50 protein-coding genes and 1 tRNA gene are annotated in these 95,814 nt (G+C 66.3%); 25 read left to right on the forward strand and 26 right to left on the reverse strand.

Going from position 1 to position 95,814, the window contains the following annotated elements:
* The first annotated feature begins 194 nt into the window (after positions 1 to 194).
* The 4 genes from C662_RS11740 to C662_RS11755 are packed head-to-tail and all read left to right on the forward strand — an operon-like array spanning position 195 to position 3,793.
* Positions 195 to 1,379, forward strand: coding sequence for an MlaE family ABC transporter permease (locus C662_RS11740; protein ID WP_002929188.1), 1,185 nt, complete (start codon positions 195 to 197; stop codon positions 1,377 to 1,379).
* Complete coding sequence (locus C662_RS11745) at positions 1,379 to 2,191, forward strand: ABC transporter ATP-binding protein (RefSeq protein WP_002929189.1); 813 nt, start codon at positions 1,379 to 1,381, stop codon at positions 2,189 to 2,191. The genes C662_RS11740 and C662_RS11745 overlap by 1 nt, the downstream gene beginning before the upstream one ends.
* Position 2,192: 1 nt before the next feature.
* Entirely contained in the window at positions 2,193 to 3,134 is a 942-nt protein-coding gene (locus tag C662_RS11750; RefSeq protein ID WP_002929190.1) for an MlaD family protein, read from the forward strand.
* Positions 3,131 to 3,793 carry an ABC-type transport auxiliary lipoprotein family protein gene (locus C662_RS11755; RefSeq protein ID WP_002929191.1) on the forward strand — a complete coding sequence of 221 codons (663 nt, stop codon included), beginning with the start codon at positions 3,131 to 3,133 and terminating at the stop codon, positions 3,791 to 3,793. Before C662_RS11750 ends, C662_RS11755 begins: the two co-directional genes overlap by 4 nt.
* A gap of 19 nt (positions 3,794 to 3,812) precedes the next feature.
* Here C662_RS11755 and C662_RS11760 read toward each other — a convergent pair whose 3' ends face one another.
* Positions 3,813 to 4,499: an alpha/beta hydrolase gene (locus tag C662_RS11760; RefSeq protein WP_002929192.1), complete on the reverse strand. Its 687-nt coding sequence runs from the start codon at positions 4,497 to 4,499 to the stop codon at positions 3,813 to 3,815.
* A gap of 565 nt (positions 4,500 to 5,064) precedes the next feature.
* On the opposite strand from C662_RS11760, the gene C662_RS11765 reads away from it, so the two are divergent.
* Entirely contained in the window at positions 5,065 to 6,630 is a 1,566-nt protein-coding gene (locus C662_RS11765; RefSeq protein WP_002929193.1) for a hypothetical protein, read from the forward strand.
* 135 nt (positions 6,631 to 6,765) lie between these two features.
* Here the strand turns inward: C662_RS11765 and C662_RS11770 are convergent, their stop codons facing one another.
* The gene (locus tag C662_RS11770; protein WP_051018568.1) at positions 6,766 to 7,665 is read right to left on the reverse strand and encodes a DNA adenine methylase; all 900 of its coding nucleotides are present in this window, start codon (positions 7,663 to 7,665) and stop codon (positions 6,766 to 6,768) included.
* Between the two features lie 315 nt (positions 7,666 to 7,980).
* Between C662_RS11770 and C662_RS11775 the strand changes: the two genes are divergently transcribed.
* Positions 7,981 to 8,211, forward strand: coding sequence for a DUF3820 family protein (locus tag C662_RS11775; protein ID WP_198291898.1), 231 nt, complete (start codon positions 7,981 to 7,983; stop codon positions 8,209 to 8,211).
* 270 nt (positions 8,212 to 8,481) lie between these two features.
* Here the strand turns inward: C662_RS11775 and C662_RS11780 are convergent.
* From C662_RS11780 to C662_RS11800, 5 genes are all read right to left on the reverse strand, one after another.
* Positions 8,482 to 8,572 (reverse strand) — tRNA-Ser (locus C662_RS11780).
* A gap of 91 nt (positions 8,573 to 8,663) precedes the next feature.
* Positions 8,664 to 9,032, reverse strand: a complete 369-nt coding sequence (locus tag C662_RS11785) for an Hpt domain-containing protein (protein WP_002929204.1) — start codon at positions 9,030 to 9,032, stop codon at positions 8,664 to 8,666.
* Positions 9,033 to 9,035: 3 nt separating this feature from the next.
* Positions 9,036 to 9,416 (reverse strand): response regulator, encoded by a 381-nt coding sequence (locus C662_RS11790; RefSeq protein ID WP_002929210.1) that lies wholly within the window; start codon positions 9,414 to 9,416, stop codon positions 9,036 to 9,038.
* Positions 9,413 to 11,980 (reverse strand): sensor histidine kinase, encoded by a 2,568-nt coding sequence (locus C662_RS11795; RefSeq protein WP_002929212.1) that lies wholly within the window; start codon positions 11,978 to 11,980, stop codon positions 9,413 to 9,415. The genes C662_RS11790 and C662_RS11795 overlap by 4 nt, the downstream gene beginning before the upstream one ends.
* 31 nt (positions 11,981 to 12,011) lie before the next feature.
* Positions 12,012 to 12,626 carry a response regulator gene (locus tag C662_RS11800; protein WP_002929213.1) on the reverse strand — a complete coding sequence of 205 codons (615 nt, stop codon included), beginning with the start codon at positions 12,624 to 12,626 and terminating at the stop codon, positions 12,012 to 12,014.
* 264 nt (positions 12,627 to 12,890) lie between these two features.
* Here C662_RS11800 and C662_RS11805 point away from each other — a divergent pair, with 264 nt between their 5' ends.
* From C662_RS11805 to C662_RS19800, 8 genes are all read left to right on the forward strand, one after another.
* Positions 12,891 to 13,277, forward strand: a complete 387-nt coding sequence (locus tag C662_RS11805; RefSeq protein WP_002929217.1) for a DUF2237 family protein — start codon at positions 12,891 to 12,893, stop codon at positions 13,275 to 13,277.
* Between the two features lie 6 nt (positions 13,278 to 13,283).
* Positions 13,284 to 14,780, forward strand: coding sequence for an AAA family ATPase (locus C662_RS11810; RefSeq protein WP_002929220.1), 1,497 nt, complete (start codon positions 13,284 to 13,286; stop codon positions 14,778 to 14,780).
* Positions 14,781 to 14,789: 9 nt separating this feature from the next.
* Positions 14,790 to 16,442, forward strand: a complete 1,653-nt coding sequence (locus tag C662_RS11815) for a VWA domain-containing protein (RefSeq protein ID WP_002929221.1) — start codon at positions 14,790 to 14,792, stop codon at positions 16,440 to 16,442.
* Positions 16,439 to 17,290: a Rossmann-like domain-containing protein gene (locus C662_RS11820; RefSeq protein ID WP_002929223.1), complete on the forward strand. Its 852-nt coding sequence runs from the start codon at positions 16,439 to 16,441 to the stop codon at positions 17,288 to 17,290. The genes C662_RS11815 and C662_RS11820 overlap by 4 nt, the downstream gene beginning before the upstream one ends.
* Before the next feature lie 65 nt (positions 17,291 to 17,355).
* Complete coding sequence (locus tag C662_RS11825) at positions 17,356 to 18,282, forward strand: DMT family transporter (RefSeq protein WP_002929225.1); 927 nt, start codon at positions 17,356 to 17,358, stop codon at positions 18,280 to 18,282.
* A gap of 29 nt (positions 18,283 to 18,311) precedes the next feature.
* Positions 18,312 to 18,623: a DnaJ family domain-containing protein gene (locus C662_RS11830; RefSeq protein WP_002929227.1), complete on the forward strand. Its 312-nt coding sequence runs from the start codon at positions 18,312 to 18,314 to the stop codon at positions 18,621 to 18,623.
* A gap of 347 nt (positions 18,624 to 18,970) precedes the next feature.
* The gene (locus C662_RS19795) at positions 18,971 to 20,392 is read left to right on the forward strand and encodes a hypothetical protein (protein ID WP_002929228.1); all 1,422 of its coding nucleotides are present in this window, start codon (positions 18,971 to 18,973) and stop codon (positions 20,390 to 20,392) included.
* Complete coding sequence (locus tag C662_RS19800) at positions 20,373 to 21,191, forward strand: autotransporter outer membrane beta-barrel domain-containing protein (protein WP_002929230.1); 819 nt, start codon at positions 20,373 to 20,375, stop codon at positions 21,189 to 21,191. Before C662_RS19795 ends, C662_RS19800 begins: the two co-directional genes overlap by 20 nt.
* A gap of 139 nt (positions 21,192 to 21,330) precedes the next feature.
* Here the strand turns inward: C662_RS19800 and C662_RS11840 are convergent, their stop codons facing one another.
* From C662_RS11840 to C662_RS11905, 14 genes are all read right to left on the reverse strand, one after another.
* The gene (locus C662_RS11840; RefSeq protein ID WP_002929233.1) at positions 21,331 to 22,029 is read right to left on the reverse strand and encodes a hypothetical protein; all 699 of its coding nucleotides are present in this window, start codon (positions 22,027 to 22,029) and stop codon (positions 21,331 to 21,333) included.
* Between the two features lie 14 nt (positions 22,030 to 22,043).
* Positions 22,044 to 27,476 carry an RHS repeat-associated core domain-containing protein gene (locus tag C662_RS11845; RefSeq protein WP_002929234.1) on the reverse strand — a complete coding sequence of 1,811 codons (5,433 nt, stop codon included), beginning with the start codon at positions 27,474 to 27,476 and terminating at the stop codon, positions 22,044 to 22,046.
* A gap of 16 nt (positions 27,477 to 27,492) precedes the next feature.
* Complete coding sequence (locus C662_RS11850; protein WP_002929236.1) at positions 27,493 to 28,785, reverse strand: DUF192 domain-containing protein; 1,293 nt, start codon at positions 28,783 to 28,785, stop codon at positions 27,493 to 27,495.
* On the reverse strand, positions 28,782 to 29,696 hold the full coding sequence (locus tag C662_RS11855; protein ID WP_002929238.1) for a type II secretion system F family protein: 915 nt from the start codon (positions 29,694 to 29,696) through the stop codon (positions 28,782 to 28,784). The genes C662_RS11850 and C662_RS11855 overlap by 4 nt, the downstream gene beginning before the upstream one ends.
* Positions 29,693 to 30,541, reverse strand: coding sequence for a type II secretion system F family protein (locus tag C662_RS11860; RefSeq protein WP_002929243.1), 849 nt, complete (start codon positions 30,539 to 30,541; stop codon positions 29,693 to 29,695). Before C662_RS11860 ends, C662_RS11855 begins: the two co-directional genes overlap by 4 nt.
* The gene (locus C662_RS11865) at positions 30,538 to 32,211 is read right to left on the reverse strand and encodes an ATPase, T2SS/T4P/T4SS family (RefSeq protein ID WP_002929244.1); all 1,674 of its coding nucleotides are present in this window, start codon (positions 32,209 to 32,211) and stop codon (positions 30,538 to 30,540) included. The genes C662_RS11860 and C662_RS11865 overlap by 4 nt, the downstream gene beginning before the upstream one ends.
* A gap of 14 nt (positions 32,212 to 32,225) precedes the next feature.
* On the reverse strand, positions 32,226 to 33,623 hold the full coding sequence (locus C662_RS11870; RefSeq protein ID WP_002929246.1) for a type II and III secretion system protein family protein: 1,398 nt from the start codon (positions 33,621 to 33,623) through the stop codon (positions 32,226 to 32,228).
* 62 nt (positions 33,624 to 33,685) lie between these two features.
* A complete protein-coding gene (cpaB, locus tag C662_RS11875) occupies positions 33,686 to 34,537 on the reverse strand; it encodes a Flp pilus assembly protein CpaB (RefSeq protein WP_002929249.1) in 852 nt (283 codons plus the stop codon).
* On the reverse strand, positions 34,534 to 34,719 hold the full coding sequence (locus tag C662_RS11880) for a hypothetical protein (RefSeq protein WP_002929251.1): 186 nt from the start codon (positions 34,717 to 34,719) through the stop codon (positions 34,534 to 34,536). The genes cpaB and C662_RS11880 overlap by 4 nt, the downstream gene beginning before the upstream one ends.
* Positions 34,716 to 35,510 carry a hypothetical protein gene (locus C662_RS11885; RefSeq protein WP_002929253.1) on the reverse strand — a complete coding sequence of 265 codons (795 nt, stop codon included), beginning with the start codon at positions 35,508 to 35,510 and terminating at the stop codon, positions 34,716 to 34,718. Before C662_RS11885 ends, C662_RS11880 begins: the two co-directional genes overlap by 4 nt.
* Positions 35,507 to 36,262, reverse strand: a complete 756-nt coding sequence (locus C662_RS11890) for a hypothetical protein (protein ID WP_002929269.1) — start codon at positions 36,260 to 36,262, stop codon at positions 35,507 to 35,509. The genes C662_RS11885 and C662_RS11890 overlap by 4 nt, the downstream gene beginning before the upstream one ends.
* On the reverse strand, positions 36,243 to 37,124 hold the full coding sequence (locus tag C662_RS11895; RefSeq protein WP_232433258.1) for a hypothetical protein: 882 nt from the start codon (positions 37,122 to 37,124) through the stop codon (positions 36,243 to 36,245). The genes C662_RS11890 and C662_RS11895 overlap by 20 nt, the downstream gene beginning before the upstream one ends.
* A gap of 11 nt (positions 37,125 to 37,135) precedes the next feature.
* The gene (locus C662_RS11900) at positions 37,136 to 38,467 is read right to left on the reverse strand and encodes a pilus assembly protein TadG-related protein (RefSeq protein WP_002929271.1); all 1,332 of its coding nucleotides are present in this window, start codon (positions 38,465 to 38,467) and stop codon (positions 37,136 to 37,138) included.
* Positions 38,468 to 38,533: 66 nt separating this feature from the next.
* Positions 38,534 to 38,761, reverse strand: coding sequence for a hypothetical protein (locus C662_RS11905; protein WP_002929272.1), 228 nt, complete (start codon positions 38,759 to 38,761; stop codon positions 38,534 to 38,536).
* Between the two features lie 361 nt (positions 38,762 to 39,122).
* On the opposite strand from C662_RS11905, the gene C662_RS11910 reads away from it, so the two are divergent.
* The 9 genes from C662_RS11910 to C662_RS11950 all read left to right on the forward strand — a co-directional run bounded on the left by C662_RS11910 (position 39,123) and on the right by C662_RS11950 (position 86,464).
* Positions 39,123 to 39,878, forward strand: coding sequence for a PEP-CTERM sorting domain-containing protein (locus tag C662_RS11910; protein WP_002929273.1), 756 nt, complete (start codon positions 39,123 to 39,125; stop codon positions 39,876 to 39,878).
* A 103-nt stretch (positions 39,879 to 39,981) separates the two neighbouring features.
* Positions 39,982 to 40,815, forward strand: coding sequence for an efflux RND transporter periplasmic adaptor subunit (locus C662_RS11915; RefSeq protein ID WP_002929274.1), 834 nt, complete (start codon positions 39,982 to 39,984; stop codon positions 40,813 to 40,815).
* Positions 40,816 to 40,930: 115 nt separating this feature from the next.
* Complete coding sequence (locus tag C662_RS11920; protein ID WP_002929275.1) at positions 40,931 to 76,792, forward strand: CARDB domain-containing protein; 35,862 nt, start codon at positions 40,931 to 40,933, stop codon at positions 76,790 to 76,792.
* A gap of 106 nt (positions 76,793 to 76,898) precedes the next feature.
* Positions 76,899 to 78,329 carry a TolC family outer membrane protein gene (locus C662_RS11925; protein WP_002929276.1) on the forward strand — a complete coding sequence of 477 codons (1,431 nt, stop codon included), beginning with the start codon at positions 76,899 to 76,901 and terminating at the stop codon, positions 78,327 to 78,329.
* Positions 78,326 to 80,158, forward strand: coding sequence for an HlyD family efflux transporter periplasmic adaptor subunit (locus C662_RS11930; RefSeq protein ID WP_002929278.1), 1,833 nt, complete (start codon positions 78,326 to 78,328; stop codon positions 80,156 to 80,158). Before C662_RS11925 ends, C662_RS11930 begins: the two co-directional genes overlap by 4 nt.
* A 6-nt stretch (positions 80,159 to 80,164) precedes the next feature.
* Positions 80,165 to 82,312, forward strand: a complete 2,148-nt coding sequence (locus C662_RS11935; RefSeq protein ID WP_002929279.1) for a site-2 protease family protein — start codon at positions 80,165 to 80,167, stop codon at positions 82,310 to 82,312.
* Complete coding sequence (locus tag C662_RS11940; protein WP_037984544.1) at positions 82,305 to 84,293, forward strand: preprotein translocase subunit SecA; 1,989 nt, start codon at positions 82,305 to 82,307, stop codon at positions 84,291 to 84,293. The genes C662_RS11935 and C662_RS11940 overlap by 8 nt, the downstream gene beginning before the upstream one ends.
* A gap of 117 nt (positions 84,294 to 84,410) precedes the next feature.
* On the forward strand, positions 84,411 to 85,457 hold the full coding sequence (locus tag C662_RS11945; protein ID WP_002929283.1) for a YjgN family protein: 1,047 nt from the start codon (positions 84,411 to 84,413) through the stop codon (positions 85,455 to 85,457).
* On the forward strand, positions 85,457 to 86,464 hold the full coding sequence (locus C662_RS11950; protein ID WP_198291899.1) for a M48 family metallopeptidase: 1,008 nt from the start codon (positions 85,457 to 85,459) through the stop codon (positions 86,462 to 86,464). Before C662_RS11945 ends, C662_RS11950 begins: the two co-directional genes overlap by 1 nt.
* Before the next feature lie 7 nt (positions 86,465 to 86,471).
* On the opposite strand, the gene ettA is transcribed toward C662_RS11950, so the two are convergent.
* The 4 genes from ettA to C662_RS11970 all read right to left on the reverse strand — a co-directional run bounded on the left by ettA (position 86,472) and on the right by C662_RS11970 (position 92,084).
* Positions 86,472 to 88,136, reverse strand: coding sequence for an energy-dependent translational throttle protein EttA (gene ettA, locus C662_RS11955; RefSeq protein ID WP_002929301.1), 1,665 nt, complete (start codon positions 88,134 to 88,136; stop codon positions 86,472 to 86,474).
* Between the two features lie 36 nt (positions 88,137 to 88,172).
* On the reverse strand, positions 88,173 to 88,655 hold the full coding sequence (locus tag C662_RS11960) for a glutathione peroxidase (protein WP_002929302.1): 483 nt from the start codon (positions 88,653 to 88,655) through the stop codon (positions 88,173 to 88,175).
* Between the two features lie 114 nt (positions 88,656 to 88,769).
* Positions 88,770 to 91,136: an EAL domain-containing protein gene (locus tag C662_RS11965; protein ID WP_002929303.1), complete on the reverse strand. Its 2,367-nt coding sequence runs from the start codon at positions 91,134 to 91,136 to the stop codon at positions 88,770 to 88,772.
* Between the two features lie 171 nt (positions 91,137 to 91,307).
* Positions 91,308 to 92,084, reverse strand: a complete 777-nt coding sequence (locus C662_RS11970; protein ID WP_002929304.1) for a ferredoxin--NADP reductase — start codon at positions 92,082 to 92,084, stop codon at positions 91,308 to 91,310.
* Positions 92,085 to 92,189: 105 nt separating this feature from the next.
* Here C662_RS11970 and C662_RS11975 point away from each other — a divergent pair, with 105 nt between their 5' ends.
* A complete protein-coding gene (locus C662_RS11975) occupies positions 92,190 to 93,116 on the forward strand; it encodes a LysR family transcriptional regulator (protein ID WP_002929306.1) in 927 nt (308 codons plus the stop codon).
* A gap of 327 nt (positions 93,117 to 93,443) precedes the next feature.
* On the opposite strand, the gene murJ is transcribed toward C662_RS11975, so the two are convergent.
* Entirely contained in the window at positions 93,444 to 94,982 is a 1,539-nt protein-coding gene (gene murJ, locus C662_RS11980; protein WP_002929308.1) for a murein biosynthesis integral membrane protein MurJ, read from the reverse strand.
* A 286-nt stretch (positions 94,983 to 95,268) separates the two neighbouring features.
* Here murJ and rpsT point away from each other — a divergent pair, with 286 nt between their 5' ends.
* On the forward strand, positions 95,269 to 95,535 hold the full coding sequence (gene rpsT, locus C662_RS11985) for a 30S ribosomal protein S20 (protein WP_002929309.1): 267 nt from the start codon (positions 95,269 to 95,271) through the stop codon (positions 95,533 to 95,535).
* The last annotated feature ends 279 nt before the right edge of the window (positions 95,536 to 95,814 follow it).

The raw sequence follows: 95,814 nt of genomic DNA on the forward strand, positions 1-95,814 counted from the left end.
CGGCTGGCGCCGCTCCCACGGCAAGACCGCGCACGCCGCAGCCCCGGTAGGAGCGGCGCCAGCCGCGAGCCTTCGAAGGCGATCGCCCCCCGCGCATCCGCCAACACTGCTGTGCCTCACCCCGTTGCCTTGCGGCTGGCACGGTTTTGCTTGAATGTGCTCTGAACTGAAGAAGCTCACCCGACTGGAGTGCGATGCCGATGTCCCTGTCTGCCGATTCGACCCCGCCCGCGCCGAGCTCCGTGGCGCGCCCGGGCAATGCCGAACTGGTGGCGGATGAGGGCGGTGGCGTACTGCGCTTGGGCGGGGACTGGACGCTGGCCCACTACAGGCGCCTGAACCAGGTGGTGGACCGCCTGCGCGGGCGCGCGGGCGAGGCTGCGCGTGTGGATCTGTCCGCGCTGCTTGCGCTCGACACGGCTGGCGCGCAGCTCATCTGCGGGCTGCTCGGCAGCCAGCGCGTGGAGGTCTTGATGGCCGAGGCCGCGGATGTGCCCGCAGAGCGCCGTGCGCTGCTCAGGGCCGTCGCGGCGGCGCTTTCCGGCCAGGACGGCGGCGGCGCACGCAGGCGCGGCAGCGCGCTGGGCGACGTGCTCGAGCATGTCGGGCGCACGATGGGCGTGTTCTGGCACCATGTTGTCGGGCTGGTCGGCTTCATCGGCCTCATCCTCGAGACCGCTGCACGTGTGATGCTGCAGCCGCGGCGCTGGCGGGTCACCGCGCTGGTGGCGAACCTGGAGAAGACGGCGCTGGACGCCGTGCCGATCATCGCGCTGCTCACCTTCCTGGTGGGCGCGGTGGTGGCCTTTCTCGGCGCGACCGTGCTCGCCGACTTCGGCGCCAGCATCTTCACCGTCGACCTGATTGCCTACTCCTTTCTGCGTGAGTTTGGCGTGCTGCTCACCGCCATCATCGTCGCCGGCCGCACGGCGAGCGCCTTCACCGCGCAGATCGGCTCGATGCGGGCCAACGAAGAAGTGGACGCGATTCGTGTGCTCGGTCTCGATCCGGTCGAGCTGCTGGTGCTGCCGCGCGTGTTCGCGCTGATGCTGGCGCTGCCGATGCTGACCTTCGTCGCCATGGTGTCGGGCATCGTCGGCGGCATGCTGGTGTCGGCGCTCACGCTCGACATCTCGCCGGTGATGTTCCTGTCCCGGCTCGAAAGCAATGTCGGCCTCATCCACTTCCTGGTCGGCATGTCGAAGGCGCCGATCTTCGCCTTCCTGATCGCCGTCATCGGCTGCCTGGAGGGGCTGCGCGTGCAGGGCAGCGCGCAGTCGGTGGGCGAGCACACCACCTCGGCGGTGGTGCAGTCGATCTTCGTCGTCATCGTGGTCGATGCGATCGCCGCGCTGTTCTGCATGGAGATGGGCTGGTGATGAAGGCGCAGGCGAACGTGGCCGACAACATCATCGAGGTGCGCGATGTGCGCAACCAGTTCGGCAGCCAGGTGGTGCACGATGCACTCGACCTCGACGTGCGCCGCGGCGAGATCCTGAGCATCGTGGGCGGCTCGGGCACCGGCAAGTCGGTGCTGTTGCGCACGATCGTGGGCTTGAACCGACCGCGTGCGGGGAAGGTGCGGGTGTTCGGCGAGGATCTGCTGGCGCTGCCGCCGGCACGGCGCATGGCGGTGGAGCGCCGTTTCGGCGTGCTGTTCCAGAAGGGGGCGCTGTTTTCCTCGCTGACGGTGGCCGAGAACGTGGCACTGCCGCTGATCGAGCATGCCGGCCTGGGGGCGCGCGAGGCGGCGCAGCTGGCGGCGCTCAAGATCGCCCTTGCCGGCCTGCCGGCGCTGGCGGGCGACAAGTACCCGTCGGACCTGTCGGGCGGCATGGTCAAGCGCGCCGCCCTGGCGCGGGCGCTTGCGCTCGACCCGGACATTCTGTTTCTGGATGAGCCCACCGCCGGGCTGGACCCGATCGGTGCGGCGGCCTTCGACCAGCTCATCCTCACCCTGCGCGATGCGCTCGGGCTCACGGTGTTCATCGTCACCCACGACCTGGACACCATCTACACCATCACCGACCGCGTGGCCGTGCTGGCGCAGAAGAAGGTGCTGGTCAATGCCGGCCTCGACGACGTTGCCGCCTTCGACGACGCCTGGATCCGCGAATACTTCCACGGCCCGCGCGGCCGTGCCGCAGCGCAGGCGGTGAGTGCCGCCGCTGTCCGAACGGAGAATGCCTGACATGGAAACACGCGCCCATCACGTCCTGATCGGCCTGTTCACGGTGACCATCATCGGCGCCGCGCTCATCTTTGCGCTATGGCTGGCCAAGGCCGACAGCGACCGCCAGTTCGAGGTCTACGACATCGTCTTCCAGGAGGCCGTCACCGGCCTGTCGCGCGGCAGCACGGTCGAGTTCAATGGCATCCGCATCGGTGATGTCACCGGGTTGCGCCTGGACCCGCAGGATGCCCACCGCGTCATCGCCCGCGTGCGTGTCGACAGCGAAGCGCCGGTGCGCAGCGACACCCGTGCGCGCCTGGTGCCGGCGGGCATCACCGGCATCTCGATCATCCGCCTCACCAGCGGCGATGAGCCGACGAGCACCAAGCTGCAGGGCAGCGACGACGACGTGCCGCAGATCATCGCGACGCCCTCGCCGATGAGCCGCCTGCTCGCCGATGGCGAGGACGCCGTCTTCAACATCAACGAGCTGCTCATGCAGGCGCGCGCACTGTTGTCCGCTGACAACGTCGCGCTCATCGGCCGCATGCTGCAGCACATGGAGACCACGACCGCCAGCCTGGCCGAGCAGCGCGGCGATGTGGGCGAGGCGCTGCGCCAGCTCACCCTCGCCAGCCAGCAGGCCAATGCCGCGCTGGCCGAGGCGACGCGGGCGATGGGCGCCGCCAACCGCCTGATCGACGTGCAGGGCGCGCGCACCCTGGAGAGCGCCGAGCGCTCGATGATCGCCTTCGAACGCGCCATGGGTACGCTCGACAGCCTCGTCGCCGATAACCGTGATGCACTCGACGGCGGCGTGCGTGCGCTGGCCGAGCTTGGCCCGGCGATCGGCGAACTGCGCACCACGCTCGCTTCGCTGCGCGCGATTACCCGCCAGCTCGAGGACCGCCCTGCCGACTATCTGCTCGGGCTCGAACCGACCAAGGAATTCACGCCATGAAGCTCACCATGAAGCACACCGACCGCGCCCGGCGGGCGTTCGTGCGCCTGCGTGGGGCAACGGCTTCGGCCGCCGCCCTGGCGCTGCTCTCGGCCTGCACCATCCTGCCCAAGGCCGAGCCGCTCGACGTCTACTTGCTGCCTGCGGAGCAGGCGTCTGTACAAGGCACGGGTGCGCGCGCCGATGCCGCCTCCATGCCGGTATCGCTGCGCATTGCGCGTCCTGCAGCGGGTGTGCATCTGGCCGGCCAGCGCATCGTCGTCCTGCCCGAGGACAACCGCGTCAGCATTTACAAGGGCGCGGGCTGGAGCGACCCCGCGCCCATCCTGGTGCGCAACCGCCTGCTCGACGCCTTCCGCGCCGACGGGCGCATCGCCGCACTGAGCACCGACGAGCGCCGTCTGCACGCCGACTTCGAGATCGACAGCGATCTGCGCGCCTTCCAGAGCGAATACCGCGACGGCAGGCCCGAGGTAGTCGTGCGCCTCGATGTGCGCCTGTATCGCCCGGACACCCAGCGCATCGTCGCCAGCCAGCGCTTCGAGTTCCGCCAGGCGGCGACCGACACCGCGGTGCCGGCTGTGGTGCAGGCCTTCGGCCAGGCGTCCGACGCCCTGGCGCTGGCCGTGGTCGAGTGGGCGGTCGCAGCGATGCGCTGACGGCAGCGGCGGCTGTCGTCTAGCGCGCGCCGCCTACCAGGGCCTTGATCCAGGCGCCGATATCGGCCACTTCTTGCAGGCACACCGAGTGGGGCATGTTGTAGGTGTGCCACTCGGGCTCGAGGCCAAGCGTCTGCAGCAGACCAAGGGCCTGGGTACCCAGTTCGAGCGCGACGACGTCATCCTGCGTCCCGTGCGCGGCGAAGACCGGGATCTGCCGGTTTGCCTCGGTCAGCTCATCGACGAGCAGGCGGGCGCTCGGGATGTAGGTCGATAGCGCGACGATGCCCGCCAGTGGCACCGGATGGGTGAGCGCGCTCAGATAGGCGACCGCGCCGCCCTGCGAGAAGCCTGCGAGGATGATGCGGTCGCTCGTGATGCCGCGCCCGTTCTCGTGTTCGATGAGCTGGCGGACGTAGGCGCGCGATTCGAGCAGGCCGCCTTCGTCGATCTGCCGGCTGGCCGGCGCGAGCGAGATGATGTCGTACCAGGCGCGCATCACGTAGCCGCCATTGCAGGTCACCGGGCGCAAGGGCGCGTGCGGAAAGATGAAGCGCAGGGCTGGTGCGTCGGCAAGGCCGAGCTCGGGCACGACGGGTTCGAAGTCGCTGCCATCGGCGCCCAGGCCGTGCAGCCAGATCACCGACCACTGCGGGTTGGGGCCGGTCTCGACTTCGAGGGGTGTGGTGTCCGGGGTGAAGCGCATGGTTCGATACTCCGGGTGGTGGGGGGCGGCAACACGGGCGCGCGCCTGTTGCCGGGGTGTGTTCTCAACCATCGGCCGCCTGAGGTTCCGGTGGCGACGATTGGCTGCCAGCAAGCGGTGGAAGACGAGATAGCCCGCGAACTGGGGTAACTGCGCGGCTACGATAAGGCCTTCGCGCAGTTGGATCCAGAGTTCGATCGGCCAAGCAAGGCGCTGTCGGCTTTGATCCGCATGGCGCAGTCGAGCCAGGGGCGGCGCTCTGCGAGGCGGCGAGAGCCGTTTCGATCTGACTGGCGAGATGCTGGACCTTGCTGAGGAAGGGGCGCGCGAGTCGTTTGCGCCTCATCGCGGGGGAGGGGGCGGAGGCAAGGTAGGTTTGCGTGCCTGTCGACTCGAATGCTGCGAAAGCTCGATGCTGTGAGGACAGTTCGAGCGTTGGAGTGATTTTTTGAGTTCGGCGGGGGCGGCGGGTGGGATATGAGGATCGGGTTGTCGGCCATTGCAGCCGCATGCCCCCTTCTTATACGGAGGCTGGTCCAAGGAGCAAAGCCGACATCGCAGCGACATGAAAATCCGGGCGACTCGAGGTATCTGCATCCTGGTCTTTGATTGGTCGTCGTACAATCCACCGATCGACGCCAACTACGCAAACGCCATGAGCCGGAATCGCTACTACAACGTCACAGACCTCAGCATCGAAGATCTTCTTCTCGACACGCACAATCCGCGCATCCGGCACGGCGCCGACCAGGCCGACTGCATCGCGCGGCTGATGCGAGACAAATACCCCCTACTCAACCTGATCCGGGATATCGCTAGCAAGGGGCTGACTCCGGAACATATCCTCGTGTCGAAAACGGAAGATGGAAAATGGCGGGTTCGCGATGGTAACCGGCGCATCGCCTCGCTCAAGTTACTCAACCGCCCGACTCTGGCCCAGGCCGATGCCCAATTCGCCAGCCAGATCAGCCAGATCGCCGACGAGCACAAGGCGAATATCCCGACCGCTATCAGTTGCCTAGCCTGTGACGACGAGGCCACGATTCTCGACTACGTCGAGCGCAAGCACACCGGAGAGAACGCTGGTGTCGGGCAAAAGGCTTGGGAGGCCATGCTCATTTCCCTGTTCAAGCTCGAAAAGAGCGAGACCGACCAGCATCGGCGTGCGGCCCAGCTGCTGCTTTGGGCGGAAACCCAAGGGCTGCCCATCGACGACGATTTTCCGATCACTACCCTCACACGCGGCCTAAACACCGACACGTTGGAGCTGATCGGCTTCCGCGTCGACAATGATGAGTTGGTGCCCACGCTGACAATCCCTCAGGCGTACGCACTGAGCACCCGCGTGATCAACGATATCGCCACGGGCCGGGTTAATGTGGCCCGCGACGGCGGCACTGGATCGATTTACAGCAGCGAACGGCGCGATGCGTACTTCAGGCAAGTTCGCCAAGACATAGGCCCCGCGCACCCAAGCGACCAACCCGGACTGCCACCGCACAACGACAACTCGGACGATAGCGGCCACCACGCCGCTGATGGCCTCCTACCTTCCCATGCGAATGGAAACAGCACGCCTGGCAGCCCCGCCGGCGACAATGCCGCCGACCAAGGCAATGCACCGCCGCCCGGCGGCACTCCCCTCAGTGCGGGCGGCAACGCGCCACGCCAGCCCAGCCCGGCGACGCTGCCGCAAAACCGGAAATGTCTCTTCGGCCCACGGAAGAATGCATCACCCGGTATCGCGATTCCGTCTAGTGAAACCAAGGCGCAGTCGATCATCGTCGAGCTACGGCAACTGAACCCCCACGACACACCGTTAGCCACGACCATGCTGCTGCGCGCGCTCATCGAACTGAGCAACAACCGCTACCGGCAAAAGCACCAGTTACGTGAAGAGCAACACTTGCACACCGGCATTGCTAACACCGCCGATCACATGAAAACCGCCGGACTGCTCAACCAGCACCAGCACGATGCGGTCACGAGCCACACCCGTGGCACCGTCGGCTTACTGCACATCAAGACCCTGCAGCACCACATCCACCGCTCGACCTTTCACCCGAACGGTCAGACGCTCAATACTCTCTGGGACGAAATCGGCTGCTTCGTCACCGCCTGCTGGCGTTGATCGAGCACGGTTCAGGTGCGAGCGAGACGAAGCAGGCCGCAATAGTGGTCCGTCATAGCGCTCAAGTCAGGTGGATAACCGCTCAAATCAGACAATCAAGAACGAGCAGGTCCACACCGAATCGTTTGATGCGCCCTAGACGTTCCGCCGCGTCATCGTGGGCCCCTCCGGCAGCATTTCTAGATTGCCGTAATACATCAGCTCCGTGGCCAGCGGCCGGGCTCCGGCGGTCGAGTAGTACAACGAAAAATCCACGCCATCGCAATCGTGGTACAGCAGACGAATCTCCGGGCAATCGTCGTAGGTCACTAGCCAGGGCGAACGGATCTCGCTGACCGCTGCCGCAATGCGCACATGGTCTTCCGGCTTGTAGTGGTTACGGTAGAGCTGACTGCCCTTCTGGTAATACGGAGGATCCAGATAAGTCAGGCTCTTAGCTGGAAGGTCGCCGCGCATTCCCTCCAGCAGGTCGAGAGCATCTTCTTGGTACAGCGAAATATGCCGCTTCAGGCTGGCAATCAGGCGGATGCGCGCCGACAGGTTCTCTTTGTTAAAGCGCGCATCAATGGGATAGGGCCCATTCTGCTGCCGGCCGCCAATCACACCGCCTTTGAGGATACCTGAGCGATTGGTACGATTGAGAAAAAAGGTGGCAAACCCCACCTCGGTGGGCGAAAAGCTCTCCGGCGTTGCTAGCACAGCCTTCTGGCGTTCCCATGAGGCGATGGTCACCGGCGTCTCGTCGATCAGGCGCAACAGACCGGCGGCATCGTTAAGGACCGCCCACCAAAACGCATGTACGACCGGATCAAGATCATTGATGGCGATATGGTCGACATAGCCGGATGACAGCAGATAGATAGCCGCGCCAGCTCCCCCGGCATACGGCTCGACATACCAGCCACCGCTAATGCGGTTATGGCGCATTAGCCGCGCCAGCCAAGGCCCGAGCCGCCCCTTGCCCCCAGGATAACGCAGAGGTGTGGCGAAATTCCCGCCAGCCGGCGCAGGTCTATTAGTGCGTGCTGTCTTCATATCTCTCCCAGTGCGAATTGTAACGTTCGGCGCTAGCACGTCATAGCGTCATCCTCGGACTCTTGTTAATTGTTCTTGCCGCGTGTTGCTAGCCCCAGGAGCGCATCATGACGAATGCGCCTCATCGCCAGCAAGTTAAGGGCAGCCCTCCCAACGGCGGCTTCCCACGCCAGACCGGCCGGCGTAATAGGCTGTGTCGAACGCCGGCTTCGGCCGACAACCCGTCGCCCACCCCTTGGAATCTACTGCAGGCTCCAGTTACAGTCTGGCGGCAGATGCGTCGAGGACGTGTCGCTATCGAACGGTAAAGGCTCGATGAAACCTGAGTTGCTTGAACTGCTACTTACCCGTGAGATGCCCTTTGGCAAGTACAAGGGCCGGATCATCGCTGACCTGCCCGGGGCCTATCTGGCGTGGTTCGCAAGGCAGGGCTTTCCGTCAGGGGAGCTTGGGCAGTTGCTGGCCTTGATGCATGAGCTCGACCATAACAATCTGGTCGGCCTGCTGGAGCCGCTGCGCAGGCGCGGTAAGGGCGCGAGTGACTAGGTGGGCTGCGCCGCCTGTGTGTTGTGTTGTCCCCAGCAGTCGGGGATAGAGGTGTGGGCAGGCTTGTGGATAAGTGTCGCGATCCGGTGCCAGCCAAGGGAATGCGAACGCTGCCTATTGATGAGGCGGTGGGGCTGTGAGGGGGCAGTCTGGGGGCAATGAGATTGTCTCGACCCCGTCGCGTGGGCCTGTGGCCGTGCTTGGGAGAGGCCGCTTTGGAATGCAAAAAAGCCCTGCAAGTCTATGATTTGCAGGGCTTTTTCTGTGTTCTGGCGGACAGGGCGGGATTCGAACCCGCGTTGGGATATTATCCCAAACACGCTTTCCAGGCGTGCGACTTAAACCACTCATCCACCTGTCCAGGAAGTCGGCCATTATAGCTGCAAGCTTGGCTCAGGGAAAGGGGTTTTGGCGGGGGCTCGTGCTGGCGCGTGTTGTCGCGCCGCGACAGCTCAGGTCTTGTGGTGCTCGACATAGGCCTCGATTTCGCTCTTGAGGGCTTCCAGTTCGATGATGAGCGTGTCGATCAACTCGGCGGTGCGTGCGGCGCCGGCCGGGTTGTCGCGGCAGTGCGATTCCAGCGCTCGACCGAGGGCGACGGCCTGGCGGGCGTGGAATTGGGACAGTGCGCCACAGATGGTGTGGGCCAGGCGCCGGGTGGCATCGCTGTCCGTGCCGGCCGCGCTTGCCCGCAGGCGGCTGGCGGTGTCCGCGTGCCATGGGCCATAGACCGCGAGGATGCTGGCGAGCACGCCGGCGTTGCCGCGCAGGTCGTCCAGCAGTGGTTCGGGGTCGAAGTGCGCGGGTTTGTCGTATGCCATTGCTCAGCTGTCGGTGCGGGTCGTGGGCGGGCCGATGCGGGCCTCGATGGCGGCGAGGCTGACTGGCTTGATCAGGATGTCGTTGAAGCCGCCCTCCAGGTAGCGCTGGTGATCCCCCTCGAGGGCGTGCGCGGTGTAGGCGACGATGCGCGTGTCCTTGAACTCTGCACGCTGGCGGATGATCCTGCAGGCGTCTTCGCCGCCCATGTCGGGCATCGAGATGTCGAGCAGGATGATGCCCGGCTGCGCCGATTCGAGTCGGGCAAGCATGTCGATCGCGCTGGAGAATTCTTCCGTTTTCCATCCCAGCCGCTTGAGGAGCACACTGGCGATGGTGACGTTGACCGGGCTGTCATCGACGATGAAGGCGAGTGTTGTGCTCATGGCTGTTCGCCCTTTTCCATTTGTGGCTGGGCGCGCGGAATGTGGATCGAGAAGGTGGAGCCTGCGCCGGGGCTGGAGTCGAAGCTGATCCGCCCGCCCATGAGGTCGAGCAGCCGTTTTACCAGCGTGAGCCCGAGGCCTGTGCCGCCGTGGTTGCGGTTGAGGAAGGTCTGCCCCTGGTAGAAGGGTTCGAAGATGCGTTCGAGTTCTTCGTTGGTCATGCCGCAGCCGGTATCGGCAACGGTGACGGTAACCTCGCTGGGCTGCTGGGTGAGGCAGAGCTCGATCTGGCCGGACTGGGTGAACTTTACCGCGTTGGACAGCAGGTTTTCGATGAGCTGGCGGACACGCACGGGATCGGCATCGATGTAGCAGGGATGCACGGGCACCTCGGTGAGCAGGGCGACGCCCTTTGCTTCTGCGTTTACGCGGTGCAGCGCGCCGACCGAGGTGACGAGGGCGCCGAGTTCGAAGGTGCGGGGCGACAGGGTGAGACGGTTCGCCTCCACCTTGGCCAGATCGAGGACGTCGTTGAGCACGGCGAGCAGGTGTTCGCTGCTGTGGTGAATGGTCTTGGCGTAGCTGCGGTGCGCCTCGTCCTCGACCTCGAGGCTGAGCAGTTCCGAGAAGCCGATGATGCCGTTGAGCGGTGTGCGCAGTTCGTGCGACATGTTGGCGAGGAACTCGCTCTTCATCCGGTTCGCTTGCTCGGCGGTGATCCGGGCCTCCTCGATACGCCGGATCGAGGCCTGCATGGCGTCGGCCAGGCTGTTGAAGGAGCGGCCGAGTTCAGCCATCTCGTCCTTGCCCTCGGCCTTGAGGCGATGGTCGAGGTCGCCTTGCTGGAAGCGGTGGATGCCACCGATGATGTCGGTGATGCGGCGCGAGAGCAGGTTCGCCATCCACACCGCGATCATCACCACGGCCAGCACCATGAGCAGGGTGGATACGGTAAGGCCGGTGGCGGTCTGGCGCAGGCTCTGGCGGATGCTGTTCACCAGCCCTTCGCGTTCGCGCACGTTCTGCAGGTCGGCCGTTGCGATGATCTCGCCGATCCGGCGCTCGGATTCGGTGGCGGCGCGGTGGAAGTCGTCGACGTTCGCGCCGATCGTCACGTAGCCGAAGCCGCGCGGGCTCAGGGCATACTGCCCGGTGTAGTAGGGGATGGCGGCGACCGTGGTGAGCTTCTTGATGCCGCTGAAGTGGATGGCGAAGGAGCCCGAGCCGCCGTGCTCGGTCATGTCGTGCCAGCCTTGGCACTGAGGCGAGAAGTTCAGATAGCGGCAGTCGAGGCCGACGAGGCCCGAGGCGGTCGATTGCGGGTGGGGCTTGCGGGTCAGGCGCTGATCCCGGTGGCTGGGCACGGTGGCCGAGAACGCAGGCCAGGGCATGCCGCTGGACTGCCATTCGTCGTATAGCTCGGTGTCGATCCAGGGCGTGGCGGGGTTGCCGGTCGCGGGATCGTAGCCATGAATGAAATAGTCGCGTGCGTGCGAGATGTTGCGCCCTTCGAGGTCCCACATGAAGGCGTAGTTGCCCGAGCCGGGGTCCGCGATCGGCGCGTGGCGCTCGGGCGTGGGGCGCGGTGTGTCGGTGAAGGCCATGATGTGGGCATGGTCCAGCGCCAGCGTGACGTAGCCGATGACGCGGCCGTCACGCACGACGGGCGTGGCCCAGCGCACCAGGCCCTGGAAGCGCTTGCCGACCGGGTTCTCGAGACCTGCATAGCCCGATTCGGCCGGTGAGAAGGGCAGGCCGCGCTTGAGTGCCTCCGCGGGCGTGTATTCGCCGATCCAGTGTGTTGCGACCTGGGCACCGACCACGCGCGAGACGTAGATCTCGCCGGGCTTGAGCGCTTGCAGGGCAGGCCAGTAGTCCTCTGCGCGCACGAAGGTGTTCTCGCGCCGGCTGATGTCGCGCAGGGCTGGATCGAGCAGCGTGGCGCCGGTGTCGCTGAGGACCTTGATGCGCTCCTGGCCGTTGGTGTCGACGAAGCTCGCTTCGAGGAAGAGCGGCCGTAGCGGGTAGCGGCTGTCCGAGTCCGGTGCGCGGTAGTGGAAGTTGGCGGCGTTGTCGGGCAGCGGTTCGCGCACGCGTGCCGTGTTGCGCGGCTGCGGTGCGCTCTCGACCCAGCGCATGCCGTCGGCGCTGGGTTCGTAAGGGCCATGCTCTTCGAGCCTGCGCAGGTGCGATTCGAGGAAATCGCGGTAGCCGTCGACCGTGGGCTCGAGTCGTGCCGCACGCAGCAGGTCCTGGTCGCGCTCGTAGAGGAAGTCGGCCACGGCGCGCGCCGTGCCGGTGGTGAGGGCTTCGATGGCTTCGCGCGAGCGGTCGTCGAGCGCGTCGATGGCGTCGTCGATTGCAGTGCGGCCGGTGCGCTGCTGGGTTTCGCGCATGACGTCGGACATGCTGACGGCGCGCGTGGTGACGATGTGGCCGAGTTCGTTGGCGGCGTTCCAGGCGAACAGCGCGAGCAGCACCAGGGGAATGACCTTGATCGCGACGAAGATGGCGATCAGCTTCGCGCGCAGGTTCATGTCGCGAAACCAGGTCGGCGTGGCCATGGGAGGCTCCCTCACGGTCGCATCGTGCGCTTCAGGGGCTGTTGCGGCTACGCCGGCGCTGGGCGATCAGGGCCTGCATGTAGCCATGCAGTTCGTGGAAGGGGATGGGTTTCCGATACACCGTGACGTCCTGCGGGAGGCCACCTTCGGCGGCGATCTCCTTGGCGTTGAGTGCGGACACCACGACGATGGCGACGTCGCTCGACAGCGGGTTCTCGCGCAGGCGGCGGATCATCTCGAAACCGTCGATGCCGGGAATGCGCAGGTCGGCAATCAGCAGATCGGGCGGCTCGCGGCCGACTTCGACAAGGGCGTCGAGGCCGTGGTCGATCACGTGCAGCTCGAGCGGCATCTCCCAGTTCGCGAAGGTCTCGCGGTAGATGCCCTGGAGCAGGCGGTCGTCCTCGACGACGAGGACGCGCAGCTTGTCGCTTGCTGCTCGCGCCACGGCCATGGGCGCTTTCGCGCGTGCGAGCAATGCGTCCACAGAGTCCTGGCGGATGCGGCGGTGGCCTCCGGCCGTCTTCCAGCCGGCAAGCGTGCCGCTTTCGACCATCTGCTGCACGGCGCCGAGAGAGAGACCCAGCTGGCGCGCCGCTTGGGCAGTGCTGATGAACTCTCGCCTGGACTCGGAATCATTCGGCATGGTTGTGCGCCAACGAATCGTTTAAAAGGCCAGAAAGTATCAGAAATGATCGCTTGTCGGTGAACTCCGTGATGGGAATGATTGCTCTTCTGTTCTTGGGCTGGAGGTGGCGGTGCGTCTGCCGAAGCCGGCCGCGAGGGCTACAATGTGGGTCCGGGGTTGTGACCAGGTCGGTATCGGCGCGAGCGTCCATTCGCCGCGCCGGATCCGGCCGCGCTGCTCCGTGGGTGATATATGGCAAGCACTCCACCTTGAAGGACCTGCATGAACGCTTCACGTAATGTTCTGGGCGGGCCGCTGCTCGCCTGCAGCTATGCGCCGCTGACGGGCTTTTATCGGACCGGTTGCTGCGAGACGGGGGCGGACGATCTCGGCCGCCACATCATCTGTGTACGCGTCACGGAAGCCTTCCTGGCGTTTTCGCGCAGGGTGGGCAACGACTTGTCGACGCCGCGCCCGGAGTATCGATTCGCCGGACTCAAGCCCGGCGACCGCTGGTGCCTGTGCGCCTTGCGCTGGAAGGAGGCGCTCGACGCCGGCATGGCGCCTCCGGTGGTACTGGAGGCGACCCACGAGGCGGCGCTGCGCATTGTCGACCTGGATACGCTCAAGGCGCATGCCTTTGGCACTGCCACCGGGCCGCAGGCCTGAGCACGCATGCACGCGACCACCCTCGACCGCGACGGGCTTGTCCGCTTGCTCGAAGTCCTCGAGGTCGGCCTCGTGGAGCGCACACGCGTACTGCGCCTGAGCCTGCTCGCCGCGCTGGCGGGCGAGCACACTTTGCTCATCGGCCCGCCGGGTACGGCCAAGAGCGCACTCGCACGTCGCATCCACCTGGCCTTTAGCGATGCGCGCTACTTCGAGCGCCTGCTCACGCGCTTCACCGTGCCCGAAGAGCTGTTCGGCCCGCTTTCCATCCGCGCGCTCGAAGAAGACCGCTACGAGCGCCACACCGCAGGCTTTCTGCCCGAGGCCGGGGTCGCATTCATCGACGAGGTGTTCAAGGCGAACAGCGCCATCCTCAACGCGCTGCTGACCCTGCTCAACGAGCGCGAGTTCGACAACGGTGCCGGGCGTGTGCGCTGCCCGCTGATCAGCGTGGTCGGCGCCACCAACCATGTGCCCGAAGACGAAGTGGGCGAAGCGTTTTTCGACCGCTTCCTGCTCCGCTTGGCGGTCGAGCCGGTGAGCGCGGAGGGCTTCGCGCGTCTGCTCGCCGGCAATGGCCGGAATGCGCTTGCGGCATGCGATGCCGGGGCACCGCCAGCGGTGCCCGAGGACTTGAGCCTGCCGGCCGCCGTGTGCGATGCCCTGCGTGAGGCTGCCGCTGCGGTCCGCTTGCCCGCCGATGTGCTCGCCCGGCTTGCCGAACTGCGGGTCTGGCTGGCCGGCCAGCAGTACTACGTGTCGGACCGGCGCTGGGTCAAGATCGCCCACCTGCTGCGCGTAGCGGCGGCGAGCGAGGGCAGGGCCGAAGTCGCGCCCTGGGACCTGGGCCTGCTGCCCAGCTGTATCGCCGCCGACGAGGCGGGACGGCAGGCGGTGGCCGACTGGCTTGCTTGCCGCCTTGGTGTGCGCGAGGAGCTGTCACCGCCACGCCTGACAAGGGTGGTCGAGGCGTTCGAGGCTCAGCTCAAGGCCGAGCGCGAGGCCAACGACCTCGACTACGACGAGTCTGGGCGGTTGCGTTTTTCGGCCATTGCCCATGCCGAGACCCTGGCTGGAGCGTTCAGCAGTGGAATCGGTGGCGGCATGGGCAGCGAGCAGGCCAGCGCCCTTGCCGGGGAGATCGGCGATGCGAAGGGTGGGGCGGGTGCGTTGCGCATGACCTACGCGCGCAAGCGCCGCTACGGTGCATTGCACGTGACGGCGCGCACCACGCAGATCGATGCGCTGTTGCTGCGCATCGCGGCCTACCAGGGCGAGATCGACGCCCAGCGGGGCGCGCTGCGGGCGTGGGCTGCGCAGTCGTTGTGGGCCGACCCCGCTTTTGTCGACGCGGCACAGGTGCAGCTTGCGCACACGGCGGCGCAGATCGAGTCCCTGGCGTTGCGTGCGGGTATGGCGCGCGCAGGCTTCGAGGCCCTGCCGCGGCTCGATGAGGCCGGCGCGATGCCGGCGCCGGTCGAGCACGAGCCGCTGTCCGACTGAAGAGGCTTCGTGTCCGCGCCGGAAGCCGTTCCGCAGTTGTTCGAAGCGCTCGAGGCGCCGCTGGCAACGCTCGATCGCCTGCCGCGTGCGTTGTGGCTGGGCGGCATGACGCATGCGCAGGGCGAACTGGTCGGCCGCCTCGAGGCGCTCGAAGCCTGGCGGCAGGCGCTGTTGGCCGGCGATGTGCCGGCAGATGCGGGCGCGGCGAACGGCTGGCCGGCATCGGGCATGCGCGCCGCGTTGCTGGCGTGCGTGGACGGCCTCGGGCTGGCCGCATACTGCCGGGCGCGCGAGGACGTCACCGATACGGTGTTGCAGAGCCTGTTGTTCCATCTCGACCTGGTTGTGGACTACCGCGACCGTGGCGCCAGCGCCGCGGACGCGCAGGCGATGGCGCTCGCGGCATTCAGTGCAGACTGGGCCGAGCGCTGCGGCGACATGGACGAGCTCATCGCGGCATTCGGCGACCTGGGGGATCTGCTCAAGAACACGCGTTGGGACGCCTTGCGCGGCCTGCTGCGCAGCAGCGAGTGGCGCGAGGTGGTGCGCATCCGCCGGCTCATCGAGCGTTTGCCGGCGCTTGCCCGCATCATCCGCAGCCTGGGCCGGGCGCGCCAGGTGGACGATGCGTCCGCCTCGAGCCGGGCTTTGCAGGAGGTAGTCGAGCCCGCCAGCGTGCTGTGCACCAGCGCGCGCCGGCTGCGCGTGCCCGAGCTGCCGGGCGAAACGCGCGGCGTGCATCGCGCGGGGCGCATCGCCCGCATGCTGCCGTCCGAGGCAATGCTGCTGGGCCACCCGCAGCTGCGCTTGATCTGGCATGCCCGCCATGCCGAGCGCAGCCTGCTGTGCTACGAGGATGACGACCACCTGCAGGAGGAATGCCAGCGCCCGGCGCCGGTGCTGCGCCCCAGCCTGCAGCCGGCGACAGCGCGCCGGCTGGAGATGGGGGCGATGCTGATCTGTGTCGATACCTCGGGTTCGATGCAGGGCGGTGCCGAGGCCGTCGCCAAGGCGGTGGTGCTGGAGGCGGTGCGCTGTGCCCATGCCCAGCGCCGCGCTTGCCATGTGTTTGCCTTCGGCGGCCCGGATGAGGTGGTGGAGATGGTGCTTGGCGTCGACGCCGCCGGTATTGCCAAGCTCGCGCGCTTCCTGGGCCAGAGCTTTGGCGGCGGGACAGACATCTGCGCGCCGCTCGAACGCGCGATTGCCCGCCTGGAGGAGGCCGAGTGGCAGCTTGCCGACCTGCTGATTGCATCCGATGGCGAATTCGGCGCCACGCCGGCGCTCGCCGACCGTCTGCATGCAGTGCGGCGCGACCAGGGCCTGCGCGTGCAAGGCATCCTCATCGGCGACCGCGAAACGATCGGCCTGCTCGAACTCGCCGACGACATCCACTGGGTGCGCGACTGGCGCCGCTACGGCCAGGCCGGTGAGGGCCAGCCGACGCGTGGCGAGGGTGCCGAGGCGGGTGGTTCGCCGGTGCACTCCAAGAGCCTGACCGCGAGCTACTTCCCAGGCGCCTTGCGCAACCCCGAGAGCCGGAGCCGTACCGTCAGCCCGGAAGCCGCTGCGGCGGCCGTGCGCGCGGGGCGGTCGAGCGCTGCGGACGCGGCCGAGACCAACTCTGCACATCCAATGCCACCGACAAGGACCGACCCATGAGTTTCGCTGCCGACCTCATTGCCGATCTCGAACGCGCGACTGCCGGCAAGCCCGTGCCGCGGGTAAAGGCCCTGCATCTGCCGCCGGCGGCGGCCGCAGCGTCCAAGAATGGAGAGTTCTGCGCACTCGAACTCGACGACGGCGCGCTCGGCATTACCTATGTGCTGCTCGATGGCGCCTTGACGCGGCTGGCCGCCGCTGACGATCCACACACCATCGTCGGCATGGATGCACTTGCGCTTGCGCGCGAGTACGCTGCTTCGGACGGTGCTGCCGGTCGCGCCGAGGCCGCACGCCGCCAGTTGCGCCGTACGCTGGGCTTTGCCGCGGCGAACGCGCTGTCGCGCACGGTGATGGCGCGGATGGGCTTTGCGCCGCCGCACGCAGCCGATTCGATCGGTGGCATTGCGCCGCAGCCAGGTGACCACGTCGGCATGGTCGGGCTGTTTTCGCCGCTGCTCAAGCAGGTCACCGCCGCCGGGGCACGGCTCACCGTCGTCGAACTCAACCCGGACTACGCCGGAAGCTACGACGCTTACCGCGTCACCCTGGATCCGGCCGCGCTCGCAAGCTGCAACAAGGTGCTGTCGACCAGTACCATCCTGCTCAACCACACGGTCGATGCCATGCTGGCCCACTGCCGCAAGGCCAGCCGCGTCGCCCTCATCGGGCCGAGCGCGGGCTGCCTGCCCGGCCCCTTGTTTGCGCGCGGGGTCGACGTGGTGGGTGGCAGCTGGGTGACCGACCGCGAGGGTTTCATCGACGCCTTGCGCAGGGGTGATTCCTGGAGCGCGTTCGCGTATAAGTTCGCCCTTGCATCGGCCGACTGGCCGGCCACGCCCGCATAGGGCAGGCAGGACGGCGGCAAGACCGTCCGCCCGCGCAGCGCACAACAATAATCGGACCTCTCCCCATGCAGCTCACCCCCAGACTCGTCGCCTTCCTGCTCCTGCCGCCCATCCTGTGGGCGACCAACGCCGTGGTCGGTCGCATTGCCATCGACAGCATCGCACCGCTGTGGCTCAACGCGCTGCGCTGGGTGGTGGCCTTCCTGATCCTGCTGCCACTGGGCTGGCGAGCGGTCGCCACCGCCGAGGCGCGCGCGCAGATCCGCGTCCGCTGGGCCCACCTCGCGGTGCTCGGGCTGATCGGGGTAGGGGCGTACAACGCGCTGCAGTACATGGCGCTACGGACCAGCACGCCGCTCAACGTCACGCTCATCGCCTCCAGTGCGCCGGTGTGGATGATGCTCATCGGCCTGGTGTTCTACCGTGTCGTCCCGCGCCCGGTGCAGGTGTTCGGCGCCATGATGTCGCTCGTCGGCGTCGCCCTGGTGCTGTCGCGCGGCGACCTTGGGGCGCTTGCGCGCATCGAGTTTGTCGAGGGCGACCTGCTGATGCTGCTCGCCATGATCGGGTGGACGGCCTACAGCTGGATGCTGGCCCGCCCGCCGGCGCACATGCGCGGCGACCAGCGCCCGGCCTGGAACTGGGCCGAATTTCTCGTCGCCCAATGCGTGTTCGGGGTGCTGTGGGCCGTTGCAGCGGCCGCCGCGGGCGATGTGCTGATCCCGGCCGGACCCACCCAGTGGTCCTGGGGCCTGGTGGCAGCCATCCTCTATGTCGCCATTGGCCCGTCCATCCTGGCCTATCGCTTCTGGGGGGCGGCGGTGGCAGAGGCCGGGCCGGCCACGGCTGCAATCTTCTACAACTTCACCCCACTCTTCGCCGCAATCCTGTCTGCTGCGGTCATTGGCGAATGGCCCAAGCTTTACCACGGCCTTGCTTTTGCGCTCATCCTGGGCGGCGTGCTGGTGTCGACCCGCGGCGGCAGGGGCTGACCGGTACGACGCATCCGACGCGACCCGCCATGGCTTCGCTCTTCGACATCCTCGCCGAGCAGCGCATCCTTGAAGCCGGGCGCAACGGCGCCTTCGACAACCTGCCCGGCGCGGGCAGGCCGCTGGTGTTCGACGACGAGCTCTTCGTCTCGCCCGAGCAGCGCATGGCCAACAAGGTGCTGCGCAATGCCGGCTTCGCCCCGCCTGAGCTTGCACTGCGCAAGGAACTGGCCGACCTGCGTCGGCGTATCGCCGAACTGGACGAAGGCGCGGAGCGCAGCCGCCTGCGGCGCCGGCTGGCGGAGCTGATGGTGCAGTTGCAGGAGATGGGGCGCCGGTAAGCGCCCCGCGCCTGTGTGCCTCAGAAGCTCGACTCTAAGGTGCATCTCGATTCCAGCGGTTGGACCGCAACAGTCAAGCCACCGGCTCCGCGCTTCGCTTGCCGGCATTTGGGCTTGAGTGAACGGCGGTAGGCGCGGCGCGAGCTGTGGGGTGTGACTGCACGTGTGAGTCGCCTGGCCGCTCGCGTTGTTTGTGCGAAAGACGTGTGTCCGGGCGGCGCCGTCGGTGAACAGCATCAGCCGCGCGATAGGTGCTCGTCCGTGGGAGCGATTGTTCCGCGCGGAGGGGGCGGGAAAAGAACGTCGCTCAGTGAACGGTTACTGCAGGATGGTTTTGCTGTGTCATAATGCATATTCAAAAAACATATGCCGAAGACATTTTGCGCGTCTCTGTTGCCGTTGGCGCCAACTTTTTTGGAAAGAAGATCATGCACCACGAAACCACCAACGCATCCTTCCATCCTCGCTCTGCCTTCCGCCTCAGGCCCCTCGCATTTGCCCTGGCCGCCCTGCCGCTGTTCTTTCCCGCTGTGGCGCAGGCACAGGCCGGTATCACCAACCTCGGCGCCCTGGGTGGGACGAATTCGGGCGCCACCAGCGTCAGCCTCGACGGCGCCGTGGTGGTGGGCGCAAGCACCATCATGGCCGGTGACCAGGCCGATCGGGCCTTCCTCTGGACGCAGGATAGCGGCATGATCAACCTCGGTACCTTGGGCGGGACGCATTCGGAAGCACACGGTGTCTCTGCCGACGGGGCGGTGGTTGTAGGCGGGTCGGATACGACCAACGATGAGGCTTGGCGCGCCTTCCGTTGGACACGGGGCTCGGGCATGGTGGATCTGGGCACCTTGGGTGGGCCGAATTCGTATGCCCATGCCATTAGTTCAGACGGAACGGTGGTGGTGGGTTGGGCCGATAAGAGCGACATGCAGTATCGCGCGTTTCGCTGGACGCAAGACGGTGGCATGGAAGATCTGGGCACACTGGGCGGGCTTTGGTCGGTTCCCGAAGGCGTCTCGGCCGACGGCGCGGTGGTGGTGGGAGCCTCCCTTACGGCCGGCAATGAGGCTTGGCACGCATTCCGCTGGACGCAGAACACGGGCATGGTAAATCTGGGGGGCATCACGGGCAGGACGAATTCGCAGGCCAACGGCGTCTCCGCCGATGGCGCTGTGGTCGTGGGTGGGGCCTTCGATGTAGGCAGAGTGATAGAGGAGGGGGAGCTTGACTACGAGCTCGGCGTGAGAGAAAACGTGCATGCCTTCCGCTGGACGCAGGACATCGGGATGGTGGATCTCGGGACCCTGGGGGGAGCGGAGGCGAATGCCCATGGCGTCTCCGGCGACGGTGCCGTGGTGGTGGGCTGGGCCTTGACGCCCGGCGGGAGCCAGCGAGCCTTCCGCTGGACTCAGGACGCCAGCATGCAGTCGGTGGAAGACTGGCTGCGCGACGCCGGGGTGGCTGTGCCTGTGGATATCACTCGAGTGGCGAATGCGACGAACGTCGACGGCAGCGTGGTGGTAGGCACGCTTGCGAGCGGCCAAGCCTTCATCGCCCGCGTGGCCGACAGTGGCAGTGGTGGTAATGGTGGTAATGGCGGCAACGGTGGCGGCCTGATTACGCTGCAAGATCTGCAGCAAAGTCTCGCCGACACGTCGGTGGGCGGCGGGATGGCGCTTTCCGCCGCCGTCACGGTACTCAACGGTGCCCACAGCCGTCCGTTTACTCAACGGTGCCCACAGCCGTCCGTTGTCGCGCCGCGTGGATGAGGGGCAGCGCGCCTTTTGGCTGGCTGGCGACTGGGGGCGGGACGGCCACGGCGCCCGTTCCGGAGATCTCGGCCTTGCTGAAGTCGGTTTCGGCAAGAATTTCGGCGCAGCGCAGGTCAATGTTTCGCTCGGTCAGACCTGGGCAAAGCAGGATCAGGCGCACAACGGCCGGACGAAGACCGCCGGTACCTACGTGCTGGCCCAGGCGCTGATCCCGGTCTCGGGCAATTTGTGGGGAGCCGTCGGCGCGTATGTGCATCGGGGTGAGGCGGACATGAGGCGCGGCTATCTCAACGCTGGGGCGCAGGATTACTCACGAGGCACGCCAAATGTGAACACCTGGGGCCTGCGCGCGCGCCTCGAATGGGACCAGGCCTGGCATGTCGCCAATGCCGATGTATTGCCCTACGTCGACCTGAGCCATGCCAAGGCAAGGCTCGCCGCCTACACCGAAACCAGCGGCGGCTTTCCAGCGCGCTTCGACAGCCGCAAGGAAAAGGCCACTGAACTGCGCCTCGGCGTGAATGCGGCCAAACTACTGGGGAACGGCTTGAATCTCATCGGGATGCTCGAAGCTGCGCACCGCTTCGAGAAAAGCGGCCCGCGCAGCTCGGGTCAGGTGATCGGTCTGTCGGACTTTGGCCTCGATGGACGGAAGAACGACCGAAACTGGCTGCGCCTTGGCGTGGGGGTGGAAGGTAAGCTGGCCGGTGGCCGCGCATCACTCATGCTCAACGCCACCACCAAGGGCGAAACGTCGAACGCATGGCTGGCGGCGAATTGGCAACACGCGTTCTGAGGGGCGTCGACGCTGATCGCGAAGCAGTTCATGCTTGGAATTGATTCTTTCGAACTCGATTGCTCCAGAGGGCATGTAGCGGCTTGTTAGCGAATGGTGTCTTGAGTGTCTGCACCAGCAGAGACGGTACTGGCATTGTTCAGTAGTCTGTCTCGATCTTCCTGCCGGTGCGCTTGTCGAGGTACCAGCCTTTGCGTACAGGTTTTCCGTCGAGTATTTTGGCTTCGCGGAAATCACCTCCTGCGAACGAGTGCGCGGGCGCGACATACACGGCCTCGCCATACTCATCGCGCTTCTTCGGGTCAAACCCCGGCCTGCGCTCGATGTCCCAGCCGACCAGCGTGCCCTGTTCGCTCATGCGGAACTTCAGGCGCAGGTTGCCGCGTGGATCGCGCTTGAGGTCGTCGATCAGCGCCTGCGGGATGCGCGAGCCGACCTCGATGATCTCGTCGCCGATGATGTTGCCGGCGTAGAGCGCTCGACCGTCGGGTACGAACTTGCTGGAGTCGCGCCACACGACGCGCACCCGTTCGGGCACTGGCTGCGAGAGCACCATCTTGGATCGGTTCCTCAGCAGCTGAGCGCTGGATCTGTATATCGAGTACTTCGCATCCTCCGGAAAGAACTCGACGCCGAGAAACTCCTGCCCGTCCATTGCATCGACCACCAGTTCGAAGCCCGGGCGACCAAACCTCTTGAGCATGCGTTCGCGGCTCTCCAGGTAGCGCGCCTGCTCGGGGGTTGTCGGCTTGGGGGCCGGCGGTGGCGTGCTGCGGCAGCCGTTCAGCAGCACGTACGCTGCGGAAGTCAGCACAAGGCGTCGTCTCGTCAGGCTCATTTCGCTGTGTCTCCTTACAATCCATATCCGTTACTGGGATCACGCAGCCACTCCAGGTAGCCCTGCATGTCCACCGTGCCGGTGACGTTGCCGAGCTTGCGCGGGTCGAGCGCCGTGCCCTTGCCCAACTGTTCGACCTCGCGCGGCAGCCAGGTGATGTAACTCAGCGTGTCGGCATGGACCATGCCGCCGTTGTCGAAGCCCATGCTGCGCTGGCTGCCACCCGAGGTGGCACCACGGACCTCGCGGTCCTCAGCGAAGACGTAGTCGATCCAGGGGATGTCGCCGTGGGTTACCTCCTTGGGAACCAGGACCCGCGGGTCGCCCACACGGATGACGTTGCTTTGGTCGTGCAGCACGACGGCGTTCATCGGAATCGGTGGTACATCCTTCATGGTCACGCCTGCATTCTTTGCCTGCTGCACCATCCAGTTCAGCGCAACTCGCGACAGTCCCTGTTCGTCGTCCGGGTAGCCGCCGCCAATATCCGCGTGCGCGCCGATGAAGCCGCGCTCGATACGGATCTGACCCGGGGCGGTGCTGCTCGCCCCGATCGATTGCAGCGGGAATCCGCCCCAGTGCATGCTGTGCGGCTTGGGATTGCGAAGCGAGTACTCCCCGATCGCCCCCGAGCGGTGCTCGTTGAGCGCCACCGCTTGCGCGACGTAGGCGAACTCGCCTGGTATGCCGAGGTTGTAATCCGTGCCGCTGAAGTTGGTGGAGAGCACGGTGTCGAAGAGGCCCATGAAACGGAAGTTGACCCACTGGCAGCCCGGCTTGCCATCCTCGGTGGTGTACTTATAGTAAGTCTTGCCATTGAGCACCACCGAGCCGGCCACGATGCGGTTTGCGAAATCGCGTGCCTGCGCCGCGCCGCGGCTAAAGCCCACGATGTCGATGTCCATGACCTTGTTCTTGTCAAACGCTGCAGCCTCGTCCCGTATGTACAGCATCATCCGATCGATGCGAGCCGGTCCCGAGTAGTTGCCGCCCATGTCGTTGACGTAGACGGGGTCCCCGGGCGTGAGCCACCAGAGCAGGGTGTGTGTCGCGTAATCTTCCGGTCGGATGTGGCCGTGCTTGTCGTCTCGATGCACCGTGCCGACGCCGCTGACGTAGTTTCTGTTTCCGTCAAGATACGCGTCCCGGAAATGCACCACGTTCGTGAAACCGTCGCCCCCCATTGCCGGATCGTTGCGGTCGTCGCTGTTGCCCGTACCATCGAACGCAAACAGGATCAGCCCGTCCGGATCGATGAACCGGAGCGGGTTGTACGCGACGTAGGCGTAGGGATTGGGGCCGTCGGGGGTGCCGAGCGGGTCGGGGCTGAGGTACTGGCCTTGTTCCGGGTCGTAGTAGCGTGCGCGGTTGTAGTGCAGCCCGGTCTCGGCATCAAGGTACTGGCCGGGCAGGCGCAGATTGAGGGTGAAGCCGCCCGAGTGGACGTTGGCCGCCCCGAAGGGCGCGTAGTGCGCACGCCACAGCACTTGGCCTTGAGTGTCGGTGGCGAGTTCCGGCGCACCGAGGTGGTTGCCGTGCAGCCAGACGATGCCTTTGGAGCCGGCGAGCCAGCTTTGAACGAGGCGTATCAGGTCGCCGATGATGCGGCCTGCGGTGCCTTGCGCAGCCGGCGTCGGCGCGGCGCCTTGGGGCCGGTCGATGACGGCCACGGGCAGATCGGCCAGCCACACGTACTGGCGCAGGATGCGCCCGTGGGCGTCGAACTCGGCCAGCGGCTGGCGCGCTTCGTCGTAGAGGGTGTAGCGGGTCTGGCCGCTTGCATGCTTGACGTTGCGCAGGCCACGGTGGTCGTAACCGTAGCGTGCCAGCGTCTTGCCGTGCTCGCGTACCTGGACCAGGAGGCCGCGGGCGTCCCAGTCGTATTCGCGGCTGCCCAGTTGCTCGGGTTGGCCGCTGGCGCTGTAGCGGGCGGGGGGGCTGTCCGCATCGATGCGTCGGTGGCTGCCGAGCTCGAAGGCGCTACGGCGCGTGCCTGTGCGCAGCTCGGCTTGCGAGCCGACGCCCTGCTGGCTGAGCACGCGGCGCTGGGCCGGGTCGTACGCATAGCGCCACACGGCCTGTTCGGCCAGCGCCTTGTCTTGCGCCTGCCATTCGACCGAGACCAACAGCTGGTTGTGCCGGTCGTAGGCGTGGCTATGCCAGGTGGGCTGCGCGCCGGCGTGGGCTGCCTGCTGGCGGCTATGCAGCAGGTTGCCGCGCGCGTCCCAGACGTAGCGGTGGTCCAGCAGTGCCGAGGGATCTTCGGGAAGGCCCAGGGCGCCCGGCAAGAGGGCCGCATCGGGGGTCGCCTCGGCGGGGGAGCTTTCCGCCACGGATGCGTGACTTCGCGTGCCGTTCGGGGATTGAGCGCGGGCGGGTGCAATGCCGAGCAGCCTTTCGATTACCTCCTGTCGGCTGAGCCCAAGCTGGACGGGATCCGACGGGTAACGGGCCAGGCGCACCCGCTCGGGTGTGCGGTGGCGATGCACCACCCGTGCCAGCACGCCTTCGCGGCTGCGCTGGTAGAGGGTCTGGATACCGTTGCCGGCGGTGTGAGCGCGCAGGCCCGCGAGGTCGCGCTCGAAGTCGCTCGCGATGAGTTGCTCGCGTTCGAGCTGGCGCAGCCACGGCGTCTGGACGCTGCCAAGCATGAGTGCGACGACCTGGCCCTGGCCGTTGCGCTCGTAGCGCAGGCGGCTGCCGTCGGGCAGGGTGGTGGCGACGAGCCGGCCGACCTCGTCGTGCTCGTAGCGGGTGACTGAGGTCAGCTCGCCCTGTTCGGTGGCGAGTCGCACGATCCGCGCGCTGCGCAGGCCGCGCGCGTCGTATTCGTAGCGTTCGCTCTGAGTGGGATGAACAAGCTCGATCAGACGCCTGCCGGCGTAGCGCCAGTGGGTCGTTTCCGCCTTGCTCGACGCCGCGTCGGTGATGACCTGGCGCAGGATGCGGCCTTGCGCGTCGTATTCGTAGCGGGCGAGGTTGCCGCGCGCATCACGCATCGCGGCGATGCGATCGGCGGCGTCGAGCTCGCGCAGCACGGTCCCGGTGTCGGGGCTGCGCCGCCATACCAGGCGGCCGAAGTCGTCGCGCAGCGCTTGCACCTGGGTGGCCTGGGCGAGCTCATGCGGAAGTGGGGATATGCGCGCCGGCACCGCGTGTTCGAACCCGAGGGCGTCGATCACGCGTTCGAGTTGTCCGTGTTCGTCGTAGCGCCATTTCAAGCTGCGCCCGGCGTTGTCCCAGGCGTGTGCGAGCCGGCCCCGGTCGTCGTAGCGACGGTGCCGTGACTGCGTGAGGCTCGCGCTCTGGAGCGTGTGCTCGGTCAGGCGGCTTTCGGTGTCGTAGGTGTAGCTGCTCAGCACTCCGAGGGCGCTGGCATGCCACAGCAGGCGGCCCTGGGTGTCCCACTGCCGGCGCCAGCTCGCGGCAGCTTGGCCGAGGTGCGCTTCCTCGGTCGGGTTGCCGAGTTCGTCGTAGTGGATTTGCTGCTCGAGGGGTATTGACCAGCCCGGCCCCCGGCTGCGTACGCTCGTGATTTGCTGGCGTGCGTTGTAGGTGAATGTGGTCTCGAAGCCCTCGTCATTGACCACACGTCGCAGCAATCCGGTCTGGGGGTGATGCTGCAGCGCGCTTTGCAGCCCGCCGGGCTGCGTGAGCCTGATCACGAAGCTACCGTGAGTATCCCAGTCGAAGCGTGTGACATCCGAATCACCTGGATCTCCATTGGGCCCATTGGGCAGCGGCCCGTCGATCTGGGCGAGCAGGCTGCGGCCGTTGATCGCGGTGTAGGCGTAGGTGGTGGTGCGGCTGATCGGCGTGGCCGCCTCGGCGGAGGCAGCGGGCTCGCCGGCGGCGTCCAGTGGGCTGAAGCCGGACTCGGTCACTTCGATCCGCTGGCCGCGATCGTTGTAGGAGAAGCGGATCTGGTGTTCCTTGCCAGGGATTACGCTGGGCCGGGCGACGAGGGCAGGGCGGGGGCTTGCGTCGGCGTACTCGTAGCGGGCGATGAGCCGTTCCGGCAGGGGGCGGCCATTGGCGTAGTCGACGCGGCTCTCGCGCACCACGCGCCCTAGTGCATCGCGCTCGATCCTCGTGGAGGCAAGCGGGCGGGCGCCCGGATCGAGGCGGGTGATCTCGGTCAGGGCGCCGTAGCGGTCGTATGCGTAGCGTACGTTCGTTTCGCCACAGCGCGCGCAGCCTGGGCCGATGGCTTCGAGCAGGCGCGGTTCGCCGTTGATGCGCGTGTGGCGGTAGCGGGTGGTCTCGCCCAGGCTGTTGGTGAGCTCGGTGCGGTCCGGGGCGCTGAAGCGCAGGTCCACCTGTTCGATTCCGCTGCCACGCAGCAGTTGGCCTGATGCGTCGAACTGTCGCGGGGTACCGCGCACGCTCATTACCGCGCGGCCGGCGGCGTCGTAGGCATAGGTCGACAGGCGTTGGGCGTCGGCGGCGGTGCCATCGGGGCGCTTGCCGACGATGGTGATCCCCGTGAGATGGTGGGGCCACCCGGGTGCGGACTCGCCGATGTCGGCGCCGTAGTGATAGCGCCGGGTTGTGCCGTCGGGCAGCGTCGCGGCGACCAGGTTGCTCAGGCCGGGCAGGGTGCGCTCGTTCTGGTGCGAATAGGTAAAGCGCCCGAGCGGGCTGGTGATGGCCACGACGCCACGGAAGCCGCGGCTCCTGCGTGGGGCGTACTCGAAGTTCAGGCTGCGTCCCTGCGGGTCGGTGACTTTCATCAGTTCGCCGTCGAGACCGCGTGTGAGACTGAGGAATTCGCCGCTTGGCAGACGGATCTGCACGAGCTTGCCGCGCGCATCGAAGTCGAGCTCGCGACCGTCTGGCCAGGTCCAGCGATGACCTTGCCTGCCCGGGGATTGGGGGGTGCGCAGGGCAATGACCGTCCCGCGCGCCGGGTCGGCGTGGGAGTACAGGCTCCCGCCCGCGTCCGCTGCAGCAAAGCTCAGGTGCTTGCCGTCGGCCTGGATGATGAGCAACTGGTCGCCATTGGCGTGGAGGTCGGTCTCGTAAGACAGGCGCCAGCCGCGACCGAGCAGCCCGAGCTGCGAGTCTGTGCCGGCCTGAGCGCTGTTGTAGTGGCGCACGATCTCGAGACCGAGGGGGCCGGGTAGCGCGGGCAGGTCGGTCTCGTTCTGGTACTTGTTGCCGGTGATGACGTCGATCGGGTTGCCGGCAGCCCGTCCGACGCCGTCCGGTTCGTCCTGGCTGGCGGGGGCCGCTTCAGCGCATGCCTGCGCACCGCCTGGGCTTCCGCCATCGGAGGGGGCGCAGCTCGTATCGCTCGGGCGCGATTGGGGCAAGGACGAGCCACCACCGTCCGTAGACAGTTGCGCACCGCTGATCAGGGGCATCGCCAGCAGTAGCGCCAGCAGGGCACGGGCGACTGCGGTACGTACGTCGGCAGGGGAGGCGGGCTTGAGGGCGCGATTCATTCGTGTTGATGCGTCGTCATGGTGTCTGAGGGGATGCAGGCCTGCTTCGCAGCCAGTCCGAGGGGGCATCGCAAGAGGGAGGTGATCCACAGCCCGGGTCGGTCAGCGGGTTGCAGTCGTCCGGAAGCGGCTCCTCGTCGGGATCCTCATCCGGCTCGGCTTCAGGTGGCGGCACGCTGGTGCAGGCCGGGTCCGTCACCGGGCACAGGGGCAGCGTCGGTCCGTCTGGCGGTGGTCCGGGGTCGGAGGGTCTGCCGGCATTGCCCGGGCCGGGGATGGAGGCGTTGCCGGCCTCGATGGCGGGCGATTGCATGCGCATGACGGTGTGGGCGACGACCGGGATGCGGCCCTGGGCGAGGAGGCTGGTGCGGAAGGTGTCGCGGTCGGCGGGGTCGAGCAGCGCGCTGGCACGGGCCATGAACGGGCCGGCGAGCGGGATCTGCTTCTCGCGCGGGATGCCGTAGGTGATGCGCAGCTTGAGCAGGTTGGCGTCGTGCAGGCTCTGGCCGCTGGCGTTGGTGGCAGGGTTGCGGCTGCAACTGGGGCGGTCGGCCGGACACTCGAGGTGGGCGATGTGGGTGTTGGGGATGACGCGCGCGGACAGGCCCAGGCGCGTGGCCAGGGCGGGGCTGTGGTAGTCGTCGAAGCTCTCCTTGGTCGGCGAGAGGATCTCGATGCGGGCGAAGGGCGATTCGGCCAGCGCGCGGGCGCGCGACGCAGCGAGCTCGTCAGTAGTGGTGCCGCCGCCGTGGTAGCCCGTCATGGCACGATCGAAGGCGGTCCGCATGGCCGCGGGGCGGGCGCTGTCGACGGTGCCGGCGCGTGCGGCCTCGAAGGTGGCGTAGTTGAGCTGGCTCTTGGCATGAAAGAGCAGCGCGTATTGCATGAGCACGAGCAGGATGAAGAGCAGCAGCGGGCCGACGACGACGAACTCCACCAGGGTGGCGCCGCGCTCGCGCCTGCCGTGGGGCGCGGCGTGTCCAGGCCGTGCGCCCGCGGCGAGGTCGAGGCGCATGCCGGCGACGAGCCCCAGCCGGCGCGCCTCGCCCGCGCCCAGTTCGAGCGTGTGGCGGGCGCTGGCGCAGGCGGTGGCACGCCAAGGGGGGAGCGCCTCGACCACTTTGGCGATGCGCTCGTCGGCGTCGATGAAGACCACGTCGATCGGGTAGCGCATGAATGCGGTGTGGACCGCAGCGCAGGGGGTGATGAGCAAGGCATGGCCAGGCGCCAGGGCGGCGGTGCCGAGGAGGCCGCGCAGGCGCGCAAGGAAGTGCCCGGCGCGGCGGATGTTCAGCGGCTCGACGCTCAAAGCCCGGCCCCGATGAACTTCATCACGATCGGAAACATCAGGATCGCGAACACGCAGGGGAAGATGAAGAACAGCAGCGGGAAGAGCAGCTTCACGGGGGCCTGCATGGCCAATTTTTCGGCTTGCGCGAAGCGTTCGGTGCGGCGTTGTTCGGCCTGGGCGCGCAGGATGGGGCCCAGGCTCATGCCGGTGGCCTCGGCCTGGATCAAGGTGGTGACGAAGTTGGACACCGCGGGCAGGTCGAGGCGGCTGGCGAGCTCGCGCAAGGCTTCGCTGCGCGCCTTGCCGGCGCGCACGTCGCGCAGCAGGCGGGCAAACTCATCGCGCAGCGGCCCGGCGGGCCCCTTGGCGACGGCCTGAGCGATGGCACTATTGAGGTTGAGCCCGGACTCGACGCACAGCGTGATGAGATCGAGCATGAAGGGCAGACCCTTGAAGGTCTGCCGGCGGCGGCGCTGGATGCGGTCGCGCAGCCAGGCGAGTGGGAGGAAGGCGCCGAGCGCGAGCCCGGCCAGTGCCGGCCACTGCGGTGCGAGTGCAAAGCCGCCGGCGAGCCAGCCGCTGAACCCTGCGCACAGCAGCCCCCAGATGACGCGTCCGGCCATGAACTGCGCGGGGTCGAGCGCGTAGTCCAGGCCGGCCAGGCGCAGCTGGCCCAGGCAGGCCTGCTGCTGGCGCTCGGGCAGTAGCGCGCGCAGATAGTGCGCTACCCACTGGATCGGCCACCAGACGATGCGGTAGGCCGGCGGAGGCGCATCGAGCCACAGCCTGTCCTGGCGCGGCACGGCCGCGGCGGCGCGCGACAGCAGCCAGGCGACGAGCGCCACTGACAGGCCCATGGCGAATGCCAGGCCACCCACGACCCAGCGCGGCTCGAGCGCGGACAACAGGGGCGTTGCAGACGGACTCATATGTCGATGCTCACGATGCGACGGATGAGCAGCACGCCGGTGAGCTCCATGACCAGCACCACGGCCAGCACGGCCCAGCCCATGCGCGTTGTCCACAGCAAGGCCATGGCCTCCGGCTCCATGTGGGTGAGCACCCAGAGCAGGAACAGCGGCAGCAGCCCCACGACCCAGGCCTGCAGCTTGCCCTGGGCCGTGAGGGCGCGGATCTTGAGCTCCATGGCATGCTGGCTGCGCAGCGTGGTGGCGGTACGTTCGAGTGTCTCGGCCAGGCCTCCGCCGGTCTCCGAGGCGATGCGCATGGCCGACACCATGAGCTTTACCGGCTGTGCAGGCACCCGCAGGGCGAGGTTCTCGAGTGCGTCGTCCAGGCTGACGCCCAAGCGTTGTTCGTGCTGCAGCAACAGCAGTTCCTGCTGCAGCGGTGGCGCCAGCTCGCTGCCGACCTGGCGGATCGCTGCCGGCAGCGACAGGCCCGCGCGTGCGGTGCCGGCCAGCATCTGCAGGGCATCGGGCAGTTGTTGCTCGATGCGTTCGAGCCGGCGCGCGCGCAGCCAGCGAAAGATCGCGCCGGGCGAGATCGCGAGCAGCAGGGCGACGATGAATGCCAGCGCGAGGCTGCCGCTGGCCAGCCAGGCCGCGCCTGCGGCGAGTACGGTGAGGGCCAGGTTGAGCGCATAGAGCCGGGCCGGATCGATGAACAGGAATAGCTCGCGCAGGTGAAAGCCGGTCTCGCGGGTGAAGCGGTTGCGCCAGGCATGCAGCAAGCGTGGGACCAGATCGGCCAGTGCCCACACGAGCAAGGCCACGGTAAGGGCGACGATGAGCAGGACGAGGTCGAGCTTCATGCGTCGCGCGGGCCGTCGAAGAGCGACAGGTCGAGTGCAGCCCCGGCGCCGGCCAGCGTCTCGTAGAAGGCCGGCACTGCATTGCAGGCGCAGAAGCGGCCCTGTACGCGCCCGTCGCCGTCGCGTCCAAGCTGGTCGTAGCGGAAGAGCTCCTGGATCTGGATGCGCCCCGATTCGGTGCCGGCGACTTCGACGATGCCGGTGACCACGCGCCGGCCGTCGGGCAGGCGCGCCTGCTGCACGACGATGTCGATCGCCGAGGCGATCTGTTCGCGGATGGCTGACAGCGGCAGATCCATGCCGGCCATCAGCACCAGGGTTTCGAGGCGGGCGAGGGCGTCGCGCGGGCTGTTGGCGTGCAGGGTGGTGAGCGAGCCGTCGTGCCCGGTGTTCATGGCTTGCAGCATGTCCAGCGCCTCGCCACCACGGCACTCGCCGACCACGATGCGGTCGGGACGCATGCGCAGCGCGTTCTTGACGAGGTCGCGGATGGCCACCTGGCCGCGGCCTTCGGCGTTGGGTGGGCGGGCCTCCAGGCTGATCAGGTTGGCGTGGGCGAGGCGCAGCTCGGCGGCGTCCTCGATGGTGATGATGCGTTCGCCGTCGGGGATGAAGTTCGATAGCACGTTGAGCAGCGTGGTCTTGCCCGAGCCGGTGCCGCCCGAGATCAGCACGTTCCTGCGTTGTTGCACGCAGACGCGCAGGAACTCGGCCATCTGCGCGCTCATTGCACCGAGCGCGACGAGGTCGGCGTGCGAGAAGAGCTTGCGGCCGAACTTGCGGATGGTGAGCGCCGGTCCCTTGATGGCAAGCGGCGGGATGATGGCGTTGACCCGCGAGCCGTCCTTGAGGCGGGCGTCGACCATCGGTGACGCCTCGTCGATGCGCCGGCCGATGGGGGTGACGATGCGCTCGATGATGCCCATTACTGCGCGCTCGCTGGTGAAGCTGCCGGGGTGGCGTTCGAGCCGGCCGTGGCGCTCGAGAAAGATCTCGTCGTGGCGGTTGACCATGATCTCGCTGATGGCTTCGTCGGCGAGCAGCTCATCCAGTGGTCCGAGGCCGACGGCCTCGTTGAGTACGTCGCGGCGCAGGCTGTCGCGGTCGATGCCGTCGGGCAGGGCGGTTTCCTTGTCGATCAGCTCGACGAGCAGGGACTCGGCTTCGGCGCGCAGTTCGTCGTCGCTCATGCGTACGAGGTCGCGGCGGCGCAGGTCGATGGCGTCGAGCAGGGCTTCGTGGATACGACGGCGCCAGTACTGTTCGGGCGTGGCGGCGGTACGTGTACCGGGGCCCGCGGCTGCGGCCATCGGCTGGGGCGCGTTTACTTGCGTTGTGTCCGCCGCATGCGCTGCGGGGGCGCCGGCGGGTGTGGGCTGTAGCTGGTCGGCGACGATGAGGGTGAAGGGGCCGACCACGATGCGGTCGTCGGCGGCGAGCGGGCCGTGCTGATGTACGCGCACGCCATTCACGCTGGTGCCGAAGAACTGGCCGAGATCCTGGATGAACAGCCCGGACTTGGTGCGGTAGATGCGTGCATGCTCGCGCCCGACCTTCCAGCCGGGAAGCTGCAGCCGGCATTCGCGCCCCTTGCCGATGACCGCGGAGGTCTCGCTGATCGACTCGACGCGAGGGGCGCCTTCGGGCTGGAGAATGGTGACCTGGAACATGGCGTCGGCCCCGCTCAGTTGTGGAGCGGGTCGTGCGCGCCCGGAATCAGTCGGTCCTCGACCGGGGCGGCGGGCCACGGGATGGCCGACAGGTCGGGTTCGGGTGCGCGCGGAGCGTCGTCCAGGCGCTGGCGCGCGCGCAGCATGCTCTCGGCCTGCTGCAGGGTGTGCCTATCCACGGCGTAGGGCGTGACGAAGACGACGAGCTCGGTCTCGTTGTTCTGGAAGCGGCGCGAACGGAACAGGGCGCCAAGCACCGGGATGTCGCCGAGCAGGGGCACCTTGTCGATGGAGGCATTGACGTCGCGGCTGAGCAGCCCGCTGAGCACGATGGTGCCCCCGTCCATGACGTTGAACTCGGTTTCGGTCTTGCGCGTGCGCAGCGCGGGGCCGGCAGCGCTCATGACGGAGGGGTCGAGGTCGCTGACCTCGCTCATGATGCGGGCGCGGATCACGCCGTTGTGATCGACGGTGGGCGAGATCTCGAGGCGGATGCCATAAGGCTTGAACTGGATGGTGGTGCCGTTGATGTTGCTGACGCTGTAGGGGAACTCGCCGCCAGCGAGGAAGCTCGCCTCGGCGCCGCTGCGGGTGGACAGGATGGGCTGGGCGAGGATGCTGGCCGAACCGTTCTGCTCCATGAGACGCAACTGGGCGTTGAGTCCGGCATTGAGCGCGGACAGCACGTTGAGGCTCGAGCCCAGTGGCACCGGGTTGCCGCTGCCGTCGGGACTGACGATGGGCGGGGCGTTCTCGGCGCCGGTGCGAAGGTCGATCTGCAAGGGGGTGTTGCCGCGCCGGCCGGGCATCCAGATGCCGCCGATGGCTGCGCCGCCGGTGGCGGTCCAGGCTAGCCCGACCTCGCGCAGCATGTTGACCGGGAACTCGGCGATCTGCACTTCCATGACGATCATCTTTTCCCAGCCGACCGGGTTGGCGAAGTTGAGGATCTGCGGGTAGTGCTTGGCGAGCGCTTCGATGCGGGCCTGGTCGCGGTTGCTCAGGTTGTCGCCCTCGATGACGATCCGGTCGCCGATGACGGTGCTGCGTGCGTTTGGAATGTCGGCGAGGAAAGCCGCGATCTCGCGATTCACGCGTGGTGTCTCGGCGGCGACGACCGTGACCTTGAGCCGGCGGTTGCGCCCGTTGGCTGTCCAGATGTGCAGGGATGAGGTGCCGATCTCGTTGGCGATGAGCAGGATCTCGCGCTGGTCGAGCACCGCCGCCGACAAGGCCTTGCCGTTGCCTACGGCCAGGCGACCGACGTTGGGTTCGGTGATGACCCGCGTCTCGCCCTGGAAGAGGGTGAGCTCGGGCATTTCGGCGCTGCGGCTGGCCGATGCGGTAGCCGCAGCGGTGGTCAGGCAGCAGAGCGCGAACAGGCGAAGCAGGGTGTGGGTGAGGAGGTGCATCGGGTCGCTCGGCGCGTGGCGAAGGTGGAGGGGATCGGTAGCGGACGGATCGCGGGGAGGCGTCAGTCGAGGGGGGCTTCCCGGTGTGGTGTGAGTTGCAGGCCGTTGGTGATCGGGCCGCCGCCATAAATGACGGGGACGCTGCTCACGCTCCGGCTGTCGCCCTTGGGGAGGCCAAGCAGGGCATGGGTGTCGGTGATGAGCGAGGACACCGGCGAGAGGTCGCCGGGCGCTCGCAGCAGCGCCGTGACACGGCCGATCTCGCGCGCGGCGATGACGCGTTTGGCGTCTTCGGGGGAGGTGTCGAGGGTGATGGTGGTATAGCCGCCGTGGCGTCCGTCGGCCCTGGCGCTCTCGGCGTCGGCCTGGCTGCCGGTGGCGAGCACCGCTACGCTCTGCAGCAGAGTGAAGGTGTAGTTGCGATGGGCGTCGCGTATCGAGACCACGATGTCGATACGGTCCCCCGGTTCGACCATGCCCGACAGTGAGCTGATCTCGTCGACCGGCACGGTGACCGCGCGTTGCCCGGTCTGCAGGCGGGCCGAGAAGCTGGGGGCACGGTTGCCCTCCAGTTGCGCCCACAGGATGGGTTCGCCGATCGCCGCGGGGTGGGCGAGTGCCGAGCCCTCTGCGCGACTGAACTGCTCGGGCGTGATCGCGCCGGAATGCGCCCAGGCGCGCGGGATCTCGCGCACGGCAACGGTTTCGGGCGTGATGAGCGCGCCGCCTGACAGGTTGGATTTGGCGACGATCAGGTGGACAGTGTCAGCGTCGCGATCGCGCGCTTCGATCTCGGCCATGCGGCTGGACAGGTAGTTGCTTGCGGCAAAGGCGGCGATACCGCCCAGTGCGAGGGCGAAGGCGAGCACCACCCAGTGCTTGCGGGCGCGCGGCGGCGTGTTGGTTGGCGTCATAGCGGCAGTGAGATGAAGGCGCTCAGGCGGTTGAAGGCGGTGTGGATGGCAGTGAGCAGGGTGTCGACCACCGAGCTGTCTCCCGCCCTGCCAAAGCCGATCAGCATCGCCAGTACGAGAAGCGCGACGAGGTACTCGGTAAGGGCCTGGCCGCGTGTGCAGGAAGCTGGGGGGCGAGTCATGGCTGGCGTGAGAGCAGGGTGAGGACGGCGTGGGTTTGGTTCTCGTGCCGCAGCAGGACGAGCTGCGCCTGGCCGGAGGTGCCACCGAAGTGCTGCAGCAATGCGCCGTCCTTGCCCGTGACGGGCGGGCTCTCGGGATGGAGGCCGCGGCGGGCGAGTGTTGCGGACAGCCGATCGAGGTTGACCCGCAGGCTATGGGCATTGGCCAGCACGAACTGGCGCGAGGCGATCCCGCCGTCGGTTGATTCCATGTCCGAGAGCAGGGTCGTACCTGCCGGTATGTCGAGGCCGAGAGGCCTGCCCGCAGCCGCGCGTGCGCCGTGGCTGTCCGCCACTGCCACCAGCGCCTCGCTGCCGCCATCGGGCAACTGCTGCAACGTGACGGTGATGAAGAAGTTGCTGCGGCCTTGTGCCAGCACTTGGGCGCCACCAGCCCGCGATTCGGCATGCGGCTGGCCAAGCACCTGCCGGTAGTGGCTGGCGAGTGCGTCGACGGGGAGCGTGGCCTGTACGCGTACGATACGCATCGGCGTGCCATTGATGCGTATCTGCCCACCGACTTCGTCGATGCGTGACTCTCGCGGGTGTGCGAGCGTCGGCCAGGCTGCTGCCAGCTCGCCCGCCTGTGACGGGACTGGGCTGGCAAGGAAAAGGCAGACGGAAAGGAGGCAGGCGAGGAGCAGGCGTTTCACGCCCAGCGGCTGGATGCAGGCCCGGTCGGCCGGCATCTGCGCGGGTGATGCGACGGCAATGGACGTGACGGCTGCAGGCAGGGTGCGCAGGGTCTTCATCGGATGCGGTCTGCGGGGACGATGTCAGGGTTGATGCGGCCGATGTCGGGTAGCTGGCTACCCTCGAGCACGGCGGCGAAGGGACGAAGCGCCGAGACGAGCGTATCGAGTGGGCCGAACGGGAAGGGGCCGACGGGATTCCAGGGTTCCCGGCGCAGGGCGCTGCGCACGGCTGCCGGGCCAGCGGCCGACCATGGGTCGACCAGCACCGTGGCATGACGCTCGATCGACAGACCGAGTGCGTCGAAAGGCGCAAGGCCGGCAACGTTCGCGACACCCACCCGCAGCCTGGCTGTATGCAGGTTGCTCCTGTCCAGGCCCATGCCCGCCGCGAACACTGCACCCACCGGTTGTGACAGTGCCTGGCGCCGGCTTTCTACGCCGACGTGGGTGGAGAACACAGGCAGCAGTGCGCCACCGCGGTGGTCGGACCACAGCGGATTGCGGTCGGCGCTGACGTCGCCAGCCACGTCGCCGGTCTTGATGGCAGCCGCACTGGTGCTGAAGAATCGCCGTCGCAGCTCGTCTGCCAGCACGGCGTCGGATTTCCATGGCTGGAGGCTGCCGCCGTGGCGGACCGTCCCCTCGAAGGCTGCATAGCGGGCGGCGGTCGCTGCCGCTTGTGCGATGTCGAGCTGTTTGCCGATCAAGGGCACGATCAGGAGCAGGGGCAGCAACACCAGCGCCAGTGCCAGGAACTCGACGCTGGACTGGCCGCGGATGCGGGCGCGATCAGCGGGTTTGGGCAGCATCGCCCGCATCCTCCCGTGGCTCGAACACGTTTGCCGGCAGATCGAGCGGTCCTTCGAAGCGCACCACCCGGACCTCCAGGACGCGCTCCGTGCCGTCGCTGCCGGTGCTGAACACCTCGGTACTGAGGCTGTCGTCGATGGGCATGCCGATGCCCTCGGGGAGTACGCAGCTGCGCACCTCGACCGGCGGTGGGCTTTGCACCCAGCGGCACGATCGGCCGGCGATGCGATCCTCGCGCTGTCCGGCAGCGGGCTTAAGTGCCGCCTCGCCTGTGGTCGGCACGGCAGGTGCCAGGCTGTCGAGGGACAGGGCATCACGCAGCAAGGCGGCTGTGTCGTGCTCGAGATGCGGCATGGCTCTGCGGCGCCACGGCTGGGGCCCGCGTACGGGGTCGATCTCGCGGCTCAGCACCGTGCGCTGCCGGGGGCCGTAGTGGCTGATCCTGGTGGTTTCGCGCACGCGTACCTCGTAATGGCAGCGCGAGATTGCGACGAGTTCATGGTGGCGCTTGACGACCGAGGACTTGCGCATGCCCGGGTGGTGGTGCTCGATGACCTGATAGGTACCGACCTTGTCGAGATCGCCGCCGAACCGGAACGCGGCACCTTCGCGTTCGCAGGCGGCGCGCAAGCCGGGGAGAACGGCCTGCGCGGCCTTGCGTGCAGGAGGAACGCTGGCCTCGCGATGAATCACGTAGCCCCCTGGAAGCGTGCCGGTGGCCATGGCATTGCCCGCAACAAGAAGTGTCGCCGCGACGATGCTCGCCGCTGCGATCGGATGGTTCGGGACGGGAAGGCGGCAGGTTGCGGCCAGCAGCAGGTGGATCCAGGCCATCGGGGACAGTTGGGGCGGGAATGACATGGCGGTGGGGCTCACGGGAGCTGGACGCTGCCTTGGCGCAGTTGGGCCTGGGCGCGTTCGGCTGCGGACACGGGCGCAAGGCGAGCCTGCCAGTAGGGGTTGAACAGGCTGCCGCGTTCGATGCGGCCGGGATGGCGGGGGTTGCCGGTGTCCGGACGCTCGAAGAAGACTTCCACGCTTGAGATTGCCGCGCTCGTGCCGGCAAGCATTGCGCCGTCGAAAAGCTGAAGCCGCCCAGCGGGCTTGACGCTGCTTGTGCCGCCGGAGAAGCGCTGGGTCGAGCCGGGCTTGGTGACGCGGATGCTGAGGCGGGTACGCGGACTGTCCGCAGCCAGGGCCCGGTCCGAGAGTTCGCGGAAGGTGGGCACGGCGCCGCCGCCCAAGGTGCTGGCGGGGAAGCCCCGGGCCGCGCCCGAGGGTGAGTCGGCCTGCCTGCTCGCCCGGGGATTGGTGGGGCGCGACCCAGCATAGTCGTATGCGCGGTCTGCCAAGCTGTCGGCGGATGCGGCCGTGCCATAGCCGATCGGCTGTTCGCTGCGTCGGCAGCGCAAGCGGCGGCTGAAGCGATGGTTGTGAGCGGAGAAGGTGTCCATCGACTTCCAGCCGTCGACCAGGCCGATCAGTTCGGTGCTGCCGCGCTTGCGCAACTCGATGCCATGGCAGAGCACGACGACACCGAAGTTCCAGTTGCGAGTGCGCAGGAAGGCCTCCCGGTCGTCGTTGACCAGCCTGCCCATGCGCTGCCTTTCGGCGCGCGAGGCGTAGTTGCGGGTGAAGCCGAGAAAGTCGTCGGTGAGCGGGATCGGGTCGACGACGGCCTGCGGGTCGTTTTCCTGGGCGATGCGCCGCATCAGCACGAGGCGTCCGGCAAGGGCAAGGCTGTCGCCCGGGCCGTGCATGAGCTGCTGCGACAGCGCCAGCGCCTGGATGGCTGCGTCATGGTTGGCGACGGTGACCGCAAGGGCGGGCGTCAGGGTGTCCATGATGTCCTCGAAACGCTCCATGGCGCGGGCGAGCGCAGTGCCGACGCCTGGGATGAGGTGCATGTAAGGGCCGATCGTGGCTGCTGATGTCCCCATGTACCTGGCCCACGACGCCACGGCGACCGCCTGCCCGACCGCGGCCTGGTTGGCGATGATGGCGCGGTTGGCGTAGGCGTCGTAGTTGAGCATGCGTGCCTCGAACACGCCGGCGCTGTAGGCAACCGCGTCGGCCGTATTGGTGAGGCGGAGCTTTTCCTGCACAAGCTGCCCGCTGTTGAAGAGGAAGAGTGCGGTGGCCGCGACGGCAAGGACCAGCAGCAGCCCGATCGGGAGTGCCTGTCCGCGCTGCCTGGGCGTCATGGGGGTATGCGGTTCTGTCCGCCTGCCCTTGTGCATGTCCGCTCGGCGTCCGCGCTGTGCGCCGGGTTACTTGCCGACCTGATTCACATACGTGTCCAGGGTGTGCTTCTGGTTGCCGACTGTCTGCGCCTGACCGGCCGCCGTCTGGGCCGCGCTCTTGGCGGTGCTGCCGTCCTTGCCGGACAGCTCCTGTGCGATGGCCGCCGTCTGGTTGCGCACCGTCTGGCCGAAGTACTGATACACGGCAATGGCGGCGATGGCGATCATGGCGACGATGATGATGTATTCGGTCATGCCCTGGCCGTGTTGAGCGGGTTTGCGCACGAGGCGGGGCGTGTTCTGGAGAGATTGATGCGCAGGTGCTGACATGAGTTTGCCGTCCGGTGATGACTCTGTAATGATGATGTCAAATGAGAAATGCATAGTCAATATGGCATAAGGATTTTTGGCGTGAGATCTTCGTTGGCTCGCTATCCCTGCGAGGACCAAGAAACGGGTGGGCGGTCGAGCTCGCACGGCATTGAAAGGTGTCGGTTTTTTTTACACATATTGACTTCGATTCTGGTGGCTGATCCTCAAGTGACTGATCGCTATACGGTGGAACGGATATTGCTATGTCGTGCCGCGACACGTATTGAAAATGGATGAGTCATTTATGATGAAGGCGCTTTCGAAATTCGCTGTGCTCGCGGGTTGCAGCATTGCGTTCAATGCCAGTGCAGCCCTGATCGATCGTGGCAATGGGCTGATCTATGACGACGTGCTTGATGTGACGTGGCTGGCTGACGCCAATTACGCGCGCACATCCGGTTTCAGCGCAGACGGCCGGATGAGCTGGAATGCTGCGACGGAGTGGGTCGAGAACCTCAGCTACCAGGGCTATGCCGACTGGCGCCTGCCGCGTACGCTGCAGCCCGATCCTTCCTGCGAGTTCAACGATGCGCTGGGCGGCATGAACCTGAGTTACGGCTTCGGGTGCCTGGGGAGCGAACTGGGGCATATGTTCCACGTCAACCTGGGCGGGCAGCCCGGTGGCGGGCTCGACAGTGCGACCAATGCCGACGCGCTTGCCCTGTTGGTCAATGTGGCACCCGCTGCGTATTGGTCCTCGACGGTTCTGGAGGCCTATCAGGACTACGCGTGGCTGTTCCTGCTCTGGAACGGTGATCAGGATTACAACGCGGTCGAGGAGTCCGAGCACTGGTATCTGGCCCTTCAGCCCGACGGTAGTTATGACTACCTCGATTTCGGACTTTTTGCCTGGGCGGTGCGGGACGGGGATGTGACGACCCCGCCAGGCGGGGGGAGCGTGCCGCTGCCGTCGTCGTTGCTGTTGCTGGGGAGCGCGGTCGCGGGGCTGATGACTTGCCGGCGCCGATCGAGCGCCGTGGCGCTCTCCCGTCCGGCCTGAACGCCGGTTGGCCCTTGTGTTGCGCCTGAGCGGGGCGCTGGATACATGTTCAGCGTTTCGCTCCGTGTGCGCGCAGCAGGACCTGCTGCCGAGGTTTCCCCTTATGAAATGTGTTCGCGCGGCGCTGGCCTTGGTCTTTCTGGCCGGAGTGTCGCTTGAGGCGTATTCCGCCCAGTCTGCGGTTTGTCTGCTGGAGCCGCGCCAAACGGTCGAACTGGCGAGCCCCGTTACGGGGCTGCTCGCCCAGGTCAACGTTGCCAGGGGCGAGACGATCCGCAAGGGGCAGGTACTTGCGGCGCTGGATGTGCGGGCAGAGCAGGCCGCAGCAGAGCTTGCCCGCTTCCGTGCGCAGCAGCGCGGACCCGTCGAGTTGGCCGAGCGCAAGGTGGCGTTCTCCCGCCAGCGCTTCGAGCGTCGTCAGGCGATGGCTGCAGAGCGGCTGATTCCCGAGCAGGAGCGCGACGACGCCGAGGCCGAGCTGCGGCTCGCGGAGTCCGAACTCAGGGTTGCCAACGAAGAGCGCCAGAGTGCGCGTCTCGAGCTGGCGCAGCATGATGCCCAGTTGGCCTTGCGCACACTGCGTAGTCCCTTCGATGGCGTGGTGGTTGCGCAGCTTGCTTACCCGGGCGAGGTGGTCGAACCCGGCTCGACAGGCAAGGGCATCCTGAAGATCGCGCAACTCGATCCGCTGCGCGTTCATGTCGTGCTTCAGAAAGAGGCTTTCGGCACCATCAATGCCGGTGATGTCATCGACGTGGTCCCCGAGATCCCGGCGGGGGCTCGCTACTCGGCACGCGCAGTGAGTGTCGATCGCCTGATCGACGCTGCAAGCGGCACGTTCGTGGTGCTGCTCGAACTACCCAACCCTCAGCTTGCTATTCCGGCTGGGGTGAAATGTCGGGCGGTGCTCTCGCCACCTTCCGCTCCGGCACAGTGAGCCGATGCCTTTCCATCTTCCATTGCTTGTCCCGCGCTGCTTACAGCGGTGTCGTGCTTCGCATGTGCACCGCGCGGGCTTGCAGAAACGCCATTAACCGAACCCCGGAGTCGCCATGCGCAAATCCGTCGTCGTGAATGACCGCCCCGATCGCAAGAACGCCTTCGCTCTCTCGCCCTTGCTTGCGACCATGCTCAGCGGCTTCTCCGCCGCACGGCGTGGCGACAGCAACGCGAGGCGGCGGCAAGCGGCTTCGGCCGACGCCGCGGCAATCCGTTTCGAGGCGATGGAGCCGCGCATCCTGCTGTCCGGGGACATCAATCCGGCCGCCTTGTCGATCAGCGGTGAGATCGAGCTGCCCGGCGAGGTCAGAACCTACGAGTTCACGCTCGAGGAAACACGCCGCGTCGTGTTCGACAGCCTGACCAATCGCAGCGACCTGGTCTGGCGCCTGGATGGGCCCGAAGGGCAGCTCAGCAACCGCAGCTTTGCGAGCACCGACTACAACGCCGCTTCGCCAGCCTTCGAGCTCGCCGCTGGCACCTACACCATCTCTGTCACCGGTAACGGCGATGCGCGTGGCCAGTATGAGCTTCGCATCATCGATGCCGATGCTGCAGCCGACATGGCCATCGACGCCCCGGTGAGCGGGGTGCTCGATAGTGGCATCAAGAGCGCGGTCTACCGTTTCAGCGGAGAGGCCGGCCAGAAGCTGTTCTTCAGCGCTGCCAGCCTTTCGGGTGGACAGGCCAACTGGCGCCTTATCGACCCCTACGGCCGTCCCGAGGGCGGCGTCTTCAATGCCGGCAGCAACCGCGACGTGTTCACGTTGGCGCGTACCGGCGAGTACCTGCTCCTGGTCGAGGGGCGAATCAGCAACACGGCGCCGGTGAACTACGCCTTCACGCTGAGTTCGGTTACGGACAGCACCGCGCCGCTGCAACTTGGCGAGGCCCTCGTCGCCGATATCGACCATGCCGGCAAGACGGCTCACTTCACCTTCACGCTCAACGAGTCGACCTACGTCGCCTTCGATCGCCTCAGCAACGACTCTTTCTACTGGCGTCTGCAGGGGCCTGAAGGGCTCAAGGTTTCGCGCATGGCGGCGAGCACCGCTGCAAGTTCGTATGCGGGTGGACGCGGTGCGCTGTTGCTCGTGGCCGGGGACTACGTGTTGTCGGTTGATCGCGATGTCGCGGCAACGGGCACCATGCCTTTCAGACTGCTCGACGTGCGCAGTGGCAGTGCGCTCGCGCTGGATCAGCGTCATGAGGGCGTGCTCGACCATGCGCGCGGCAGTGTGGTTCATACGCTTACGCTCGCTGCGGGCGAGCGTGTGTTCGTCCACGGCCAGGCGCTCAGCGGTGGCAGCCTCTCCTGGCAGTTGCTGGACCCATACGGCAGCATCGTCGGCAGCGCCAGTGCGTTGATGACTGCAGCGGGGGCAATCCAGGTCGCCGAGAGCGGACAGTACGCCTTGGTCCTTGCGGGCAGCGACAGCAACACGGTGGGTGCAAGCGTCGGCTATGCCTTCTCGATCAACCGGGTTCCCGCGCGTTCGGCGGCGCTTGAGGTCGGGGTGCGTGTGGACGGCGAGATTCTCGTTGCCGGGCAGCAGACCGTGCACGAGTTCGAGTTGGCCGCGGATGCGCGGCTGTTCTTCGACGCACTCACCAATCGCTCCGATCTGTTGTGGACCTTGCATGGCCCTCGTGGTGTCGAGGTCGATGCGCGTCGATTCGATCGCAGCGATGCAGCCCAGGCGCTTGGCGCGCTGGCGCTGCCTGCAGGCAGTTACCGTCTCGTCGTTCATGGCTCGGGTGCGGCGACCGGGGCCTACGCTTTCCGCCTGATCGATCTCGCCGCCGCCGCCGTGGCGCTTGAGGTTGGTGAGGAGATCAGCGGGTCTTTGCTGCCGGGCAATGGTGCGCAGGTGTATCGCCTGTTGGCCTCTGCCGGCGATCGACTGGCCTTTACCAGCCTGGCCGTCAGCGGTGGCAACGCCAGTTGGCGCCTGCTCGATGCCTATGGGCGCGACCTTGCCGGCTCGGCCAACCTTGCGACGAATCGTGCCCATGTCACGCTCCCATTGACTGGCGAGTACTTCATGGTGGTCGAGGGGCGTATCGATAATGCAGCCGAATTGAGCTATCGCTTCCGTTTCAATGCCGGAGATCCGGTTGTCGTGGCTCCGCTGCCCGAAGGCAGCGCCTACCAGTTGGGCAGCGTTCTTGCGGGCAGCTTCACGGCGGCGAGCCAGACACACGTCCATCGCTTCACCCTCACTGCACCGACGGTGGTGTTTATGGACACGCAGTCCACCAGCACGAGTAGCGCCGTGTGGTCGCTGATCGGGCCGCGCGGCACCGAGGTGAGCGAGGAGGATCTGTGGAGTTCGGACGCCAACTATCGCTATTCCGGGCGCTTGCTGGAAGCGGGTGAGTACGCGCTGGTCGTCAAGGGCGGTCGGTCCAGCCTTTCCGGCAGTGGGGCGTACAGCTTCGCGCTCCATGATGCGGGGCTGTTGCCGGCGCTGACGCTGGGCGAGCAGACCAGTGTGGTACGCAATCCTGCGAGCGCTACGGTCGGCTTCAAGGTGTCGGCCATGGCGGGCGATGTTCTCGTGCTCAACGCCACCGACAGTCACGGCCATGGCAGCATCTGGCGCCTTGTCGATCGCTATGGACGCCAGGTCAGCAGTTCGACCACTGCCAGCTCCGGAACCAGTTTTGCAGTCGCAAGCAGTGGGACCTATTACCTCATCAACGAGGGCTATTACTACTCGACTGGCACGAGCAACGTTGCGCTGACGCTTGCGCTCCAGCAGGTCAGGGCATCCGCGCTTGCCTTCAATGCCCTGGCCGTTGGCAGCTTGCAGGGCCGGCACGATGTGGCGCGGTACGATTTCACCGTCACCGACCCGACGACGATTGTCTTCGATGCGCTGCAGACCAACGTCAGCGGTGCGAGCAATCTGCAATGGCGACTTGTCGGTCCGCTGGGGGCGGTGAGCGGCTGGCGTGGCTTCACCGATGACCAGTCGTCGAACTCCTTTGCACTGCCGCCTGGTGCGTATGTGCTGGAGTTGCGCAACACCACTGATATCGCCAGGGATTACAGCTTCCGCGTGCTCGATCGCGATGCCGCACAGACGCTGGTGCCTGGGGCATTGATCAACGATAGCGTGCCGGCGGGCGAGACGCGCCTGTATCGGTTCGATGCCGAGGCCGGCGCGCGGTACTACTTCCATGGCCAGGGCAGCACCTCGTCGACCGTGCGAGGTCAGTGGCAACTGCTTGATCCGTTCGGCAAGTTTGTGACCAGTGGCGTCACATCTTCGAGCTACAACATCGAGTTGCCTTTGGCAGGGGAGTACTTGCTTGTCGTTGCGCCTCTGGCGACGGCTACATCGGACGCCAACTTCCGTTTCAACCTGATCGAGCGAACCACCGTCGGCGCCGCACTGGCCATCGGTCAGGACGTACGCGGCAGCATCGCCAGCGCCGGCCAGGTCGTCGAGCATGGCTTCACGCTGACCGCACCGACGCGTGTCCTGGTTGACGCATGGTCCGGTGTCAGCGGCATGCAATGGGCCTTGAGCGGGCCACGGGGAAGCGAGGCCAGCGCCAATGCGTTCGGCGAGACGCCGCGCTACTTCGAACTCCCGGCGGGGGATTACCGCTTCACGGTCCAGGCCAGCAACCAGAATACGGGTGATTATCACGTCGTGTTCCACGCCCTTGCCGACGCGCCGACCCTGGCCTTGGATACGCCGCTCAGCCTGACCGTCAATGCGGCGGCCCGAAGCCAGGCCCTGCATCGTATCCAGCTTGCCGAAGCGACCACGTTGCGTTTCGATGCACTTGGCACCCTCAATCCGTCCACGGCCTGGCGTCTTTACAGCGCCGCAGGTGTGCAGCTTGCCAGCGGCAACGCCAACGTTGATTCGGGTGAGATCACCCTTGCCGCGGGTGAGTACTTCCTGCGCTTCCAGTCGCCTGTCGGGCAGGCACAGAGCTACAGCTTTGCCATGCGTCAGCAGGTGCTGACATCCCAGGCGCTGGTGTTCGATACGCGTCTCGAAGCTAGTCTGGTGGAAGCCCAAACCCTGCGCTACACCTTTGAGCTGGCTGAGCCCGCACGCGTCCTGGTGGAGTCGCTCGTCAATAGTTCCGACCTGGTGTGGACCCTGCGCGGGCCGAGTGGCGTGGTGGCAAGCCAGCGCAGCTTCAATGCTCATGGCGAGTTGCTCGCGCTCGATCGTGCCGGCAGCTATGTGCTGGAGGTGAGCTCACGCACCCTTGTAGCGGCCGATGTCGCGCTGCGTGTTCGGGACGTCGGTGCGATGGCTGGCGTTGCCGAGGTCTCGGCCCTGCCTTTGCGCGCCAACGTCACGGTGGATGCCGACCAGCGCACTCAGGTGCTGGCCTTCGACAACGAGTCTCCGGGCGTCAACCACGTGTTCGCTCTCACCGGCATGGCCGGACAGAGCGTTCGGGTGATGGTGCTTGACGGCAACGGCAATCAGCTCACCGCATACACGGTCGCCTCGGGTACCAGTTTCAGCATGCGTCTCGACAGCCCTGGGCGACACTATCTGCTTGCCCACGCCCATGTCGGCAACACGGAGGCCGTCGCGCTGGGGGTGTCGGTACAGGTGCTGCGCGATACGCATCGTGCCTTGGAACTGGGTATGGGCCAGCGTGGGCAGATCGGTAGTTCGGCAGCCAGTGATTACTGGCATTTCTCGCTGGAGCAGGCAAGCACCCTGGTGTTTCAGGGCACCAGCGATCAGTCGCTGAGCTGGGTGTTGAGCGAGGCCCAGGGTGGCAGCTTGTTCAGCGGGTCAATGGGCGCACGGGTGCTCAGCCTTGCCGCGGGCGACTACAGCCTGCGTGTCCATGGCTGGCCGTCGGGTGTCAGCCAATATGCGCTTGCTGTCTCCAGTCTTGCCGACGCAACCGTCCTCGACGCCGGGCAAGTGGTCGCTGCGGAGATCGCCGCGGGGCAGGCAGGGGCGGTGTTCATGCTTCCGGTCGCGGCCGGTGAGGCGTGGTATCTGGGCGCGCAGTCCGCGCAGCCGGGAAGTCGTGTGGCCGTGTTCAATGCGCAGGGTAGCCAGATCCTCAACAGCGTAATCGGTGGTGCTGCGCTGCAGTTGCCTGTTGCCGCGCGCAGTGGTCACTACACGGTGGTGGTGTCGGCGGGCGCTCCCGAGCAGGCGTCAGCCTTCAGCCTGCAGGCTCATCGGCGCACCGAGACGGTTGGCGCGGCAGTGCTCGGCGAGGCGATCGCGGGTGAGCTGGCGGGCGGGCATGAGTTCCATTCGTTCCGCTTGACGCTGGATGCGCCGGGTCGCCTGGTCATGGCTGATGGTGGCAGCGCCGAGTCGATTCGCTGGCGCCTCGTCCCGGCGGGGCAGACCAGTGGTGGGACGGGATGGTTGAGCGGCACGCAGGCGCCGACGGTGGCTGCTGGCGACTACGTGCTGACCTTGTCGACGAACGCGGCTTCCGCGGCGGCCTATCGCTTCGAACTGCTCGACACGAGGGGGGGCGTGTCGCTGGGCACAGCGCCGCTGGAGGCGGTGTTTTCGGCCGGGCGCAGTGCGCAGGCATACTTGATCGACGACGTGCGCGAGTTGCGCCGCATCATTTCGCTCAGCGCGGCCGAGCCGGCCGAGCTGACGTGGACGCTGTTTCAGTCCTCGTGGTCCGGGTGGTCGTGGCTGGCCGACGGACAGGGTGGCGAAAGCACGCAGACGCCGCAGCTGGGACAAGGTGGGCGTTATCTGCTGGTGGTCACGCGCAACGGTGAGTCCGCGCAGCCGCTGCCCTACAGTGTTGCGATGACGCCCCTGGCCGCAGCGCCATTGAGCATGGGGGCGGTGCAGACGCCTACCTTCGCCCCTGCGCAGTTCCAGCACGACTACGCGTTTTCGCTCGAGGCGCCGACCGCCGTGTTGTTTGATGCGCTCGCCGGTCAGACGTCCCTGCAGTGGCGTCTGACCGACAGCCAGGGCGGATGGGTGGCAAACGGCACGTTCGATGAGTCGACGAGCTGGACGCAGCGCCGATTCGATCTGGCTGGCGGTGACTATCGCCTCAGCGTGTTCCGCAGTTCGGCATCCACCGAGTTGGCGTACGCCTTCCGTGTGGCGCCGTTCTCGGCCGCGCCCGCGGTCCTGGAGAACGGGCAGGGGACCCTCAGCGGCACCCTGGATCCCGGGGCGGGTGCGGTCGCGTATCGCCTCGACGTGGCGGCCGGCGAACGCCTTTCGGTCAACCTGAATAGTCTTTCTGCAGGGAACCTGCGTTGGCGTCTGCTCTCGTCCAATGGCGGACAGCTCGCGAATGGGGCGGGAGTCGGTTCGGGTCTTGCCGATCTTCGTCTCGTGGAGGCTGGGTCCTACTTCCTGCTGCTCGATGGCTACCTGACGAACACGGAGGCCCTCGACTACGAACTCGTCGTTTCATTGGCTGCCCCTCGCGACAACCGTCCGGAAGGGCCGGAGATCCTTCCTGGCGATGCCCCCATCGTCGTCGAGTTGCCCCGTTGGCAGAGCGCGGCGTACCGCTTCACCCTTGCCGAGGCGGGTTGGGTGACCTTGGGTGGGACCTTCGAAGCAGGGGCCTACCTGTCGTGGGAGCTACGCGACCTGGAGTGGGGCCTGTATTCCGGTGGCCTCTCGTCCTCGAACAGTGCTGCAGAGGCGGTCTGGCTGGATGCAGGTGACTATGCGCTGGTGTTTTCGAATCCTGGCTGGTATGGCGATGAGAGCGCACGAGTCTCGTTCAGGCTCGAGCGCGAGGCTCAGTTCGCTCGTGCCGAGCTCGGGCAGGTGCTCGAAGGGTACGGCCCGTACCTGATGGCGCTCGAAGCCGGACAGACGGTGTACTTCCGCTCGCCCGGTGCTGCCGAATGGCAGGTTCGCTCACCCCAGGGTGGCTGGGCTGCCTGGGTGCCGGCGGGGGGGCAGGAGTTCGTCGCCTATCGTGCCGAGGTGAGCGGCGACTATCTCGTTGGCGTCAGCTACTTCGATACGCAAGAGACCGAGGCGCCGCGATTCGAGTCGCGCGTGCAGACCGAACGCGTTCGTGAGATTGCGCTCGACGAGCTGGTCAGTGTCGTGGTGGACGAGACCAACGTCGAGCATCTTGATTTCGTCTTGAGCGAGCCTGGCGTGTTCATGCTCGATGCCTCATTCATGACGGCAGAGCAGGTCTGGTGGTCGCTCTCTCGTGACGGGCAAATCGTATCGGATGGCTTCTGGCTTGGAGACGTCTCTGTCAGTGCTGGAGGTTACTTCGGGGTCTGGTATGAGCAGGGTGACCCTGTACTGGCGTTGGAGGCAGGCAGTTACCGGCTGAGCGTGTACAAGCAGCACGACGCCTATGGCGATCTGCGCCAGTCGGGCGAGTTCTCCCTTCGCATCGGCGGGCTTGAGCAGTCAGCGTCGTTGAGCCCCGACGTGGTGAACAGCGTCGAGATGCTCACCGGGACGTCGGCCGTGTGGCGCATCGATGTCGACGGTACGAAGTCGCTTTTGCTTGCTGATTGGTCCTTCACGGAGCGGGCAATGCTCCGTCTGTTCGACGCTCAAGGGGCGCTTCTGCACGATGACGCCTGGTGGGATGGTCACGAGGTATTGACGCTTCCGCAGGCTGGCACCTATTTCCTCGTGTTGGATACCGGTAACCGCCCCGGTGAGGATCCGGTGACGCTTGCCTTCACGCCCTTGCTGGTGGCCCCCACGGTGTTGGCGTTGCCCGGTGTGAATACACGCGTTGACCTGACGGTGCCGATGGATGGCCGCGTAACGTATCAATTCGATCTCGCGGAGGCCGGTCTCTTCCAGATGGAAGCGAATGGTGGGCTGCTCGATGGCTGGACGCTCTTCGATGAACTCGGCCAGGCCGTGCCCAGCAACAATGGTCTTCTCAGTCTGACCGCGGGACACTATTCGCTCGTCGTGACGAGTGCGGCCGCGCCGGGCAGCACCGCGTATTTCCGCCTCGTCGATGTCGCGCAGGCGGCCGTTGCCGTCGATCCGTCCGGTGCGTCCAGCGTCGATCTGGGCGCGGGCGAAACAGCGTTCGTGCGCGTCGAGGTCGCGGAGGGGCAGGTACTCAACCTTGCATGGGTGGCTTCGGCGGGTGCCCAAGGGCAGAGTCGAGTGGTCAACGCGCTTGGCGAGACCTTGTACTGGCTCGATTCGATCTTTGACGGGGGGGCTGCCAGCCTGCAGATCGACGAGTCCGGCGTCGTGTATTGGGTCATCGAGCGCTATGACGATGGCGCGCCCGGGCTGGTGACACTCGAACTCGATGTCGATCTGCTCACCCCACCGGCGATTGCGCAGATCGCGTTGGGTGAAACGCACGCGCATACGCTGGGGGGCCTGGGCACGCGCAGCTACGTCTTCGATGTTGCCGAGGGTGGGCTTCTCTGGCTCGACCTGCTCGAAGGTTTCGAGGGCGAGTGGGTGCTGCGCAGCGCCAATGGCGGCTGGGTCAACAGCGGCTACGCGGGTACCGGCCAGGGCGCTCTGCTCACGATCGGCGCGCCGGGCCGTTACACGCTGCAGCTCAGCGCCTATGGCTCGACCGCCGAGGAACGCGATGCCGCTTACCGTTTCCGTATCAGCGACCTGCTTGCGGCGGCAGTGCAGTTGCCCGGCGGGCAGGCCGTCGATGTGCCCTTCAGCGCAGATACGCGCGCCCTTGCCTATCGTTTCGATGGCGCCTTCAACAGCGCGATGCTGTTCGAAGTGCTCGAGGGGTTTCCGGCGAGCTGGTATCTATTCGATGGCGCTCTGAGTGTCCGTTCGAGCGGGCGAACCTATGACGGGCTCGTCCAGGCGCTCAGCCTCGGCGCGCTTGGCACTCACACCCTGGTTGTTGCTGCCGATGCATTGCCGCTGGCGGGCGAGGCACTCAGATTCAGGCTCGCCGACCTGCGTGCAACGGCGCAGCCCGTGCCGGCCAACACCGCGGTAGAGGGCGTGCTCGGCAGTGGCCAGACGCTGGCGGTGTATAGCTTCACCAGTATCCACATGGACGGCTTCCGCTTCCTTGCAAGTGGCGCCGAAGCCGGGACGCTCGGCTGGCGTCTGCTCGGCCCGTCCCTGGCTCAGGTTGCGAGCGGCGACGTGGCGTTCGACGGCGACGGACTCAGCCTGAACCACGGCAGCGGGCGCTATTACCTGCTCATCGATCGGCTGGGCGCCGACGCTGCGCAAGCGATCGACTATGCCTTCACCGTATCGCGCAACGAGATCGCCGTTGGCGAGACTCGTGAGGGCAGCGCTTCGACGACTGGCGTGTCTTACCGTATGGTGGTCAGCGAGCCGGGCTGGTATCTCTTCGACGCCTTCAAGGGCAGTTCCGGCGGCACGGCCGACAGCTACCTGTACTGGACGCTCACCGGCGCGAACGGTCAGGTCTTCTCCGACCGCCCGTACCTGTCCGGCAACCGTGATCGTCTGCAGTTCCTCGATGCGGGTGAGTACAGCCTGCGTTTCCACAGTGCGACCTCCAGCTACACGGGAAGCTACCAGTTCAGGATCCTGGACGCTGCCGCGGCCGAAGCCCTCGAGCTCGGTGCGCCAACGAATGCAGCGCTCGTGCCGGGTAATGCCTCGCGGATCTACCGTGTCAGCGGAGCGCTTGGCGAGGAGCTCGGCTTTGTCAGCCAGGGCAGTGCCTCCGGGCGTTGGTACCTGGTCGATTCGACCGGTCAGCAACTGTTCTCCACGGCACTTGGCAACTCTACGGCGGGGGTGCGCCTGCCTGCCGATGGCGACTACTGGCTGGTGATCGAGGGCGCTGCGACGGCTTTCGCCGACCAGTCCTTCCCCTTTGTCGTCAACCGCGCGGTCGCGCAGGGCGCGCTTGCGCTCAACGAGCTTATTGACGGAAGCCTGGCGGCCTACCAGAGCATCAGCTACAGGCTCGATCTCGACCAGGCCAGCCTGCTGATGTTCGACAGCCTGGGGGCCGACGCCCAGGTGCGCTGGCGTCTTCAGGGGCCAGGGGGACAGGTTTTCGATAGCGCCCTGGCGGGCGACAGCCTCGATACGGTGCGCGTGCTCGAGCGCGGCACGTACACCCTTACGCTGAGCAACGCAACCGCGATCGATCGCAGCTTTGCGATGCGCGTGCTCGATCGTGCAGGCGCGACGCCGATTACCCCGGGAGCGCCGCTCAGTGTCGAACTGAGCCCCCGCAACGGGGCGGTGATGTACACCTTCGACGCTCAGCAAGGCGAGCGCTACTACTTCGACGTCGTGCAGTCCTTGCTTGTTGCTGCGGAAGCGCAGGGAAAGACCTTTCCGGTCTGGGCTCTCTACGATCCGCAAGGTGCCGTGGTGTTCGGCGCCGCCGAAATGGGGTACTGGTGGAGCGGATGGTCCGGTTACACGCCCGAAGGCTATGACCGGGAGCCTGCAGCCTTTGCGTCAAGTGGCACCTACACGCTGGTGCTTCAGGGCTACAACAGCGCCACCAGCGCTGCACGGGTGAGCTTCAACGTCGTGCCGGTGCCCGTTCACCCGCCCCAGGTTCTCGATACGCTGGTGGTGCGCCCAGCGCCCGACCTCACTGTGAACGAGGTCGTGCTCGCGCCCGCCACGGACCTGTACACCGGTCAGGCGGTGGAGGTGCGCTGGACGGTGGAGAACCGGGGCGTGCTGGCGACCGACACGCACTGGAACGACCGTATCGTCGTACGCAACCTCGATACCGGCGCGCTCGTGGCCAGCCTTACCGTGCCGTACGCGAGCACGCTCGAGGGCGACCTCGGCGCCGGAGAGAGCCGACAGCGCAGCGCTGTGGTGGTGCTGCCCGAGGGGGCATCGGCTGCAGGGCGCTTGAGCTTCACGGTGATGACCGACGCCGACAACCGCATCCGCGAGGGCAATGCCTCCGGCAACGGCGAGAGCAACAACGCCTTGTCGACGACGGTTCAGGTGGCGCTGGCCGCTTACGCCGACCTTCGGGTCGAAGCCCTGCGCCTGAGCCCCGACAGCGCCTTCCAGCCGGGCCAGACCGTCGATGTCAGCTGGACGACCATCAATGCTGGCAACAAGGCCGTGGACGCTGCCTGGAGCGAGCGCGTGGAGGTGCGCAACCGCAGCACCAACGAGCTCGTCGCCGTCGTCGCCATCCGTGACGACTTGACCGCGGGAGCGCTCGAAGCGGGGCAGTCGCGCCCGCGCACTGCGCAGTTCACCTGGCCTGCAGGCTTTGCGGCGGCGGGCGAGTTCGTCATCCGTGTCGTCGCCGACAGCGCTGAGGAGATTGTCGAAGCCAACGCATCCGGTACCGGCGAGACCAACAACAGCGCACAACTTGTGCGCATGGTCGGGCCCGACATGCAGGTGCGCAACCTGCGCGTGTTGTCCGGCGCCGTGCAGTCGGGTGGCGAGGTGAGCATTGCCTGGGAGGACTGGAACCTCGGCGCGAGTGCCGCAGCCACGGGTTTCCACGACCGCATCGTGGTGCGCAATGTAGCCACCAACCAGGTGTTGGTCGATACCAGCCTGTATTACGACCCGCTCAGGGTCGTCGATGGCGCGCAACTCGGACTGGTCGAAGCGGGCCAGATGCGTGAGCGTGCGCTCACCTTCCGCCTGCCCCCCGGCCTGGCGTCCGTCGGCCAGATCCGCATCACCGTTACCACCGACCAGAACAGCGCCGGCCTTGGCGTGCTGTACGAGACCAACCTGAGCAACGACGCCGAGCTCAACAACAGCGCCCAGGTGGTGACCACCTCAGTCGCCGTGCCCTACGCCGACTTGCGCGTTGACAGCGTCAGTGTGCCCGTCAGTGGGGTTGGCGGCGAGTACGTGTTGGTGAGCTGGACGGTCAGCAACCGTGGCGAGGCGCCGGCGGAAGGGGAGTGGACCGATCGCGTGGTGTTCAGCAACAACGCCACCATCGGTGACAGCGATGACGTGGTGGTGGGCAGCCTGCGCTTCAGCGGCACTCTGCAACCTGGAGAACACTATACCCAGACTGCATTGGTGCGCCTGCCGATGCGCGGGGAGGGGCGTTACTACCTGGCCGTGCGTGCCGATGCCGGTGCCGAGGTGCTCGAGCCCGACACGCGCGCAGACAACGTCAGTGCGGCGCAGGCCATCAACCTGGCCTCGCCATATAGCGACCTCAACCTCATTGCGCTTCAGGTGCCGGCGCATGCGCTCAGCGGCGAGACCGTCCTCGTGACCTGGGAGGTGCGCAATGACGGCAATGCCACCACCAACCTGGCACTATGGAACGATCGTGTGGTGCTGTCGCTGGATGCGGTACTGGGTGGCAGCGACGACATCGTACTGGCGGGTGCGGTGACCCATGCGGGGCTGCTCGCGCCTGGCGAAAGCTATGTCGGACGTGCCGAGATCACCCTGCCGCGCGACCTCAACGGCGAGTACCACGTCATCGTCGTGACCGATGTCAACCAATCGGTGAACGAGGAGGGGCGGCGCACGAACAACACCCTCGCAAGTACCGGGAAGATCTCGGTGCAACTCGCGGCCGTGCCCGATCTCACGGTGTCTGCGGTCGAGGGGCCGGCGGTGCTGCGCCCCGGTGACGCCGCAACGCTGCGCTATACCGTAAGCAACGTAGGTGGCGCGGATGCGAACACCGCCTGGCGCGACCGCATCTACATCGACCGCGGCGCCGCCGGTCTGTACCAGGTGGCGACCGTGCTCGTCAGTGAGCCGCTGGCGGCAGGACAGAGTGCGGAGCGCCAAGTGAGCTTCACCCTGCCGGCGAACTTCGCCGAGGGGGAATACCGCTGGGTAGTGCGCACCGACACCGAGAACACGGTCTACGAGCGCGATGGCGAAGGCAACAACGAGCTGCGTTCGGCTGCCGCACTCCAGGTCGCAAGGCCCGATCTGCGCCTGCTCGGTGTCGAAGGCCCGGCACTGGTGCAGTCCGGCTCCACCGTGACCGTGAGCTGGACGGTCGTCAACAATGGCGCCATCGCGACCGGAGGTTGGGTCGATGCCGTCTATCTGGCGCGCGACGGCGTGCTGACCAAGTACGGCGAGGTACAACGCCCAGGTGCGCTGGCCAGCGGCGAACAGTACACGGCCAGCCTGGCAATCGCGCTGCCCCTCGGCCTCGATGGCGAGTACGAGATCGTGGTGGTGAGCGACGTGCTGCACGCCATCGACGATCGCAACCGTGCCGACAATCGTGCCACTCAGGCAATGGATGTGACGTTGGCTCCTTACGCCGACCTGGTGGTGACCACGGTCAGTGCGCCCGAACGCATCATCCAGGACCCCGCACGCCTCGACGTGAGCTGGACGGTCAGCAACCAGGGGACCGGAGCCGGCGTGACCGACAGTTGGGTGGATCGCGTCATCCTGTCCCGTGACGATGTGCTCGGCAATGCCGACGATATCGTCCTGGGCGAGTTCGTACGCGATGGCGCGCTTGCCGCCGGTGCCGAGTACACCCGTAGCGAGCGCTTTGTGCTGCCGCCCGCGACCTCTGCGCGCTACAAGATCTACGTCGTCACCGATGCGCGCAACACCGTCTTCGAGAACGGGCGCGAAGCCAACAACGTGGGACGTGTCACGCACGACGTGGACATCATGCCCATTCCATACGCAGACCTGCGTGTCGAGTCGGTCAGCGTCGAGGGGGCTGCCGCCAGCGGCCAGGGCGTGCGTGTGAGTTGGGAGGTGGTCAACCAGGGCATCGGCCTGACCAGCGTCGCGCAGTGGTCCGACACGATCTGGCTAAGCCGCAATGCGGACGGCAGCGGAGTGGTGCAGACCTTCAGCGCGGCCAGTCATCTCGGCCATCTGGCCCCGGGTGAGCGCTACACCCGCAGCGTGGACGTGCTGCTGCCCCAAGGGCTGGAAGGCGAGTACTACTTCAACGTGCGCGTGGCCGGGAGCTCTGGCGTCGTGCCCTACGAGTTCATCTACGCCGACAACAACCGCGCGACCTCGGTGGCGGTGCCGGTTCTGCTGTCCGATACGCCTGACCTGGTCGTCGAGGCCGTGAGCGCGGCGCCGACCGCGCAGGAAGGCAGCTTGCTCGAGCTGTCATGGACGGTGCTCAACCAGGGCCTCGCCACTGCCGGTGGCAACTGGGTCGACGCCGTGTGGCTGGTTCCGGCCAGCGGCACGGGTAACGCCGTGCTGTTGGGCAACTTCACCTACGATCGCGGTCTCGAGTCCGGTATCCGCTACACGCGCACCGAGCAGGTCCGCCTGCCAGGCAAGATCGAGGGCCTGTATCGCATCAAGGTGGTCACCAACACCCATCTCGGCGGCAACGGGATGCAGGTCTATGAGCACGGCCCGGCGCGGAGCAACAACGAACTCGTCTCCGCCGGCATGACCCAGGTCAGCCTGCTTGATCGCCCGGACCTGCGGGTGTCCGCGGTGGAGGTTCCGGAGAGCGTGACCTCAGGCACCGCTGCGGGCATTCGCTACACCATTACCAACATGGGGTCGGTGAGTACCTCGGGGCAGTGGACCGACAAGGTATTCCTGTCACTCGATGGCACGCTCAGCGCCGACGACGTGCTGGTCGGGCAGTTCAGCAGCGTGTCCGCGCTGGCGCCCGGCGAGTCCTATGTGTTTGAAAGCGGCATGGTGAACATTCCCATCCGCTTCCGTGGCGACGCTTTCCTGATCGTCGTCGCCGACGGCAACAACAATGTCGACGAGTACCCCAACGAACACAACAACCGCCGTGCGGCACAGCTCTATATTGACCCGGTGCCCTTCGGCGATCTGGTGACGAGCAATGTGGTCGCACCCGATCAGGCCGTTCATGGCAGCCAGATCGAGGTCCGCTACAAGGTTTCCAACCTGGGCGTGGCCACGACCCGGGGTGAGAGCGCGGCGCTGGAGCGGTGGACGGACACGGTGTGGCTGGCCAAGGATCCGCGCCGCCCGGGCGCAAACAAGGGCGACATCCTGCTGGGGTCCTTCACCCACATTGGCCACCTCCAGCCGGGCGAGGACTATCTCGGCACCGCTCAGGTCCGCGTGCCGGCCAATCTGGCCTCGGGCCAGTACTACATCACGGTGTGGACCGACACCTACAACGTGATCCTCGAAGACACCCTGGCCATCAACATCAACCCGGACGACCCCTCTCAGGTCGACAACAACAACTACAAGGCCCGCCCGATCAGCATCATCGGCATCACCCCGCCGGATCTGGTGGTTGCCACGGTCAATGCGCCGGAGGCGGCCGTTGCCGGCTCGCACTACACCTTCAGCTATACGGTGGAGAACCGCGGCGATGTGTTCTCGGGTAGCTGGCACGACCGCATCGTGCTGGCGAACGACCCCGACCTGTCCAAGGCCACCCGCGTGTGGGAACTGGGCCTGCTTGCGCAGAGCAGGGAGCTGGCGCATGGCGACAGCTACACCGTCACCCAGACCGTCGAGCTCGCGCCTTCGGTCACCGGGCAATACCTGTTCGTGGTCACCGATCATTACAACCGCGTTGCCGAGCTCAACGAGGGCAATAACCGCGGCACTGCACTGTCAGACGTCGTGAGCGCCCCCGCCGACCTGCGCGTCACCGACATCGTCACCCAGCCCCACAACTTCTCGGGCGAACAGACAACCATCAGCTGGACGGTGACCAACTTTGGCGCCGCGGTATGGGAAGGCACCCGCAGTTGGGTCGATGCCGTGTACATCAGCCCCGATCCGACCTATATCCGCGAACGGGCGACCCTGCTTGGCGCCGTCACGCGCGCCAACCTCGGCGGCCTGGGGGCGGGCGAGAGCTACACCGTGTCGGGCAGTTTCACCCTGCCGGCCGGTACCGATGGCCCGTACTACATCTACGTGGTCACCGACAGCGGCTACACCGAGGTTTCCGACGGGCGTGACCTCGCCCAGCGTGCTCGCTCCGAGATGATCGGCGGCGGCGGCAACGAGGGCGCGTTGCGCCACTACCGCGGCGTGGATCGGGCCGGTACTGTGTTCGAGGGGGCGCGCAACGACAACAACTTCGGTCGTGCCGAACTCGACATCACCTATCGCGAACCGGATCTCCAGATCAGCAATGTGGTGGTGTCCAACCCGTTGCCGAACTCGGGCGACATGCTCACGGTGACCTGGACGGTCACCAACCAGGGCGAACGCGCGACCCGGGTCAGCGATTGGTTCGACGGCATCTACCTGTCCCATGACGCCTCGCTCGATGTGCGCGACCACCCGCTGCCGGACGGCACCGGTACGCAGTCCTTGTTCGCCCGCATGGCAAAGGTGCATCCGATCTCCCTGCGCGAGGACGGCCTGCCGGCCTACCTGAAGCCTGGTGAGTCCTATACCGCGACGGCGACTTTCCGCCTGCCCGAGTCCATCGGGGGCGACTACCACCTGATCGTATACGCCGATACGGCTTTCCTGGCTGACGGCCGCACGCCCAGCGACATTCGTGATGGCCTGGTCGGCGTGCAACTCGACAGGGATCGACCCGCCGGTCGTGTGCTGGAGTTCCAGCACGAGGGCAACAACAGCGCTTCGCTCGCCCTGCGCATCAACCAGGTTCAACCGCCGGACCTTCAGGTCAGCGTCGTGACGGCACCGGAACGCGTGTATGCCGGCCAGGAGATCACGGTGAGCTACCGGGTGGACAACCTCGGCGGCAATACGCCCGATCACCAGTCGTCGTGGGTGGATATGGTCTATCTGTCCCGCGACCGCTTCCTCGATCTCGGCAAGGACCATTACCTCGGCTTTGCCCAATACAGCGGCGGCCTGGCTGCAGGCAACGGCTACGAGCGCACGCTGACACTGACCGCGCCAGCCAGCCTCGAAGGCCCCTATTACGTGTTCGTGGTCACCGATCCGGTGCGCCCCGGAAGCGGGTCGGCGTATGGCGGGGTCAACGAGTTCGGTCTGGATTACAACAACGCCACGGCTGCCGCGCAGCCACTGCTGATCGAGACCCCGCCGCCTGCCGATCTGGTGGTCACCAACGTGGTGATGCCGGCAACGGCCGAGGTCGGCCAGCAGATCCGCATCGAGTACACGGTCAGCAACGAGTCCATCAACCCGGCCTACGGGCGCTGGACCGATGCGCTCTACCTGTCGCTCGACAACGAATGGGACCTTGGCGACATCCTCATCGGCAGGGTCGCCCACCATGGCGGACTTGCTGCCAACGGTAGCTACAGCGCCAGCCTGGTCGCCAGCCTGCCGCCGCTCAAGGATGGCAACTGGCGCATCATCGTGCGTCCGGACATCTACAACGAGGTCTTCGAAGGCGAGATCCGCTACACCGCAGAAGGGCTGGTCCTACCCCCCGGCGAGGCCAACAACCGCATGGCGTCTGGCGGCACCTTGCAGGTTGCGGTGCCCACGCTCGTGCTCGGCAATGCCATCGACGAGACGCTGCGCCAGGCTGCGGATCGCCTGTACAAGGTCACCGTGCCTGCCGGGCAGACGCTGCGGGTCACGCTCGATGCGCTCAACGAGCGCGGCAACAACCAGGTCTTCGTACGTCATGGCGACGTACCGACCAGCTACGCATTCGACGCCGCCTACAGCAACCCCATGGCGGCCGATCAGGAGGTGCTCATTGCCGGCACCGTGGCGGGCGATTACTACATCCTGGTGCGCTCGATGTCCGGCACTCAGCCGGTCACGCTGCGCGCCGATCTGATGCCGCTGTCGATCATCCGCGTCACGCCTGATCATGGCGGGGTCGGCAATGACGAGCATCGCTGGGTCACGCTCGACATCCATGGTGCGCAGTTCAAGCCCGGTGCGCTGGTCAAGCTCTCGCGCCCCGGCGTGCATGAGGCTGAACCGGTGCGCTGGCAGGTGCTCGACTCCACGCACATCCGTGCCATTTTCGACACCCGCGACTTCCCCTTCGGCCTATACGACGTGGTGGTCATCAACCCCGACGGCCAGCGCGTCGTGGAGGCGCAGCGCTACCTCGTCGAGCGCGCCATAGAGGTCGAGGTGACCATTGGTGTCGGCGGCGACCGCTCGCTCGAGCCCGGTGACAGAGGGCTCTACAGCGTGGCGCTGCAAAGCCTGACGAACCTCGACACGCCTTATGTACGCTTCGACTTCGGTGCGCCGGAGATGGGCTACAACGAGTATTTGCTCGAGGGGCTCAACCTGCCCTTCATCGTCTTCGGCAGCAACGTCGGAGGCCAGCCCGATGGCCGCACGACCGACGCCGCCGGTAACACGCAGCGCTACGGGGCTACGCCGACCGATGGTACGCCGCGCCAGGATATTCCCTGGGCTTACCTCGACGGCACGCAGAACCTGCAGGGCTTCAACCTCGCCCCGGGCTATGCCTTTGATCTGCCTGCCGGCGGCTTTGCCGGCATGAGCTTCAATATCCAGACCTATCCCGGCCTCAAGGCCTGGATGGACTACGACTTCGAGGCCCTGCGCGACGCGCTCTATGCGCTGCGTCCCGAGTGGCGTGAAGCCGGCTTGCTGGACGAGGGCATCTCGGGCTTGAACAGGATCTCTGCCGGGCTGTCGGCGAAGTTCGTCTCCGAAGATCCCGAGATTCATCTCACCGACCTGGAATGGCTGGCGATGCCGTTCCGGTTCAATGTGGTGGCCAGCGCCACTGCGATCACCCGCGACGAGTTCATCTTTGACCAGACCGCCCGCGCGTTGGCCTTGCGCAGTGCGATCATCGCCGACGAGAACGCGCCGTTGGCGCTGCAGACCCTCGCGGCCGACGAGGGGCAGTGGGTCAACGGCTGGCTGGCGGCACTCGAGGCCGCTGGCCTGTTGCGCCCGGTGGATGAGGCACCGCCGATCCGCGAGCGCATCGAGGTGTTGAGCCTCAATGCCACGCTCGCCGGCGGCATCCTGCTCGGCAAGGGCGGCGAGACCTATCGCACGCAGGCCGATCTGGTGTCCTTCTTCAGCCAGGTGCAGGCCTGGTACGGTGATACCGCCAGGCATGCGGGCGATCCCGAGGCGCGCAAGGCGGCGATCGAGTACATCGAGGTCCGCTATACGGAGAAGGGCGCTTACGTCCTGAGTCCGGTGCCCGCCAAGGCCGACCCTGCCGCCCACGGCGTGGGCGAGGGTGGCCGCACGCACTTCCTGAATTTCGACATCTTTGTCGGCGGCCGCAGCGAACTCGAGTATCTGCGCCACATCGGCGTGCTCGACGAGGATTTCCAGCCTGTGCCCGGGCAGCCGCTCGATCTGGCGCGCTATCTGGTGCAGATGGGCGCCAGCGAGGCGACCGAAGCGGTGCAGGTGCGCGGTCCGCAGGCATTGCCTGGCGCCGATGGCAACAGCTACGTACCGGCTGCCACGGCCTTGCCTTATACCGTTGCCTTCAGCAACCCCAGCGTGACGCCCGCTGGCGAGGTGCGGATCGTTACCCAACTCGATGCCGCGCTTGATCCGCGCTCGGTACGGCTCGGCGACATCAAGGTCGGCGACCTCAACGTGCGCATTCCGGGCGAGCGCGCCAACTTCCAGGGCGACTTCGACTTCAGCGGCAGCAAGGGCTTCATCCTGCGGGTATCGGCCGGTGTGGATGCCGAGACCGGCATCGCCACCTGGTTGCTGCAGGCCATCGACCCGAACACCGGCGAGGTCATGCGCAATGCCACGCGTGGCCTGCTCGAGGCGGTTGGCGGCGAGTCCGGAAAGGGCTTCGTCAGCTACACCGTGCGCACCGCAGGTGGGGTTGAAACCGGCAGCGTGATCGTTGCTGCGGCTCGCGTGCTGATCGACGAGATGCCGGCGCTCGACAGTGCAAGCCACGCGGTGAGCGTGGATGCCGGCGCACCGCGCACTGCGCTGGCAGTGACTGCGTTGGGCGACAACCTGCAGGGCGAGCCCACCTACGAATTGCACTGGGAGGCGCGCGATGACGCCAGCGGCGTGCGTTCGGTGACCTTGTACGTGGCCGAGAACGGAGGCGATTTCCGTATCTGGCAGCGTCAGCTGGGCCCCGAGCAGACTCAGGCGATCTTCACCGGCGAACGCGGCAAGCAGTACGAGTTCCTTGCCGTCGCCACCGACCGCGCAGGCAATCGCGAGGCCGCATCGGTCCTCAATGCCGTCCTCCCCGACGACGGCGCACGCCAGGCCGTGCTCAACAGCCTGGGCGTGCTGGAGTCGCTGAACCAGACTCCCGAGCTGCCGCTTCCCAGCGAGTTGCGCGCCTATCCGCCCAGCAACGTGTTTGCCCAGGCCGCGCAACTCCTGCCCGGGGCCGTGGCTACCGTGCAGCGCAGCGAGCTTGGCACCGTGCTGGCGCCCTTCACGCTGCGTGGTTTTGCCGAAGGCTATCGCGCCAGCGCGGGGGACATCGGTGCCCAAGGGCTGGTCGAGCTGTCTGACGGACGCTTCCTGGCGAGCGCGGGCGTGTTGCGCAACCAGGTCTTCGTCTTCGACAAGGACGGCGGGCGCAGCGTCACGCCTTTGTTCGAGCTTGACGCACCGATCGTGGACATGGCGGTAGACGCCTATGGCCAGCTTTGGGTGATGACCGGTAACGAGTTGCTGCTGGTCGATGCCGGCAGCGGCGCGATCATCGAGCGCATGCAGGGGCCGGGCGGCATCCCGCTCACCCATGCACTGGCCGTCGAGCCGGAGAGCGGGCGAATCTTCCTCACCTCGGGGGCCGGCATCCTGGTCTTCGACCCGGCCGAGGACAACCGCGCGCGCGCGTGGTCTCAGTTCAGTAACTTCCGCGCGGGTGATCTCGCTTTCGGACCGGACGGGCGGCTGTGGGCGGTGCGCTGGAGCGGCAGCACGATCACAGCCGCAGCCAGCAAGCCGCAGACCGAGATCGTCAGTTTCCCGATGAGCGGACGCTACGCCGGGCGTGCCGAACTGGAGTTCCGCCTCGACGGGGTGGTCGATTCGATCGCCTTCGGGCAGCCTGGCAGTGCGCTCGAAGGCCTGTTGTTCGCGTCTTGCAACTTGCCACAACGGGCCGTGCTCGGCAGCGCTAGCGCCGTCCCGCGCACTGCGGGGGTGTGGATGATGGAACTGGGCAGCAAGCGCATCGTTCAGCTTGCGTCCGGCGGGACCCGTGGCGAGTCGGTGGTGACCACCGCCGATGGACGTATTCTGGTTGCGCAGACCGGACGCATCGACGAGATCGCGCTGGCGCGGGCCCCCGAGGTGGTGGCGGTCACCGTTCCCGATGGTGCCTTGATGCCCTTGCCGATGAACCGTATCGGTGTGGTCTTCGATCAGGCCATGTTCGTGGGCCAGGGCAGGGAGGCGGGCAGCGTGCTCAACGCCGCCAACTTCACCCTTACCGCACTGGGCCAGCATGCCGGAGCGGTGTTCACGCCGACGGCGGTGCATTGGGACGCTGCGACTCGCACGGCCTGGCTGGACGTGACCGGGCTGGGGGCGGGGCAGTACCAGCTCGAGGTTCGTCACACCTTGAGGAGCGACCTCGAGCTTGCCCTCGGTCAGAGTTACCTGAGCACCTTCACCGCGCTCAACGACATGAGCGCGCAAGTGCAGATGAACTTTACCGGGACCCGCAGCGATCGCGGTTCCGGTACCGTGAGCTACGATGTCAGCATCACCAATATCGGTGCTGACGATCTGCTCGGCCCCCTGATGCTGCTCCTTGATCCGGGCGCCTATTTTGGCGGCAGCATCGAGGCGGGCGCGGGTGGTGGCGGCGATCAGTCCGAACTGTGGGTGCTGGACCTCACGACGGCGCTGCAGGGCCTTGGCGGCAAGCTGGCAGTCGGCGCCACGCTCGCGGGTGTCACCGTAAGCATCGTGCCTGCCGGCGATCTGGCGCCGCGCGGCGGTATTGCAGACCTGGTCAAGGCAAACCTGGGCCACGGCATCTATGCCTATCCGCACCCCAACCTGCCGCCGCAGCTGACGGTCGCGGGTGTCGATGATGTCAGCAGCCGGTTCGCCTACATCCTGCCTGGTGCCGTGGTCGGAGAGGCCTGGAGTGGCGAGATCGAAGCCATCGATGCGGACGGGACGCGCTTCTACTGGCAACTGGTGCAGGCGCCGGCCGGGATGACGCTCACCCCGGCGCCCGAGGTACGCTCGGCAGACGGCCTGTACCGCAATGGCGCCACACTGAGCTGGACGCCTGGCGCGGGCGCAGATGTCGCGACCGAAGTGCTGGTGCGGGTTCAGGATAGCCGCGGCGGCTTTACCTATCGCTACTTCCAGATCGCGGTGGAGGGTGGCAACAATGCGCCGACCATCTCCGTACCTGGCAACATCACGCTCACCGAAGGCGAATCGCTCAACATCCCGGTCGCGGTGGCCGATGTCGATGGCGACCCGCTGACCGTCACCGTGCGCAACCTGCCTCCCGGCGCCGTGTTCGACGCCGCCAGCGGCATGCTGCGCTGGACGCCGGGCTACGATCAGGGCGGCGTGTATGAGAACGTCACGATCATCGCCAGCGATGGCAAGCGCACCGTCGAGCGCGCCTTCACGCTGACGGTGCGCCAGGGCCTGCCGCTGCCGCAGCTGCTCACCGGCGGAGCCCATGCGCTGCGCGAGGGCGACCGCTTTGCCCTGCAGTTGCTGGGCAGCGTGGATGGCGGCTTGCGCCAGCCTGACGGATCGGTCATCGAGTTGCAGTACCTTGCGCAGTGGCTGCCCTCGGGTGCCACCCTGAACCGTGAAACGGGCTGGTTCGAATGGACGCCCGACTACAACCAGAATGGCATCTACAAGGTGCCCCTCATGCTGCTGGCGAAGTGGACCGATCCGCAGGGCGTGGTGCGTACCAGTGCGGTCAGCGCCGAACTGGTGCTCGAGGTGGCCAACGCCAACGGCGCGCCGGTGTTCGCTCCGGCTGAAACCTGGCAGGTCCTCGAAGGGCAGCCGCTACGTATCAGCGTGTTTGCCTTCGACCCCGACAATCCCGCTTTCCAGCCTGCGGTGCAGCTCAGCGAGGGTGGGGCAGCGGCGGAGGTCGACAGCACGCCGCCCACGGTGAGCTACGCGCTCAGCGGGCTGCCCGAGGGCGCACACTTCAACCCCGATACGCTGGAGATCGTGTGGACGCCGGGCTACCACCAGGCGGGCAGCTACACCGTGCTGGTCACCGCCACCGACGACGGTGACGGCACCGGTGCTCCAGCAGTTGCGCACCTCGTCGTGCCGATCGTGGTGCATAACGCCAATCGTGCGCCCCAGTTGGGTGACATCTCCAACGCTTTCGTCGATCGCGGCGCGGTCATCGAGATCCCAGTCAGCGCAAGCGATGCGGACGGCAATCCGGTCGAGTTGAGCTTTGCCGGGTTGCCGCGCTTCGCCACGTATACCAGCAATCCGTCTGCCGATCCGAGTGCGCCTGGCGGCGTCCTGCGCTTCGCGCCGGGTGCCGGCGACCGCGGCGACTACGTGATTACCGTGACTGCGCGTGACGACGGCGATGGAGACGCGAGGCAGGCGCTGACCGAGAGCAGGGCCTTCGTGCTGACCGTGCGCAGCACCAGCGAAGCGCCGGTGATTACGGCGCCGGCGCAGGTCGTGGCCATTGCCGGCCAGCCCTTGTCGGTGGCCTTGCTGGCGACCGACCTCGATCAGGATGCCTTGGTCTGGAGTGCCGATGGCCTGCCGCCGGGCGCCACGCTGACGCCGGGGGGAAGCTACGGACATGCGGTTCTGAACTGGACGCCGTCGGCTGCCGCGAGCGGTGTGTACGACCTGACCGTTGCCGTGACCGACCAGGGGCTGCCGCCGCGCGATGCGGGCTACGCCGTGCCGGCCGATCCTGAGCCCAATGTCACCTGGCACAACCTTCGCATCGTGGTACGCGCTGCCAACGCGGCACCCGGGGTGCTGGGCATCGAACTCGACGGCCAGCAGATCGAGGATGCGGGCGAAGGCGAGGTGCTGCGCCTCCAGGCCAGCGAGGGCGTGCCGCTGCGGCTCGGTGTGTATGGCTTCGATGCCGATGGCGACCGCCTGCATTGGCAGGTTTCCGGCTTGCCAAGAGGGATGCAGTTCGTTCCCGCTGCCGATGGCAGTCGCGCCGAGCTGGTCTGGGTGCCGGACCAGTTCTCGGCCCAGGACAGCAATGCCGGCAGCGCAGGTGTGTGGCGCTTCGAGCTGCGCGCCAGTGACGGCGTGGCGAGTTTCGTTCGCAACGTCGAGATCGCTGTGGCCAACGTCAACCAGGCGCCGCGCATCCTGCCGCTGCCGCTGCAGCTGGTGCAGGAGGGGATGACGGTGGGCTTCACCGTGCGTGCCATCGATCCAGACAACGACGCCTTGCGCCTGTCACTCGTACGCGACGGCAGCACGCCGGAAGGCGTCCATTTCGATGCGGCCTCCGGGTACTTCGAATGGACCCCGGGGCTCGGCACCGTTGACAATGCCACCGCGACCCAGCGTGCCTTCGTCTTCACCTTCCAGGCCAGCGACGGTATCGACACCGTTACCCAGCAGGTGCAGGTGCGTGTCTTCGATGTCAATCGTCCGCCTGTGCTGCAGGTCAGCAATCATGCGGTCTTGCTGGGCAACACGCTGACCGTGCCGGTCGTGCTCGGTAGCGGGGCAAGCGGCGGCATCGTGGCGCATGACCCTGATGGCGAGGCGCAGAGCGCGGCCTTGGCGATCAGCTTCCACGGCCTGCCCGAGGGGGCGGTCTTTGACAGCGCCAGCGGCCTGCTCAGCTGGACGCCTGGCCCTGGCCAGATTGGCGACAGCGCCGTTGGTGTGACCGTGTCCGATGGCTACAACACCCGCGCGGCCACTTTCGTGTTGCGCGTCGTGGCCGACGCCCAGGCACAGGCCCCCAGGATCGTGGTGTCGACGACGCCCAGCCTGCCGGCGCTGCCCGGACAGACGGTGATCGCCACCGTGCGCGCCGACGCCTGGAGTGCACTGGCCAGCATCGAAGCGCAAGTGCGCGACGCCGTCAGCGGCGAATGGCATGCCGTGCAGGTCGATGGCGCCGGGCGTGTGCGCCTGGTGCCTGAAGCCCCTGGACTGATCGAGCTGCGGGTCATCGCCACCGACGTCAATGGCTTCACCAGCACGCATACGCATACCATCCTGATCAAGGATCCCGCCGATACCGCGGCCCCGATGCTCAGCTGGGGCGGGGTGCTCAATGGTGCCGGTGCGTTTGGCGAGCCCCGCACGCTCAATGGCGCGACGACGCTCACTGCACGCATCGGCGACGCCCAGTTGATGGGTTGGCAACTCGAGATGGCGCGCGCGGGCAGTGGACAGTGGCAGGTCGTGGCTGCCGCCGAGCTTGGCGCTGCGGCCGTGAGCGGAGAGCAGGGCTTGCACACCCTTGATCCGTCCTTGCTGCGCAACGGCGTCTATGAACTTCGCCTCAGCGCGTGGGATCTGGCCGGGCGTGTGAGTGAGATCGAGGCGCGCTTCATCATCGACAGCGCCGACAAGCAGGCTGCGGCCCATACCGCCACCGATGTCGTCATCAACGTCGGTGGGCACGCGTTGGCGCTGAACCGGCAATGGCTTGCCGACGGCGGTGCGGGCGACCTTGGCAACTGGGAGCTGCCTTTCCTGCACACCGGCCTGAGCAGCGACCAACCGGCACGCCTGCCCTCCGGCGCCGCAGCCGCGTGGCGCGATGGGGCGCGAGTGTGGCTGAGCGTGCCTGCCAGTGTCGACGGCAGCGTGGTCGGACAGCAGCACCTGCGCTTCGTGTTGCAGCCGGTGGCCGAGCGCTTGAGTGCAGAGCCGGGTGCGCCGCTGATCTGGCTGCCGACCTTTGCGAGCGATCAGGGCTGGCAGCTGCGGGCCCTGAGCGACGACTTTGGCGTGTCCGAGACGCTCGAGACGGTTGAGGCACTGACGCGTGTCGGCGACCGCCTCTATGTCCAGGCGACCGGCATGCCGTGGATTCCGACCGCGTACCAGTTGACCGCGCCTGATGGCACGGTCTATCGACTCGACGCTGAAGGCGCGGTCACGCGCATCGATTTCGTCGATGGCCAGGCCTGGTTGGTGAGCGACGCCGGCGTGGTGGCCCTTGCCGGCGACGACCGCGTGAGCTTCGAACGTGATAGTGATGGCCGCATCGTGCGTGTGACCTATCCCGATGCAAGCGGCCGTACCAACGCGATCGCCTACCGCTACGCAAGTAGCGGCGAGCTGATGCTGGTGCGGGCGCTGTACGACAACGGCCTGGGTACGGCGATCGCCTACTCCGCTCAAGGAGAGCCGCTCCGTGACCTTGCGCTGGCCAACTTCGGCACCATGGTCGGTTGGCATGATCCGGCGGCGCGCAGCTGGGAGGGCGTGCTGACCGGCAGTGGCAGTTTCGCCTTCACCGTGCGTGACAGCGAACTGGCTTCCACGGTACGTATCCCCGGTGCGGCTGGTGCAGTGCTGCTTGCGCTGCAGGCGGAGTTGCCGGAGGGCGCCGCACTCGACGTCCTCGGTGCCCAGATCATCGGCATCAACCGCGTTGGCGGCGTGCTCACCTACCTGCTGCGTGTCACCGAACCGGGCGTGAAGATGATCCGGGTGAGCGCAACGGGCGATGCTCGCCTGAGCCTGGGCATTGTCGGCGACCTCAATGGCGATGGCCGGGTCGACGCCCTGGACGCTTCGGCGTGGGAGGTGAGTGCGGCGGTGCAGGACGGGCTGGGTGACCTCGATGGCAACGGTATCGTGGATGCCAGCGACCGGCAGCTGCTCTACGCCAACAACGGCCTGCGCGCCAATCTCGCTCCGGTTGCAGGGCAGGCAGCGGCGTTGAGGACGCATGCCGACCTGACCATGCGCACTGCGCTGGGTGACATCGCCCGTGATCTGGAAGGTGATGTGATCTTCTGGCGCGTGCTCGACAGTACCCACGGCGCGGCGACCATCAATGCCGATGGCCGCAGTCTGAGCTTTGCGCCCGAGGCCGGGTTCAGCGGCACGGCGCGCATCGTCCTGCAGGCCGATGATGGTTTTGCCGCAGGTGCGCCGATCGAACTGACGGTCAACGTGAGCGACGCCAAGCTGCTTCGCATCAATATCGAACGCCTGCCATTCATGGCCGTCGGGGAAGTGGTCAAGCTCCGCATCACCGGCGACTTCGAGGACGCCAGCGGTGTGGAACTGGACAGCGACTATGTCCGGATCACCTCGACCGACGACGCAGTGCTCACCCATGCCGGCGAAGGCCTGGTGAGGGCGAAGGCCGAAGGCTTTGCGATCCTGGAGCTGAGCGCACGTGGCACCACAGCGGTCAATGTGGTCGAGGTCGAGCGCAACCCGTTCTGGTTCTCTGCCCTTACGGACGCCAACGGTTTCGAGGTCGACGTCTATCCGCGTGCCATCGTGCTGCCGGTCAGCGGCGGGGAGCGCCAGCTGAAGATCACCTCGATCCTGGACGGCAGCAACATCAGCGCCGCCGCCGCAGGCACGCGCTACTACATCAGCGACCCTAGCATCGCCGCAGTGTCCGCCGATGGCCTCATCACCGCACGCGCCGAGGGCGTGGCCGTCCTTACCGTCATCAACGGCGGCCAGCAGCAGAGCATCGAACTGCGCGTGCAGGCCGTGCGCACGGGCGCCATCGAGGTGGATGCGGCCTTGGGGGCCGTCATTGCCGACGAGCATGGCAATACCGTGATGGTCGCACCCGGTAGCCTGAGCGCGGATGCAACCGTGTCGATCCGCAAGCTCGACCTCGCCGAGATCACGGCGCCGCTCCCGGCGCCCGAATTCCTTGACGTGCTCGGGGCGGTGCATATCGATGTCGGCGGTACGCCGCTCGACCTGCCGCTGCAATTGGCCATACCGGTGAGTGGTGGGCTGGAGGCCGGCACGGAGGTGTTGTTCCTGCGCCAGGGCTTCATCGATGACGAAAACGGCAACCTGGTGGAAACCTGGTGGGTGATGGACAACGGCTATGTCGGTGCCGATGGTGTGGCGCGGACCGCCAGCCCGCCATACGGCGGCGTCACGTCCGGTGGCAGCATCATGGTGGTGGGCGGCAAGGCAAGCGTCGACAAGAAGACCGGCAAGATCGAAGGCACGCAGGCGCTGTTCAACTGGGACGTGTTCTGGATGCAGCAGATGAACATGGCCATGGCGGGCTCCATGGGGCTCGCCGGCATCTCGGTGTTCAGCGCATACGCCATGCTGAGCCCGATTTCGGTCATGCGCTACACCATGAACGGAACCTACCGGACCACGCTGGACGTCGCGGTGTCGTCGGACGGCGATGTCAGCATCAAGGTGGTGCCGCCGACGACGAGCATTCACGCAGCCGAGCCGGTGATCACCAGTTTCGAACTCAACGTCTCGGGGACCTCTGCGCACCTGAGGGTGCAGGGCAGTTACGGTGCGCTGAACCCGCCCGAGACGGCGCTCTACCGCCTGTGGATCGTGCCGGCGGCGTCCGTGCCTGCGGCCGGCCAACCGATCGAGGTTGTCGACATGCCGTCGCGCGGCATGGTCAGCAAGGTGCTGGCCGAGGTCGAAGGTACCTACCTGTTCGACTTCGATGTCGCCCTTCCGGCCGGGATCGCACTCTCTCAACATGTGCTGGTCGTGGAGCGGCTGAACCGGACGGTGTCGCCCAGCGGTGCGCTCCAGTACGCCGAGATCGGGCTCAGGAGCGAGCCGATCGGGCCGAACACGAGTTCGCAGAACAGCACCGGGCGGACACTGGTCACCAACATGAACGCGATTCATGTCTACAGCAATGTGTCCAACACCGGCAGTGACGGTGGTGCGCAGCTTGGGCTGATCCGCTCCATTGACCGCGACGAGAAAGGCAACCCGATCACGCTCTGGGGGTTCAGGACCGAGCATATCGTGATGGCTGAGAATGGCCGGATTGCCTACGTCGCCGGTTCGGGTGGAAAGATCTACATGGTCGATCTGCTGGTGAATGCGGTCGTGCATACGGTGCATCTCGCGGGCGGCGGCAACATCTCGTCGATGGTGCTCTCTGGCGGCTGGCTGTACATCGCCGAAGGCGGCAACAGTGGCGCCGGCTCCCGCTTCATGCGCATCAACGCCAACATGGCCGACCCGCTGTTCCTCTTCCAGCAACAGCAGATTCACGGTGTGCCTTCCGGTCCGCTCGGCTATGCCGGCATGGCGATCAGTCACGACCGCTACGTGGCCCTGGCCGCACCGGTGGAAGGGCTCGGCGTGGGCTTCTACCCCGGCGGGGCAGGAGAGTCGGGCAACGTGTATGTGATCGACCTGCATGCCATCAATGACACCTCGGGCGTGGCCACGCTCGATGGCGCCGGATTGAAGACGGTGGTCTTCGATGCAAACCGTGGCAAGGGGCCGCATTTCATCGCGGCGGGGAGCAAACCCGCCGAGTTCCTGATCGGTGCTGCGCGCTCGTGGGGCAACGGCCTGACGGCGGTCAGGTTCGACGTCGCATCGTCGACCGGAGCCCTGGGTAGCCAGGTCGTCACCAACCAGATCAGCCTGACGCCCAGTGTTCCCGCCAACGTGTGGCTGAACCAGAGAAAGCACCAGCAGAACATCCAGAGCGTCCGTGACGTGGTCTTCGTCACCTATCAGGGTGTCGAGTACGCGCTCGTCGCCGACGAGGCGTTCTGGTTCCATAACGCGCATTACACCAGCGGCGGGAACTGGCAGCTCAAGCAGATTGGCGGCAAGATCGGGATCATCCGCGACCCGTTCGGCAAGGCCCAGTACCTGGGGGCGACCACGCCGATCGTGGGCGGCACCTTGCGGCACCTGTCGCTGTCGGCCGACGGTAGCCAGTTGATGGCCGGGCTCTGGGAGGATGAGTTCCCGCGCGGCACGGGTTGGGAGATGTACCACTCGCTGCTCGTCTGGGATCTCAACGCGCTGTTGGCGGTGGCTGCCAACCACAGCGATAACTCCAGGCCGGTCGATCTGGACAATCCGCTTGTGCAACCGGTGCGCTTCGAGAAGATCAACGGGGGCGGCTGGCTCTACGGCGTGATTGCCGGGGACGACGTGTTGCAGTTGAAATCACCGGGCATCGGCTATGGTGCCAGCGGTGCGACCACCACCACGCCAAACTTCGTGTTTACCCTGGCGCAGGACAAGGAGGTTCGTGAGCTCAGCATCTACGTCAGCACGCGACCGCCCGGTGCGGGCTTGTGGCCCGACGATGCACTGCCGGGCACGCAGGACGACACGTACTGGAAGATCCAGAAGAGCGTTGATGACGTCCTGGATGGTGATTTCAACCGCAACAGGATCCTCACGCTCGATGTCTCGGACATCAACGCGTTGCCGCCTGGGCTGACTTTCGACGCTGCGACCAACACGTTCACGCTCGACTCCTCGAAGCTCGAGGCATTCCGGCTCACCGCGGCCCAGGAGTACTTCTGGGGGGTCGAGGTCAAGACCAACGACAACAAGACCTTCCGCAAGTACCAGCCTTTCAAGGTTGCACCGGTGACCGTTGCAGCCGGGCTGTTCCCGGCCGTCACGGTGGTCACCCATGGCTTCCAGCCGCCCCTGTACGTCACGCCGGATGTTCAGAGCACCGACTCGATGGCCATCGCCCGATCCATCGTCGAGCGCTCGGGCGGGACGATCATGGTGCTCAACAAGCAGAAGGGCGAGTTCGAGCGCGTTGAAGGCCACCTCAAGGGTGTGCCGCCGACGCTCGGACAGCCCCTGGTGCTGGTCATGGACTGGGTTCTGGAGTCGGGGATCTCCGATTCGGGCTTCTCCGAAGCTGCCGCAGACGCCTTGTTTGCGGCGCTGGTGCGCCTCGACCAGGCACTGCTGGGCGCCGTGCTTGAATCGCCCATGCACTTCATCGGCCACAGTCGCGGCACGTCGGTCAATAGCGAGGTCATCCAGCGCCTGGGCGTGAGCTTCCCTGAGGTGCGCAACATCCATATGACGACGCTCGATCCGCATGAGTTCGCGCAGCCTGCGCTCGACATTCCGATTGCCGGAGCGTTGTCGAAGGTGTCGACGTGGGCGCAGATCGCCTCGATCGCCTCTGCCGCCAGTAGCCTCGCGGTGGGGCCGGCCGGCGTCGCCCTGGCGCTCAAGCTCAAGGCGTTCTCGGACTCGCTGACCAGCATGTCGAACTGGGCGAACCTGCTCGGCCTGGGCACGGTGGGCTATGCCGACTTCCGCGACCCGATGGTGCAGGTGTGGAGCAACGTCGGATTCGCCGATAACTACTATCAGACCCTGGGCCTTCGCGAAGGCTTCACGATGACGCCCAACGGCCGCTATATCGACGGCGCACACAACCTGCTGCTCGATGGCAGGGCCTTGTTCGAGATCGATGCCAGCCTGTTCGGGGTGGGCCTGTCGCTGCCGCACAGCCGCGTGCAGAACTGGTACCACGGAACGGCGAATCTCTCGCTGGACAAGGGCAATGACCTGCTCGGCATCTTTGCGAACCCGGTATGGCGGACGATTGCCAACTGGCGTGACGAGATCGAGGGCGACCTGGTTGCCAAGAAGGGGGTGGTCAGCCTCAGCCTTGATGGCAAGACGGATTACGCCGGCCAGCCCGGCATGGCCTGGTACCGCTGGGGTGAGCTGGACAATGTCGGCGGGGCGTCGTCGTCACCGTCGGTGACGCCTTTCGAGAGCGACCGGATGTCTTGGGAGGGGGTCGGTACCGGATGGGCGTGGTCTGTGCTCGGTGGTGCCGACGATGCGCTCTGGAGCGAAGCGGGCAGGCCCAGCGCAACCAGGAATCCCAACCTGACGGACGGTATCGCCTCGTACAGCTACATCGGCCAGTTGGTGCCCACGGTGTTCAACGGCTCCTTCGATCAAAGCCGCAATCCGATCTATGGACGCTTCCCGGTCATCCTGCCCACGGGCACCTGGACCGAGATTCCCGGCTGGTCCTTCCACGGCGGTAGCGGTGGTGCGCTGCAAGGCGTCAACCTTGGCTATCGGCTGTCGGATGGCTGGATCAACAAGGTCGAGATCCAGATTGCCGAGGGATTGATCAGTCTTGGACAGAACGGGCTGAACGACATCGCAGCCTTTACCAGCGCGTTCCTCGAAAAGCTGGCACTGGAGGCCGGTTCGGCGCTCGGCGGCGGGCTGGGTGCCGCGGTTGTCCTCAAGGATCTGCCGCAGACGGCTGCGGCGGTCGTTCTCGCGCTGGCACTCGATGCGGAGGGAACCATCGCCGAGTTTCTCAAGATGGCTGGTATCAGCGCGGCGAAGAGCATCTCCGTGGCCAAGGCCAGTGAGTGGCTGCCCAAGCTTGCGCAGTACATCTTCGACGAGGTCGTCGATTATTCGGCGAAGATCCACGAGGAGACGCCGCTGACCCACAACTGGATGTATTTCGGTGCGGACTATGACCGCCTGCAGCTTGACGTCAAGATCGCGCGCTACACCAATGGCTCGTCTTCGCTCAAGGCCGTGTTCGAGGATGTGAACAACGTCTTCCACGAAGTCATGGCGTTCCAGTTCCCGCCCGCGATGAGCTCGGCGCATGGCGACTTCTTCACCGTCGCGGTGGACATTCCGGCTGCGTTGCGCGGCTCGGTCGGTCGTTTCACCCTGATGACCCATAACCCCGACAAGGACCCGGAACTGCCCTATGCGGCCAACAACCCGCTGGTGGAGGTCGACAATATCCGCTTGATCGGTACGCATCCCTTGCACGCAGGCGCGTCCGGCGACGCCGAGGTGGATGTGCTTAGCCTGGATGATGCCGCGCTCGAACCCCTGGTGCAGGCGGCAATCCTCAAGTGGGGGCACGCGGGGTTCGACGCCGCCACGCTTGCGCTGCTGGGCAAGCTGAGCATGCGCTTTGACGCGCTGCCAGCCGGCGTGCTGGGCAAGACCTACTTCCACAATGACGGTGGGGTCGAGATCGTGCTCAGCCTGGATGGTGCCGGACGCGGCTGGTTCGTGGATCCGACACCTTTCGACAGCGACGAGTATGCGCGTCAGGACGATGGCCGATGGCTGTACGAGGGGGACGATGCCCACGCCGGCCGCTACGACCTGCTGACGGTGCTGATGCACGAGATGGGGCATGCGCTGGGCCTGCGCGACATGGCAGGCGGCGGCTATGCGCATGACCTGATGTCGTCCACGCTGGTGCCCGATGTCCGGCGCTTCCCGGCCGGTTACTCGCCCCTGGGCACTGCCGGGCAGGGTGCGGCTGAGGCTGCGACAGCGACAGCGCCTGCCATCCAGTACGTGTTGATGAACACCATCGCACGCAGCGAGCAAGCCACCGCTGCGGCACCCGCCGCGCAGTTTGCGTTTGCCGCGCATCCCACCCTGACCAACGCCGACTTTGGCAGTGGCGAGGCGTGGGCTGTGAATGGACGCGTGCAGATGCAAGCTGGCGCTGCCACGTTGCACGAGACCGCAACTTCCCACACACGCCTCAACCAGGCGTTCGTGATCGGCGAGAACGATCGCTATCTCAGCTTCACTCTTGCCGATATTGCGCTGGACGACGTCGATCATGGCCCGGACGATGCCTTCGAGGTCGCGTTGATCGACGCCGACACCGGACTGTCACTGCTCGGCAATACAGGCCTTGGTCGCAGCGATGCGGCGCTCAACCTGCAGGCCGATGGCACCGAGCATCGCGCCCAGGAGGTGACGACGGTGCGCAATGGCGATGGCAGCATCACCGTACTCGTCGATCTGAGCGGGGTGGCAGCCGGTACCGTGGTCCACCTGTCCTTCGACCTGATCGGTTTCGGCCGCGGTGCGGCGGCCGAGAGCAGCCGTGTCACCGTGCGTGATCTGGTCCTTGGGCTGCCGACCGAGTTGCAGGCGCTCGACGACGTCGCGACCGTGGCGATGGGGGCGTCGATCGACATCGACGTGCTGGCCAACGACCCTGGCGCGCAGCGTCCGGGGGTGGTGCCGGTGCTTGTCAGCGGACCCGCACAAGGGCAGGTGGAGATCACGGCCGAAGGTGGCTTCCGTTACCAGGCGCCTGACGACTGGCACGGTGAGGCAAGCTTCAGCTACCGCCTCACCGATGGTGGGCAGGTATCGAACATTGCGATCGTGCGTATCGCAGTGACGGCCCTCAACAGCGCACCCGTCGCCAATTCGCTCAGCCTCAGTCTGCAGCAGGACGCTACGGTGGTGATCGATCTCGCAGCCAATGCCACCGATGCCGACGGCGACAGCCTTCAGATCACTGTTGGTTCGCCGATGCACGGCGATCTGGTCGACAACGGCGACGGCAGCTGGACCTACCGGCCGCACGCAGGCTTCCATGGGGTGGACCGCTTCGACTGGTTCGTCAGTGACGGACGGGTGAGTACGGCCGCGACGGTGAGCCTGGAGGTCATCGCCACCCAGGTCGAGCCCCGCCCGCCGGTGGCGATCGACGACGACGTGGAACTCGATGAAGACCGCAGCATCGTCATTCGGCCGCTCGACAACGACCTCAACGTTTCTGGCGAACTCCGGCAGCTGACCCTGGTCCGCCTGCCTGAGCATGGCGTGCTGGTCGACAACGGCGACTTCACCTTCACTTACACACCAGTCGCCAACTGGAGCGGAGAGGACGGGTTCGCTTACGTGATCAGTGTCGATGGCCTGCAGTCCGGGCAGGCGCAGGTGCGGCTGCAGGTGAATGCCGTGGCCGATGCGCCGGTGCTGGTCGTGACGGACGAGTACGGCCCCGCGCGCGAGGTCTTCGTGACCGGCTGGGAGAGTGCCCCCAACCCCGACCGTAACGCCAGCGTGGTCCGGCAACCGGAGCTCGAGGGCTGGCGACCGGTCACTGGCGCGGGCGCGGCAGGCGCGCAGGCGGGCTTCGTGGTCTGGAGCACGCTCGACCGTGCGCCGGGTGCCGATGGGCGCCTGCGTGCCCTGGCGGCGAAGAGTGGCAATGGCGCGAACTGGGTCGAGCTCAGCAACCGTGGCGGTACCCAGTACCCCTTGTCCGGCATCGAGCGCAGCGTCCATACGGTGGAGGGCGCGCGCTACGTGCTGACGCTCGATCTGGCGGGCGCGCTGGGCTTCACCGGTGCGCAGAACCAGATCGGCATCTATGTGGACGGGGTCCGCATCGGCGGTCACGACGGTGTGAGTTCGCTCATGAGCCTGAACTGGCAGTCGGCCGAGTTTGCATTCGTTGGCAGCGGTGGCGTCCAGACCGTGCGCATCGTTGCCGAGGGCAGCCTGGGCGGCATGATGGTCGACAACCTGCGCCTGTCCGAGGCACTGCCGCCCAATACCGGGCATGAAGATGGCGAGATTCGTCTCAGCGCGCTTCACGCCGGATTGGTGGATGTCGATGGGTCGGAGACCCTGCGCCTGCGCTTGGCGGGGCTGCCCGCCGGGGCGACGGTGAGCGACGGCGCGCACAGCCTTGTCGTTGGCGAGGACGGTGAAGCGCTCGATATCACCGGATGGGCGCGCGATGCACTGCGCGTGTTGCCGCCGGCCGATTTCCATGGCCGTTTCGAAGTGCTGGTGCAGGCAGTAGCCACCGAGATCGGCAACGGTTCGACGGCGATCACGGAGGCGCGCATCGCGGTGACGGTACTGCCGCTGAACGATGCACCGATCGTGCGCAGCGTGACACTGCACATTGGCCAGGACGGGCGCGCGCTGATCGACTTTGCCGCGCTTGCCACCGATGTCGATGGCGACATGCTTGTCCTGAGCATCGGGCAGCCAGCGGCGGGTACGCTGAGCCGCAATGCCGATGGCACCTACACCTACGTGCCTGTGTCGGGCTTCAGTGGCGAGGATGTGGTGAGCTTCACGGTGAGCGATGGTCGCCAGTGTGTGAGCGGGCGCGTGACGCTGGTGGTTGCGGCAGGTGGTGCGGCCAGCGCTGAAGTGACCGTCAGTTCGGGTTTCGCCACCAATCCGATGCTGGCGCGGGACGCCGCTGACTGGATCGTCATCAACCAGGGCAAGCCGCGTGGCGAGGAACCCGCAGCGATCGACTGGAACGGGGCGTCGGTCCATCTGGGCGACGTGTATGATGCCCAATGGATCGCGCAGTACTTCCTCGCCGATTCCGAGGATGCGCTGACGCTGGCCGACATCACCGGCCTGCGTTGCGCGTCCGGGGAGGGTTGAACGGCGTCACCGCGAGGTGCGAACGGCGCAGCAGCCGGCTGTTGATGGCCGGCTGCTGCGTGTTTGCGTCCCTAGTTCCATGCTTTCCGACTGCAGACCCTGCTACATGTTCCTGTCGTTGTACGCGATGCCTTCAGATTCCGCTCCCAGCCGTTCCCTGTTCCTCGTCGTTGCCATCGCGGTGCTGCTTGCTTCTCCGGGTGCCAGCGGGCAAGGTTTGGTCGATCTGCTCGATCGCGCGCGCACTGGGGAGCCGGCTTTCCTGAGTGCGGGGGCCGATGTGGACATAGCGCGCGCGCGCAAGGACCTGGCACATGCGGCGCTGTTGCCGCAGGTGAGCGTGTCGGCGGCGGCGAGCAAGTACGATCGCAACTATCACACCCGCCTGCCGGGCTTCCCGGACGCAGACGATCGTTATCGCAGCGCGTCGCAGCAGCTCAATGTGACGCAGGCGCTCATCCGTGTCCCCGAGCTCATGGCAGTACGCCAGTCCGATCACGTGCTGGCCCAGGCGCGGCATCAGCACGATGGCGCCGAGCAGGCGCTCAAGCTTCGTCTGCTGACGGTGTGGTTCGATCTGCTTGCCGCGCGCGATAACGAGACCTTCACCACTCGGCAACTGCTCACACTCGAGCGGCAGTGGGACATCGTGCTGCGCGGCAATGCCCTGGGCTTGTACTCGGGCGTTCAGCTGCAGGATGCGCGGGCGCGGCTGGAGCAGGGGCGTGCCGACGCCGCCACGGCCCGGGCGGAGCTGGCGGTGCAGCGCAGCCAGCTTGAGTTGCTGACCGGGCCGCTGACGCTCGAGCGCCTGCCGGTCCTTGTTGAGGACGCCGAGCTCGATGGTCTGCTGACAGACAATCTCGATCATTGGCTGGAGCTCAGCGCCAGCGGCAATCCCGCCCTGCAGGCGGCCTTGAGTGCCTTCGAGGCTGCCACGGCAGAGGTGGCCAAACAGAGGGCGGGACATCTGCCCACGCTGGAGCTGGTTGCCAGTTACAGCAATAACGGTCAGGGCGCCGGTGGTTTTCCGGGACAGGCCGGCTATGACATCCGTCAGGGCTCGGTGGGCTTGCAGCTGTCCATGCCCTTGTATACGGGCGGAGGACAGTCGGCACGGGTGCACGAAGCCGTTGCGCAGCGCGAGCGCGCACGCCATGACATCGAGTTGTCGCGACGCCAGGCGGTTGCCGAGGTCAGTCAGGCCTGGTTGGGGTGGGAGTCGGCGCGCGCGCGCGTCGCAGCCGGTCGCCAGACCTTCGATGCTGCCCGTGCGGCGCTGCTGCAGGCACAGCGCGGGCTCGCGCGCGGTGTCGCATCCGATTTCGAGGTCCTGCAGGCCGAGCAACAGGTGCTGGCGGCACAGCGCGACTACCACAAGGGCCGCTATGACCAGGTGGTGGCGACGATGCGCATGAGGGCCAGTGCGGGTCTGTTGCGCGATGTCGATTTTTCCGCGCTCGATGCACTGCTGGCTGAGCAGTCGGCGCCCACCGCAGTGGCTGTCCGCGCGACGGCAATGGAGACTGTGCGATGAGTGCGACCGTGCTTGAGCGCACTGGCGTGCAGGACGTGCCCGCTGCGTGGGGACGTTTCGTTGCATCGACGACCGCCGACGAGCGTGCGCGTGCATGGCTGGAACTGGTCTGTACCGAGATTGCCGGTGCCCGCGCGGCGGCCGTGCTGATCGACAGCCCTGCCGACGGGCACTTTCTGCCTCTGGCCGTATGGCCGAAAGCCAGCCCTGACCTGGGCAAGCTCGGTGCCGTGGTGGAGGCAGCCTTGCGCGAGCGTCGCGGCATGGCCAAGGCGCAGGAGGGCGTGGGTGTCTGGCATCTCGCCTACCCGGTGTTCCAGGGCGAACTCATTGCCGCAGTGGTGGCCATCGAGGTGCATAACCCGGCGCTGGATGCAGGCGATGCGTTTCGTCGCCTGCATTGGGGGGCAGGGTGGTTGAATACGCTGCTCGCTGCCCGTGGCCTGGCCGAAGCGACCGAGGGGCGGGATCGGCTGCGCCAGGTGCTCGATTGTCTCGCGGTGGCGCTGCGCCACGGTGAGCTGCGCCAGGCGCTGTTCGAGCTCTGCAATGACCTGCGCCGTCAGCTCGATTGCGCGCGCGTTGCCATCGGCTTGCCGCATGGCCAGGGCGTGAAGCTATGGGCCTTGTCCGAGGCCGCCAGCTTCGATCGTCATGCGGCCTACACCAAGGCCTGCGCAGCCGCCATGAACGAGGCCTTCGATACGTCCGTGCCGCTTGTCGTGCCGCGTGGGGAGTCCGAAACGGCCGCCGCAACGCCAAAGCTCTCGGCGCTGCAGGGCATTACGGGTGCTTCGGCGGCGCTTGCCTATCCCATGATGCTGGGTGGCGAGTGCCGCGCCGTTCTGGTGCTGGAGCGCGAGAATGGCACGTTCGGGCGCTCCGAGCTTGCGTGGGTGGATGCGTTGGCGGCGCTGCTTGCGCCCGTCGTCGAGCAGCGGCGCAAGGCCGAGCAGGGCAGCCTGCGCCATGTCCGCGATGACATCGGGCGCGTCCTCGGCAAGCTCTTCGGGCCACGTCATCTGACCTGGAAGGCGGGGGCAATCGCCTTGTCGGTGGTGCTGGCCGTGCTCGTCCTGCTGCCGGTCGAGCACCGCATCTCGGCACGGACGGTGATCGAGGGCGAGGTGCAGCGCGTGGTTGCGGCGCCGTTCCAGGGCTTCCTGACTGCCGCCTATGTCAGGGCTGGTGACCAGGTCGAGCAGGGAGCGCTGGTCGCGCAGCTCGACGATCGCCAGCTGCTGATCGAGCAGGCCCGCTGGTCGAGCGAACGAGACCAGCATGCAGGCAAGTTGCGCGAGGCCTTTGCCGGCCATGACCTGGCTTCGATGCAGGTGCTTGGTGCGCAGTTGCAGCAGGCCGAGTCGCAGCTCGCCTTGATCGAGGAGCGCATCGTGCGTGCGCGGCTGCTGGCGCCCTTTGACGGTGTCGTCATCAGTGGCGATCTGTCGCAGCAGATCGGCGCGCCGCTCGAGACCGGACAGAAGCTGTTCGAGATTGCGCCGCTGAGCAGCTACCGGATCGTGCTCGAAGTCGATGAGCGCGATATCCGCTTCGTCACCGAGGGCCAGGCGGGTCGCCTGGTGATGACCGGTATTGCCGGCGAGCCCATTCCGTTCGAGATCGGGCGCCTGACGCCGGTGGCCACAACCCAGGACGGCCGCAACTTCTTCCGTGTCGAGGCCTTGTTGAGTGACGCATCGCCGCGACTGAGACCGGGCATGGAGGGGGTTGGCAAGATCGATACCGGGCGTGCCGCGCTGGGCTGGGTGCTCACGCGCAGGTTCAATGACTGGCTGACGCTCACCCTGTGGTCCTGGCTGCCCTGAAGCACCATGGCGAGAAGTCTGTTCAGCTCATCGTGGCACTCGGTGGCCGACCTGCGGCCTCGCTTGATTCCGCTCGCACGCGTGGAGCGCCACGTCTATCGAGACAAGGTGTGGTACGTGGTTCAGGATCAGTCGGGTGGGCGCTACCACCGCCTGACTCCTGCCGCCTACCGGCTGGTGCAGGGAATGGACGGCAAGCGGACGGTGCAGGCACTGTGGGAGCACGCCAACCTCTCCGGCCATGGTGACGAATGCACCCAGAACGAGGTGGTCGATCTGCTCGTTCAACTGCATTCGGCCGACCTGCTGCTGGTGGATACGAACTCGGATTCGGCCGCGCTCTTTGCGCGTTACCGCAAGAAGCGTCGTGCCACATTGAAGCAGTACCTGCTCAATCCGATGAGCCTGAAGTTCCCGCTCGTCGATCCCGATGCCTTCCTGCAGCGTATCGTGCCTTTCACCGGATGGTGGTTCTCCACCCTGGGGGCGGTGATCTGGATGCTCGTCGTCGTTCCGGCGCTGGTGCTCGCGGTCATGCATTGGTCCGATCTGACGCACAATTTCTCGGATCAGATACTGTCCAGCAGCAACCTGCTGGTGATGTTCTGCGTCTATCCGGTGGTCAAGCTGTTGCACGAGCTCGGTCATGGCATCGCCGCACGCAAGTGGGGCGCGCCTGTCCATGAGATGGGGCTGATGTTCCTCGTCTTTGCTCCGGTGCCCTACGTCAACGCGTCGGCGACGGCCATCTTCCCGTCCCGCGTGCAGCGCAGCGTGGTGGCGGCAGCGGGCATGCTGGTCGAAGTCTTCGTCGCTGCCATCGCACTCTACGTGTGGCTGCTGATCGAGCCCGGGGTCAGTCGCGCGGTGGCCTACAACGTCATCGTGGTGGCGGGTGTGTCGACCCTCATCGTCAATGGCAATCCCTTGCTGCGCTTCGATGCGTACTACATCTTCACCGACCTGATCGAGATGCCGAACCTCGCCCAGCGCGGACAGAAGTACTACACCTACCTGTGGGATCGCCATATCTGCGGGGCGCACGACGCAGACCAGCCCGTGGAGACCCCGGCCGAGAAGCGCTGGTTGCTTGCCTACACACCGCTGGCCTGGTGCTACCGGATGTTCCTGACCGTCACGATCGTCATGTTCGTCTCCAGCGCCTTCTTCATCTTCGGCGTACTGCTTGCCATCTGGGTGTGTATCACTGCCTTCGGCATGCCTCTGTGGAAGTCCTACAGGCATGTTGTCAATAGTGCCAGCCTGCAGCGCGTGCGCCGGCGTGCGCTACGGGTGTCGCTGGCCATCGTGCTGGTCGTGCTCAGTCTCCTGTTCATCGTGCCGGCGCCGCTGCGTACACAGGCCGAGGGCGTGGTGTGGCTGCCCGAGCGCGCCATCGTGCGCGCGGGTGGCGACGGCTTCTTCCGCTCGTGGCTCGATACGCCGGGCGGCGGCGTGGAGGCTGGGCAGGCCTTGTTCGTGCTCGAGGACATCGGCCTGAGTGCGGAGATCGAGCTTGCACGCGCCCGCTTGCACGAAGCCGAGTCCCGATTGCGTGCCGAGCAGTTTTCCGATCCGGTCAAGGCGGTTCTGCTCGAGCGCCAGCGACGCATGGAGGCCGAGCTGCTTGCCAGACTTGAGGAGCGCGCAAGCCTGCTGGTTGCGCACGCGGGCGCGTCGGGCCGGCTGATCGTGCCCAGGGCGCAGGATTTGGCTGGCGCTTTCCTGCGCAAGGGCGATCTCGTCGGTTACGTGCTCGATCGCGATGACCTGATCGCCCGGGTAGTGGTCCGCCAGGATGATATCGACCTTGTCCGCGAGCGGATGCGCGCCGCGGAGTTGCGGTTTGCCGACTGGATCGGGCGCGCCCACGTCACGCAGGTGGTGCGGCCGGCGGCCGGCGGTGTGGACACCTTGCCGTCACCGGCGCTGGGGATTCATGGCGGCGGCAGCGTGCCTACTGCTGTGGATGATCCGGAGGGGCTCAGGACCCTCGAGCGGGTGTTCTTGATCGATATGGCCTTGCCGGCGCGTGACGAGGCGATCGGGTTTGGCGAACGCGTGTTCGTGCGTTTCGACCTTGGCTGGGAACCGATCGGTGTCCAGGGCCTGCGGCGCTTGCGTCAGCTCTTCCTGAGCAAGTTCGGTGTCTGACGTCCGGGCCTTGCTGAAGGGGCGAGCCGTCAAGGTCGGCGATGCGGCCTACCTCGAGCAGCTCGAGGAACCGCCTCATGTCGTCGAGGAGTGGCTGCGTGCGTTGGTCGCGCGTTTTGCCGTCGGCAAGGGGCGGCGGGATGGTGCGCTCGTGGCCGCGGTGAACGCTATCGAGCCCGAGCTGTTGGTGCTCGACGACGATCAGTTGCGGGTCCGCATCCACGCCGTGGCGTGCCGCATGCAGCGCGAGGGCTTGCTCGATGCGCTCATTGCCGAAGCCTTTGCGATCATCAGGGAGGCATCGCGCCGGGTTCTGGGCAAGCGCCACCACGATGTCCAGCTGCTTGCCGGCGAGGCCTTGCTGCGCGGACGGATTGCCGAGATGGCAACCGGTGAAGGCAAGACGCTGGCGGCGACCTTGGGCGTGTGCGTGGCTGCGCTTTGCGGTGCCGCAGTGCATGTGGTGACCGTGAACGACTATCTCGCCGAGCGTGACGCCGAGGAGAACCAGCCCCTGTACGCGTTCTTCGGTCTCGCCGTGGGGGTGGTGTTGCAGGACATGGATGTCGACAAGCGCAGGGCCGAGTACGCCAAGCCCGTCGTCTATGTCTCCAACAAGGAGCTCACCTTCGACTACCTGAAGGACCGCATCGCACTGGGTGCGACACCGCTTGCCCAGTTGCGTCTGCGCCGGCTGCTCGGCGCACGCAGCAGCGCACTCCCCATCCTGCGCGGCCTGCATGTAGCAATCGTCGATGAGGCCGACAGCGTGCTCATCGACGAGGCCAGAACGCCGCTGATCATCTCTGAGACGCTCCCGGACGAGCTCGATCCGGCCATTTACCACCGTGCGATCGCCTTCGCGGCGACGCTCTCAGCTGGCGAGCACTACGTACTCGGCCGGGAACGCGACATCTGGCTGACGTCTGCCGGCGAGGCCCATGCGGAGCACGTGCTGCGCGATGAGGGGGGGGTTTGGGTTTCGGCACTGTGGCGTCGTGAGTTGATCAACAAGGCGCTTTCTGCACGCGAGCTCTTTCATCGCGACCAGCACTACATCGTCGCCGATGAGAAGGTACAGATCGTCGATGAGTTCACTGGCCGGGTGATGCCCGACCGAACCTGGGAGCGTGGGCTGCATCAGATGATCGAGGCAAAGGAAGGATGCGAGATCTCCGGCCAGCGCCGGACCTTGTCGCAGATCACCTACCAGCGCTTCTTCGGACGCTATCTGTTGCTGGCCGGGATGACCGGGACTGCGGCCGAGGTCGGCGGTGAGCTGCGCCGGGTATACGATCTCAGCATCACGCGCATTCCGACCAACAAGGCCCTGCGTCGCGTGCGCTTGCCTGACCGTGTCTTTCGCAATTCGGACGCACGCTGGGATGCGGTTGCAGTTCGGGCGGCCGCTGTCGCGGCCGAGGGCAGGGCCGTGCTGGTCGGCACGCGCTCGGTAGAAGCCTCGGAGCTGCTCAGTGCCGCGCTGAGCGCACAAGGCGTGGAGCATACGGTGCTCAATGCACGCCAGGATGCCGCCGAGGCGGATGCGGTGGCGGCAGCCGGTCAGCCAGGACGGATAACGGTTGCGACCAACATGGCGGGACGGGGGACCGACATCAAGCTCGCGCCCGAAGTGGAGCAGCGCGGTGGGTTGCATGTGATCCTCACCGAGTTCCACGAAAGCGCCCGGGTGGACAGACAGCTCTTCGGGCGCTCGGCGCGCCAGGGCAACCCGGGGTCCGTCGAGGCCATCGTGAGTCTCGATGACGAACTCTTCGTCCGCTATTGCCCGGTGCTCGTGCGTACGCTGGGACCGCTCTGTCGGCGCCGCTTCGCGTGGTCAGGGCACGTGTTCAGGGCCTTGGTGTGGTTCGCCCAGAGCACGGCCGAGCGCCGCAACCGCGCCGTGCGCCTGGATACGATCAAGCGGGACCGGAAATGGTTGAAGGCGCTGAGCTTTGTCGGCGTCGACAAGAAGTGATCGGCGTGGTGGAAACCGTGCAGTGACGCCTGCGAGCGGGTTTTCTGGCGGGTATGGCTTGGTGTTGATATTATTTTGTCATTTTCAGGGCGTGGTGCGCATCCAGGGGGCAGGCAGATGACTGAAGCGGTTCATTCGGTGGTGTTCCAGGATGCGGTGCTGGAAGGGCTAGCGCGCGAACAGGCTGCACGGCGGCGGGTGGCGTTCGAGTTTGCCGGCGAGGGCTTCGAGTTCTTCCGCATCTGGATCGTCAACCTTCTGCTCACCATCGTCACGCTGGGTATCTATTCGGCCTGGGCCAAGGTGCGCACGCAGCGCTACTTCTACGGCAGCACCCGTCTGGACGGCGCCAGTTTCGACTATCTCGCCAGCCCGCTGAGCATCCTCAAGGGGCGCCTGGTCGCCTTCGCCATGCTGCTGGTGTACGTACTCGCCAGCGAGTTCGTGCCCCTGCTCGGGGCGGTGTTGATGCTGTTCTTCATCGCGATCATGCCGTGGGTCATCGTCCGCGGCCTTGCCTTTCGCAACCATTACTCGGCCTGGCGTGGGCTGCGCTTCGGCTTTGATGGGCGCGTCGGCGAGGCCTACGTGGTATTCCTGCTGTGGCCGCTGCTGAGCGTGCTGACGCTGGGCCTGCTGTTCCCGTATGCCTTTTTCCGCCAGCAGCGCTTCATCATCGACAACACGCGCTATGGCGTCACGCACTTCAGTTTCGCTGCCGGCGCCGGCAAGTTCTATACGCTCTTCCTGATCGTTCTTGGTGTCTTCCTGGCCGGAGCGATCGTCGCCGGGGTGCTGGGCACGGTCTTCCCGCCGCTCTCCATCCTGCTCATGGTGGCCATGTACCTGCTGGCGATGGCATTGTTCGCGGTCAGGCTCACCAATCTGCGCTTCAACAACACCACCATCGATCGCCACGCGACCGCCGCCGATTACCGCCTCGGCTCCTACGCTGCGCTCATGTTCACCAACACGCTGGCGATCGTGCTCACCCTGGGTTTGTTCTACCCGTGGGCGAAGGTACGCAGCGCCCGTTACGCGGCTGCACACATCGCCCTCGATGCCGATGGCGACCTCGATCGCTTTGTCGCCGACCAGGGCGCTGCCTTGAGTGCCGTGGGCGGTGAGATCGGCGATGTCTTCGACGTCGACCTGGGCTTCTGATGCAGGTCGCCGGGCATTTTCAGGGTGGTAGCAGCTCTCGCCGCGTGGCGGCGACCTTGCGGTGCGAGCGCGGGCAGGTGAGGGTGGTGGAGGAGGGGGGCGATCTGCTCGCGGTGGCGGAACGCGACGAGGTCGAGGTGTCGTCGCGGCTGGGCAACACGCCGCGCTTCATCCGCTTCAAAGGGGGAGAGGCCTTCGAGACGGCGGACAACGACGGTGTCGATCGGTTGTTGCCGGCAGCAGGTGCGGGATTGCTCCATCACCTCGAGTCGCGCCTGCGCTATGTGCTGCTCGGCGTGTTGGTGACGGTGGCCTTTGTGTGGGCGAGCGTGCAGTGGGGTGTGCCGATGGCTGCGCGTGCCATTGCTGCATCATTACCGCAGAGCGTGCATGCGCACGCGGACAGCCTGGTGCTGGAGCTGATCGACCGCCAGATGATGGCGCCGAGCAGGCTCGACGCCACAGAGCAGCAGCGTCTGCAGGCCTTGTTTGCGCCCCTTGCGGCAGAGCTTGGCGAGGACCCGCCGATCCGCGTGCTGTTCCGCCTTGCCAGCGACGAGATCGGCGCCAATGCGCTCGCCTTGCCGGGCGGCACCATCGTGTTTACCGATCAGCTGGTCGGGCTCGCACGCAGCGACGAAGAGCTGATCGGCGTGCTCGCTCACGAAATTGGCCATGTCGCACATCGGCATGCGATGCGGCGCTCGATCCAGGCCTCGATGAAGGGTGTTCTGGCTGCGGTTGTGGTGGGTGACGTGTCTGCGGTGTCGTCTGCCGTCACCGCACTGCCGCTGATCCTCACTGAACTTGGCTACTCGCGCGGCTTCGAGCGCGAGGCCGACGACCACGCGGTGGACATGATGCGCCGCCATGGTGTCGACCCGCGCCATCTGGCCAACATGCTGCAGCGCCTCGATCCGGCGCAGGGCGGCGTGGGTCGCTACCTGTCCACCCATCCGCCAACGCCAGAACGCGTGCGCGCCATCCACGAGCGCGCCGCGCAGTAGGCACGCGTCAGCGCGCGATCGGCTTGTAGCGGATGCGCTTCGGCTTCGCGCCTTCTTCGCCCAGGCGCTTCTTCTTGTCCTCTTCGTATTCCTGGTAGTTGCCGGCGAAGAAGGTCCATTGCGAATCGCCTTCGGCCGCCAGGATGTGGGTGCAGATGCGGTCGAGGAACCAGCGGTCGTGCGAGATCACCAGCGCGCAGCCGGCGAACTCCAGCAGCGCGTCTTCGAGCGCGCGCAGGGTCTCGACGTCGAGGTCGTTGGACGGTTCGTCCAGCAGCAGCACGTTGCCGCCCTGGATCAGGGTCTTGGCCAGGTGCAGGCGCCCGCGCTCGCCACCCGAGAGATTGCCGACGATCTTCTGCTGGTCGCCGCCCTTGAAGTTGAAGCGGCCGATGTAGGCGCGACTGGGCATCTCGAAGCGGCCCACGGTAAGCACGTCGGCGCCATCGGAAATGGCGTCGAACACCGTCTTGTCGTTGGCCAGCCCCTCGCGGGTCTGGTCGACGGCGGCAATCTTGACCGTGGTGCCGATCTCGACCGTGCCGGAATCAGGCGTGTCGCGGCCTTCGATCATCTTGAACAGCGTCGATTTGCCCGCGCCGTTGGGGCCGATGATGCCGACGATGGCGCCCGGCGGGATGCTGAAGCTGACGTTGTCCATCAGCAGCTTGTCGCCGAAGGCCTTGCTGACGTTGTGGAACTCGATGACCTTGTCGCCCAGGCGCTCGCCGGGCGGGATGAAGATTTCCTGCGTCTCGTTGCGGCGCTGGTACTCGACGCTCGCCATTTCCTCGTAGCGGGCCAGGCGGGCCTTGGACTTGGCCTGGCGCGCCTTGGGATTGGAGCGCGCCCATTCCAGCTCGGTCTTCATCGCCTTCTGGTGCGCAGCTTCCTGCTTGGCTTCCTGCGCCAGGCGGTCACCCTTCTGCTCGAGCCATGACGAGTAGTTGCCCTTCCACGGGATGCCGTGGCCGCGGTCGAGTTCGAGGATCCACTCGGCGGCGTTGTCGAGGAAGTAGCGGTCGTGGGTGACGGCGACCACAGTGCCGGGGAAGCGGGTGAGGAACTGCTCCAGCCAGTCGACCGATTCGGCGTCGAGGTGGTTGGTGGGCTCGTCGAGCAGCAACATGTCGGGCTTGGACAGCAGCAGCTTGCACAGCGCGACGCGGCGCTTCTCACCGCCGGACAGGTTGCCGATCACGGCGTCCCAGGGCGGCAGGCGCAGCGCGTCGGCGGCGATTTCCATCTGGGTCTCGACGTCGCTGCCGGCAGTCGACAGGATGTTCTCGTACTTGGCCTGTTCCTCGGCGAGCTTGTCGAAGTCGGCGTCGGGTTCGGCGTAGGCGGCGTAGACCTCCTCCAGCTTCTGGCGCGCTTCCATGATCTCGCCAAGCGCGGACTCGACCTCTTCCTTCACCGTCTTGGCGGGGTCGAGCTCGGGCTCCTGCGGCAGGTAGCCGATGCGCTGGCCGGCGAGCCACTGCACTTCGCCATCGTATTCCTTGTCCACGCCGGCCATGATGCGCAGCACGGTGGACTTGCCCGAGCCGTTGAGGCCGAGCAGGCCGATCTTGGCGCCGGGGAAGAAGGAAAGGGAGATGTCCTTGATGATCTGACGCTTGGGCGGAACGATCTTGCTCACGCGCAGCATCGACATGACGTATTGGGCCATGGGGGAGGGTCCTGCTGAGTCGGAAAGGGCTGCAGTCTACAGCATCCCTTCGATGTCCTTCACCAGTTCCTCCGGCGTGGTCGTTGGTGCGTAGCGTTCGATGCGCTCGCCGTCACGGCTGACCAGGAACTTGGTGAAGTTCCACTTGATGGCCTCGGTGCCGAGGATGCCCTTGGCGTGCTGCTTGAGGTGCTTGTAGAGCGGATGCGCGCCATCACCGTTGACCTCGATCTTGGCGTACATCGGGAAGCTCACGCCGTAGTTCTTCTCGCAGAAGGCGCCGATCTCTTCCGCGCTGCCTGGCTCCTGGGCGCCGAACTGGTTGCACGGAAAACCGAGCACGACCAGGCCGCGGTCCTTGTAGGTCTGGTAGAGCTTCTCGAGGCCGGCGTAGTGCGGGGTGAGGCCGCACTGGCTGGCGGTGTTGACGACCAGCAACACCTTGCCGGCATGTTCGCCAAGGGTGGTGCCGCCGCCGCTGAGGCGCTCGACTTCGATCTCGTACAGATTGGAATTCATCGTGTCTCTCCGTATGGGTCCTTGTCCGTTTGTCGGCAATCGGGGTGAATGCCCCGTTCCGCAGCGGCTTCGACGCGTGCAGGGTGACACAAGTTCGGTGCTGCGGGGTGGTGCTCAGCGATGGCCGGGGCGCGGTCGCAGGCGGGGCGCCAGCTCACCCGCAGGCACTGGCCTGCCAATGAGATAGCCCTGCAGCTGGTGGCAGCCCTGTGCGACGAGGAAGCTGCGTTGCGCCTCGGTCTCCACGCCTTCGGCGATTGCCTCCAAACCCAGGCTGTGGGCCATGCCGATGATGGCCGAGGCAATCTTGCCCTCGTTGCCTTCTGCGCTGATGTCACTGACGAAGCTGCGGTCGATCTTGAGCGCATTGACCGGGAACTGGCGCAGGTAGTTGAGCGACGAGTAGCCGGTGCCGAAATCATCGATCGACAGACGCACGCCCATGTCGCGCAGCCGGATCAGGGTGTGGATGTTACGGTCGATGTCGCGCATCAGCATGGTTTCGGTGAGCTCGAGCTCGATCACCTCGGGTGCAAGGCCGGCATCGTTGATCGCGTTCGATATCTGGGAGACGATGTTCTGCTGGGCAAGCTGCTGTGCGGACAGATTCACTGCGACCGGCACGATGTCGAGGCCGGCATCGAGCCAGGCGCGTTGCTGGCGGCAGGCCTCGCCGAGCACCCACTCGCCGATCGTGCCAATGAGCCCGATCTCCTCGGCGAGCGGTATGAAGCGGCCGGGGGCGACCAAGCCCAGCTCCGGATGCTGCCAGCGCAGCAGCGCCTCCAGCCCGAGCAGCCGGCCGCTGATCGCGCACTCCTTGGGCTGGTAGTGCAGCAGCAGTTCGCCGCGGTCTGCCGCCCCGCGCAGCTGGTTCTCGAGCAGCAGCTGGCCGAGCGAGGAGGTGTTCATCTCGGCCGAGAAGAACTCGAAGCCATTGCGTCCGGCTTCCTTGGCGCGATGCATCGCGGCGTCGGCGTTGCGCAGCAGGGCCGAGGGCGTGCCGCCGTCCTGGTCGTAGAGCGCGATGCCGATGCTTGCGGTCACCGTGATCCGGTGCTCGCCCAGCTGGCATGGAAGCGCCACTTCGTCGAGGATCTTGCGCGCGATGAGTGCGGCATCGTGAGCGCCGTCGACCTCCTGCAGCACGATCACGAATTCGTCGCCGCTCAGGCGTGCCAGCGTGTCGGTGTCGCGGATCGTGCTGCGGCAGCGTTCGGTGATCTGCAGCAGCAGGCCGTCACCACTCTCGTGCCCGAGGATGTCGTTGATCGTCTTGAAGCGGTCGAGGTCGAGCAGCAGCACCGCTACGCCGCGTTTGTGCCGTCGCGCCTGAAGCAGCACCTGTTGCAGGCGGTCCTGGAGAAGGGCGCGGTTGGGCAGGTTGGTGAGCGGGTCATGATGGGCGAGATGCAGGATGCGCGCCTCGGCCTCCTTGCGTTCGGTGATGTCGGAGAAGATGCCGATGTAGTTCAGGACCTTGCCGTCCTCGCCATGTACTGCGCTGATCGACAACCACTCGGGATAGATCGAACCGTTGCGCCGACGATTCCAGATCTCGCCTTGCCACTGGCCACGGCTGTTGATGGCCGACCACATGCGGCGGTAGAAGCCCGCATCCTGGCGACCGGAGTTGAGCAGCCCGGGGGAGTGCCCGATCACCTCGTCCAGGGTGTAGCCGGTGATCCGGCTGAACGCCGGGTTGGCCGCGATGATGGTCCCCGCGGCATCGGTGATCAGCATGCCCTCGCTCGAGCTGGTGAATACGGTCGCATAGCGCGTCAGCTCAGCCTCTGCACTGCGGAGCGCTGCGACGGTGGCATTGAGCTCGACGTTGGTGTCCGCTACCGCCAGCGTCGTCTTGCGCAGCCGGATGGCAGTCAACAGCAGGAAGACTCCGAGCCCCAGGGCAACCGCGAGCAGCAGCACGAGGTGGGCCTGGGTGCGCGCTGCGGCCGACTTGTAGCCAGCCGCATAGCTTTCCACGAGGACCTCGCCCTGGCGCGCGCTGGCCAGCGCAAGCAGGGCGGATGAGAGCTCGTCCAGGCGCTGGTGCCTGGCCTGGGCGGGCTCCGTGATCCGCGCCAGTTCCTCCTGGAGGGCCGCGACCAGCTGTTGCTTGTGCTGCTGCATTCGGGCGTAGCTGTCGAGCTGATCGAGAACGCGCAGCCTCTCCTCGTGGGTCAGGAACGATGGCGTGTCGTGGAGCGCATCGATCAGCGTCCGCATGCGTGCGCTGTGTGCTTCGACCGCCTGCCAGCTGCCGATGTCCAGGCGGCTCGCGATGGTTGCGGTGTTGAGCTCGGCATCCACCTGACGGATCTCGCGCAGGTCGCGTGCATAGCGCAAGTGCTCGCCGGTGGTGACCGCGCCGGCCTGGACGAAGAGGCTGCCCACGACGGCGAGCACGACCAGCCCAAGCACCAGCAGCCTGATGTGGGTCGAGGTCCTCAGCAGCCTGGAGACGGCGGCACGCGTCATGCGCCGTACGCTCCGGGTGACCTACCGGCCGGGCAGCGCAGAGAAAGGAACAGAGAGGCGGGTATGGGTGTTTTCACGGGCCGCGATGCTAGCGGCCCAGGTGTGATCAAATTTGATAAATATCAAGAAAAAGGGGATAGCACGAGCGCATGCGCGCCTGTCATCGCCCGCTCACTTGTCGACGAAAGCACGTTCGATCACGTAGTCGCCGGGTACGCCGATGCGCGGCGACATGGAGAAACCACGCGCGTCGAGCAGGTCGCAGCAGTCCTTGTTCATCGCCTGGCTGCCGCAGATCATGACGCGGTCTGTGGCCGGGTCGAGCGCGGGCAGGCCGATGTCGGCGAACAGCCTGCCGGATTCGATCACATGCGTGATGCGGCCAGTATTGCGGAAGGCTTCGCGGGTGACCGTGGGGTAATAGATGAGCTGTTCGCTCACCTGCTCGCCGAAGAACTCGTTCTGCGGCAGCACGCGGGTGATGAAGTCGGTGTAGGCGAGCTCGGCAACGAAGCGCACGCCGTGCACCAGCACCACCTTGTCGAAGCGCGCATAGGTCTCCGGATCCTGGATCACGCTCAGGAAAGGCGCCAGGCCGGTGCCTGTGGCGAGCAGGTAGAGGTGCTTGCCGGGGTTGAGGTCGTGCAGCACCAGGGTGCCGGTGGGCTTCTTGCTCACGACGATGGGGTCGCCCTCGCGCAGGTGCTGCAGGCGTGATGTCAGCGGGCCGTCAGGCACCTTGATGCTGAAGAACTCGAGATGCTCCTCGTAGTTGGGGCTGGCGATGCTGTAGGCGCGGGTCAGCGGCTTGCCATCGACGTCGAGCCCGATCATCACGAACTGGCCGTTCTCGAAGCGCAGGCCGGGATTGCGCGTGGTACGAAAGCTGAAGAGGGAGTCGTTCCAGTGATGGACGCTGAGGACACGTTCGGTGACGAGGTTGCTCATGACGGCTGCGGACCCTGTGGGGGTGATTCGGATGGCCTTGATTCTAGGCCCGCGTCGTTAGTGATCTGGTGGATAATAGTGATATCGCTTACCTATTGAATCGATATGAGGTTCACGCTCCGTCAGATGCAGGTGTTCGTCGAGATCGCGCGCAGCGAGAACGTCTCGCGTGCGGCTGAAGCGCTCGCACTGTCGCAGTCGGCCGCCAGTGCGGCGTTGGCCGAACTCGAGAGCCAGTTCGATCAGCAGCTCTTCGACCGCGCCGGCAAGCGTCTGCGCCTGAACGAGCAGGGCAGCCTGTTGCTTGCTCATGCCGTAGAGCTGCTGGACCGCGCCGAGGAGATCGACGCCTTGCTGCGCGGCGAGCGTGGTCTGGGTAACCTGCGGGTGGGGGCCACCCTCACCATCGGCAACTACCTGCTGCCGCTCATTGTGTCGAATTTCCTGCAGGTGCATCCCGAGAGCAGGGTGCGCCTGCAGGTGCATAACACCGCCACCATCGCTGCCATGCTGCTGCGGCACGAGATCGATCTGGGGCTGGTCGAAGGCCAGGTCGTCGATGCGGCGCTCGAGGTCGAGCCCTGGGTGGAGGACGAACTGGTGGTGTTTTGTGCGCCGGGGCATGCGCTGGCCAAAGGGGGGCAAGTCGGGCTGGATGCGATCGCCCACCAGCCCTGGATTCTGCGCGAACGTGGTTCGGGTACGCGTGAGACTTTCGACCAGGCCTTGCGCCACTGGCCGGGCGGCATCGTGCCGCGGCTTGAACTCGAGCATACCGAGGCCGTCAAGCGTGCGGTCGAGAGCGGACTGGGACTGGGCTGCCTGTCCAGGCTCGCCCTTCGCGATGCCTTTCGCCGTGGCAGCCTGGTGCCGGTCGATACCCCGCAACTCGACCTGCGGCGGTATTTCTACTTCGTCTGGCACCGTGGCAAGTACCACAGCCGCGTCATCCGTCGATTCCTGGAGGACTGCCGCGCCTTCACTGGCGGCGCACGGCGCAGTGACCAGATTCCGCTGCCGCCGGTGCCCTGAGTCCCGACTGGCGCCTCGTTGGCGGTGAAATCGCGACTTGCGTTGCGCCTACGGGATGCCGACGCGCGCTAGGGGGCGCTGTAGGAGCGGCGCGAGCCGCGAGGGGTTGAAGGCGACGAGGCGCGTCGAAGCCGCCCCTCAAAAGCTCGCGGCTGGCGCCGCTCCTACCGGGGATGACGCGCGCTGTGAGGGGGCTGTAGGAGCGGCGCGAGCCGCGAGGGGTTGAAGGCGACGGGGCGCATAAAAGCTCGCGGCTGGCGCCGCTCCTACCGGGGGTGACGCGCGCTGGGGGGCTGCAGGAGCAGCGCCCGCCGCGAGCCTTTACCTTCAGGCTGCGCCGCGGCGGCGGAAGTCGCGCGGCCGGAAACCGAGCGCGAACAGCGTGGCGAAGTAGGCCGCAGCGCCCGCAACCACGACCACGCCAAGCCGCCCGGCACGCTCAAGGCCGCCGATCTCGAGCCACAGCGTCGCCGGACCGCCCGCAAACCACAGCACCCCTCCCATTACTGCCAGGGCCGCCAGCAGCTTCAGTGCGAATATCCCCCAGCCGGCTTGCGGCGTGTAGATGGCGCGCTTGCGCAGGCCGCGGTAAAGCAAAGCCGCGTTGAGGCAGGATGCCAGCCCGATCGCCAGCGCCAGCCCGGCATGGCGCAATGGGAAGACGAAGGCCAGGTTCATCAGCTGGGTGGCGCATAGCGTGATGAGGGCGATCTTCACCGGGGTGCGGATGTCCTGGCGGGCGTAGAAGCCCGGCGCCAGCACCTTCACCAGGATCAGGCCGGTCAAGCCGATGCTGTAGGCGACCAGCGCGCTGCGCGTCTGCATCACGTCGGTTGCCGAGAAGGCTCCGTAGTTGAACAGGGTCGCCACCAGCGGCACCGCCAGCAGCGCCAGGCCCAGGGCCGCGGGCAGAGTCAGCAACAGTGTCAGGCGCAGGCCCCAGTCGAGCAGCGAGGAGAACTCCTCGCCCTTGTCGTCGGCATGCAGCTTGGACAGGCTGGGCAGCAGGATCGTCCCCAGCGCCACGCCCAGCAGGCCGGCGGGAAACTCCATCAGGCGGTCGGCGTAGTACAGCCAGGACACGCTGCCGCTCTCCAGGAATGAGGCGAAGATGGTGTTGATCAGCAGGGAGATCTGGCTTACCGACACGCCCAGGATGGCGGGCGCCATCAGTTTCATGACGCGGCGCACGCCAGGGTCGGACATGTCCAGGTCGAAGCGTGGCAGCATGCCGATCTTCATCAGCGGACGGATCTGCAGGATCAGCTGCAACAGCCCGCCGATGAACACCGCCCACGCCAGCGCCAGCACCGGCGGGTCGAAGTAGGGCACGGCGAACAGAGCCATGCCGATGAAGGCGAGGTTGAGCAGGACCGGTGTGAATGCCGGGATGGCAAAGCGGCTCCAGGTGTTGAGGACGCCGCCCGCCAGCGCCACCAGGGACATGAAGAAGATGTAGGGGAAGGTGATGCGGGTGAGTTCGACTGTGAGCTCGAATTTGCCCGGGTCACCCGAGAAACCCGGTGCCGACACGTAGATGATGAGCGGTGCCGCCAGTGCGCCGAGTGCCGCCACGACCGCCACGATCAGCCCGAGCAGGGTTGCGACGCGGTTGACCAGGGTGTGGGTTGCCGCCTCGCCCTGGCGGTTCTTGTATTCAGCGAGGATCGGCACGAAGGCCTGAGAGAACGCCCCTTCGGCGAACATTCGCCGCAGCAGGTTGGGCAGGCGGAAGGCGACGAAGAAGGCGTCGGTGGCCATGCCGGCGCCGAAGGCGCGGGCGATGACGAGGTCGCGCACGAAGCCGAGGATGCGGGACAGCAGGGTCATGCCGCTGACGGTGGCGAGGGCGCGCAGGAGGTTCATGAGGTGCGGGGCAGTGCAGGTTGCAGTTCGGGAGGCGACGCAAGGCGCGCATCATAACCGGCTGTGCCGCCAATCCGTTGCCGCCATCGTGATTCCACGGCTGCCGATGCAGGCGAGGGGGCGAAGGCGGGTGCCCGGTTATGGCGGCGGACGAGCTTGCGCACGCCATGGATGTCTCGCCGCCTGAACGGCAGTCCTACATTAATGCGGTTGCCTATTGCATTTGTCCGCGTGGCTCAATATAATCGCGGACTTTTCTAGAACCACCAACACGGAATTCACATTTATGGCCAACTCGGCACAAGCTCGCAAGCGCGCCCGTCAGGCGACCAAGGCACGCGCCCATAACGGCAGCCTTCGTTCCCGCCTGCGTACCGCGATCAAGGCCGTGCGCAAGGCCATCGTGGGTGGCGACAAGGCGGCGGCTCAGTCGGTCTTTCGCACCTCGATGAGCACCATCGACAGCATCGCTGACAAGAACATCATTCACAAGAACAAGGCTGCTCGCCACAAGAGCCGTCTTTCGGCCGCCGTCAAGGCAATGGCCGTCTGATTCTTGAAGTATGCCGGCGTCCAGGCGCCGAGACTGGAAAAGCGACCTGCGGGTCGCTTTTTTGTTAGCTGCCTGGGCTGAAGATGCGGGCGTCTATACAGAGCTGCGTCCCAACGTGGGCGGTGCTGATGTAGGAGCGGCGCCAGCCGCGAGGGTTTGAATGCGATAGCGCCGGGATGAGCCGACGAAAAGCTCGCGGCTGGCGCCGCTCCTACAGCGCGCCCATCGCATGGCGGCTCCCCGTAGGAGTGGCGCAAGCCGCGAGGTGTTGAAGGCGAT

This window comes from Thauera sp. 28 (assembly GCF_000310145.2).
Classification (GTDB): domain Bacteria; phylum Pseudomonadota; class Gammaproteobacteria; order Burkholderiales; family Rhodocyclaceae; genus Thauera; species Thauera mechernichensis.

Excerpts from the sequence above, each read along its gene's own strand:
- C662_RS11740 (WP_002929188.1), top strand. The coding sequence starts at position 195 with ATGCCGATGTCCCTGTCTGCCGATTCGACCCCGCCCGCGCCGAGCTCC.
- C662_RS11745 (WP_002929189.1), top strand. The coding sequence starts at position 1,379 with ATGAAGGCGCAGGCGAACGTGGCCGACAACATCATCGAGGTGCGCGAT.
- C662_RS11750 (WP_002929190.1), top strand. The coding sequence starts at position 2,193 with ATGGAAACACGCGCCCATCACGTCCTGATCGGCCTGTTCACGGTGACC.
- C662_RS11755 (WP_002929191.1), top strand. The coding sequence starts at position 3,131 with ATGAAGCTCACCATGAAGCACACCGACCGCGCCCGGCGGGCGTTCGTG.
- C662_RS11760 (WP_002929192.1), bottom strand. The coding sequence starts at position 4,499 with ATGCGCTTCACCCCGGACACCACACCCCTCGAAGTCGAGACCGGCCCC.
- C662_RS11765 (WP_002929193.1), top strand. The coding sequence starts at position 5,065 with ATGAAAATCCGGGCGACTCGAGGTATCTGCATCCTGGTCTTTGATTGG.
- C662_RS11770 (WP_051018568.1), bottom strand. The coding sequence starts at position 7,665 with ATGAAGACAGCACGCACTAATAGACCTGCGCCGGCTGGCGGGAATTTC.
- C662_RS11775 (WP_198291898.1), top strand. The coding sequence starts at position 7,981 with ATGAAACCTGAGTTGCTTGAACTGCTACTTACCCGTGAGATGCCCTTT.
- C662_RS11785 (WP_002929204.1), bottom strand. The coding sequence starts at position 9,032 with ATGGCATACGACAAACCCGCGCACTTCGACCCCGAACCACTGCTGGAC.
- C662_RS11790 (WP_002929210.1), bottom strand. The coding sequence starts at position 9,416 with ATGAGCACAACACTCGCCTTCATCGTCGATGACAGCCCGGTCAACGTC.
- C662_RS11795 (WP_002929212.1), bottom strand. The coding sequence starts at position 11,980 with ATGGCCACGCCGACCTGGTTTCGCGACATGAACCTGCGCGCGAAGCTG.
- C662_RS11800 (WP_002929213.1), bottom strand. The coding sequence starts at position 12,626 with ATGCCGAATGATTCCGAGTCCAGGCGAGAGTTCATCAGCACTGCCCAA.
- C662_RS11805 (WP_002929217.1), top strand. The coding sequence starts at position 12,891 with ATGAACGCTTCACGTAATGTTCTGGGCGGGCCGCTGCTCGCCTGCAGC.
- C662_RS11810 (WP_002929220.1), top strand. The coding sequence starts at position 13,284 with ATGCACGCGACCACCCTCGACCGCGACGGGCTTGTCCGCTTGCTCGAA.
- C662_RS11820 (WP_002929223.1), top strand. The coding sequence starts at position 16,439 with ATGAGTTTCGCTGCCGACCTCATTGCCGATCTCGAACGCGCGACTGCC.
- C662_RS11825 (WP_002929225.1), top strand. The coding sequence starts at position 17,356 with ATGCAGCTCACCCCCAGACTCGTCGCCTTCCTGCTCCTGCCGCCCATC.
- C662_RS11830 (WP_002929227.1), top strand. The coding sequence starts at position 18,312 with ATGGCTTCGCTCTTCGACATCCTCGCCGAGCAGCGCATCCTTGAAGCC.
- C662_RS19795 (WP_002929228.1), top strand. The coding sequence starts at position 18,971 with ATGCATATTCAAAAAACATATGCCGAAGACATTTTGCGCGTCTCTGTT.
- C662_RS11840 (WP_002929233.1), bottom strand. The coding sequence starts at position 22,029 with ATGAGCCTGACGAGACGACGCCTTGTGCTGACTTCCGCAGCGTACGTG.
- C662_RS11845 (WP_002929234.1), bottom strand. The coding sequence starts at position 27,476 with ATGAATCGCGCCCTCAAGCCCGCCTCCCCTGCCGACGTACGTACCGCA.
- C662_RS11855 (WP_002929238.1), bottom strand. The coding sequence starts at position 29,696 with ATGAGTCCGTCTGCAACGCCCCTGTTGTCCGCGCTCGAGCCGCGCTGG.
- C662_RS11860 (WP_002929243.1), bottom strand. The coding sequence starts at position 30,541 with ATGAAGCTCGACCTCGTCCTGCTCATCGTCGCCCTTACCGTGGCCTTG.
- C662_RS11865 (WP_002929244.1), bottom strand. The coding sequence starts at position 32,211 with ATGTTCCAGGTCACCATTCTCCAGCCCGAAGGCGCCCCTCGCGTCGAG.
- C662_RS11870 (WP_002929246.1), bottom strand. The coding sequence starts at position 33,623 with ATGCACCTCCTCACCCACACCCTGCTTCGCCTGTTCGCGCTCTGCTGC.
- cpaB (WP_002929249.1), bottom strand. The coding sequence starts at position 34,537 with ATGACGCCAACCAACACGCCGCCGCGCGCCCGCAAGCACTGGGTGGTG.
- C662_RS11880 (WP_002929251.1), bottom strand. The coding sequence starts at position 34,719 with ATGACTCGCCCCCCAGCTTCCTGCACACGCGGCCAGGCCCTTACCGAG.
- C662_RS11885 (WP_002929253.1), bottom strand. The coding sequence starts at position 35,510 with ATGAAGACCCTGCGCACCCTGCCTGCAGCCGTCACGTCCATTGCCGTC.
- C662_RS11890 (WP_002929269.1), bottom strand. The coding sequence starts at position 36,262 with ATGCTGCCCAAACCCGCTGATCGCGCCCGCATCCGCGGCCAGTCCAGC.
- C662_RS11895 (WP_232433258.1), bottom strand. The coding sequence starts at position 37,124 with ATGTCATTCCCGCCCCAACTGTCCCCGATGGCCTGGATCCACCTGCTG.
- C662_RS11900 (WP_002929271.1), bottom strand. The coding sequence starts at position 38,467 with ATGACGCCCAGGCAGCGCGGACAGGCACTCCCGATCGGGCTGCTGCTG.
- C662_RS11905 (WP_002929272.1), bottom strand. The coding sequence starts at position 38,761 with ATGACCGAATACATCATCATCGTCGCCATGATCGCCATCGCCGCCATT.
- C662_RS11910 (WP_002929273.1), top strand. The coding sequence starts at position 39,123 with ATGATGAAGGCGCTTTCGAAATTCGCTGTGCTCGCGGGTTGCAGCATT.
- C662_RS11915 (WP_002929274.1), top strand. The coding sequence starts at position 39,982 with ATGAAATGTGTTCGCGCGGCGCTGGCCTTGGTCTTTCTGGCCGGAGTG.
- C662_RS11920 (WP_002929275.1), top strand. The coding sequence starts at position 40,931 with ATGCGCAAATCCGTCGTCGTGAATGACCGCCCCGATCGCAAGAACGCC.
- C662_RS11925 (WP_002929276.1), top strand. The coding sequence starts at position 76,899 with ATGTTCCTGTCGTTGTACGCGATGCCTTCAGATTCCGCTCCCAGCCGT.
- C662_RS11930 (WP_002929278.1), top strand. The coding sequence starts at position 78,326 with ATGAGTGCGACCGTGCTTGAGCGCACTGGCGTGCAGGACGTGCCCGCT.
- C662_RS11935 (WP_002929279.1), top strand. The coding sequence starts at position 80,165 with ATGGCGAGAAGTCTGTTCAGCTCATCGTGGCACTCGGTGGCCGACCTG.
- C662_RS11945 (WP_002929283.1), top strand. The coding sequence starts at position 84,411 with ATGACTGAAGCGGTTCATTCGGTGGTGTTCCAGGATGCGGTGCTGGAA.
- C662_RS11950 (WP_198291899.1), top strand. The coding sequence starts at position 85,457 with ATGCAGGTCGCCGGGCATTTTCAGGGTGGTAGCAGCTCTCGCCGCGTG.
- ettA (WP_002929301.1), bottom strand. The coding sequence starts at position 88,136 with ATGGCCCAATACGTCATGTCGATGCTGCGCGTGAGCAAGATCGTTCCG.
- C662_RS11960 (WP_002929302.1), bottom strand. The coding sequence starts at position 88,655 with ATGAATTCCAATCTGTACGAGATCGAAGTCGAGCGCCTCAGCGGCGGC.
- C662_RS11965 (WP_002929303.1), bottom strand. The coding sequence starts at position 91,136 with ATGACGCGTGCCGCCGTCTCCAGGCTGCTGAGGACCTCGACCCACATC.
- C662_RS11970 (WP_002929304.1), bottom strand. The coding sequence starts at position 92,084 with ATGAGCAACCTCGTCACCGAACGTGTCCTCAGCGTCCATCACTGGAAC.
- C662_RS11975 (WP_002929306.1), top strand. The coding sequence starts at position 92,190 with ATGAGGTTCACGCTCCGTCAGATGCAGGTGTTCGTCGAGATCGCGCGC.
- murJ (WP_002929308.1), bottom strand. The coding sequence starts at position 94,982 with ATGAACCTCCTGCGCGCCCTCGCCACCGTCAGCGGCATGACCCTGCTG.
- rpsT (WP_002929309.1), top strand. The coding sequence starts at position 95,269 with ATGGCCAACTCGGCACAAGCTCGCAAGCGCGCCCGTCAGGCGACCAAG.